The 113,649-nt window shown below is 62.6% G+C and carries 103 protein-coding genes and 1 tRNA gene (1 of these 104 only partly in view); 72 read left to right on the plus strand and 32 right to left on the minus strand.

Annotated elements, in window-relative coordinates:
- Window positions 1–1,493, plus strand: a 1,493-nt coding sequence (gene dsbD / locus GTP69_RS24175; protein WP_161057277.1) for a protein-disulfide reductase DsbD, incomplete at its 5' end; no start/stop codon positions are given.
- Here the strand turns inward: dsbD and GTP69_RS24180 are convergent.
- Complete coding sequence (locus GTP69_RS24180; RefSeq protein WP_161057278.1) at window positions 1,494–2,045, minus strand: Spy/CpxP family protein refolding chaperone; 552 nt, start codon at window positions 2,043–2,045, stop codon at window positions 1,494–1,496.
- Between the two features lie 193 nt (window positions 2,046–2,238).
- On the opposite strand from GTP69_RS24180, the gene GTP69_RS24185 reads away from it, so the two are divergent.
- The 6 genes from GTP69_RS24185 to GTP69_RS24210 all read left to right on the plus strand — a co-directional run bounded on the left by GTP69_RS24185 (window position 2,239) and on the right by GTP69_RS24210 (window position 11,768).
- The gene (locus GTP69_RS24185) at window positions 2,239–2,967 is read left to right on the plus strand and encodes a response regulator (protein ID WP_161057279.1); all 729 of its coding nucleotides are present in this window, start codon (window positions 2,239–2,241) and stop codon (window positions 2,965–2,967) included.
- The gene (locus tag GTP69_RS24190; protein ID WP_371868099.1) at window positions 2,964–4,322 is read left to right on the plus strand and encodes an ATP-binding protein; all 1,359 of its coding nucleotides are present in this window, start codon (window positions 2,964–2,966) and stop codon (window positions 4,320–4,322) included. The genes GTP69_RS24185 and GTP69_RS24190 overlap by 4 nt, the downstream gene beginning before the upstream one ends.
- A 126-nt stretch (window positions 4,323–4,448) precedes the next feature.
- Window positions 4,449–5,615, plus strand: coding sequence for an efflux RND transporter periplasmic adaptor subunit (locus GTP69_RS24195; protein ID WP_161057280.1), 1,167 nt, complete (start codon window positions 4,449–4,451; stop codon window positions 5,613–5,615).
- A gap of 3 nt (window positions 5,616–5,618) precedes the next feature.
- The gene (locus tag GTP69_RS24200) at window positions 5,619–8,768 is read left to right on the plus strand and encodes an efflux RND transporter permease subunit (protein WP_161057281.1); all 3,150 of its coding nucleotides are present in this window, start codon (window positions 5,619–5,621) and stop codon (window positions 8,766–8,768) included.
- Between the two features lie 69 nt (window positions 8,769–8,837).
- The gene (locus GTP69_RS24205) at window positions 8,838–10,709 is read left to right on the plus strand and encodes an FAD/NAD(P)-binding protein (protein ID WP_161057282.1); all 1,872 of its coding nucleotides are present in this window, start codon (window positions 8,838–8,840) and stop codon (window positions 10,707–10,709) included.
- A 147-nt stretch (window positions 10,710–10,856) separates the two neighbouring features.
- Window positions 10,857–11,768, plus strand: coding sequence for a hypothetical protein (locus GTP69_RS24210; protein WP_161057283.1), 912 nt, complete (start codon window positions 10,857–10,859; stop codon window positions 11,766–11,768).
- Between the two features lie 46 nt (window positions 11,769–11,814).
- Here the strand turns inward: GTP69_RS24210 and hemB are convergent, their stop codons facing one another.
- Both hemB and yihA read right to left on the minus strand, forming a co-directional pair.
- Window positions 11,815–12,828: a porphobilinogen synthase gene (hemB, locus tag GTP69_RS24215; protein ID WP_161057284.1), complete on the minus strand. Its 1,014-nt coding sequence runs from the start codon at window positions 12,826–12,828 to the stop codon at window positions 11,815–11,817.
- Complete coding sequence (gene yihA / locus GTP69_RS24220) at window positions 12,821–13,528, minus strand: ribosome biogenesis GTP-binding protein YihA/YsxC (protein WP_161057285.1); 708 nt, start codon at window positions 13,526–13,528, stop codon at window positions 12,821–12,823. The genes hemB and yihA overlap by 8 nt, the downstream gene beginning before the upstream one ends.
- A 147-nt stretch (window positions 13,529–13,675) precedes the next feature.
- Between yihA and GTP69_RS24225 the strand changes: the two genes are divergently transcribed.
- The 5 genes from GTP69_RS24225 to msrQ all read left to right on the plus strand — a co-directional run bounded on the left by GTP69_RS24225 (window position 13,676) and on the right by msrQ (window position 19,385).
- Window positions 13,676–14,350, plus strand: coding sequence for a c-type cytochrome (locus GTP69_RS24225; RefSeq protein ID WP_161057286.1), 675 nt, complete (start codon window positions 13,676–13,678; stop codon window positions 14,348–14,350).
- A 125-nt stretch (window positions 14,351–14,475) separates the two neighbouring features.
- Entirely contained in the window at window positions 14,476–16,572 is a 2,097-nt protein-coding gene (locus GTP69_RS24230; protein ID WP_161057287.1) for a cytochrome c biogenesis protein ResB, read from the plus strand.
- 9 nt (window positions 16,573–16,581) lie between these two features.
- Window positions 16,582–17,736: a c-type cytochrome biogenesis protein CcsB gene (gene ccsB, locus GTP69_RS24235; protein ID WP_161057288.1), complete on the plus strand. Its 1,155-nt coding sequence runs from the start codon at window positions 16,582–16,584 to the stop codon at window positions 17,734–17,736.
- A 69-nt stretch (window positions 17,737–17,805) separates the two neighbouring features.
- Entirely contained in the window at window positions 17,806–18,783 is a 978-nt protein-coding gene (gene msrP / locus GTP69_RS24240) for a protein-methionine-sulfoxide reductase catalytic subunit MsrP (protein WP_161057289.1), read from the plus strand.
- Window positions 18,783–19,385: a protein-methionine-sulfoxide reductase heme-binding subunit MsrQ gene (gene msrQ / locus GTP69_RS24245; protein WP_161057290.1), complete on the plus strand. Its 603-nt coding sequence runs from the start codon at window positions 18,783–18,785 to the stop codon at window positions 19,383–19,385. The genes msrP and msrQ overlap by 1 nt, the downstream gene beginning before the upstream one ends.
- A 36-nt stretch (window positions 19,386–19,421) precedes the next feature.
- Here msrQ and lysA read toward each other — a convergent pair whose 3' ends face one another.
- Together lysA and lptM are read right to left on the minus strand one after the other, a co-directional pair.
- Window positions 19,422–20,699, minus strand: a complete 1,278-nt coding sequence (gene lysA, locus GTP69_RS24250; protein ID WP_161057291.1) for a diaminopimelate decarboxylase — start codon at window positions 20,697–20,699, stop codon at window positions 19,422–19,424.
- 5 nt (window positions 20,700–20,704) lie between these two features.
- Window positions 20,705–20,884: an LPS translocon maturation chaperone LptM gene (gene lptM / locus GTP69_RS24255; RefSeq protein WP_110846418.1), complete on the minus strand. Its 180-nt coding sequence runs from the start codon at window positions 20,882–20,884 to the stop codon at window positions 20,705–20,707.
- Between the two features lie 43 nt (window positions 20,885–20,927).
- Between lptM and cyaY the strand changes: the two genes are divergently transcribed.
- Entirely contained in the window at window positions 20,928–21,266 is a 339-nt protein-coding gene (cyaY, locus tag GTP69_RS24260) for an iron donor protein CyaY (RefSeq protein ID WP_110846419.1), read from the plus strand.
- On the opposite strand, the gene GTP69_RS24265 is transcribed toward cyaY, so the two are convergent.
- The gene (locus GTP69_RS24265; RefSeq protein ID WP_161057292.1) at window positions 21,263–23,632 is read right to left on the minus strand and encodes a penicillin-binding protein 1A; all 2,370 of its coding nucleotides are present in this window, start codon (window positions 23,630–23,632) and stop codon (window positions 21,263–21,265) included. The two genes, cyaY and GTP69_RS24265, sit on opposite strands and share 4 nt — an antisense overlap.
- Window positions 23,633–23,959: 327 nt before the next feature.
- On the opposite strand from GTP69_RS24265, the gene GTP69_RS24270 reads away from it, so the two are divergent.
- The 10 genes from GTP69_RS24270 to GTP69_RS24315 all read left to right on the plus strand — a co-directional run bounded on the left by GTP69_RS24270 (window position 23,960) and on the right by GTP69_RS24315 (window position 34,562).
- Entirely contained in the window at window positions 23,960–25,036 is a 1,077-nt protein-coding gene (locus GTP69_RS24270) for a pilus assembly protein PilM (RefSeq protein WP_161057293.1), read from the plus strand.
- Window positions 25,036–25,647 (plus strand): PilN domain-containing protein, encoded by a 612-nt coding sequence (locus tag GTP69_RS24275; protein WP_161057294.1) that lies wholly within the window; start codon window positions 25,036–25,038, stop codon window positions 25,645–25,647. Before GTP69_RS24270 ends, GTP69_RS24275 begins: the two co-directional genes overlap by 1 nt.
- The gene (locus GTP69_RS24280) at window positions 25,647–26,327 is read left to right on the plus strand and encodes a type IV pilus inner membrane component PilO (protein WP_161057295.1); all 681 of its coding nucleotides are present in this window, start codon (window positions 25,647–25,649) and stop codon (window positions 26,325–26,327) included. The genes GTP69_RS24275 and GTP69_RS24280 overlap by 1 nt, the downstream gene beginning before the upstream one ends.
- Complete coding sequence (locus tag GTP69_RS24285) at window positions 26,324–26,863, plus strand: pilus assembly protein PilP (protein ID WP_161057296.1); 540 nt, start codon at window positions 26,324–26,326, stop codon at window positions 26,861–26,863. The genes GTP69_RS24280 and GTP69_RS24285 overlap by 4 nt, the downstream gene beginning before the upstream one ends.
- Window positions 26,860–29,049 (plus strand): type IV pilus secretin PilQ, encoded by a 2,190-nt coding sequence (locus tag GTP69_RS24290; RefSeq protein ID WP_161057297.1) that lies wholly within the window; start codon window positions 26,860–26,862, stop codon window positions 29,047–29,049. The genes GTP69_RS24285 and GTP69_RS24290 overlap by 4 nt, the downstream gene beginning before the upstream one ends.
- A 35-nt stretch (window positions 29,050–29,084) precedes the next feature.
- Window positions 29,085–31,262 (plus strand): beta strand repeat-containing protein, encoded by a 2,178-nt coding sequence (locus tag GTP69_RS24295; RefSeq protein ID WP_161057298.1) that lies wholly within the window; start codon window positions 29,085–29,087, stop codon window positions 31,260–31,262.
- A gap of 12 nt (window positions 31,263–31,274) precedes the next feature.
- Window positions 31,275–32,918 (plus strand): bifunctional shikimate kinase/3-dehydroquinate synthase AroKB, encoded by a 1,644-nt coding sequence (gene aroKB / locus GTP69_RS24300; protein ID WP_161057299.1) that lies wholly within the window; start codon window positions 31,275–31,277, stop codon window positions 32,916–32,918.
- Between the two features lie 3 nt (window positions 32,919–32,921).
- A complete protein-coding gene (locus GTP69_RS24305; RefSeq protein ID WP_161057300.1) occupies window positions 32,922–34,058 on the plus strand; it encodes a deoxyguanosinetriphosphate triphosphohydrolase in 1,137 nt (378 codons plus the stop codon).
- An 87-nt stretch (window positions 34,059–34,145) separates the two neighbouring features.
- Window positions 34,146–34,385, plus strand: a complete 240-nt coding sequence (locus GTP69_RS24310; protein ID WP_161057301.1) for a hypothetical protein — start codon at window positions 34,146–34,148, stop codon at window positions 34,383–34,385.
- A gap of 9 nt (window positions 34,386–34,394) precedes the next feature.
- Entirely contained in the window at window positions 34,395–34,562 is a 168-nt protein-coding gene (locus GTP69_RS24315; protein ID WP_161057302.1) for a hypothetical protein, read from the plus strand.
- On the opposite strand, the gene mutY is transcribed toward GTP69_RS24315, so the two are convergent.
- Genes mutY through mutM form a run of 3 tightly spaced genes read right to left on the minus strand, consistent with a single transcriptional unit; the run spans window position 34,559 to window position 38,481 of the window.
- Entirely contained in the window at window positions 34,559–35,689 is a 1,131-nt protein-coding gene (gene mutY, locus GTP69_RS24320) for an A/G-specific adenine glycosylase (RefSeq protein ID WP_161057303.1), read from the minus strand. The two genes, GTP69_RS24315 and mutY, sit on opposite strands and share 4 nt — an antisense overlap.
- 12 nt (window positions 35,690–35,701) lie before the next feature.
- On the minus strand, window positions 35,702–37,630 hold the full coding sequence (locus GTP69_RS24325; protein ID WP_161057369.1) for a dynamin family protein: 1,929 nt from the start codon (window positions 37,628–37,630) through the stop codon (window positions 35,702–35,704).
- 17 nt (window positions 37,631–37,647) lie between these two features.
- Window positions 37,648–38,481, minus strand: coding sequence for a bifunctional DNA-formamidopyrimidine glycosylase/DNA-(apurinic or apyrimidinic site) lyase (gene mutM, locus GTP69_RS24330; RefSeq protein ID WP_161057304.1), 834 nt, complete (start codon window positions 38,479–38,481; stop codon window positions 37,648–37,650).
- A gap of 138 nt (window positions 38,482–38,619) precedes the next feature.
- On the opposite strand from mutM, the gene GTP69_RS24335 reads away from it, so the two are divergent.
- The 8 genes from GTP69_RS24335 to GTP69_RS24370 all read left to right on the plus strand — a co-directional run bounded on the left by GTP69_RS24335 (window position 38,620) and on the right by GTP69_RS24370 (window position 45,844).
- Window positions 38,620–40,410, plus strand: a complete 1,791-nt coding sequence (locus GTP69_RS24335; RefSeq protein WP_161057305.1) for a tetratricopeptide repeat protein — start codon at window positions 38,620–38,622, stop codon at window positions 40,408–40,410.
- Complete coding sequence (locus GTP69_RS24340; protein WP_161057306.1) at window positions 40,411–41,025, plus strand: outer membrane lipoprotein LolB; 615 nt, start codon at window positions 40,411–40,413, stop codon at window positions 41,023–41,025.
- A gap of 9 nt (window positions 41,026–41,034) precedes the next feature.
- Entirely contained in the window at window positions 41,035–41,901 is an 867-nt protein-coding gene (gene ispE / locus GTP69_RS24345) for a 4-(cytidine 5'-diphospho)-2-C-methyl-D-erythritol kinase (protein ID WP_161057307.1), read from the plus strand.
- A 75-nt stretch (window positions 41,902–41,976) separates the two neighbouring features.
- A tRNA-Gln gene (locus tag GTP69_RS24350) sits at window positions 41,977–42,053 on the plus strand.
- A gap of 150 nt (window positions 42,054–42,203) precedes the next feature.
- Window positions 42,204–43,154 (plus strand): ribose-phosphate pyrophosphokinase, encoded by a 951-nt coding sequence (locus tag GTP69_RS24355; protein WP_161057308.1) that lies wholly within the window; start codon window positions 42,204–42,206, stop codon window positions 43,152–43,154.
- Window positions 43,155–43,288: 134 nt separating this feature from the next.
- On the plus strand, window positions 43,289–43,894 hold the full coding sequence (locus tag GTP69_RS24360) for a 50S ribosomal protein L25/general stress protein Ctc (RefSeq protein WP_110846437.1): 606 nt from the start codon (window positions 43,289–43,291) through the stop codon (window positions 43,892–43,894).
- A gap of 81 nt (window positions 43,895–43,975) precedes the next feature.
- Window positions 43,976–44,557: an aminoacyl-tRNA hydrolase gene (gene pth / locus GTP69_RS24365; RefSeq protein ID WP_161057309.1), complete on the plus strand. Its 582-nt coding sequence runs from the start codon at window positions 43,976–43,978 to the stop codon at window positions 44,555–44,557.
- Between the two features lie 9 nt (window positions 44,558–44,566).
- A complete protein-coding gene (locus tag GTP69_RS24370) occupies window positions 44,567–45,844 on the plus strand; it encodes an amidohydrolase (protein ID WP_161057310.1) in 1,278 nt (425 codons plus the stop codon).
- On the opposite strand, the gene GTP69_RS24375 is transcribed toward GTP69_RS24370, so the two are convergent.
- From GTP69_RS24375 to GTP69_RS24385, 3 genes are all read right to left on the minus strand, one after another.
- Window positions 45,792–47,204: a DUF3999 family protein gene (locus GTP69_RS24375; RefSeq protein WP_161057311.1), complete on the minus strand. Its 1,413-nt coding sequence runs from the start codon at window positions 47,202–47,204 to the stop codon at window positions 45,792–45,794. The genes GTP69_RS24370 and GTP69_RS24375 overlap by 53 nt on opposite strands.
- Window positions 47,201–50,560 carry a DUF2339 domain-containing protein gene (locus tag GTP69_RS24380; protein WP_161057312.1) on the minus strand — a complete coding sequence of 1,120 codons (3,360 nt, stop codon included), beginning with the start codon at window positions 50,558–50,560 and terminating at the stop codon, window positions 47,201–47,203. The genes GTP69_RS24375 and GTP69_RS24380 overlap by 4 nt, the downstream gene beginning before the upstream one ends.
- Before the next feature lie 80 nt (window positions 50,561–50,640).
- Window positions 50,641–52,455: a DUF885 domain-containing protein gene (locus GTP69_RS24385; protein ID WP_161057313.1), complete on the minus strand. Its 1,815-nt coding sequence runs from the start codon at window positions 52,453–52,455 to the stop codon at window positions 50,641–50,643.
- Between the two features lie 147 nt (window positions 52,456–52,602).
- On the opposite strand from GTP69_RS24385, the gene GTP69_RS24390 reads away from it, so the two are divergent.
- Window positions 52,603–52,851: a FitA-like ribbon-helix-helix domain-containing protein gene (locus GTP69_RS24390; RefSeq protein ID WP_161057314.1), complete on the plus strand. Its 249-nt coding sequence runs from the start codon at window positions 52,603–52,605 to the stop codon at window positions 52,849–52,851.
- On the plus strand, window positions 52,848–53,249 hold the full coding sequence (locus tag GTP69_RS24395; protein ID WP_161057315.1) for a type II toxin-antitoxin system VapC family toxin: 402 nt from the start codon (window positions 52,848–52,850) through the stop codon (window positions 53,247–53,249). The genes GTP69_RS24390 and GTP69_RS24395 overlap by 4 nt, the downstream gene beginning before the upstream one ends.
- A gap of 66 nt (window positions 53,250–53,315) precedes the next feature.
- Here the strand turns inward: GTP69_RS24395 and GTP69_RS24400 are convergent, their stop codons facing one another.
- Window positions 53,316–53,747: an acyl-CoA thioesterase gene (locus GTP69_RS24400; protein ID WP_308494462.1), complete on the minus strand. Its 432-nt coding sequence runs from the start codon at window positions 53,745–53,747 to the stop codon at window positions 53,316–53,318.
- A 162-nt stretch (window positions 53,748–53,909) separates the two neighbouring features.
- Between GTP69_RS24400 and ychF the strand changes: the two genes are divergently transcribed.
- From ychF to GTP69_RS24425, 5 genes are all read left to right on the plus strand, one after another.
- Window positions 53,910–55,001: a redox-regulated ATPase YchF gene (gene ychF, locus GTP69_RS24405; RefSeq protein WP_110846446.1), complete on the plus strand. Its 1,092-nt coding sequence runs from the start codon at window positions 53,910–53,912 to the stop codon at window positions 54,999–55,001.
- Window positions 55,002–55,134: 133 nt separating this feature from the next.
- A complete protein-coding gene (locus tag GTP69_RS24410) occupies window positions 55,135–55,755 on the plus strand; it encodes a DUF5710 domain-containing protein (protein ID WP_161057316.1) in 621 nt (206 codons plus the stop codon).
- Window positions 55,756–55,858: 103 nt separating this feature from the next.
- A complete protein-coding gene (locus tag GTP69_RS24415) occupies window positions 55,859–57,472 on the plus strand; it encodes an NYN domain-containing protein (protein ID WP_161057317.1) in 1,614 nt (537 codons plus the stop codon).
- Between the two features lie 4 nt (window positions 57,473–57,476).
- The gene (locus GTP69_RS24420; RefSeq protein ID WP_161057318.1) at window positions 57,477–58,328 is read left to right on the plus strand and encodes an MOSC domain-containing protein; all 852 of its coding nucleotides are present in this window, start codon (window positions 57,477–57,479) and stop codon (window positions 58,326–58,328) included.
- A gap of 67 nt (window positions 58,329–58,395) precedes the next feature.
- Entirely contained in the window at window positions 58,396–59,565 is a 1,170-nt protein-coding gene (locus tag GTP69_RS24425) for a GGDEF domain-containing protein (protein ID WP_161057319.1), read from the plus strand.
- Here GTP69_RS24425 and GTP69_RS24430 read toward each other — a convergent pair whose 3' ends face one another.
- Window positions 59,566–61,548, minus strand: a complete 1,983-nt coding sequence (locus GTP69_RS24430) for a monovalent cation:proton antiporter family protein (RefSeq protein WP_161057320.1) — start codon at window positions 61,546–61,548, stop codon at window positions 59,566–59,568.
- 126 nt (window positions 61,549–61,674) lie between these two features.
- On the opposite strand from GTP69_RS24430, the gene GTP69_RS24435 reads away from it, so the two are divergent.
- The 9 genes from GTP69_RS24435 (at window position 61,675) to GTP69_RS24475 (ending at window position 69,145) form a co-directional block, all read left to right on the plus strand.
- A complete protein-coding gene (locus tag GTP69_RS24435) occupies window positions 61,675–62,664 on the plus strand; it encodes a KpsF/GutQ family sugar-phosphate isomerase (RefSeq protein WP_161057321.1) in 990 nt (329 codons plus the stop codon).
- A complete protein-coding gene (locus GTP69_RS24440; protein ID WP_229261140.1) occupies window positions 62,664–63,191 on the plus strand; it encodes a KdsC family phosphatase in 528 nt (175 codons plus the stop codon). Before GTP69_RS24435 ends, GTP69_RS24440 begins: the two co-directional genes overlap by 1 nt.
- Window positions 63,192–63,203: 12 nt before the next feature.
- Window positions 63,204–63,797: an LPS export ABC transporter periplasmic protein LptC gene (lptC, locus tag GTP69_RS24445; RefSeq protein WP_161057322.1), complete on the plus strand. Its 594-nt coding sequence runs from the start codon at window positions 63,204–63,206 to the stop codon at window positions 63,795–63,797.
- 13 nt (window positions 63,798–63,810) lie between these two features.
- Window positions 63,811–64,413 carry a lipopolysaccharide transport periplasmic protein LptA gene (lptA, locus tag GTP69_RS24450; RefSeq protein WP_308494460.1) on the plus strand — a complete coding sequence of 201 codons (603 nt, stop codon included), beginning with the start codon at window positions 63,811–63,813 and terminating at the stop codon, window positions 64,411–64,413.
- 1 nt (window position 64,414) lies between these two features.
- Window positions 64,415–65,167, plus strand: a complete 753-nt coding sequence (lptB, locus tag GTP69_RS24455) for an LPS export ABC transporter ATP-binding protein (RefSeq protein ID WP_110846454.1) — start codon at window positions 64,415–64,417, stop codon at window positions 65,165–65,167.
- Window positions 65,168–65,178: 11 nt separating this feature from the next.
- Entirely contained in the window at window positions 65,179–66,651 is a 1,473-nt protein-coding gene (locus GTP69_RS24460; protein ID WP_161057323.1) for an RNA polymerase factor sigma-54, read from the plus strand.
- Between the two features lie 77 nt (window positions 66,652–66,728).
- Window positions 66,729–67,091, plus strand: a complete 363-nt coding sequence (gene hpf, locus GTP69_RS24465) for a ribosome hibernation-promoting factor, HPF/YfiA family (protein WP_161045628.1) — start codon at window positions 66,729–66,731, stop codon at window positions 67,089–67,091.
- A 58-nt stretch (window positions 67,092–67,149) separates the two neighbouring features.
- Entirely contained in the window at window positions 67,150–68,067 is a 918-nt protein-coding gene (locus tag GTP69_RS24470) for an alginate lyase family protein (protein ID WP_161057324.1), read from the plus strand.
- Window positions 68,068–68,077: 10 nt separating this feature from the next.
- Window positions 68,078–69,145, plus strand: a complete 1,068-nt coding sequence (locus GTP69_RS24475; protein WP_161057325.1) for an enoyl-CoA hydratase/isomerase family protein — start codon at window positions 68,078–68,080, stop codon at window positions 69,143–69,145.
- Window positions 69,146–69,158: 13 nt separating this feature from the next.
- On the opposite strand, the gene GTP69_RS24480 is transcribed toward GTP69_RS24475, so the two are convergent.
- The 9 genes from GTP69_RS24480 to ilvA form a co-directional block, all read right to left on the minus strand.
- Complete coding sequence (locus GTP69_RS24480) at window positions 69,159–70,649, minus strand: M48 family metalloprotease (protein WP_161057326.1); 1,491 nt, start codon at window positions 70,647–70,649, stop codon at window positions 69,159–69,161.
- Window positions 70,646–71,011 (minus strand): hypothetical protein, encoded by a 366-nt coding sequence (locus tag GTP69_RS24485; RefSeq protein ID WP_161057327.1) that lies wholly within the window; start codon window positions 71,009–71,011, stop codon window positions 70,646–70,648. The genes GTP69_RS24480 and GTP69_RS24485 overlap by 4 nt, the downstream gene beginning before the upstream one ends.
- On the minus strand, window positions 70,998–72,362 hold the full coding sequence (locus GTP69_RS24490; RefSeq protein ID WP_161057328.1) for a CHASE2 domain-containing protein: 1,365 nt from the start codon (window positions 72,360–72,362) through the stop codon (window positions 70,998–71,000). The genes GTP69_RS24485 and GTP69_RS24490 overlap by 14 nt, the downstream gene beginning before the upstream one ends.
- A gap of 138 nt (window positions 72,363–72,500) precedes the next feature.
- Window positions 72,501–73,361: an RNase adapter RapZ gene (gene rapZ, locus GTP69_RS24495; RefSeq protein ID WP_110846459.1), complete on the minus strand. Its 861-nt coding sequence runs from the start codon at window positions 73,359–73,361 to the stop codon at window positions 72,501–72,503.
- Between the two features lie 24 nt (window positions 73,362–73,385).
- A complete protein-coding gene (hprK, locus tag GTP69_RS24500; RefSeq protein ID WP_008444515.1) occupies window positions 73,386–74,321 on the minus strand; it encodes an HPr(Ser) kinase/phosphatase in 936 nt (311 codons plus the stop codon).
- Window positions 74,322–74,376: 55 nt separating this feature from the next.
- Window positions 74,377–74,859, minus strand: a complete 483-nt coding sequence (locus GTP69_RS24505; RefSeq protein ID WP_161057329.1) for a PTS sugar transporter subunit IIA — start codon at window positions 74,857–74,859, stop codon at window positions 74,377–74,379.
- A 317-nt stretch (window positions 74,860–75,176) separates the two neighbouring features.
- Window positions 75,177–76,010, minus strand: coding sequence for an NADPH-dependent 7-cyano-7-deazaguanine reductase QueF (gene queF / locus GTP69_RS24510; RefSeq protein WP_161057330.1), 834 nt, complete (start codon window positions 76,008–76,010; stop codon window positions 75,177–75,179).
- Between the two features lie 59 nt (window positions 76,011–76,069).
- Entirely contained in the window at window positions 76,070–76,720 is a 651-nt protein-coding gene (locus GTP69_RS24515; RefSeq protein WP_161057331.1) for a zinc ribbon domain-containing protein, read from the minus strand.
- A 75-nt stretch (window positions 76,721–76,795) separates the two neighbouring features.
- Window positions 76,796–78,331 (minus strand): threonine ammonia-lyase, biosynthetic, encoded by a 1,536-nt coding sequence (gene ilvA / locus GTP69_RS24520; RefSeq protein WP_110846463.1) that lies wholly within the window; start codon window positions 78,329–78,331, stop codon window positions 76,796–76,798.
- A 168-nt stretch (window positions 78,332–78,499) separates the two neighbouring features.
- Between ilvA and GTP69_RS24525 the strand changes: the two genes are divergently transcribed.
- The 4 genes from GTP69_RS24525 (at window position 78,500) to GTP69_RS24540 (ending at window position 84,125) form a co-directional block, all read left to right on the plus strand.
- Window positions 78,500–78,991, plus strand: coding sequence for a YqaA family protein (locus tag GTP69_RS24525; protein WP_161057332.1), 492 nt, complete (start codon window positions 78,500–78,502; stop codon window positions 78,989–78,991).
- Window positions 78,992–79,225: 234 nt separating this feature from the next.
- On the plus strand, window positions 79,226–83,242 hold the full coding sequence (locus GTP69_RS24530) for a DUF3683 domain-containing protein (protein WP_161057333.1): 4,017 nt from the start codon (window positions 79,226–79,228) through the stop codon (window positions 83,240–83,242).
- Entirely contained in the window at window positions 83,242–83,673 is a 432-nt protein-coding gene (locus GTP69_RS24535; protein WP_161057334.1) for an HIT family protein, read from the plus strand. Before GTP69_RS24530 ends, GTP69_RS24535 begins: the two co-directional genes overlap by 1 nt.
- Window positions 83,670–84,125: a gamma-butyrobetaine hydroxylase family protein gene (locus tag GTP69_RS24540; protein ID WP_161057335.1), complete on the plus strand. Its 456-nt coding sequence runs from the start codon at window positions 83,670–83,672 to the stop codon at window positions 84,123–84,125. Before GTP69_RS24535 ends, GTP69_RS24540 begins: the two co-directional genes overlap by 4 nt.
- A 3-nt stretch (window positions 84,126–84,128) precedes the next feature.
- On the opposite strand, the gene GTP69_RS24545 is transcribed toward GTP69_RS24540, so the two are convergent.
- The 3 genes from GTP69_RS24545 to GTP69_RS24555 form a co-directional block, all read right to left on the minus strand.
- On the minus strand, window positions 84,129–84,419 hold the full coding sequence (locus GTP69_RS24545) for a hypothetical protein (RefSeq protein WP_161057336.1): 291 nt from the start codon (window positions 84,417–84,419) through the stop codon (window positions 84,129–84,131).
- Between the two features lie 414 nt (window positions 84,420–84,833).
- Complete coding sequence (locus tag GTP69_RS24550) at window positions 84,834–85,739, minus strand: sulfonate ABC transporter substrate-binding protein (protein ID WP_371868104.1); 906 nt, start codon at window positions 85,737–85,739, stop codon at window positions 84,834–84,836.
- Between the two features lie 8 nt (window positions 85,740–85,747).
- Window positions 85,748–86,800, minus strand: coding sequence for a LacI family DNA-binding transcriptional regulator (locus tag GTP69_RS24555; RefSeq protein ID WP_161057338.1), 1,053 nt, complete (start codon window positions 86,798–86,800; stop codon window positions 85,748–85,750).
- A gap of 210 nt (window positions 86,801–87,010) precedes the next feature.
- Between GTP69_RS24555 and GTP69_RS24560 the strand changes: the two genes are divergently transcribed.
- The 8 genes from GTP69_RS24560 to GTP69_RS24595 all read left to right on the plus strand — a co-directional run bounded on the left by GTP69_RS24560 (window position 87,011) and on the right by GTP69_RS24595 (window position 96,399).
- Window positions 87,011–89,245 (plus strand): TonB-dependent receptor, encoded by a 2,235-nt coding sequence (locus GTP69_RS24560; protein WP_161057339.1) that lies wholly within the window; start codon window positions 87,011–87,013, stop codon window positions 89,243–89,245.
- A complete protein-coding gene (locus GTP69_RS24565) occupies window positions 89,245–90,510 on the plus strand; it encodes an LLM class flavin-dependent oxidoreductase (RefSeq protein ID WP_161057340.1) in 1,266 nt (421 codons plus the stop codon). The genes GTP69_RS24560 and GTP69_RS24565 overlap by 1 nt, the downstream gene beginning before the upstream one ends.
- Before the next feature lie 8 nt (window positions 90,511–90,518).
- Window positions 90,519–91,805, plus strand: a complete 1,287-nt coding sequence (locus GTP69_RS24570; protein ID WP_161057341.1) for an alpha/beta hydrolase family protein — start codon at window positions 90,519–90,521, stop codon at window positions 91,803–91,805.
- An 86-nt stretch (window positions 91,806–91,891) separates the two neighbouring features.
- Window positions 91,892–92,626, plus strand: a complete 735-nt coding sequence (ubiE, locus tag GTP69_RS24575; protein ID WP_110846474.1) for a bifunctional demethylmenaquinone methyltransferase/2-methoxy-6-polyprenyl-1,4-benzoquinol methylase UbiE — start codon at window positions 91,892–91,894, stop codon at window positions 92,624–92,626.
- Between the two features lie 14 nt (window positions 92,627–92,640).
- The gene (locus tag GTP69_RS24580) at window positions 92,641–93,549 is read left to right on the plus strand and encodes a Tim44 domain-containing protein (protein WP_161057342.1); all 909 of its coding nucleotides are present in this window, start codon (window positions 92,641–92,643) and stop codon (window positions 93,547–93,549) included.
- A gap of 77 nt (window positions 93,550–93,626) precedes the next feature.
- The gene (locus GTP69_RS24585; protein WP_161057343.1) at window positions 93,627–94,235 is read left to right on the plus strand and encodes a ubiquinone biosynthesis accessory factor UbiJ; all 609 of its coding nucleotides are present in this window, start codon (window positions 93,627–93,629) and stop codon (window positions 94,233–94,235) included.
- Window positions 94,232–95,800, plus strand: coding sequence for a ubiquinone biosynthesis regulatory protein kinase UbiB (gene ubiB, locus GTP69_RS24590; RefSeq protein ID WP_161057372.1), 1,569 nt, complete (start codon window positions 94,232–94,234; stop codon window positions 95,798–95,800). The genes GTP69_RS24585 and ubiB overlap by 4 nt, the downstream gene beginning before the upstream one ends.
- 5 nt (window positions 95,801–95,805) lie before the next feature.
- Complete coding sequence (locus GTP69_RS24595) at window positions 95,806–96,399, plus strand: methyltransferase domain-containing protein (RefSeq protein ID WP_161057344.1); 594 nt, start codon at window positions 95,806–95,808, stop codon at window positions 96,397–96,399.
- Between the two features lie 6 nt (window positions 96,400–96,405).
- Here the strand turns inward: GTP69_RS24595 and GTP69_RS24600 are convergent, their stop codons facing one another.
- The 3 genes from GTP69_RS24600 to GTP69_RS24610 form a co-directional block, all read right to left on the minus strand.
- A complete protein-coding gene (locus GTP69_RS24600) occupies window positions 96,406–96,771 on the minus strand; it encodes a YXWGXW repeat-containing protein (RefSeq protein ID WP_308494461.1) in 366 nt (121 codons plus the stop codon).
- Window positions 96,772–96,852: 81 nt separating this feature from the next.
- Window positions 96,853–97,191 (minus strand): hypothetical protein, encoded by a 339-nt coding sequence (locus GTP69_RS24605; RefSeq protein WP_161057345.1) that lies wholly within the window; start codon window positions 97,189–97,191, stop codon window positions 96,853–96,855.
- Window positions 97,191–97,397: a hypothetical protein gene (locus GTP69_RS24610; protein WP_161057346.1), complete on the minus strand. Its 207-nt coding sequence runs from the start codon at window positions 97,395–97,397 to the stop codon at window positions 97,191–97,193. The genes GTP69_RS24605 and GTP69_RS24610 overlap by 1 nt, the downstream gene beginning before the upstream one ends.
- Before the next feature lie 242 nt (window positions 97,398–97,639).
- On the opposite strand from GTP69_RS24610, the gene GTP69_RS24615 reads away from it, so the two are divergent.
- The 12 genes from GTP69_RS24615 to GTP69_RS24670 all read left to right on the plus strand — a co-directional run bounded on the left by GTP69_RS24615 (window position 97,640) and on the right by GTP69_RS24670 (window position 110,558).
- The gene (locus tag GTP69_RS24615) at window positions 97,640–97,927 is read left to right on the plus strand and encodes an FmdB family zinc ribbon protein (protein ID WP_161057347.1); all 288 of its coding nucleotides are present in this window, start codon (window positions 97,640–97,642) and stop codon (window positions 97,925–97,927) included.
- A 29-nt stretch (window positions 97,928–97,956) separates the two neighbouring features.
- The gene (locus GTP69_RS24620) at window positions 97,957–98,592 is read left to right on the plus strand and encodes a DUF502 domain-containing protein (RefSeq protein ID WP_161057348.1); all 636 of its coding nucleotides are present in this window, start codon (window positions 97,957–97,959) and stop codon (window positions 98,590–98,592) included.
- Window positions 98,593–98,629: 37 nt separating this feature from the next.
- On the plus strand, window positions 98,630–100,429 hold the full coding sequence (gene aspS, locus GTP69_RS24625) for an aspartate--tRNA ligase (protein ID WP_202424556.1): 1,800 nt from the start codon (window positions 98,630–98,632) through the stop codon (window positions 100,427–100,429).
- Between the two features lie 50 nt (window positions 100,430–100,479).
- Complete coding sequence (gene nudB, locus GTP69_RS24630; RefSeq protein ID WP_161057350.1) at window positions 100,480–100,956, plus strand: dihydroneopterin triphosphate diphosphatase; 477 nt, start codon at window positions 100,480–100,482, stop codon at window positions 100,954–100,956.
- A gap of 112 nt (window positions 100,957–101,068) precedes the next feature.
- A complete protein-coding gene (locus GTP69_RS24635) occupies window positions 101,069–101,887 on the plus strand; it encodes an endonuclease/exonuclease/phosphatase family protein (protein WP_161057351.1) in 819 nt (272 codons plus the stop codon).
- Window positions 101,888–101,896: 9 nt separating this feature from the next.
- Window positions 101,897–103,060, plus strand: coding sequence for a cardiolipin synthase ClsB (gene clsB / locus GTP69_RS24640; protein ID WP_161057352.1), 1,164 nt, complete (start codon window positions 101,897–101,899; stop codon window positions 103,058–103,060).
- On the plus strand, window positions 103,057–103,428 hold the full coding sequence (locus GTP69_RS24645) for an RNA-binding S4 domain-containing protein (RefSeq protein WP_161057353.1): 372 nt from the start codon (window positions 103,057–103,059) through the stop codon (window positions 103,426–103,428). Before clsB ends, GTP69_RS24645 begins: the two co-directional genes overlap by 4 nt.
- Window positions 103,429–103,645: 217 nt before the next feature.
- Window positions 103,646–104,269: a TetR/AcrR family transcriptional regulator gene (locus GTP69_RS24650; RefSeq protein WP_110846488.1), complete on the plus strand. Its 624-nt coding sequence runs from the start codon at window positions 103,646–103,648 to the stop codon at window positions 104,267–104,269.
- Between the two features lie 37 nt (window positions 104,270–104,306).
- Window positions 104,307–106,097: an acyl-CoA dehydrogenase C-terminal domain-containing protein gene (locus GTP69_RS24655; protein ID WP_161057354.1), complete on the plus strand. Its 1,791-nt coding sequence runs from the start codon at window positions 104,307–104,309 to the stop codon at window positions 106,095–106,097.
- 12 nt (window positions 106,098–106,109) lie between these two features.
- Window positions 106,110–108,509: a 3-hydroxyacyl-CoA dehydrogenase/enoyl-CoA hydratase family protein gene (locus GTP69_RS24660; protein WP_161057355.1), complete on the plus strand. Its 2,400-nt coding sequence runs from the start codon at window positions 106,110–106,112 to the stop codon at window positions 108,507–108,509.
- 11 nt (window positions 108,510–108,520) lie between these two features.
- Window positions 108,521–109,717: an acetyl-CoA C-acyltransferase gene (locus GTP69_RS24665; RefSeq protein WP_110846491.1), complete on the plus strand. Its 1,197-nt coding sequence runs from the start codon at window positions 108,521–108,523 to the stop codon at window positions 109,715–109,717.
- 67 nt (window positions 109,718–109,784) lie between these two features.
- Window positions 109,785–110,558, plus strand: a complete 774-nt coding sequence (locus tag GTP69_RS24670; protein ID WP_161057356.1) for an enoyl-CoA hydratase — start codon at window positions 109,785–109,787, stop codon at window positions 110,556–110,558.
- A 4-nt stretch (window positions 110,559–110,562) separates the two neighbouring features.
- On the opposite strand, the gene GTP69_RS24675 is transcribed toward GTP69_RS24670, so the two are convergent.
- The 3 genes from GTP69_RS24675 to GTP69_RS24685 are packed head-to-tail and all read right to left on the minus strand — an operon-like array spanning window position 110,563 to window position 113,458.
- Window positions 110,563–111,252 (minus strand): GntR family transcriptional regulator, encoded by a 690-nt coding sequence (locus GTP69_RS24675; RefSeq protein ID WP_161057357.1) that lies wholly within the window; start codon window positions 111,250–111,252, stop codon window positions 110,563–110,565.
- Window positions 111,228–112,172 carry a dihydrodipicolinate synthase family protein gene (locus tag GTP69_RS24680; protein WP_161057358.1) on the minus strand — a complete coding sequence of 315 codons (945 nt, stop codon included), beginning with the start codon at window positions 112,170–112,172 and terminating at the stop codon, window positions 111,228–111,230. Before GTP69_RS24680 ends, GTP69_RS24675 begins: the two co-directional genes overlap by 25 nt.
- 53 nt (window positions 112,173–112,225) lie before the next feature.
- Window positions 112,226–113,458 (minus strand): MFS transporter, encoded by a 1,233-nt coding sequence (locus GTP69_RS24685; protein ID WP_161057359.1) that lies wholly within the window; start codon window positions 113,456–113,458, stop codon window positions 112,226–112,228.
- A gap of 134 nt (window positions 113,459–113,592) precedes the next feature.
- Here GTP69_RS24685 and GTP69_RS24690 point away from each other — a divergent pair, with 134 nt between their 5' ends.
- Window positions 113,593–113,649, plus strand: partial view of a hypothetical protein gene (locus GTP69_RS24690; RefSeq protein ID WP_161057360.1) — the 5' end (the start) only. The gene runs 1,041 nt beyond the window's last position; the window shows 57 of its 1,098 coding nt (coding positions 1–57); its start codon is at window positions 113,593–113,595; the stop codon falls past the right edge of the window.

The raw sequence follows: 113,649 nt of genomic DNA on the forward strand, positions 1-113,649 counted from the left end.
GCGCCTCGACGAACGCGGCCGCAACGACGACTGCGGCGGACGCCGCCACCACCGGGACCTCCGCCGCCACGCCAGGCGCTGCAGGGCAGGGCGCGGTCAACATCGGCGTCGACGGCGGCAAGCCTGCCGCTGCCGGTCCCGGCGTCAAGATTTACACTATCCCCAATCCCACCGCTGTCGATATCGTACCGCCGGCGCCAGCGCCGCAAGCCGCCGCGCCTGTCGCCCCAGTCAATGACGCCGGCCATCTGGAAGCCGCACTGAAGAGCGGCAAGCTGCTGGTCATCCTGCCGCTGTTTGCGCTGCTGGGCCTGGGCCTGTCGTTCACACCCTGCGTGCTGCCGATGGTGCCGATCCTGTCCTCCATCATCGTCGGCGAAGGCGAGAACACCACCCGCAGCCGCGCACTGGCGCTGTCTGTCACCTACGCGCTGGGCATGGCGCTGGTCTACACCGCGCTGGGTGTGGCCGCCGGCTTGGCTGGCGAAGGCCTGGCCAGTACCTTGCAGAATCCGTGGGTGCTGGGCGCGTTTGCCCTGCTGATGGCGCTGCTGTCGCTGTCGATGTTCGGTTTCTACGAACTGCAAGTCCCGGCAGCACTCCAGAGCAAGCTGAGCACAGTCTCCAACCGCCAGTCGTCGGGCAAGCTGGCCGGCGTGTTCGTGATGGGCGCGATTTCCGCGCTGATCGTCGGCCCTTGCGTGGCCGCGCCATTGGCTGCCGCGCTGGTCTACATCAGCCAGTCGCGTGACATCGTCATTGGCGGCAGCGCGCTGTTTGCGATGGCGGTCGGCATGAGCGTACCGCTGATTCTGGTGGGCGTATCGGCCGGCACGCTGCTGCCGAAAGCCGGCATGTGGATGGACTCGGTCAAACGCTTCTTCGGCGTGCTGATGCTGGCGGTCGGCTGGTGGCTGGTGTCGCCGGTGCTGCCGGGCGCCGTGCAAATGATGGGCTGGGCCGCGCTGTTGGTCGGCTATGGCATGTATCTGCTGCTGAACAGCGGTAAATGGGTCGCTAAATCGCTGGCGGTCATCGTGGTGGTGCTGGGCGTCGCGCAACTGGTGGGCGTGGTCAGCGGTGGACGCGATCCGCTGGCGCCGCTGGCGCACCTGACCGGCAAGGCCCACGACACGTCGCTGGCATTCCAGCGCGTGAAGAACGTGCAGCAATTGGACGCGATCCTCGCGCAAACCGGCGGCAAAACCGCCATCCTGGACTTCTATGCCGACTGGTGCGTGTCCTGCAAGGAGATGGAAAAACTGACCTTCGTCGATCCCGCCGTGCGCGCCAAGCTGGCCAACACCGTGCTGCTGCAAGTGGACGTAACCGCCAACGACGACGAAGATAAAGCCATGCTGAAACGCTTTGGCCTGTTCGGCCCGCCGGGCATCATCCTGTTCGACAAGCAGGGCAAGGAGATCCCGAGCGCGCGCGTGATCGGCTTCCAGGATGCGGCGAAATTCACCGCATCCCTGTCCGCCCTGAACTAATCAACCACGCTGTGGGCGTGGACCGCCCCAGCCTTCGTGCTGTTCGCCGCCATGGCCCCAGCCGCCGCGCTGGCCATGGTGACCACCGTGACCCCAGTGGCCATGACGGCCGCCACGTTCGCCGCCCAGGCCGTGCTCATCAAACAGCGTCTGCTGCGCCGGGTTCAGCTGGCCGTAGAAAGCGGTGACGGCTTTTACGCGGGTTTCCAGGAACGCTTCACGTTTCTTGGTCATGTCCAGTGCCAGCGTCAGGCGTTCCGGTGCGGTCAGCTTGTCGAATGGCTTGTGTTCCGGACGCTTGCCGTCAAAGGCTGGCAGCTTGATCGCAGATTGATAGTTGGCCCAGGCCGATTCCTGTTGCGCGGTCAGCTTCAGCAAGTCATGCAGGCGCGCCTGGCGCTTGGCGTACATATCCGCCATCTTGGCCTGCATCTGTTCCTTGCTCGGATGGGCGTCGTGCTGCTTCGGCACCGGTTTGGCTTCCTGGGCCTGCGCTGCGGCCATGCCCAGTACGGTGAAACCGATCAGTATGCTTTTGCGTAAGATGTTCATGGTCGTTCCTTCATGGTTGAGAGTTAAATAATTCGCGTTGTTTTCGCGCTTGGTGCCATCTTGGTCGCCCAAGGTTGCGCTTACGTTTCTCTGCCCGAAGTTTTTGTATCCAGATGTTTCGCCTGCAAGTAGCCCCTACGCACTTATACAAGACGATACAATTGGTATATGGTCTTGCATGGATAATGGGCGCATGGAACCGACATCTACAATTTTGATCGTTGACGACGATCGCGACATTCGCACGCTGTTGGCGGATTACCTTGAATCAAACGGCTATCGCGCCTTGTGCGCGGCCGATGGCGCAGCCATGTGGAAGCTATTGGACGAAGCCCGTCCGGAACTGGTGGTGCTGGACTTGAACCTGCCCGGCGACGACGGCCTGACACTGTGCCGCAAGCTGCGCGCGCACTCGACGCTGCCGGTGATCATGCTGACCGCCCGCAACGAACCGCTGGACCGCATCCTCGGCCTGGAAATGGGCGCCGACGATTACCTGCCGAAACCGTTCGAGCCGCGCGAGCTGCTGGCGCGCATCCGCAGCGTTCTGCGCCGCAGCAACGCCATGCCGGTCGGCTCCGGCACCGACAAGGCGCAGCAGATGAAATTCTCCGGCTGGACGCTGGACCTGACCGCGCGCCACCTGCTCAACCCGGACGGCATCGTCATCATGCTGTCGGGCGCCGAGTTCCGCCTGCTCAAGGTCTTCCTTGAACATCCGAACCGCGTGCTCAACCGCGACCAGTTGCTGAACCTCACCCAGGGCCGCGACGCCGATCCGTTCGACCGCTCGATCGACATCCAGATCAGCCGCCTGCGCCAGAAGCTGGGCGAGGATGCGCGCATGCCGCAAATCATCAAGACCGTCCGCAACGGCGGTTACGTACTGGCCGGCCAGGTCGCCGTGGAGCCGCAAGCGTGAAAGCCTTCCTCGGGTCGATGACCGGGCGCGTGTTCCTGGTGCTGTTGTTGGGCATCGTGGCGTCGGCGGCGCTGACCCAGTGGCTGGCCGTCAACGAACGTTCGCGCGCGCTGGAGCGCTACCGCGACTTCCACGCGCTGGAGCGCGCCGAGCAACTGATCACCACCGCCGACGCCATGCCGGACAGCGCCCGCCCGACCTTTCTGGTGGCGGCCGCGCGCGGCACCGTGCGGCTGGAGCTGAGCGACGCGCCACAGGCGCAAACGCTGGCGCCAACCGAATTCTCGACCGCGCTGCAACAGCGCCTGGGCGCGGGCTTCAAGCTGGGACCGCTGGCCGAACACCTGGCCGCCTGCGACCAGCCGCGCCAGACCACCAGCATCTTCGCCTCCAGCCAGTGGCGCGGCACCTGCGAAGCCATCAACATCTACCTGCATGACGGCCAGGTGCTCAAGCTGTCGGTGCTGCCGCCGCGCGCGCCGCCGGCCGCCTCCACCAACAGCGAACTGGTGTCGCTGCTGCCGTTCCTGCTGAGCATTGCCTTCCTGGCTTACCTGGTGGCGCGCATGTCGATGCGTCCGCTGAAGCAGCTGGCGCAGGCGGCCAAGGACCTGGGCAACGACATCAACCACCCGCAAGTCGTGCTGAGCGGCGCCGCCGAGATCCGCCAGGCCAGCGCCGCCTTCAACGCCATGCAGGCGCGCATCCGCCAGCACATCACCCAGCGCACGCAGATGCTGGCCGCCATCACCCACGACTTGCAGACGCCGCTGACGCGCCTGCGCCTGCGGCTGGAAAAGGTCGGCGACAAGGAATTGCAGCAACGCCTGATCGACGACCTGTCGGCCATGCAGCAAATGGTCAAGGAAGGGCTGGACCTGGCGCGCAGCATGGACTCGACCGAAACCATGCAGGCGCTGGACCTGGACGCGCTGCTCGACAGCGTGTGCAGCGACGCCACCGATACCGGCCAGCAGGTCGAACTGCGCGGCCGCGCGGCAATGGCGCTGATGGGCCGGCCGCTGGCGATTCGCCGCTGCCTGGTCAATCTGATCGACAATGCCGTCAAATACGGCCACTATGCCAATGTGAAGGTGGAGCGGCTGGCGGGTTCGTCGCGCATCAGCATCCGCGACGGCGGCCCCGGCATTGCGCCGGAGCAGATGGCGCGCGTGTTTGAACCGTTTTACCGTATCGAAACCTCGCGTTCGCGCGAGTCCGGCGGCACTGGCCTGGGACTGACCATTGCCCGCAATATCGCCGAACAGCACGGCGCCAATGTCACGCTGGCCAACCATCAGGACGGCGGACTGGAAGTCACGCTGGTGTTGCCCGAGTATTACGTCGGCAACTAACCAACACTCCGCAGAAAAAAGCGTCCTGCGGTAATACTGGTGCAGTTTTTCTGGTAGATACTATGCGACAATATTCCGCCTTGTGCTTGGCGGCAATGTTTTTCGACGTGAAAATTATTATTAAAAATGAAAAAATCTTCCTTGGCGTTACTGGTCGGAGCAGTCGTAGTAGTGGGTGGTGGCATCTGGTATATGACGCATCACAGCGAGCAGCCGGCCTCCGGTAACAAGTTGAACGGCAACGGTCCGCAGGGACCGACCACCGTCAGCATCATCGCGCCGAAGCGTCAGGACGTGCCGGTGGTGCTGCAGGCGAACGGCACGGTGACGCCGATCAGCACCGTCGACCTGCATCCGCAAACCACCAGCACCATCGCCAAGGTGCACATCAAGGAAGGCCAGTTCGTCAAATCCGGCGAATTGATGTTCACGCTGGACGACCGCACCGAGCGCGCCAATATCGACAAGGCCCAGGCCCAGGTCGAACGCGACCGCGCCGCGCTGGCCGACTACGAACGCCAGTACAAGCGCTCGATGGACTTGCTGGCGCAGAAATTTATCGCCCAGGGCGCGGTCGATACTCTGAAGAGCCAGGTCGATTCCGCCCGCGCCGTGTTGCAGGCCGACATAGCCGCCGTGCGCGGCGCCAATGTGGACGCCAGCTATACCGCGATCCGCGCGCCGATGAACGGCCGGGTCGGCGCCATCAACGTTTATCCGGGCAGCCTGGTGCAGATGGCCACGCTGCTGACCTCGGTCACCCAGCTGGACCCGATCACGGTCGCCTTCACCTTGCCGGAAACCTCGCTGAGCGGCCTGATGGCGGCGCAGCGCGAAGGCGCGGTGCCGGTGCAGGTAACATTGGATAACTCGACGCTGGCCGTCAACGGCAAGCTCAGCTTCATCGACAACACGGTCGATCCGGTGGCCGGCGTGATCCGCGTCAAGGCCCAGTTCGACAACAAGGACACCGCGCTGTGGCCGGGCCAGTACGTCAACACCAAGCTGATCTCGCACGTGTTGAAAGACGCGACGGTGATTCCGCAAAACGCTATCATTAGCAACACCCGCGGCACCTTTGTCTACGCGGTGGACAAGGACCAATCCGCCAAGGTGGTCAACATCAAGCGCCTGTATGCATTCGGCGAAAGCGCCGCCGTCTCCGGCCTGACCGGCGACGAACAAGTGATTGTCGACGGCAAGCAAAACCTGCGGCCGGGCGGCAAAGTCCGCGTCGCCTCGGCTGACAAGCCGGCCGACGCCAAGGTTGATGGTAGCAAGCAGAAGGGCTAAGCGATGAACCTTTCCGAGTTGTGTATCCGCCGCCCTGTGATGGTGGTGCTGTTGTCGGCCACCCTGATCCTGGCCGGCGTGCTGTCGTACTTCTACATCCCGGTGGCGGCGCTGCCGAGCTATAACACACCGGTGATTAATGTCTCGGCCGACCTGCCGGGCGCCTCGCCGGACACCATGGCGTCGTCGGTGGCGCTGCCGCTGGAGAAGCAGTTCTCCACCATCGCCGGCCTCAGCCTCATCACCTCGACCAACACGCTGGGCAATTCCTCGCTGACCCTGGAGTTTGACCCGAGCATCAACGTCAACGAAGCGGCGGTCGACGTGCAGGCGGCGCTGCTGCGCGCGCAACGCCAGTTGCCGATCGAAATGACCGACCTGCCGTCCTACCGCAAGGTCAATCCGGCCGATGCGCCGGTGCTGTTCATGACCATGAACTCGCCTTCGCTGACGCTGTCCGAACTGAACGACTACGCCGAAAACCTGATCGCGCCATCGCTGTCCACGCTGCCCGGCGTGGCGCAGGTGACCGTCAACGGCCAGAAACGTTTCGCCGTGCGCGTGCGCGCCAAGTCCGACCTGATGAACGCGCGCAACCTGACGCTCGACGAGTTGCAGCAAGCGATCAAATCCGCCAACGCCAACACGCCGCTGGGCATTCTCGACGGCCCGAGCCAGACGCTGACCATCACCGGTAATGCCCAGCTGATGAAAGCCGCCGACTACGCCGAGCTGATCATCGCCCAGCGCAACGGCCAGCCGGTGCGCCTGAAGGACGTGGCCGACGTGCAGGACAGCTTCCAGTCGACCAAGGCCGCCGGTAGCTACAACGGCGAGCGTTCGATCGTGCTGCTGGTGCAGCGCCAGCCGGACGCCAACACCGTGCAAGTGGTGGACGGCGTGCGCCGCCTGCTGCCGCAGTTCAAGGCGCAATTGCCGGCCTCGATCAACATCAACCTGGTCAACGACCGTTCGGTGTCGATCCGCGAGGCGATCCACGACGTCAACCTGACGCTGCTGCTGACCATCGGCCTGGTGGTGATGGTGATCTTCCTGTTCCTGCGCCGCGCCGCCGCGACCTTCATTCCGGCGATCACCATGCCGATCTCGCTGCTGGGTGCGCTGGCCTTGCTCTACGCCTTCGGCTACTCGCTGGACAACGTCTCGCTGCTCGGCATTACGCTGGCGGTCGGCCTGGTGGTCGACGACGCCATCGTGGTGCTGGAAAACATCGTCCGTCACATCGAGATGGGCAAGCGGCCGCTGGAAGCATCGCTGATCGGCGCCAAAGAGATGGGCTTCACCATCATCTCGATTTCCGTGTCGCTGGTGGCGGTGTTTATTCCGATCTTCTTCATGCCGGGCGTCATCGGCCTGATGTTCCACGAATTCGCCGTGGTGGTGGCGCTGTCGGTGCTGGTGTCGGCGGCGGTGTCGCTGATGCTGGTGCCGATGCTGGCCAGCCGCCTGCTGCCGGCCGACGCCATCGATCCAGAGCACGACAAAGGCAACTTCATCGGCCGCTGGTTTGAAGCCGGTTTCGGCGCGCTGCGCGACTTCTACGCCCGCACGCTGGACGTGGCGCTGCACCACCGCTATATCGTGCTGGTGGCCGCGCTCGGCACCTTCGCGCTGACGGCGGTGCTGTACATCACCACGCCGAAGGGCTTCTTCCCGGAGGAAGACTTGGGCCAGATCCGCGTCAACACCGAAGCCTCGGAAGATATCTCGTCGTCCTCGCTGATGGACTTGCAGGAAAAAGTCGCGGCCGTGATCAAGGCCGATCCGAACGTGCAGGACGTGACGTCCTTCGTTGGCGGCGGCAACACCGGCCGCATGTTCCTGGTGCTCAAGCCGCGCGGCGAACGCAAGCGCATGCCGGAAGTGCTGGACAGCCTGCGCAAGGCCACCAAGCAAGTGCCGGGCATCGCCGTCTACCTGAGTCCGGTGCAGAACTTGCAGCTGGGCGGACGCCAGTCCAAGTCGCGCTACCAGTACACGCTGCAATCGGTCAGTCCGGGGGCGCTGAACGACTGGGCGGAAAAATACATGGACCGCATGCGCGCCGACGCCGACTTCCGCGACGTCACCAGCGATTCGCAGAACAAGGGCCTGCAAGCGTCGCTGAAGATCGACCGCGACAAAGCCAACAACCTCGGCGTGGCAATCGGCGATGTCCGCACCGCGCTGTATCTGGCCTTCGGTGAGCGCCAGGTGTCGACGATTTACTCGCCGGCCGCCAGTTACTACGTGATCCTGGAAGCGGCCGACGCCGACCGCCAGTTCGATAGCGCGCTGACCAAGATTTCGGTGCGCAACAAGACCGGCCAGCTGGTGCAGCTGTCCAGCTTTGCCACCGTCGAGCGCACCATCGGCCCGACCGCCGTCAACCACCAGGGCCAGCTGCAGGCGATTACGCTGTCGTTCAACCTGGCGCCGGACGTGCCGCTGGGCGTGGCCACCGCCAAGATCGACCAGTGGGCGGCCGATATGCGTCTGCCGCCATCGATCATCACCAACTACGGCGGCGACGCGGCGGTGTTCCAGAGTTCGCAGGGCAGCCAGCTGATCCTGATCATCGCCGCGCTGGGCGTGATCTATGTGCTGCTGGGCGTGCTGTACGAGAGCTACATCCACCCGCTGACGATTCTGGCCGGCCTGCCGTCGGCGGCGGTGGGCGCGCTGCTGACGCTGCGCCTGTTCAACCTCGACCTGACCATGATCGCCATCATCGGCATCCTGATGCTGATCGGTATCGTCAAGAAGAACGCCATCATGATGATCGACTTCGCGCTGCACGCGCAGCGTAACGAGGGGCTGACGCCGGCCGTGGCGATCCGCCAGGCCTGTATCCTGCGCTTCCGTCCGATCATGATGACCACCATGGCGGCGCTGATGGGCGCGCTGCCGATCGCGCTCGGCCTGGGCGCCGGCGCCGAGCTGCGCCAGCCACTGGGCCTGGCCGTGGTCGGCGGCCTGATCTTCTCGCAGGTGATCACGCTGTACATCACGCCGGTGATTTACCTGTTCCTCGACAAGTACAGCGGCACCGGCCCGATGCTGGACGCGGAAATCGCCGCCGACGCCGCCATCCCGCCGGCTGAACGCGAAGCGGTGCACGCCGTTCCGCTGAAGGCCGTGAACAAGCATTGAGCGGTGACAAGTTGATGTAAAGATCGTCTCTTTATCATGGGCTTTTGGCCCGGATAAAGAGGCGATTGGATGAAACGCACCAGCATTACCATCATCGGCATGGGCCCGCGCGGGCTCAGCGTATTTGAACGCCTCGCCGCGCTGGCGCTTCACCGCCAGCTTCTCCTTGACCTGATTTTGATCGAACCCGGCGAATGCGGACCGGGCGTGCACGTCGCGCGCCAGCCGCAGCATTTGCTGATCAACACGCTGGCCAGCCAGGTCACCATGTTTCCGGCCGCTGGGGCCGTCAGACACGCGCCAGTGTGCGCGACGCCGTCGCTGACGGTATGGGCCAGGCAAATGGGTTATCGGCGCGTAGGCGACCGCTACTACCGTCTGGGAAGCAGTGGCGGGCACGACATCGGCGAGGCAGACTATCTGCCGCGCAGTTTGCTGGGCGAGTATCTGGCGTGGGTCTACCAGCAGGTGGCGGCGGCGCTGCCGGCCGGTGTGGCGGTCACGCATCACCGGCAGCGGGCGGTGGACTTGTCGCAGCGGCTGGATGGCAGCAGCGTGATCGAGCTGGAGAGCGGGTATGTGGTGACCAGTGATTTTGTGTTTCTCACCACCGGGCACGGCAGCAACCTGCCCAGCGATCTGGATGCATGGCTGGGCAAATTCGCGCAGGACCATGCGCGCTACAACAGCCGGCTGGGTTTTGTGCGGCAGGTGTATCCGATGGAACAGCTGTCGCGCATCAGCGCCGATGCGCGGGTGGCGATCCAGGGGCTGGGGCTGAGTGCGCATGATGTGATCGCCGAGCTGACGGTAGGGCGGGGCGGCGAGTTTGTGGCGGGGCCGGAGGGCTTGCGCTATCTGCCGTCGGGACGCGAGCCGCAGTTGACGCTGTGTTCGCGCAACTGCTTGCCGTACGCGGCGCGCGGCGTCAACCAGAAGGGGCTGGACGGCCGCCATCAGGCGCGCCACTTCACGGTGGACGCGGTGGAGGCGCTGCGCCGCCAGGCCCTGATCGCGCGCGGCAGCAGTCAGCTGGACTTCGACCGCGAACTGCTGCCCCTGCTCAAGCGCGAAATCGCCGACGCCTACCGAACCGCAGCCGCCACGCTCGACGCCCCGGACGAAGATACCTTGCTGGCCGACCTGCTATTCCCCCTGCAAGACCGCCAATTCGCCACGCTGGCCGAGTTCCGCCGCTACTTCCGCGACTGGCTGCAAGCCGACCTGGCCGAAGCCCGCCTCGGCAACCTTGCCAGTCCCACCAAAGCCGCCACCGACGTGCTGCGCGACGTCCGCGCCACCTTGCAGTCAGCCATCGAGCACGGCGGCCTGACGCCAGCCTCGCACCGCAAATTCCTCAACGTCTACCATCCCGCCATCAACCGCGCCGCCTTCGGCCCGCCGCTGCGCCGCAACGAAGAACTGCTGGCGCTGCTGGACGCCGGCGTCATCACCCTGCAAGCCGGCCCCGGCAACCGCATCGACATCGACGAAACCGAATCCACCTACCTGCTCACCACCAAATTCAGCGGCGGCGCCGAACAGCACCCGGTCGACGTGGTCGTCATAGCAAGGTTGGAGCCGTTTGTGCCGGAAACCGACACATCCTTACTGATCCGTAATATGTTAAAACGCGGCCTGGTCCGGCCGTACTACAACGGCGTGTTCCACCCCGGCGGCATCGACATCAACCGCGCCGGCCAGCCGCTGGACGCCGGCGGCGCCGCACTGGCCAACCTCTGGGCGCTGGGCTACCTGACCGAAGGCGCGCACTACTACACGCATGCCTTGCCGCGTCCGCAGCTGAGGTCCCGCCAGGTGTGGGATGCCGAACAATGCGTCATGGCCTTGGCCGCTAAAATGGCTGAAAACCAGCGTCGCAGCCCGCGCAAACGGGCGGCGGCGAGTGCTCAAAAACATGACACTTTGCAAAGCAATTGATACATACGGTAACACCCGTCAAGAGCCGAAACTTGTAAAGTAGACAGTCTGGTGCCCTGGATGGCATTGGGAGCGGTTCCCAAAAGAGCGGGACTCTGGCACTATGGCCCCATTTTGACGACTTCTGCGTTCCACAAGGTTTGTATCTTGCACCACGACTCCCATATCCTCTCCGCGCATTCGGAATACTGCGAGACTTGCGGCCAGCGCCTGCCGTCGGCGCAGGATAGCTTTGCTACGTGGGACCGCAAGTCCAAAAACAAGCGCATCGGCATCGGTATTTCGATCGCGCTGCACTTGGCGGGCGTGCTGTACTACCTGTTGGCACCGACGCCCAAGCCGACCAAGTCGGCGCCGCCGAAGAGCGGGCAGATGGTCTACATCCAGCCGATGGATAAAGTGGTGCCGAAGCCGATCACCAAGCCGTCGCCGGCCCCATCCAAGCCGGCCACCAAGCCGCCGCCGCCGCGCAAGCAGCAGGTGGTGACCAAGGAAGCCCCGGTCGCGACCAAGCCCAAGCTGGAAACCTTCGTGCCGCCGGTGCAGGCGACCATGACGCCGCCGCCGGTCGAAGACATGTCGGAAATGATCGCCAAGAAGCGCGCCGCGCGTGAATCGCTGAATCCGCCTGCGCCACCGGCGCCGGCCGCCGAAAGCGAAGCGGACCGCGCCAAGCGGGTGGCGCTGGCCAACATCGCGCGCGCCAACGGCGCCGGCCAGAGCAGCGGCGCCGACCGTGACGATACCGGCGGCGTATTCCAGGTCGACAAGAGCTTCCACAGCGCCGAAGTCAAGTTCCGTGGCTGGAACACCAACTTCAAGCGCAACTGGCTGCAGCAGATTCACGTCGAGCAGGGCGCCGAGCAGGATATCGAGACGGCGGTGGTCAAGGAAATGATCAAGATCATCCGCAAAGAGAAGCCGGGCGACTTCCAGTGGGAGTCGCGCCGCCTGGGCAAAGTGGTCAACCTGAGCGCGCGCAAGGAAGACGAGAAGGAACTGGCCGCCTTCCTGATGAAGGAAATGTTCCCCGAATATACGCGCGGGGCATCGCGATAAGTAAAAAAGCCGGGCTAGCCCGGCTTTTTTGATGCTTGCGGCGTGCTTATTTGCCTTGCAGCTTGCGCGCGACGTCCAGCGCGAAGTAGGTCAGCACGGCGTCGGCGCCGGCGCGCTTGAAGGCCAGCATCGATTCCATCATCACCTTGTCGTGATCCAGCCAGCCGTTTTGCGCGGCTGCCTTGAGCATCGCGTATTCGCCGCTCACCTGGTAGGCGAAAGTCGGCACCTTGAATTCGTCCTTCACGCGGCGCACGATGTCCAGGTAAGGCATGCCAGGCTTGACCATCACCATGTCGGCGCCTTCGGCCAGATCCAGGCCCACTTCGCGCAGCGCTTCGTCGCTGTTGGCAGGGTCCATCTGGTACTGGTTCTTGTCGCCCTTGCCCAGGTTGGCCGACGAGCCGACCGCATCGCGGAACGGGCCGTAGAACGCCGAAGCGTACTTGGCCGAGTAAGCCATGATGCGGGTGTGGATATGGCCGCCCGCTTCCAGCGCTGCGCGGATCGCGCCGATGCGGCCGTCCATCATGTCCGACGGCGCCACCACGTCGACGCCGGCTTCCGCGTGGCATAGCGCCTGGCGGATCAGCATCTCGGTGGTGATGTCGTTGATGACGTAGCCGTTCTCGTCGATCAGGCCGTCCTGGCCATGGCTGGTGTACGGGTCGAGCGCGACGTCGGTCAGGATGCCCAGTTCAGGGAAGGCTTGCTTCAGGGCGCGTACCGCGCGCGGCACCAGGCCGTCCGGATTGGTGGCTTCGACGCCATCTTCGGTTTTCTTCGACGCATCGATCACCGGGAACAGCGCCAGCACCGGGATGCCCAGCGAGACGCATTCTTCCGCCACCTTCAGCAGCAGGTCCACCGACACGCGCTCCACGCCCGGCATCGACGCTACCGCCTCGCGCTGGTGCGTGCCTTCCAGGATGAACACCGGGTAGATCAGGTCGGCCGGGGTGACGACGTTTTCGCGCATCAGCGCGCGCGAGAATGGATCGCGGCGCATGCGGCGCATGCGGATGGCAGGAAATTGGGCTGCAGCTGCTGACTTACTCATTGCTATCGCTTCCTAAATCTGGGGTGGGTTCTTCATCCTCCAGCAGCCCCGCCAGTTCAAGAATCTTGTCGTTGGCTTCGTCGATGCCGATGCGGTTCTGCGCGGAGAACAGTTGCACGGTGAAGGGGAAGCCTTCGCCGTCTTCGTCGACGTAGCTGTCGAGCTTGGCCTTGGCCTGGCGCAGCACGTTGATCGAGTCGTTGCGGTTGAGCTTGTCAACCTTGGTCAGGATGCAATGGATCGGCTTGCCCGTCGGGGCGAACCATTCCAGCATCTGCACGTCGAGGTCGGTGAACGGGCGGCGCGAATCCATGATCAGGACCAGCGCGGCCAGCTGCTCGCGGCGCTGCACGTAGTCGCCCAGCAGGCGCTGCCAGTGCAGCTTGGCCGAGCCGGACACTTCCGCGTAGCCGTAGCCGGGCAAGTCGACCAGCAGCGCTTCGATCTCCTCGACGATGGTAGGGTCCTTGCGGTGCTGCGCCACGTGCGCGCCACCGATGGAGAAATAGTTGATGTGCTGGGTACGGCCAGGGGTCTTGGAGGCGAACGCCAGACCCTTCTGGTTGCACAAAATATTGATGGCAGTGGATTTACCAGCATTGGAGCGACCAGCAAAAGCGATCTCCGGCACCTGGGTGTCGGGGAGGTCGCGTAATTGGTTAACGGTCGTAAAGAAGCGGGCTTGCCAGAGTTTGGACATGGGGATTGGGGAAAAAGCAACAGGTTAAAGCAGGGAATTTTTTAAGCTATTGTACAATGAGTAGATACCCGGTGCCCCCTGGCAGGTATCAGCGCCTATGTGGACCCCCTGGTTTAAAACTTTTTAGACTCCTCCTAGGGTGCTTGAATGAATAGTGTGAATCTGTTTTCACCGATTGTAAAATCCCTGCTTGTTGCCTTGCTGGCCGTTTCGGCCACGGCCCACGCCGAAGACAAAAAGCCCGCCCCGCCTGCCCCACCCAAGATCGATGCTGCCAAAGGCGCCACCCTGTTTACCGACGGCGACGCCGCCCGTGGCCTGCCGGCCTGCGTGTCCTGCCACGGCGCCGGTGGCAATTCCACCATCAGCGTCAATCCCAAGCTGGCCGGCCAGCATGAAGGCTATCTTTACAAGCAACTGGTGAACTTTACGACGGCACAACGGAATCAACCGGTGATGACGACCTACGCCAAACTGCTGACCGACGACGAAAAGCACAACATCGCTGCCTGGCTGGCGACCCAGAAGCAGACGCCGGGCGCCGCCAAGAACAAGGATACGGTTGAGCTGGGCAAGAAGATTTATCGCGGCGGCATCGCCGAGAAGAATGTGCCGGCCTGTGCCAGCTGTCACGGCGCCACTGGTTCCGGCATTCCGATCCAGTATCCGCGCATCGCCGGTCAGCACCAGGACTACACGTTCGCCGAGCTGGGCCTGTTCAAGACGGGCGCCCGCAAAGGCGTCGAGATGGACGCGATTGCCAAGCGCATGTCGGACGAAGAGATGAAGGCCGTTGCCGATTACGTAGCAGGCCTGAAATAAAGTTGATGAATCCGCATTTTTCCAGTGCGGACTCACCCAAAAGAAGAGGGCGGCAGCGTAAGCATGCCGCCCTTTTTGTTGGTATGCTGCCGCCTGACCACTTTTATTAAAGAAGCTGAACTCGCATGACTAGCCCCAGTACCACCGGCATCGAGCTGAAAACCCGCCGTCCCATCATTGGCGAAATCGTTGAACTGATTTCCTCCATGCGTTTCGCCATCGCCTTGCTGGCGATGATTGCGATCGCCGCCGTCATCGGCACCGTGATGAAGCAGGGCGAGGCGTCGACCAATTACATCAACCAGTTTGGCCCGTTCTGGTACGAGATCTTCCGCAAGATCGGCCTGTACACCGTGTATTCGACCTGGTGGTTCCTGCTGCTGATGACGGCGCTGGTCAGCTCGACCACGCTGTGCATTGCGCGCAACGGCCCGAAAATGCTGAAGGACATGCGTAGCTGGCGCGAGAACGTGCGCGAGCAGTCGTTGCTGAACTTCCACCACAAGATGCAGTGGCAGGTGCCGCTGTCGCGCGCGGCGCTGGCGCAGCAGAGCGCAGCGCGCCTGAAGGACGCCGGCTACCAGGTCAAGCTGGTGGAAAAAGACAACGGCACGCTGGTGGCGGCCAAGCAGGGAGCCGCCAACAAGTTCGGCTACATCTTCGCGCACGCGTCGATCGTCATCATCTGTATCGGCGGTCTGCTGGATTCGGACGTACCGATCCGCATGCAGGAATGGTTCTTCGGCAAGACGCCGTTCAGCGGCAGCGGCCTGATTTCGCAAGTGCCGCCGCAGCATCGCCTTGGTGTCGGCAACCCCACCTTCCGCGGCAACACCATGATTCCGGAAGGGCAGAACAGCAACACCGCCATCCTGGCCCGTCCGGACGGCGTGCTGATCCAGGAACTGCCGTTCACCATCAGCCTGAAAAAATTCACCATCGATTTCTACAGCACCGGCATGCCCAAACTGTTTGCCAGCGACGTCGAAGTACGCGACAACCAGACCGGCGAAACGGTCAAGGGCACCATCGAAGTCAACCATCCGCTGACCTTCAACGGCGTGTCGATCTACCAGTCCAGCTTTGAAGACGGCGGCAGCAAGCTCAAACTGAGCGGCTTCCCGATGACCGGCAACGCCACCGAGCGCTTCGAGATCGCCGGCGAAGTGGGCGGCACCACGCCGCTGACCCAGGACACCACGGTAGAATGGTCGGGCTTCCGGCCGTTCAACGTGGAAAACGTCGGCCCGACCGATGACCCGCGCGCGGTCAAGCAGGGCAAGAGCCTGGAAGAAGAACTGGCGCAAAGCCTGGACAAGCACACCGGTTCAGCCGGCAAGAATGCCGTCAACAAGAACCTGAAAAACGTCGGCCCGAGCGTCAGCTACAAGCTGCGCGACAAGACCGGCCAGGCGCGCGAATACCAGAACTACATGCAGCCGGTTACGGTCGACGGCGCCACCGTGTTCCTGGCCGGCGTGCGCGCCAATCCGTCGGACAACTTCAGCTACCTGCGCATTCCGGCCGACGACGGCCATAGCGTGACCGAATGGATGCGCCTGCGCGCCGCGCTGCAAGACCCGGCCCTGCGCGCCGCCGCCGCCCAGCGCTACGCCGAACGCGCCACGCCGAATTCGGCCGCCGGCGACGCGCTGCGCGCGCAGTTGCAGGCCTCGGCCGACAAGAGCTTGGGCATCTTTGCCGGCAGCGACAAGGCGGCCGGCTTCATGGCCATCTCGCAGTTCCTGGAAAAAGTCCCGGCCGCCGAGCAGGAGAAGGCCGCCGACGTGTTCATGAAGATCCTCAACGGCAGCCTGTGGGACCTGTGGCAAGTCGCGCGCGCCAAGGACAAGCTGCCGCCGGTGAGCGAAGACGAGACCCACGCCCGCTTCCTGCAACTAGCCACCAACGCGCTGTCGGATGCGTTCTTCTACGGTGCCCCGGTCTACCTGCAACTGGACGACTACAACGAAATCAAGGCCTCGGTATTCCAGGTGACGCGCTCGCCGGGCAAGAACGTGGTCTACCTCGGCTGCCTGTTCCTGGTGCTGGGCGTGTTCGCCATGTTCTACATCCGCGAACGCCGCCTATGGATCTGGATCAAGGACGACGCCAACGGCGCCAGCGACGCGCTGATGGCCATGAGCACCCAGCGCAAAACGCTGGATTTTGAACGCGAATTTGAAATACTGAAGGAAAAGCTGCCGCAGTCGGCAGCATAGGAGCAGACCATGGAAATGACCCAATCCCAGCAAACCTATCAGCAGGCGCCCGGCTATTTCAAGCGCCTCAACGTTGTCGACTGGCTGTTCGCGCTGGCGCTGCTGGCCGGCGCGCTGTTCGGCCTGAGCCGCTACGGCGCGTTCATGAATTATTACGAGCAGGTGATCCTGCTGGCGGCGGTGCCGGTGTTCGCCACGCTGGGCTGGCACTGGAAGGCGGTGCGCTGGCTGATGCCGCTGATCGCGCTGCTGTCGCTGTGGGCGATCTCGATGTACGCCGGCGACCTGGATAACGGCACCAAGAAATTCTGGCTGCGCATGATGCTGTCGAGTCAGTCGGCGGTGTTGTGGATGAGCGTGATGTTCGTCATCGCCACCGTGTTCTACTGGATCGGCTTTATCGGCCGCTCGGCCGCCGCCTCCAGCATCGGCTCCAAGCTGTGCTGGGCCGCCGTGGTGCTGGGCTGGACCGCGATGATGGTGCGCTGGTACGAGTCCTACCTGATCGGCGCCGACGTCGGCCACATTCCGGTGTCCAACCTGTACGAAGTGTTCATCCTGTTCTCGCTGATCACCGCGATGTTCTACCTGTACTTCGAACAGCGCTACGCCACCCGCCAGATGGGCCCATTCGTACTGCTGGTGATCTCGGCCGCGATCGGTTTCCTGATGTGGTACACCACCTCGCGCAACGCGGCCGACATCCAGCCGCTGCTGCCGGCGCTGCAAAGCTGGTGGATGAAGATCCACGTCCCGGCCAACTTCATCGGCTACGGCAACTTCGCGCTGGCCGCCATGGTCGCCGCCGCCTACCTGCTGAAAACATCGGGCTACCTGAAGGACCGCCTGCCGTCGGAAGAAGTGCTGGACGACGTCATGTACAAGGCCATCTCGGCCGGCTTCGCCTTCTTCACCATCGCCACCATTCTCGGCGCGCTGTGGGCGGCGGAAGCGTGGGGCGGCTACTGGTCGTGGGATCCGAAGGAAACCTGGGCGCTGATCGTCTGGCTCAACTATGCGGCCTGGCTGCACATGCGTTTGATGACGGGCCTGCGCGGCCGTCCGGCGGCCTGGTGGGCGCTGGTGGGCCTGCTGGTGACGACCTTTGCTTTCCTGGGTGTCAACATGTTCCTGTCCGGCCTGCACTCCTACGGCAAGTTGTAAACGGAAGTTTAAGTTTGATTCCGGAAGTTTGGTGTAAGGTTGAGCCTCACACCGCTTCCGGAGTCCACCATGTTGATCAAGCGTCCCCCGAATGGCATAGACCTGCCGTTTTCCTCTGAAATCACGCCGCGAGAAGTGTACGAATCGCGCCGCAGCTTCATGAAGCAGATCGCCGTGGGCGCGGTCGGCGGCGCGGCATTGCTGGAGATGGCGCAGCGCGAAGCTTTCGCACAGGGCACCGGCGCCAAGCTGGCCGCCAAGCTCAATCCGGCCTATTCGGTGCTCGACAAGCAGACGCCGTACAAAGACGCCACCACCTACAACAACTTCTACGAATTCGGCACCGACAAGAGCGAACCGGCGATGTACGCTGGCACGCTGAAGACGCGGCCGTGGACCATCGCCATCGAAGGCGAAGTCAGGAAGCCGATGACGCTGGACATTGATGCGCTGCTGAAGCTGGCGCCGATGGAAGAGCGCGTCTACCGCCTGCGCTGCGTCGAAGGCTGGTCGATGGTGATCCCGTGGATCGGCTACTCCCTCTCCGAGCTCATCAAAAAGGTAGAGCCCACTGGCAATGCCAAGTATGTAGAATTCGTCTCACTGGCGGACAAGAAGCAGATGCCGGGCGTGGGCAGCCGCGTGCTGCAATGGCCGTACACCGAAGGCTTGCGCATCGACGAGGCCAATCACCCGCTGGCGCTGCTGGCCTTCGGCATGTATGGCGAAGTGCTGCCGAACCAGAACGGCGCGCCGGTGCGCATGGTGCTGCCGTGGAAGTATGGTTTCAAATCGGCCAAGTCGATCGTCAAGATTCGTTTTGTCAAAGACCAGCCGCGTACCTCGTGGAACCTGTCGGCGGCGAATGAGTACGGCTTCTACTCGAACGTGAATCCGGATGTGGACCACCCGCGCTGGTCGCAGGCGTCCGAGCGTCGCATCGGCGAAGACGGCTTCCTGTCGCGTAAGCGCAAGACGCTGATGTTCAACGGCTATAACGATGTAGCCCCGCTGTACGCGGGCATGGACCTGAAAAAATTCTACTGATGCCGACAACGAAACAAATCAGCTGGATCAAGGGCGCCGTGTTTGTCGCGGCGCTGATTCCCCTGGCGCGCATGGCGTATCTGACGCTGACCGGGCAACTGGTCGACCCGCTGGAATTCATCACGCGCGGTACCGGCGACTGGACCTTGTACTTCCTGACCATCACGCTGGCGGTGACGCCGCTGCGCAAGCTGAGCGGATGGAACTGGCTGATCAAGCTGCGCCGTATGGTGGGGCTGTACACCTTCTTCTACGGCTTCCTGCACTTTATGACGTTTCTGTGGTTCGACCACTTCTTCGACCTGGCCGAAATGTGGAAGGATGTGCTGAAGCGGCCGTTCATCACGGTGGGCTTGATCGCCTTCGTGCTGCTGATCCCGCTGGCGCTGACCAGCACCAACGGCATGATCAAGCGCCTGGGCGGCAAGCGCTGGCAATGGCTGCACCGGCTGATCTACGTGATCGCGCCGCTAGCGCTGCTGCACTTCTGGTGGATGAAAGCCGGCAAACACAACTTCAACCAGCCGATCCTGTTCATCGTCATCATCGGCACGCTGCTGCTGATGCGCGTCTGGTGGGCGACGCGCAAAGCGGCGCAATGAAAAAAGCCGCCGGCGGGAGCGGCGGCTTTGGGTGGCTTACTTGATCACCGATTCCAGCGCGAACAAGTCTTCCGGCTTCTCGCGCTGGCGCACCAGATGCACAGTGCCGCCGTCGACGATGACCTCCGCCGCGCGGCCGCGGGTGTTGTAGTTGGATGCCATGGTCATGCCGTAGGCGCCGGCGGTGTGCATCACCAGCAGGTCGCCGGCTTCCACCGCCAGCGCACGGTCGCGGGCCAGCCAGTCGCCGGATTCGCAGATCGGGCCCACCACATCGTATTCCGCCGCTGCGGCGCTGCCTTGCACCACCGGCTGCATATCCATCCACGCCTGATACAGCGCCGGACGCGCCATGTCGTTCATCGCCGCATCGACGATGCAGAAATTCTTCTCTTCGCCATGCTTGAGGAACTCGACCTTGGTCAGCAGCACGCCGGTGTCGCCAACAATGGAACGGCCCGGCTCGAAGATCACCTTGATCGGCTTGCTGTTGTGGCGCGCGGCGCGCCATGCGTCAATCTTCGCAAACAGGCGGCCCAGGTAGTCGCCTACCGGTACCGGCGCCGATTCGCCCGCTTCACGGTAATCGATGCCAATGCCACCGCCGATGTCCAGGTGGTGCAGCTCAATGCCTTCGGCGCCCAACTGATCGATCAGCTCGATCAAACGGTCCAGGGCTTCCAGCAGCGGCGCATCGTCCAGCAGTTGCGAGCCGATGTGGCAGTCGATGCCCGACACGTCCAGGTGCGGCAGCTTGGCGGCGGTGCGGTAGGTGTCCAGCGCGTCGTCGAACGCCACGCCGAACTTGTTGGCTTTCAGGCCGGTCGCAATATACGGGTGGGTCTTGGCGTCGACGTTCGGATTCACGCGCAGCGAGATGCGGGCTTTCTTGCCCATCGATCCGGCCACCTCGTTCAGGCGGTGCAGTTCGGGAATCGATTCGACGTTGAAGCACAGGATGTCGTGCGACAGCGCCAGGCGCATTTCGTCCACGCTCTTGCCGACGCCGGAGAAAATCACTTTGCGCGGATCGCCGCCGGCCGCCAGCACGCGCAGCAGTTCGCCGCCGGAGACGATGTCGAAACCGGCGCCCTGGCGCGCCAGCAGGTCGAGGATGGCCAGGTTGGAGTTGGCCTTCATGGCGTAGCACACCAGCGCGTCGCGGCCGGCGCAGGCGTCAGCGTAGGAGGCGAAGTTGGCCAGCAGGGCGGCCTTGGAGTACACATAGGTCGGCGTGCCGAACTGTTCAGCGATGGCGGTCAGCGACGCGCCTTCGGCGTGCAGCACGCCGTCTTTATACGAAAATTGCGACATAGACTTTATTGTTGAGGCGCGGGAGGCACCGGCGAGGTGGTTGGCGCAACGGCGCCGCTCTTGGCGGTGGGCTTGGCTGCAGGAGGCTTGGGCAGGTACAGCGGGCCGGGTTGGCCGCAGGCGCTCAGCAATGTGGTCAGGCACAGGATAGATGTGCCGATAATCAAACGGAAAGTGGACTTCACGATAGAATCATGGATTATTTAGATGCAGATACTGGAGTGTAGCATGGGCGAATCAGAATTCCTGGCGCAAGCCGAAGCCACCCTCAACGCCATCGAGGCCGCGCTGGACCGGTTAAACGATGCCGACATGACCGATGTCGAATGCAGCCGCAGCGGCAACGTGCTGGAGATTGAGTTTATCGACAACGGTTCCAAGATCATCGTCAATAGCCAGGCGGCGATGTCCGAGCTGTGGGTGGCCTCGCGTTCCGGCGGCTACCACTACAAGCAAAAAGACGGCAAGTGGCTCAATACCCGCGACGGCTCCGAGCTGTTTGCCACCCTGTCCGAAGAAGTCTCGAAGCAGGGCGGCGCGCCAGTGGTGCTGACGCCTGACGCTTAAAACAGCTCGTTCTTCACGGCATCCTTGGCCTTTTCCTCGGCCGGGGTGCCATGCCCCGGCGCATCGAGGTTGTTGACCCCGGTGCCCGGCGGATTCTCCGTGTAGTAATACTCATCCCCCACCAGCATCACGCCGTCCGGCACCGCGCGTTCCTCGATTGGAATGCTCTTCAGGGCTTTTTGCATGTAGTTGATCCAGATCGGCAATGCCAGGCCGCCGCCGGTTTCGCGGTTGCCCAGGTTCTTCGGCTGGTCGTAGCCGATCCAGGCGATGCCCACCAGCTTGGGTTGATAGCCGGCGAACCAGGCGTCGATCGAATCATTGGTGGTGCCGGTCTTGCCGGCGATGTCGCGCCGGCCCAGCACATTGGCCTTGGCCGCCGTGCCGAAGCGCACCACATCCTTCAGCATTGAATCCATCAGGAAGGCGTTGCGCTCGTCGATCACGCGGTTCTTCTCGTCGCCAGCCAGGTCCGGGTGCGCCTGCGACAGAATCTTGCCGTCGGCGTCGGTCACCTTGGAGATCAGGTAAGGGCTGACCTTGTAGCCGCCGTTGGCGAACACCGCATACGCGCCGGCCATCTGCAGTGGCGTGACGTTGCCGGCGCCCAGTGCCAGCGTCAGGTAAGGCGGGTTCTTGTCGGCGTCAAAGCCGAAGCGGGTTGCGTATTCCTGGCCATACTTGGCGCCGATGCGGTGCAGGATGCGGATCGAGATCATGTTCTTGGACTTGGTCAGGCCCTTGCGCATGGTCATCGGCCCTTCATACTTGCCGTCGTAGTTCTTCGGTTCCCACGCCTGGCCGCCGGTCTGGCCGGCGTCGAATGAAATCGGCGCATCGTTGATGATGGTGGCCGGCGACAGGCCGCGCTCCAGCGAGGCGGAATAGATGAACGGCTTGAACGACGAGCCCGGTTGACGCCAGGCCTGGGTCACGTGGTTGAACTTGTTGCGGTTGTAGTCAAAGCCTCCCACCATGGCCTTGATCGCGCCATCTTGCGTGCTGGCCGCCACGAAGGCCGATTCGATTTCCGGCATCTGCGCCACCAGCCAGTCTTTGCCCTCTTGCAGCACGCGGATCACCGCGCCACGGCGGATGCGCTTGTTCGGCGGATTCTTGTCCGACAGCCACGAGCGGCCTTGTTCCAGGCCGGCGCCGCTGATCTTGATTTCATCGCCCGAGGCGGTCACGGCGGTAATCAGCTGTGGCGTCGCCGACAGCACCACGGCGGCGATCAGGTCGTCGTTGTCCGGATGCTCGGCCAGCACGGTTTCGATGGCGTCGTCGGCTTCTTCCTTCTTGGCCGGGATGTCGATGTACGCTTCCGGACCGCGATAGGCGTGGCGGCGTTCGTAATCCATTACGCCCTTGCGCAGCGCCAGGTAGGCGGCGTCCTGGTCGGCCTTGGTGATGGTGGTGAACACGTTCAGGCCGCGGGTGTAGGTATCTTCCTTGAACTGTTCGTACACCAGCTGGCGCGCCAGCTCGGCCACGTACTCGGCGTGCACGCCGAATTCGCTGCTGTCGGTCTTGACCTTCAGCTCTTCGGCCTTGGCGGTCTCGAATTGCTTGTCGCTGATATAACCCAGGTCATGCATGCGTTGCAGGATGTACTGTTGGCGGGTGCGCGCGCGCTTTGGATTGACTACGGGATTGTAAGCCGATGGCGCTTTCGGCAGGCCGGCCAGCATGGCGGCTTCGGCGATGCTAATGTCGCGCAGGTTTTTGCCGAAATAGATTTGTGCGGCCGACGAGAAACCATAGGCGCGCTGGCCCAGGTAGATCTGGTTCATATAGACCTCCAGGATCTGGTCCTTGCTCAGATTCTTTTCGATCTTCCAGGCCAGCAGCATCTCGTAGACTTTGCGCTTGATAGTCTGTTCGCTGGACAGGAAGAAGTTGCGCGCCACCTGCTGGGTGATGGTCGACGCGCCTTGCTTGCCGCCGCTGCCGAGCGCGTTGTGCACGCCGGCGCGCAGGATGCCGGTGTAGTCGACGCCGCCGTGTTCGTAGAAGCGGTCGTCCTCGATGGCCAGTACGGCTTTCTTCATGACATCCGGGATGTCCTTGATGCGCACCAGGTTGCGGCGCTCTTCGCCGAATTCGCCGATCAGCACGTTATCGGCGGAGAAGATCCGCAGCGGCATCTTCGGCCGGTAGTCGGTCAGCGTGTCGAGCTCGGGCAGGTTGGGATAGGCCATCGCCAGACCGAACACCACCAGCAGCACGCCCGTGATGCCCAGGCCGAGCACGGACAGCCCGGCCAGCAGGAAGAACCGCGACGAGCGCGACGGTGCCTTGCGCGCTGGCTTGCCGGTTTGGTCTGGCGGGTTGGTTGGTGGCGGTGCCGAATTGGAAGAAGCCATGCAGTGCGATCTCTTAGTTATTTGTGCGGACCATTATAAGCGAGCGGCAGGGCCGTTCCATATGACAGGAATATTTCTGTGTGAGCAACAAAACAATTGAGTTGTTTTTGCGGCCACGAAGGCAAAAATAAGTGTGGCGAAACCCTCACACCCGGTCAATTGTGCACAGTAGAAATACCTTTACACTTAAATAGCCTCGATTTAATGTACAGGCTGATATATGCCTTCTAAACGCTGGTTTTCAAACGAGTTCCTTATGCAGACTGCTCGACAGCACGTTCGTATGCACAGCCGTGCAGGCGCCAGCCATGGCGCCGGAGGCCTCGTATGATCGACTTCAAGGCCTTGCTGGGGCAGGGCAATCCGCCGCTGGTGGGCATTGATATCAGCACTTCCAGTGTGCGGCTGGTGGAGCTGGCGCAGGGCGCCAAGGGCGACATCAAGCTGGAGCGCTACGCCGCCGAGCCGCTGCCGCGCAACGCCGTCACCGATGGCAATATCGAGAACATGGACCAGGTGGTGGAAGCGGTGCGCCGGGTCTGGAAGAAGAGCGGCACACGCGCCCGCCATGCGGCGCTGGGCATGCCGCCAGCCTCCGTCATCACCAAGAAAATCATCCTGCCAGCCGGTATGTCGGAAGACCAGCTGGAAGTGCAGGTCGAATCCGAAGCCAGCCAGTACATTCCGTTTGCGCTGGACGAAGTCAGCCTGGATTTCGACGTCATCGGCCCGGCCGCCAATTCCACAGACGATATCGAAGTCATGCTGGCCGCGTCGCGCCGCGAAAAAGTCGAGGACCGGGTGGCGATTGCCGAAGCGTCCGGCCTCAAGGCCATCGTGATGGACATCGAATCCTACGCCGCCCGCGCCGCGCTGGACCGCGTGGTGACGCAGCTGCCGGACGCCGGCATCGGCCAGGTGATCGCGCTGTTCCAGATCGGCGCCCAGGTCACCCATATTTCCGTGATGCTGGACGGCGTTACCGTCTACGAGCGCGAGCAGCCGTTCGGCGGCAACACGCTGACCCAGGACATCGTGCGTAGCTACGGTCTGTCGTTTGAGGAAGCCGACGCGCGCAAGAAAACCGGCGACCTGCCGGACAACTATCACGCCGAACTGCTGACGCCGTTCCTGGAAAGCGCCGCGCTGGAAGTCACGCGCGCGGTCCAGTTCTTCTACACCTCCACGCCCTACACCAAGGTCGACCAGTTGTACCTGGCCGGCGGCTGCGCGCTGATTCCCGGCCTGCTGGACCTGGTGGCCAGCCGCACGCGCATCGCCAGCTCGGTGATCTCGCCGTTCAAGGGCATGCAGATCGGTTCGTCGGTGCGCGAGTCGCAACTGCGGCTGGATGCGCCGGCCTATCTGGTGGCCTGCGGCCTGGCCTTGCGGAGGTTCGGCTAATGATACGCATAAACCTGCTGCCGCACCGCGAAGAGAGACGCAAGCAGAAGAAGCAGGCCTTCTTCGCGCTGCTGGCGCTGGGCGGCGTGATCGGCATCGGCATCGTGCTGGTGGTCGGCGCCTACAACGCGCGCGCCATTTCGGTCCAGGAAGCCCGCAACCAGGAACTGAAAACCGCCATCAGCGGCCTCGATAAAAAAATCGCCGAGATCGCCACGCTGAAGCAGGACATCGAAGCGCTGAAAGCGCGCCAGCAGGCGGTGGAGGATTTGCAGGGCGACCGCAACCAACCGGTCTACCTGCTGGATGAACTGGTCAGCCAGACGCCGGCCGGCGTCTACCTCAAATCGTTCCGCCAGGAAGGGCAGAAGGTGGCCGTCAACGGCTATGCGCAATCGCAGGAGCGGGTGTCGGAACTGCTGCGCAATCTGGCTGGCGCCTCGCCGTGGCTGGAGCGGCCGGACCTGATTGAAGTGAAATCCACCGGCCTCGGCCAGGGCAAGACCGCCAAAAAAGTGGTGGAGTTCAACCTCAACGTCTTCATCAAGCGCCCGCGCGACAAAGACAAGCCGGAAGACGGCGCCAAGGCCAAGCCACAGGGACGTACGTAATGGCGGCCAAACTCAACATCAATATCAATGAATGGTTTGCCGACCTGGCCGACCAGTTCCGCGACCTCCAGGGCCGCCATCCGGGCCAGTGGCCGGTGGCGCCGCGCGTGCTGTGCGCCATCGGCGTGACGGCGGCGGTGTGCGTGGCCGGCTATTTCGGCTACTGGAGTTCGCAGTTCGACGAACAGGACGCCGGCCTGATGACGGAAACCCGGCTGCGCGAGGAGTACAAGATCAAGACCGCGCAGGCGATCAACCTGGAGGCGCTGCGCGCGCAAAAAGTCCAGGTCGACCAGTACGTCGAGCGCTTGCAGAAGCAGCTGCCGAGCAAGGCCGAAATGGCCGCGCTGCTGACCGACATCAACCAGGCCGGCGCCGGCCGCGGCTTGCAGTTCGACCTATTCAAACCGCAGCAGGTGGTGATCAAGGATTACTACGCCGAGCTGCCGATCGACATCAAGATCACCGGCAACTACCACGACATCGGCGCCTTCACCGGCGACATCGCCAACCTGCCGCGCATCGTCACGCTCAACAACCTCGCGCTCAGCACGGGCAAGGATGGCGTGCTGACGCTGGAAGCGGTGGCCAAGACCTTCCGCTACCTCGATCCAGAAGAAGTGGCCGCGCAGCGCAAGGCCGCCGCCGACAAGAAAAAGAAAGCGGCCAAGCCATCATGAAAACGCTTCTTTCCATATTGATGGCCATGCTTCTGCTGGCCGGCTGCGGCGACAGCGATGTGCAGGAAGTGCGCACCTGGATGAAACAGGTCGATGCGCAAACCCAGGTGCGCGTGCCGCCGCTGGCCGAGCCCAAGGTGTTCGTGCCGTTCGCCTACGCGCGCAAGGATGACATCGATCCGTTCAATCCCAACAAGCTGCTGGCCGAGCTGGCCAAGCAGGCCGGCACCGGCGGCGGCAGCGGCATCAAGCCGGACATGGACCGCCGCAAGGAATTGCTGGAGAGTTATCCGCTCGACACCATCAAGATGGTCGGCACCATCGAGAAGAAAGGCGTGGTGCACGCCGTGCTGCAGGTCGACCGCGCCGTGCATCAGGTGGTGGTGGGCCAGCATCTGGGCGAGAACTACGGCCGCATCACCGGCATCAGCGACAACACCGTCACCATCAAGGAAATCGTCCAGGACGCCACTGGCGACTGGGTCGAGCGCCAGTCCCGGTTGGAACTGCAGGAAAGCAAGGAGAACGCCAAATGAACGCTCATCTCACGGCCCGCCGCGTCTTGGCCGCCGCCACTTGGGCAGCCATGGCGCTGACCCTGCAACTTGGTGGCCTGGCGCAGGCGCAGACTGCCGATGCGGCGGTCGCCAGTGTCAGCACCGCCAACGCCATCGAAGCGGTTACCGCCCGCCAGCAGGGCGCCAACGTGGTGGTCAAGATCGCGCTGCGGCGCGCGCCGGACAAGCTGCCGCTCAACTTTGCGATTTCCAATCCGGCGCGGATCGCGCTCGACTTCGGCGCCACCGTCAATGCCACCGGCAAGAATGTGCTGGAACTGAACCAGGGCGACCTGCGCGGCGTGAACCTGGTGCAGGCCGGCGAGCGTTCGCGCCTGGTATTCAACCTCAAGCGCCCGCTCAACTACGCCACCGCCATCGACGGCAACGCCATCATCCTGACCATCGACGGTTCCGGCGGCATCGCTACGGCGGTCGACAGTGCCGGCCTGCCGGTGGCCAAGCCAGCCGCCCCGGTCGGCAAGCAGGCACTGCGCGACCTCGACTTCCGGCGCGGCGCCAACGGCGAAGGCCGGGTGGTGGTCGACTTGCCCAACAATCAGGTGGCGGTCGATGTGCGCCAGACGCCGACCGGCGTGGTGGTCGACTTCCTCAAGACCGGGGTGCCGGACACGCTGCGTCGCAAGCTGGACGTGGGCGACTTCGGCACCCCGGTGTCGCAGATCACCACCGTGCCGCAGGGCGAGAATACGCGCCTGACCATCGAGGCGCGCGGCCTGTGGGAACAGACCGTCTACCAGAGCGACACCCAGCTGGTGGTCGATATCAAGCCGATCAAGGAAGATCCGAACAAGCTGACGCAGGGTTCGCAAGGCTATCGCGGCGAGAAGCTGTCGTTCAATTTCCAGAACGTGGAAGTGCGCGCGGCCCTGCAGGCGATTGCCGATATTTCGGGCCTCAACATCATCACCAGCGACAGCGTGGCCGGCAACCTGACGCTGCGGCTGAAGGAAGTGCCGTGGGACCAGGCGCTGGACGTGATCCTGCAAGCCAAGGGCCTGGACATGCGCAAGAACGGCAACGTGCTGTGGATCGCGCCCAAGGAAGAATTGCTGACCAAGGAAAAGCTGGAGCTGGAGCAGAAAGCCCAGATCGCCGACCTGGAACCGCTGAAATCGGAGATCTTCCAGTTGAATTACCAGAAAGCGGAAGCGTTCAAGCTGGTGTTCGGGCTGGATGGCGGCGCTGACAGCAAGAACCGCATCCTGTCCAAGCGCGGCAGCGCCATTATCGAGCCGCGCACCAACCAGGTGTTCGTCACCGACATTCCATCCAAGCTGGAAGACGTGCGCCGGCTGATCGCCAAGACCGACGTCGCCACCAAGCAGGTGCTGATCGAAGCCCGCATCGTCGAGGCCAGCGACACCTTCACCCGCAACCTCGGCGCCAAGCTGGGCTTCACCGACCTGCGCACCCAGCGCGGCGGCGATTCCGGCTACCAGATCGGCAACAGCAACACCCGCATCGGCATTGGCGGCAACATCACCGGCGTCGGCGAAACCACCGGCCAGGTGGCGGTCAGCACCAGCAGCTACGCCAATAGCCAGTTCGTCAACTTGCCGGCCTCCAGCATCAACGGCGCCCAGGCCGGCAGCCTGGCGGTCAGCCTGTTCTCGTCGGCCGCCAACCGCTTCCTCAACCTGGAACTGTCGGCGCTGGAAGAGGACGGCACCGGCAAGATCATCTCCAGCCCGCGCGTGATCACTTCCGACAAATCGGTGGCGCTGATCGAGCAGGGCATCGAACTGCCGTACCAGGTGGCCACCAGCAGCGGCGCCACCTCGATCCAGTTCCGCAAGGCCAACCTGCGGCTGGAAGTGACGCCGCAGATCACGCCGGACGGCAACGTCGTCATCGACGTCGACGTCAACAAGGACAGCGTCGGCCAGGAAACCCGTTCCGGCTTCGCCATCGATACCAAGCACGTCAAGACCCAGGTGATGGTCGACAACGGCGGCACGGTGGTGCTGGGCGGCATCTACCAGTTGACCGAACGCAGCACCACCGACAAGGTCCCGCTGCTGGGCGACGTGCCGGTGCTGGGCTATCTGTTCCGCAGCAATACCCGCACCAATGACAAGACGGAGCTGCTGGTGTTTATCACACCAAAAATCGTGGCGGAGAAGCTGCCGTCCACGCGCTGATTTCATTAACTTCATCAACGGCTATGGGATGTGTCATGAATAAATTCACAGGATGGCTGGCAACGCTTGCCTGCACAGGCTTGCTGGCCGCTTGCGGCGGCGGCGGCGGCTCGCCCGGCACTACTGGCAACGGCGTGACGCCGTCCAAGGCCGCCAGCGTGACGCTGACGGCGGACGCCACCACCATCGCGTCGTCCGGCCTGGACGGCACGGAAGTCACGCTGACGGCCATCGTCAAGGACAGCGGCGGCAATGCGCTGGTCGGCGAGACGGTCAGTTTCAGCACCAGCTCGGGCACGATTACCAGCACCAACCGCACCACCAATACTTCCGGCCAGGTGGTGGAAAAGCTCAGCGTCAAGGGCGATTCGTCGCTGCGCGCCATCACCATTACCGCCAGCGCCGGCAATGCCAAATCGAATGCCGTCACGGTGCAGGTGGTCAATGCCGCGCCGATGCTGACGTTGACGCTGACTGCCGATTCCGGCACGCTGCCGTCCGGCGGCACCAAGAACGTCACCGTGACCGCGCTGGTGCGCGACGCCAACAACAATGTCGTGCCGAACGTCGCCGTCAGCCTGAAATCGGACTCCGGCAGCCTGAGCGTGACCAACGCCCTGACCAATGCGCAGGGGCTGGTGACCGGCACGCTGGGCATCGGCGGCGACGCCACCTCGCGCGACATCAAGGTCAGCGCCAGCGTGACCGGCGCCACCGCCACGCCGATCGTGGTGCGCGTCAGCGGCAATGTGCTGACCATCAGTGCCGCGCCGAGCATCAGCGCCGGTTCCAGCACCGACGTCACCGTCAAGCTGGTTGATTCGGCCGGCAATCCGCTGACCGGCAAGCCGGTTACCTACAGTTCCAACGCCAACTCGCTGACCGTCAAAGGCGGCGGCAGCGCAGTCACCAATTCCAGCGGCCAGCTGGTGCTGAGCTATGCGGCCAGCGGCGGCACGGCCGACGTGATCAGCGTCAAGGCCATGGGGGAGCTGGCCTCGGCCGGCATCGCCATCAATTCCTCGACCTTTGCCGTGCGCGTGCTCGACGGCAGCGGCAACGTCGAATCGTCGGCCGCCATTGGCGGTTGCCAGCAGGTGGCGGTGACCAATGCGCCGGGCAGCAGCGTCACGGTCACCTCCTCGCGCGGTACGGTGTACAGCGACAATGGTTGCACCGCGGTGCAGAGCGGTGCGCTTGGCTTGGCGAACGGCGCCGCCACGGCGTACGTCAACGCCACCGGTCCTGGCGTGGCCACGCTGACCGCCAGCGCCGGCGGCCAGACCACCCAGACCGCGCTGGAGTTCTATGCCCCGCTGACCAGCACCTCGACCATCACGCTGCAAATCGATCCGGCCAACATCGGCACCAACACCAGCGGCAGCACCAGCGAGCAGGCCACGCTGCGCGCCGTGGTGCGCGACGGCACCGCGCAGAACAACCTGGTCAAGAATGCCGCCGTGGCGTTCTCCATCGTCAGCGATCCGAGCGGCGGCAAGCTGACCGAGCCGTCGTCGGTGACCACCGGCATCGACGGCGCCGCCAGCACCAGCTTCATTGCCGGCAGCTCGGTGACCCCGACCGACGGCGTACGCATCCAGGCGCGCCTGGTGGAGGGCTCCAACGCGGCCGCCATCGCTACCCTGACGGTGGCGCAGAAGTCGCTGTTCATCAGCGCCGGCACCGGCAACACCGTGCTGACGCCGGACAGCACTACCTACCAGATGGACTACGCGGTGATCGTGTCCGATGCCGCCGGCAACGCGGTGTCGGGTGTCAAGCTGACGGCGTCGGTGCTGCCGACCTTCTACTACAAGGGCACGCTGGGCTACACCCTGCCGACCGGCCCATGGGAGCCGGTGTCGCGCACCGCCTGCGCCAATGAGGATCTCAACAACAACGGCATCCTCGACGCCGGCGAAGATATCAACGGCAATGGCGCGCTCGATCCGGGCATTCCGGTCACCGTGACGCCGAGCGTGACCACTGACAGCACCGGCCGCGCCACCGTCTCGCTGGTGTACCCGCGCGACCGCGTGTACTGGCTCGATGTCAACCTGACCATCCGCGGCCAGGCCAGCGGCACGGAGTCCCGCTACACCTCTCTGGTACACTTGATAGGATTGAGCGGCGATTATTCTTCACAAAACGTCCGCCCGCCCGGCGCGACCAGTCCTTACGGGGTGTCGACGACGTGCAGTAACCCGCAATAACCTGGACCGTGCATGCAAAATGTGTTTTTAGTCGGCCTGATGGGGGCAGGAAAGACCACCATCGGCCGCATCCTGGCTCGCAAGCTGGGGCTGAAGTTTATTGATTCTGACCATGAAATCGAGGCGCGCACCGGCGCCTCGATCCCGTGGATCTTTGAAATCGAAGGCGAGGCCAGTTTCCGCCGGCGCGAGGCGGACGTCATCCGCGACCTGTGCGGCCAGCAAGGGCTGGTGCTGGCCACCGGCGGCGGCGCCGTCCTCAACGCCGACAGCCGGGCCCTGCTGCAGTCGCGCGGCACCGTGGTGTACCTGCGTGCCAGCGTCAACAGCATCCTGCAACGCACGGCGCACGACAAGAACCGGCCGCTGCTGCAAACCGCCGATCCGCGCAAAAAACTCGAAGAATTGATGGCGGTCCGTGATCCTTTGTACACGGAAATTGCCGATTTGGTCATCGACACCGGCCGTCCTAACGTACAATCGATGGTTCAGACCATCCTGACCCAGCTGGATACCATGGCCTGCGAGGCCTCGCCCAACTGCGTCACCCAAGCCGAACCATCGATGAACGAACAATCCAACATCCTGTTAAACGTAGAACTGGGCGAGCGCAGCTACCCGATTTCCATCGGCCCGTCGCTGCTGGACGACAGCACGCTGCTGTCGCGCCATGTGCACGGCAACAAGGTTGCCATCGTCAGCAATACCACCGTCGCGCCGCTGTACCTGGAGCGCGTCGAAAGCGGCTTGCGCGCTGCCGGCAAGCAAGTGACCTCGGTCATCCTGCCGGACGGCGAAGAGTTCAAGAACTGGGCCAGCCTGATGCAGATCTTCGACGCCCTGCTGCAAAGCAAGGCCGACCGCAAGACCACGCTGGTCGCCCTCGGCGGCGGCGTCATCGGCGACCTGACCGGCTATGCGGCCGCCAGCTATATGCGCGGCGTCGATTTCATCCAGATGCCGACCACCTTGCTGTCGCAGGTCGATTCCTCGGTGGGCGGCAAGACCGGCATCAACCACCCGCTGGGCAAGAACATGATCGGCGCCTTCTACCAGCCGCGCGCGGTGATCGCCGATACCGCCACGCTGGAAACCCTGCCGGAGCGCGAGCTGTCGGCCGGCCTGGCGGAAGTGATCAAGTACGGCGCCGTGATCGACCTGGCGTTCTTCGAGTGGATCGAAGAAAACATTGGCAAGCTGATGGCGCGTGACAAGGGCGCGCTGGCCTACGCCATCGCCCGTTCGTGCGAAATCAAGGCCGACGTGGTACGCCAGGATGAACGCGAAGGCGGCCTGCGCGCGATTTTGAATTTTGGCCATACCTTCGGCCACGCCATCGAAGCCGGCATGGGCTATGGCGCCTGGCTGCACGGCGAGGCGGTCGGTTGCGGCATGGTGATGGCGGCCGATCTGTCGCATCGCATGGGCCTGATCGACGCGGCCACGCTGGAGCGCGTGCGCGCGCTGGTGGCGGCATCCGGCCTGCCGGTCAAGGCGCCCGACCTGGGCGTGGACAAATGGCTGGAAGCGATGGAAGTCGACAAGAAGAACGAGGGCGGCGCCATCAAGTTTATTCTGGTGAATTCGCTGGGCGGTTCGAAGATCAGCAATGCGCCGCAGGAATTGCTGCTGGCGACGCTGGCGGCCTGCGTTTAAGCCATGTCGCCGGAAGCCTACCTCGCTCCCTACGCGGCCCATTCGGAAGGCGGCCTCGGCCGCCGTTATCCGGAAACCGCGCACGCCTCGCGCAGCCAGTTCCAGCGCGACCGCGACCGCATCATCCATTCGTCGGCCTTCCGCCGGCTGGAGTACAAGACCCAGGTGTTCCTCAACCACGAAGGCGACCTGTTCCGTACTCGGCTGACGCACAGCCTGGAAGTGGCGCAGATCGGCCGTTCGCTGGCGCGCAACCTGCGGCTGAACGAGGATCTGGTGGAGGCGATTTCGCTGGCGCATGACCTGGGCCACACGCCGTTTGGCCACGTCGGCCAGGACGTGCTCAACGAGTGCATGCACGACTACGGCGGCTTCGAGCACAACCTGCAAAGCTTGCGCGTGGTGGATGAGCTGGAAGAGCACTACGGCGCGTATGACGGCCTCAACCTGATGTTTGAAACCCGCGAGGGCATACTCAAGCACTGTTCGCTGAACAATGCCAAGCTGCTGGGGCCGGTGGCGCAACGCTTCATCGACCGCCAGCAGCCGTCGCTGGAAGCGCAGCTGACCAATCTTGCGGACGAGATCGCTTACAACAGCCATGACATCGACGATGGCCTGCGGTCCGGCCTGATTTCGATCGAGCAGCTGGAGCAGGTGGAATTCTTCGCGCGGCTGTGGCGCGATGTGCAGCTGGCGTTTCCGGGCCTGTCGGGCCGGCGCGCGATTTATGAAACCTTGCGCCGTTTGATCACGGCGTTGGCGGATGACTTGATCGAGACCTCCAGCGCGCGCATCGCCGAGTTCGCGCCGCAGCATATCGACGACGTGCGCGCGGCGCCGCCGCTGATCCGTTTTTCCGAGAACATGCGCAAGGATGCGACCGAGCTGAAGCGCTTCCTGCATGCGAATCTCTACCGTCACTACAAGGTCAACCGCATGCGGGTGAAAGCCAGCCGCATCGTGCGTGAATTGTTTGAGTCGTTCATGGCCGAGCCGGTGCTGTTGCCGCCGGATTACCAGGACAAGTCGGGCGATGTGAACAAGCAGGCGCGCAAGATCGCCGACTACATCGCCGGCATGACCGACCGCTACGCCATCCGCGAACACCGCCGGCTGTTCTCGCTGGACGAGCTCTGATCTGCCTCAAGCAGCGCAGGCGTTCAGCTTGACCTGAACGCTTGCGCGGCCGATGATGAAGTACGCTGTACTTCGTTGGGAGCCGTGATGGAGCTGCAGGAACAAATCGAAAAATACTGCGCCACCAAGGTCGAGCTAATGGCCTTTCGGGAAGAGGTGGCGGTGCAGTTTGGCAAAGTCCACACGGCCATTGCCAGCACCCACGTCGAGATCGCTAAACTCGAAACCAAGATCGCCACAATGGAAACCCGGCTCATCAAGTGGTTTGTCGCAATCATCATCGCCAACGCGACAATCTCGCTGGCGATCGCCCGCTATCATTCGTAGAGGCGAATCATGAACGACTTGAGCAACGAAGTCTGCGTCAATTTCGCTCAACTTGATGCGAAGTTTGCCAACATCGAAGTCAAAATCGACAGAATGGTGCGCGTTTTAGCAATTGGCTGGTTCGCAACGCAGTTGTCCGCCGCGGCGTTGGTGGTGGCCGCGGTCAAATGTCTCTAGAACATCCGCTGTTGCGCGTCGCGGCGGTCGCCTAGCAGTTCCAGCAGCAGCTTCTTGATCGGCGCGGGCAGGGCGGCGTCGGCGATGTGGGCGGCATCCAGCCAGACGTGGCCGGCCTCGGCCGCCATCGGCAGCCGCCGTGACAGCGTCACGCGGTACGGCGCAATGTGCAGCTTGTAGTGCGTGAACACATGCGTCACCGTTGACAAGCGATCATAGGCTTCCATCTCGCCAAACTTGCCCACCAGGCGCAACAGCGCATCATCATCGGCCGGCTCGATCTCGTCATCGTCCGCCGCCACATGGCCGTCCAGTTCCGGCAGCGACAGCAGCCCGCCCCAGATCCCGCTTGGTGGCCGCTGTTCCAGCAGCACTTGCCCATTGTCGATAATTGCCAGCATCACCGCCTGTTTCTCGGGCGTGGCCTTCTTCGGCTTGCGCACCGGCAGATCCTTGGTGCGGTTGGTGGCAAACGCCACGCAGCGCGGCTGCATCGGGCAGCGTTCGCATGACGGACTGCTGCGTGTGCACAAAGTCGCGCCCATGTCCATCAAGCCCTGCGTGTACGACTCGATGCCCACCTCCGGCAACAGCGCCTCGGCGCGCAGCCACATGGCTTGCTCGGTCTTCTTCTCGCCCGGATAGCTGTCGATGCCGAACACCCGCGCAAACACCCGCTTGACGTTGCCATCCATGATGGCCGCGCGCCTGCCGCTGGAAAACGCCGCAATCGCCGCCGCCGTCGAACGGCCGATGCCCGGCAACTCCGCCAGCAGCAGCGGGTCGGACGGGAATACGCCGTCATACTCCGCCACCACGCGCTGCGCGCACTTGTGCAGATTGCGCGCCCGCGTGTAATAGCCCAGGCCGCTCCACTGCGCCATCACATCCTCCACCGGCGCTGCCGCCAGATCGCGCAGGGTCGGGAAACGCTCCAGGAAACGCGCGTAATAGCCCAGTACCGCCGACACCTGAGTCTGCTGCAACATGATTTCCGACAGCCAGATCAGATACGCATCGCGGGTGTTTTGCCAGGGCAGCACATGGCGTCCATGCACTTTTTGCCAGCCGATCAGATCGGCCGAGAAACTGGGATCTGCAAAATTCTCTACTGCTACAACTTTCATTCTGTTCCTAAATCAGGCTGCGGCGTCCAGCGCCACAAATTCCGCGTTGATGGCGATGCCGATCGCATTCGCCAGTTCGTTCAGACGCGTCTTCTGCGCTTCCAGCTCCTGCTGGCTGCGCTCGAACGCATCAATTTTCTGTTCCAGGCTGTCGGTCGCATCGTGGATGCGCTGGATCGAGCCTAGCCTGTGTTTCAGCTGATCCTTGTGCTGGCGGATCTGCGCCTCCAGCGGCGCCATGATCACCTTCAGCCATGCTTCCGCGTCGTTGTTGGCGGAGCGGAAGCAGCCGCGCACGCGCGAGGCGATGGTGTCGAAGAACTTCTCCATCAAGGTCACGCGGCTGGTGGTCAGCAGCGTCGCCGTGCCGAAGGTCTTGTAATAGATCGCCTCGATGCTGGCCAGTTCATCGCGATAACGGTCCAGCGAAAACGGCATCGGCAGGGCCAGCGTCAAGCCGTGTTCGGTCGAGAAGCGGCGATACATCACGCCCATCATCTCGCTGATCTCCAGCGTCTTGCGCTCGGCCGCGTCGAGGTTGGCGCGGGTGCGTTCAAAATACCCGCGCACCGCTTCGCGCACGCCGGTGAAGAAGCGGCTGCGCTGCATCTCCTGGCGCACCAGTTCGATATCGTCGCGGACGATGTCCATGCCCATGCAGGTGTACAGCTCGGTCGACAGCCGGGTGAACACCGCGCGCGTGGCCTGCAGCTTGAACAGGCTGGCGTCGAATTCCTTCTTCTCCACATCGATGCGGCGCATCATGTGCGAGATCACGCTCTGGTTCTTGCCGCGCAGGCTGCGCAGCTCGTGCAACTGCTCGACAATGCCGCGGCTGCGCGCATGCAGCATCGCCATCTGCGCCGTGTTCAGCGCCTGCAATTCCTGCACCAGCTGCTTGCGCACGATGTCCTTCTTGGCCGGAATCAGCTCGTTGAACAGCGCGCCTTCCAGCGCATGCAGCCGGCTGCGCGCCTGCAATTCGACGTCATGGTTGATCTTGCCAACCAGCGCCTTCTGCGCCGATACCGGAAACACCTGGCGCGGTTCCAGCGACAGCATATGCGCCACGTTGGCCTGCTGGCGGGCGATCTCGGCGTTGATATCTTCCTCGCTGCGCAGCTCGTCCCACATGCTGTCGATCTTGTTCAGCACCACCAGCCGGCCGGCGCCGGCGCCGATGTGGTTGCGCCAGACTTCGATATCGCTCTTGGTCACACCGGTGTCGGCGGCCAGGATGAACAGCACCGCGTGCGCGTTCGGAATCAGGTTCAGCGTGAGTTCCGGCTCGGTGCCGATGGCGTTCAGGCCGGGCGTGTCGAGGATCACCAGCCCTTGCTTGAGCAGCGGATGCGGAAAGTTGATGATGGCGTGGCGCCACAGCGAGACTTCCACCCAGCCGTTCTCGTCCAGCGTGGCCGGCATGTCCGGATCGTCCTCGTCGTACAGGCCGTAGCGCTTGGCTTCTTCCACTGGCACATAGCGGGTCTTGCTGACCTGCTTGAAGGCTTCGTGCATTTCCGCGCCGGCGTCCAGGTTCAGCGGCAGCACCGTCCAGGCCGCAGGCTGTTCGCGGTAATCGCTGGTCGAGAGGTTGTCGGCCCGGGTCTCGATCGGTAGCAGGCGAATCGACGGCGCCATGTTGGGATTCCACAGCAGCTCGGTCGGGCACATGGTGGTACGGCCGGCCGCCGACGGCAGGATGCGCTGGCCATACTCGGCAAAGAAGATGGCGTTGATCAGTTCCGACTTGCCGCGCGAGAATTCGGCGACGAAGGCCACCGACAGCTGGTCGTCGGCCAGCCGCGCCAGCGTGCGGCTGATGCGCTGGTCGGTGGCGGCGTCGGCCAGGGATGCGCCGGCCACCCACGCCTGATAATTCTTCAGTGCGGTGACCACGCCTTGCCGCCAGGCGCTGTACTGTTCGAAATCCCTGACCATCATTGGTGTGCCCTTATTTATTTTTGGCAATTCACACAATAGAACGTGGAACGCTGGCCCTGCTTGATCTGGCGTATCGGCGCCGCGCATACACGGCAGGGCACGCCAGTCCGATCATAGACGAAATAAGTCTGCTGGAAATACCCGGACTGCCCGTTGACGCTGATGAAGTCGCGCAGCGTGCTGCCGCCCTGGACGATGGCCTCGGCCAGGATCTCGCGCACCGCCTGCGCCAGCTTCTCGTAGCGCGCCAGGCTGATGCGCTTGGCCGGCGTCTTCGGATTGATGCCTGCACGGAACAAGCTTTCCGATGCATAAATATTGCCGACACCCACCACGATATCGCCGGCCAGCAGCACCTGCTTGACCGGCGCGCTGCGCTGACGAGTCTGATCGTACAGCAATTTGCCGCTGAAGCCCGCTTCCAGCGGCTCCACGCCCAGTTCGCGCAGCAGCACATGGTGTTCCAGCTCGCCGTCGGCGGCGTCGTGCCACAGCACCGCGCCAAAGCGGCGCGGGTCTTTCATGCGCAGCACCTGCGGGCCGTTCGGGCCTTCCACCTGCAAATCGAAGTGGTCGTGCTTCTCCGGCTCGATGCCGGGGGCCATGATGCGCAGGTGGCCGGACATGCCGAGGTGAATGATCAGCGTGCCGTGCTCGAAGTGGATCAGCAGGTATTTGCCGCGACGGCCGGTGCGCAGCACCTTGCGGCCGGCCAGCAGCTGGGGCAGGGCGGCCGGGAACGGCCAGCGCAAACCCTCGCGGCGCAGCACCACCTCGCGCACCACCCGGTCTTCGATATGGGGCGCCACACCGCGCCGTGTCACTTCGACTTCTGGTAATTCTGGCATCTATCTCAACTGGCTGAGGAAATAATGGGAGGCAACGTCTGGCTGTAACGGAATATTTGGTTACACTAGTCAAACTCCGCCCGCGATGCGAACGGCGTAAAATCTGACCGTACTTTGCTGACTTGCCAGGATCTGCCCTTGAAAAACGCTTTCGCCATTGTAACCCTGTCCGCCTTGCTGTCGGCGTGCGCTGTCGCGCCGCACCAGCAGGACGAGCCCGCCGCCACGCCGCAGCCCGCCGAGGCCGCTGCTGCGGACGCCGCCGCGCCGGCCGAGGCCGAAGCACCAGCACCAGCGCCGGAAGCGCTGCCGAATAACGATCTGACCAGCGACCTGCTGTTCCGCATCACCAAGGCCGAGCTGGAATTCAAGAAAGGGCAGTGGCAAGGCCCGTACATCACCATGATGGCGCTGGCCCAGCAGACCCGCGACCCGCGCCTGGCGCGCCGTGCGGTGGAAATGGCGCTGACCGCAAAGCAGAACGGCGAGGCCATGTCGGCCATCCGCCTGTGGCGCAACCTGGCGCCGGATTCGGATGAGGCGGCACAATTCTTCCTCGGCTTTGCCGTGACCGGAGACGATCTGGGCGAAGCGGAAGCGGCGTTCGAGGACCGTCTGAAAAAGGCCAAGCCGGCCGCGCGCCCGCTGGTAATGTTCCAGATGCAGCAATACCTGCTGCGCGCCAAGGACAAGACCGCTGCCTTCTCGCTGCAGGAACGCGTGCTGCTGCCTTACGACGATACGCTGGAATCGCATTTGATCCTGTCGCAAGGCGCGTTCGGCCTTAACGACATGGCGCGCGCCCGCGTCGAGTCGGCCAAGGCGCTGGCCATCAAGCCGGATTCCGAACTGGCAATCCTGACCAGCGCCCAGGTGTCGGGCGATATCGACAGCGCCATGAAAACGCTGACCGGCTTCCTCGAAAAATATCCGAAATCGACCGAGGTGCGCGCCGCTTACGCCCGCATTCTGGTCGACAACAAGCAGTACGACGAGGCGCGCAAGCAATTCCTGATTCTGCTGAAAGATCAGCCGGACAACATCGCCACGCTGTACGCGCTGGGCGTGATGTCGATGCAGGCCGACAATCTGCCGGACGCAGAGAAATACTTCACCCGCTTCGTCAACACTCTGGCCGACCATCCGAATGACGAGCGCGATCCGTCCAAGGTGCTGATGATTCTGTCGCAGATCGCCGAGCAGCGCGGCGACTTCGACCTCGCCTACAGCTGGCTGGAGAAAGTCGACAGCAGTGACGAAAAAGTCTACTTGGCCGCGCGCATGAAAATGGCCGTGCTGACCGCCCGCAAAGGCAATATCGACGAGGCCCGCAAGCAGCTGTCCGAGCTGACGCCGACCGACCCTAACGACCAGGCGCAAGTATTCCAGGCCGACGCCCAGCTGCTGCGCGACGCCGGCGACCACCGTGCCGCCTATCAGGTGCTGGAAAACGCCCTCAAGCGCTATCCTGACAATCCCGACCTGCTGTACGACTTTGCGCTGGTGGCGGAAAAAGTGGGCAATACGGAGCTGATGGAAAAAGCGCTGCGCCAGGTGATGATCGCCGCCCCCGACAACCAGCACGCCTACAACGCGCTGGGCTATTCGCTGGCCGAGCGCAATGAGCGCCTGCCGGAAGCTTACGCGCTGGTCGACAAGGCAATGAAGATGGCGCCGGGCGATCCGTTCATCATGGACAGCATGGGCTGGGTGCAGTTCCGCATGGGTAACCTGGACGAGGCGGAAGCGCTGCTGCGCCGTGCCTACGCGCTGCGCAATGATCCGGAAATCGCCGTCCACCTGGGCGAAGTGCTGTTCGCCAAGGGCGACGTCGGCGCCGCGCAGAAGATGTGGAAAGAAGCGCAAGCCAAAGATCCGAAAAACGACGCGCTCAAGAGTACGCTGGCGCGCCTCAACCAAAGCTTATAAATGACTACACCATCGTTCCTCCGGCCGCTGCTGTTGGCACTGGCCCTGTCGGCTGCTGTCGCCGGCTGCGCCACCACCGGCCCGCGTTCCACCGCCGCAGTTGCGCCGTACAGCGACAAGACCGAGCTGACCGGCCGCCTGACCATCAACTTCAGCCGCGACGGCAAGAAGGAATCGATGACTGGCAAGTACGACTGGCAGCAGGACAAGGACAACGTCAACGTCAGCCTGACCGCGCCGCTGGGGCAGATGATTGCCGTGATCAAGGTCACGCCGCACTCGGCCACGCTGACCCAGGGTGACAAGGCGCCGCCGCAGACCGCGCCCAACGTCGATGCGCTGACCCAGAAAGCGCTGGGCTGGACGCTGCCGGTCTCCGGCCTGCGCTACTGGCTGCAAGGCTACGCCACCGACAGCGACGGCAAGCCGTTCACCGCCTCGCCAGCCAACGATACCGTGATCACGCGCGACGGCTGGAAGCTGGAATACGTCGACTGGCAGGATGAAAAAGCCGCCGTGCCCAAGCCTAAGCTGATCTACGCCACCCGCATCGCCCTGGGGCAGGCGGTGGACGACATGAACATCCGCATTTTCATCGATGCGCCCGACCAGTAAAATGCCGGCATGACCGAATTAAGAAACTGCCCGGCTCCGGCCAAGCTCAATCTGTTCTTGCACGTCAATGGCCGCCGCGCCGACGGCTACCACCTGCTGCAAACCGTGTTCCAGCTGATCGACCACGGCGACACGCTGCACTTCACGCTGCGCGACGACACGGCGCTGCGCCGCGTGACCGACTTGCCCGGCGTGCCGGAAGAGAGCGATTTGATCATCCGCGCCGCCAGGCTGCTGCAAGGGGAAGTGCTGCGCCGCACCGGTGCCTTGCCGCGCGGCGTCGACATCGCCATCGACAAGGTGCTGCCGATGGGCGGCGGCGTCGGCGGCGGTTCGTCCGATGCCGCCACCACGCTGATGGCGCTGAACAAGCTGTGGAATGCCGGCCTGAGCAAGCGGGAGCTGATGGATCTGGGGCTGCCGCTGGGCGCCGACATTCCGTTCTTTATCTTTGGCGAAACCGCGTTCGCCGAAGGCGTGGGCGAGGCCTTGCAGCCGGTCTCCGCGCCGCAATGTTGGTATGTGGTTATCGAACCGGGTGTCATGGTGCCGACAGCTGCAATTTTTGGTTCAGAACATTTGACAAGGGACACGCCGCTCGTTAATATATCGGACTTTTCCAGCCACTCCAGAACATCGGCGTTTGGAAAGAACGACTTGCAACAGGTAGCAACGAAGTTATTCCCGCCGGTAGCAGAAGCGGTAGAATGGCTCAGTGCTTACGGTGATGCCAGAATGACTGGCTCCGGTGCATGTGTGTTCAGTGCGGTAGCAACCGAGGCGGACGCCGACGCGGTACTTGCAAAAGTGCCTGCCAAGTGGATAGCCTGGAAAGCCCAAGCGCTGCAACAGCATCCCATCATCGCGAAGTTGTGAAGCGGAAAAAAGATTTTGCGAATCGCTGAAATGGCTGTATAATACTGGCCTGTAGCGACAAGCAGCAAGTTGCGTAGGGGAATCGCCAAGCTGGTTAAGGCACTGGATTTTGATTCCAGCATACCAAGGTTCGAATCCTTGTTCCCCTGCCATTCGTTTGTATCTGGATCCGTCGAGGCACTAGTCTCCGGCCAGGTAGAGCAAAAAGTGAGGCGCACGATGCGCCTCATTCCATTTAGTTCAGTGCGGCGCGGCTCGCGCTGGCTCTTCAAAGAATCTTCTACAACTTCTCTGGAATCCCAATGGCTTACGAAAACCTGATGGTTTTTACCGGCAACGCTAATCCTGCGTTGGCAGAGGGAGTCGCAAAAAATCTCGGCATCCCCCTCGGCAAAGCAAACGTCTCGAAATTCTCGGACGGTGAAGTCATGGTTGAAATTAACGAAAACGTCCGCGGTAAAGACGTCTTCGTGCTGCAATCGACTTGCCAGCCAACCAACGACAACCTGATGGAACTGATCCTGATGGTTGACGCGTTGAAGCGCGCATCGGCCGGCCGCATCACCGCCGCCATTCCTTACTTTGGTTACGCCCGTCAAGACCGCCGCCCACGTTCGGCGCGCGTTGCGATCTCGGCCAAAGTGGTTGCCAACATGCTGGAAGAAGCCGGCGTCGAGCGCGTCCTGATCATGGATCTGCACGCAGACCAGATCCAGGGCTTCTTCGATATCCCGGTTGACAATATTTACGCTTCGCCAATTCTGCTGGGCGACCTGCAGAAGAAGAACAACGAAGACCTGCTGGTCGTGTCGCCGGACGTCGGCGGTGTGGTGCGTGCCCGCGCCCTGGCAAAACGCCTGGGCTGCGACCTGGCCATCATCGACAAGCGCCGTCCGAAAGCCAACGTGTCCGAAGTGATGAACATCATCGGTGACGTCGAAGGCCGTAACTGCGTGATTATGGATGACATGGTCGATACCGCCGGTACCCTGGTCAAGGCTGCGGAAGTGCTGAAAGAACGCGGCGCCAAAAAAGTCGTGGCGTATTGCACCCACGCCGTGCTGTCCGGTCCTGCAATCGACCGCATCAACAGCTCGTCGCTGGACGAACTGGTGGTGACCGACACGATTCCGCTGTCGGAAGCGGCCAAGCAATGCACCAAGATTCGTCAACTGACCTGCGCACCACTGCTGGCAGAGACCTTCAAACGCATCATCAAGGGCGATTCCGTGATCTCCCTGTTCGTCGACTAAGCGAACAATACAGTATCAGTTTTGAGGCGGCGCCCCCGGTTTTTTACCGGGGGCGCCGTTTTTCCCGAAGCGCGCCTGGTCGCGGGGCGCTTCATCACACAGGGCGCAAGTCCTGTTTATTATTGGAGTTACACATGAAAGTTGTTGCATTCAAACGCGAATTGCAAGGTTCCGGAGCGAGCCGCCGCCTGCGCAATTCGGGCCAAACCCCTGGCATCATCTACGGTGGCACCGAAGCCCCGATCGCTATCTCGCTGGACCACAACGCGCTGTACCACGCGCTGAAAAAAGAAGTGTTCCACTCGTCGATCCTGGACCTGGAAATCGACGGCAAAGCACAGAAAGTGCTGCTGCGCGACTTCCAGATGCACGCGTTCAAACAACTGGTTCTGCACGCTGACTTCCAGCGCGTTGATTCCAGCAAAAAAATCCACGTGAAAGTGGCTCTGCACTTCGCTAACGCTGACGTATCGCCAGCAGTGAAACTGCACGGCGCGACCATCAGCCACGTTGCTAACGAGCTGGACATCGAATGCCTGCCAGGCGACCTGCCAGAATTCATCACCGTTGACCTGTCGAACGTGGACGTTGGCCACTCGGTTCACGTTGCTGACCTGACCCTGCCAAAAGGCGTGACCGCTGTCACCCACGGTAACAACCTGACCATCGCTACCGCATCGGTACCAGCTGGCCACGTTGCTGCTGAAGCTGCTGCTACCACCGAAGAAGCCAAGAAGTAATTCTTAGTTCCTTCAGAGAAAACCCGCCGCTGGCGGGTTTTTTTTCGTCATAATCACATATCAACATTACCTGACTGCGTCATGCCCATCCGTCTCATCGTTGGCCTCGGCAACCCCGGCCCTGAATACGAACAAACCCGCCACAACGCCGGCTTCTGGCTGGTGGACAATCTCGCCAACGACAGCGGCGCGCGCCTGCAGCGCGAGAGCAAGTACAACGCGATGTATGCCAAAGCGGTCATCGCGGGCCAGGAAGTCTATCTGCTGGAGCCACTGACCTATATGAACCGCTCCGGCCAGTCGGTCGGCGCGCTGTGCCGCTTCTTCAAGATCAATGCCGACGAAGTGCTGGTGGTCCACGACGAGCTGGACCTGATGCCCGGCATCGCCCGCCTTAAGAAGGGCGGCTCGGCCGGCGGCCACAACGGCCTGAAAGACATCACGGCCGCACTCGGCACGCAGGATTACTGGCGGTTGCGCCTGGGCATCGGCCACCCGCGCACGCTGAATCTGGCGCAGCAGGTGGCAGACTTCGTGCTGCACCGCCCGCGCCGCGAAGACCAGGAACTGATCGAACGCGCCATCGACAAATCGCTGCTGGTGATGCCGCAGATCGTCAAAGGTGAATTCCCCAACGCCACCATGAAGTTGCACACCGACTAAAAGGAACCGATGAAACTCTTACCGATCGTTGCACTACTGGCCGCTGCGGCCGCGCAAGTCCAAGCTCAAACCCAGGATGCCGGCACCCTGATCAACGGCATGTATCCGCAACTGGATGCGATTTACAAGGACTTGCACGCGCATCCGGAAATCGCCTTCCATGAAGAGCGCACTGCCGCCAAGCTGGCCGCCGAAATGCGCAAGATCGGTTTTGAGGTCACGGAAAAAGTCGGCAAGACCGGCGTAGTGGCGATCTACAAGAACGGCCCCGGCCCGATGGTGCTGGTGCGTACCGAGCTGGATGGCTTGCCGATGGATGAGAAATCCGGCCTGCCGTATGCCAGCACCAACGGCGCGGCCCACAGTTGCGGTCACGACGTCCACATGACGGCCTGGCTGGCCACGGCGCGCACGCTGGTGGCGCTCAAGTCGCAGTGGAAGGGCACGCTGATGTTCATCGGCCAGCCGGCCGAGGAAACCGTGGCCGGCGCCAAGGCCATGCTGGATGACGGCCTGTTCAAGCGCTTCGGCAAACCGGACTACGCGTTCGCGCTGCACAGCTGGCCGCTGGCCTACGGCACCATCGGCTACAACAGCGGCGCGGTGTCGTCCAACTCGGATGCAATCGAGATCACCTTCAAGGGCCGCGGCGGTCACGGCTCGGCGCCGGACAAGGCGCTCGATCCGATCACCATCGCCGCCCGTTTCGTGGTCGATGTGCAGACCGTCATCAGCCGCGAAAAAGATCCGAAGGAATTCGGCGTGGTCACCATCGGCGCCATCAACGGCGGCACGGTCGGCAACATCATTCCGGATACGGTGAAAGTGCGCGGCACCATCCGCAGCTACAGCCCGGCGGTGCGCGAGAAAATCCTGGCCGGTGTGCGCCGCGTCGCCAACGCCTCGTCCGCCATGGCCGATGCGCCGGCGCCGGATGTGCAACTGATCCCCGGCGGCATCGCCATCGAGAACGACGACGCGCTGGTAACGCGCACCGAAGGCGTGCTGAAGAAAGCCTTCGGCGACGCCAACGTCTCGCGCATGCCGGCCATGACGGCCAGCGAGGATTTCTCGCAGTACGTCAACCAGGGTGTGCCGAGCATGTTCTTCTTCACCGGCGTGTACGATCCGAAAGTCGTGGCTGAAGCCGAGCACGGCGGCAAGCCGGTCGCCTTCAACCACTCGCCGTACTACGCGCCGGTGCCGGAGCCGTCGATCAAGACGGCTGCCCAGGCTATGACGCTGGCGGTGTTGAACGTGATGAGCGCACCAGCCGCCAAACCATAAAGCCCAGCACGCCCACGCCCAGCAGCAGCACGCCCCACAGCACGATCAGGCGGCGCTGGGCGGCGGTGGCCGCTTCCAGTGCGCTGCTGGCGTCCTGCACGCCGCTGCCTTGCTGCTGCACGGCCGGGCCGGCGCTGACTTGTTCCAATTTCTGAACTTCCGCATCCGAGAAACCGGGCGCGACTTGTGACAGGTCGCGCGCCACCGGCGTAGCGCTCGCGCGTCCGACCGCCAGCGTGTACGGTCCGTTGCCGCTGGCGAGGAATACCAGCGTGGCCGGCTGCCAGTTCAGGCGCAGCGCCGGCTTGAGCGGCGACGGTACGCTGGTGCGCAGCACCCATTGCGTGGCGTGCACCGGCGGCACGTCGACGTCCCCCGAGCTGCGCACCTGGTCGCCTTGCAGGATGCGGTAGAAGGTGGAGCTGACCAGCGGATCGAAACGCCAGGTGGCGCCTTGTCCCGCCTGGCGCGCCGGCAGTTCGCGGTAGACACCCAGCGTGCCGGCCAGCACCGCATTGTTGTCGCTGAACTGCAAGCCGGCCTTGAGCGGCGCGATGGCGGGCGGCGTGGCGTACAGCAGATCCTGCGGCTGCTTGCCGGCGGTCGGCTGGATCAGCAATTGCTCGGCTGGCAGCGCGGTGCTGGTCTGCGTCGGCTGCTCGGCGGTGATGCTGGCGAACTGCAACGGCGTGCCGCTGCGCCAGCTCAGGCGCGCGTAGCGGAAGCTGCGGGCGTTGAACGCCAGGCGGTCGTTGGACAGCGTCTGCGCGTCCTTGTTCACCAGCCAGTTTAATTCGGCCGCGCCGACGGTGTCCCATTGCTTCATATCGTTGCTGGTTTCCAGCCAGACCTGGGCGCTGTATTCCTGCGTGCCGGCTGGCAGCGTGAAGCGCAGCGCATCGACGGGCGTGTTGGCCGCGTCCTTGCCCAGGTCCAGCACCAGCGCGGCCAGTTGTGGCACGGTGGTCGTGGCGGCGCCTACTTCCGGCTTCAGCTTGACCGAGACCAGCCGGCCATCGGTGGTGGTGCTGACGTCCAGGTCCAGCCGCGAGGCCGGACCGGCCGCACTGGTCAGCGGAAAGATTGTCAGCGGCCGGTCGCGGTGGCTGATGCGCGCTTCGGCGCCGGGCGTGCGCAGCGCGAACGGTTGCAGCATGCCGCTGGCGTCAAACACGCGCAGGTCGTCCAGCATTGGCGAACGCGCGTGCAGGTAGACGTCTTTCGGCAGGCGCAGTTGCAGCACGCCTTGTTTGGCGCTGGTAGTCAGTGGCAGGACGTGGGTGTAGTCCTGCGGTGTGTCGCTGGCAGAGGCGGCGGTCATCAGCGTGCCGGCACAGGCGGCGATCAGGATTTTCTTCATGCGGTCTCCGCTTTGGTTTCGGTTTGCGTCGGATAAGGCGCCAGGTAGCCGATGCCGACCATCAGTGCGCCGACGCCGAGGAAGGAGACGATGCGCTCGACACCGCCGACATTCGACAAGTCCACCAGGAACAGCTTGGCCACCACCAATGCCAGCAGCACCGCGCCGACGATCCAGACGCCGCGCAGGCTGCGGCGCGCCGCAAAGTGCATCAGCAGCAGCGCGGTGATGCTCCACACCAGCGACAGCATCGCCTGCACAAACTGCGAGGCGAACATGGCGTTGAAATCATACGGGATGTCCATGTAGTTCGATACCGTGCGCAGCAGCGCCAGGTTGAACCAGCCGTAGGCGATCAAGGCGCCGGCCAGTGCCAGTTGCCATTTTTCCAGGAGCGGCTTGCGTGGTGTGTCGGCCGCCGGCGCTTGTTGCAGCAGGCGGTAGCAGCTCCAGGCCAGCAGCAGTGCAAAGCAGGTGGTCAGGTCCAGCGGGTTGACCAGCGGGATGTAGGGCAGCGGCGCCATGGCGCCGTTCTGCGACAGATTCCATACCGCCACCAGCAGCAACGCCCAGTCGCAGGCCAGCGGTATCAGCCAGCGTTGATACCAGGCGCTGACCGGCGCGGTTGGCCAGACGTCGCGGCGGCTGCGTTGCATCAGCCAGCCGATGGCGGCCATCATCAGCCAGGCCGGAATGAAGCGAGCCCAGCTGGCGCTGGTTTCCCATCCAGCTTCGGCCAGCAATTGTGCTTCGGCGCTGTCGGCGCCGTGCAGCCAGCGCGTGATCCAGATCGCGGCGACCGGCCAGATCATCAGCCACAGGCCGCCGGTGCGCAGGACGTGGAGCAGGCGCAGCGGCGCCGCACCGAGCGGCCAGCCGTTGCGCGGCCATGCGCGCAGCATCCATTCGCTGGCCAGCCACAGGGCGGCGTAGGCCAGCCACAGCGAGGCGCGCGGCAGGCGCGTGTCGAGATACAACTGCGCCAGCATGCCGGCGGTGGCGATCGCCAAGCCGATCCAGGTCGGCGTCGCCAGCACGCGCAGCGACTGCCATTGCAGGCGGCGCGCCAGCAGCGTGACCGGAATGGCGCTGGCGGCCACCAGCATGCCGTAGACGGCCATGGCCATCACATCGGGGCGATACCAACCGGCATCTTCGATCGGCGCGTAGCTTGCTGCGAGCCAGCCGGCCAGATTGGGCGCGGTCATGATGTACCACCACAGGCCGCCCCACAGCATGGTGATGCGCGACAGTGCGAAGTTGACGGTACCGGGCTTGGCGCCATCATTGCGCATCAGTGACCAGCTGCTGAACAGCGCGCCAGCGGCGATCAGCAGCGCTCCAAGCACCGGCTTGTCGAACAGGTTGGGCGAGGCGGCGCCCCAGTTCCATTGCAATACTGTCAGTGCGGCCAGCATGACGCCGGCCACGCCTTGCGCCGCTAGCGCCAGCGCGCTCGCCAGCCGCCATTGCATCTTTCGGGCGATGAAGTACAGCACCATGGCTGCCAGCAACGCGCTGATCACCAGCAGGTTGGCCTGCGCCACGCCGTCGGTGCGCAGGAAAATTTCGGTCCAGGCGCCGGCGATCAGCCATACCGAGGCGAAGGCCAGGAATGCCGACGCCAGCAGAGTGAACAGCTTATTGCTACTTTCGTCCTGCGCGCGGAAACGCATCGCCATCAAGAAGGCGGTGATGGACAGCAAGATGAAGCCCAGCCACAGGTTGGATTCCAGCGCCTTGGTCGCCGACAGGCCGGTGACGGTGCCGAAGAACGATAGCCACGCGCCGGCTTGCACCAGCAGGCCGAACATCCACGCCAGTTTCTGTTTCTGACGCAGACCGATCCAGACGATGCCAGCGCCTTCCAGTGCCCACGCGGCGGAAGTCCAGCGACCGTCGAGCGCGAATGGAATCGCCAGCGTGCCGAACACTACGCCCAGCGCCAGGAAGGCATCCGATAGCAGCGCCAGCGTTGGACGGCGGCGCAGCACGGTGGTCAGGCCGATGTAGAACAGGCCCAGCGCCAGCGCCGAGAAGGCGACGCCGAATGGCATGTCCTTCACCAGGCTGAACTGCAAGCCGAAGCCCAGCATCGGCGTGCCGAACACCAGCGTGCCGTCGACGTAGCTCTTCAGCTTGACCGCCTGCTGGCGCGCATACGCCAGCGGGATCGAGACGTAGAAGGCGAAGAACAGCAGCAGGAACAACTGCACCGACAGGTAATTCTCCGGCGTGTAGCGCAGTACGCCCCATGCGGTGGCGATGGCGAAGGTGAAGAAGAAGCCCAGCAGATTGAGCGGCCGCCACGAGCGGTACAGCGCCAGGTACAGCACGCCGGCGTTCAGCAGCGCGTAGTAGCTGAATAAGCCGATGTGGCTGCCGCCGCCGCTGGAGGCCATGATCGGCGCCGCAAAGCCGCCGACGATGCCGAAGATGGCCAGCCACATCGCGTCTTGCAGCACGGCCAGCAGGCAGGTGAAGACGGTCAGCACCAGCAACAGCGCGAAGGCCATGCCGCCGGGGATCAGGTGATACAGCCGGAAGGCGCCGAAGGTGACCAGCATCAGCACGCCGAGCGCCGCGCCTTGTACCGGCAAACTGATGGCGGGACGGCTCAGACGAATGCGCCAGCCCCAGGCCAGCAGCGCGATGTCGGCCAGCACGATCCCGGCCAGACGCAATTCGATCGGCACGCTGACGCGGGCGGCGGTGTACTTGAGCAGGAAGCTGACGCCGATGAACAGGATCAGCAAGCCCAGCTTGGCAACCAGATTGCCGCCGAATAGCCAGGCCTTGGCGGCCAGCAGCCATTTGGGCGGTTGGCTTGGCTGCAGGGCAGGGCGTGATGGTGCAGGGGCGGATGCGTCGGAGCGGGAGCCGGAGCCGGCGGCGCTCGCGACCGTGTCTGCGTCGGCTTGCGCAGCAGGCAGCGTCGAGGGCGAGGGCGAGGGCGCGGCCGCTTCGAAAGTGGCAGAGTCTGCCACGTCGGCAGGTGCTGCAGTTACGGCCGGCTGCGCGGCGCGCAATGGCCTGGTCGGATCGAAAGCGGCGATATCGGCGGCTGTGGGAGGTGGAGCGGCGCGCGGTGGCGCAACTGGCTCTGTCGCTGGCGGCGACTTGGCAGCCCAGCTTTGCGCGTAGGACGCGGCAGGCGCCGCTGCGGGCGCAACTGGCGCACTGGCATCCGCCCTCGCGGTTTGCGGCCGCATTACTGCCGCCACCACCGTCTCCCGCAACTCGGCCAGCTGGCGCTGAAGATCAGCCGCCAGCTTCTTCGCCTGACGCGCCTCGCTACGCGCCCGCCAGGCCACACTCAGCGTGAAGACGCCAAAGATAAACAAAAGGAATTCCATCGACAGGCTCCCTCGTGACAATATTGCAATGTAGCATATTGGCAATATTGTCTCAATCGAACCCGTCAATACGTGCGCGCCTATTTTGTGCTGGTAATCCAGCGATCAACACGCTGTTCCAGAATTGGCAGCGGCAGCGTGCCGTCGCCAATCACCACCTCGTGGAATTTCTGATAGCTGAACTTGTCGCCCAAGGTCTGCTGCGCCCGCGCCCGCAATTCCAGAATCTTCAGCGAACCGATTTTGTAGCTCAGCGCCTGTCCCGGCCACACCATGTAACGCTCGATCTGGTTGCGCGCACGCGCTTCTGGCCAGCCCAGCGTCTCGGCCAGATAACTGATCGCCTGCTCGCGCGACCAGCCCTTGGCGTGCATGCCGGTATCCACCACCAGCCGCGCGGCGCGCAGCATCTCCGCATTCAGATGGCCGTAGTAGGCCACCGGATCGTCGTACAGGCCCAGCTCCTTGCCCAGCGTTTCCGAATACAAGGCCCAGCCTTCGGTATAGGCCGCGCTGTTCTGATTCTCGGTGCTGAACTTGCGGAAGTCCGGCAGGTCCAACTCCTTCAGCAGCGCCGCGTGCAGATGGTGGCCCGGCACGCCTTCGTGCAGGAACAGGCTGACCATATCGACGCGGCTGTACTTCTTTGGATCGTTGACCACCGGCCAGAACACGCCGGGATGCGAACCGTCGGCCGCTGGCGGCGTGTAGTGGTCGGAGGCGGTGGCGCGCGTCAGCTCGGGCTCCAGATGCAGCTCCAGCTTCGCTTTCGGAATCAGGCTGAAGTAGGTCGGCAGCTTGGCCTGCACTTGCGCGTAGATGGCGCGGTAGGCGTCCAGCACCTGCTCGTCGGTGGTGAAGATATTGAACTTGGTCTGTGCGCCTACCCATTGCGGCAACTGCTTCTCCGGGCCTTCATAACCCAGCTTGGGGCCGAGCACGGTCAACTGCTGCTGGATGCGCGCCACTTCCTTCAGACCCAGCGCGTGCACCTCGTCCGGCGTCAGCGGCAAGTTGGTGCTGTCCTTGATGTGGGCCGCGTACCAGGCCGCGCCGTTCGGCAGCGCGCTCCAGCCGGTGCTGTTGCGGCTGGCGGGCAGGTATTCGTTTTGCACGAAGTTGACCAGGCGCGTCAGCGCCGGCGCGATGCCGTTGTTCACCGCCTTCAGATAGGCGGCGGTGAGTTGCTTTTTATCGGCGTCGGAGAAGCTGGCCGGGAAACGCGTCACCGGCGAATAGTAGATGCTGGCTTCCGGCGTGGCGGCGCGCAGGTTCTGGAACTGCGGCAGCATGGCGACCGTGATTGCCTTCGGCTGCACCACGCCGCTGCGCATGCCTTCCTTCATGTTGGCGATGGCCTGGTCTATCCAGCCCGGCAACTGGTTCAGGCGGCTCAGATACGCCTGGTATTGCTTGACCGTCTCCAGCGGCTGCGAACCGGTGCCGCCGGCGTAGTTGGCCAGCGTGCTGGGCACGTTGTCGAACTGGTTCAGCGGCAGCAGGTGGTCGGGGAAGGATTCCAGCTGCAACGCGTTGTTGAGCTCGTAGCTCAGCAGATCGTAGGTCAGCTGGTCCTGCGCGCCGAGCTGGTCGCGGTGCACGGCCATCAACTGCTTCTGCATCGCCCGGTACAGCGTGAACTGGGCGGCGCGCACCTTGGGCGAAATCGCCAGGCCCAGTTGATCGTCATAGCGGCTGTCGCCGTTGGCGGTGCCGAACAGCAGCGGATCGAACTTGCAGCGCGCCGTATGGAACGCCGCCGCGATCTTCGCTAACTGCTTCTGCGCCTGGCTGACCTTGGCCACCGCCGCCGTGCTCTTCGCCTGCACCGGCAAGGTATACACGCCCGCCAGCATCAGGCTGGCAAGCAGAACGGAAGTACGCAGACGAGACATAGTTTTTCCTGAGATGGGTGATGGCGAAAGAGTCTAGCACCAAACAAGCCACCTGCTAAGCAACCGCTGCATCAGTTTGCTTGAGGACGTTGTAATGCGGGCGTATGATGAAATCGATAAGGTCGATTGTCGATGGGGAATTTGGTAATGAAAACCAATCTACTGATTCGCAACATAGATCCCGACTTGCTCGCTGCGCTCGCCAAGCGGGCCGGGCAGCATGGCCGCAGTGTGGAAGAAGAGCATCTGCAGATCCTCAGGCAGGCATTGCAACGTCCGCCAAGACCAGATCCGCAGCACTTCATCGCGCAGGCGCGTGCACTGCGGGCTGCTTTGCCTTCGATAGTCTTCAACGCTGACGATATCGACGATGCCAAGCGTGCGGGGCAAAAATGATCGTGGTGGATTCCAACGTGATCGCCTATCTCTTCTTGAGCGGCGAACACACGGCGGCGGCAGAACGTTTGCTTGCCGAGGAACCGGATTGGGCTGCGCCAGTTTTGTGGCGTAGTGAGTTCCGCAATATCCTTGCGGGCCATATGCGGCTTCGGTCCTTGCCGTATGACCAAGCGCGCCAGATGCAGTATGCCGCTGAAACGCTTCTTGCCGGATCAGAGTTTGAACTAGAGTCTGCCTCAGTGCTGACTCTGGTCCGTGATAGCAGTTGCACAGCCTACGATTGCGAATTTGTAGCACTAGCCATAATGCTCGGCACCAAGCTAGTCACCATGGACCAAAAACTCTTGCGCGCTTTTCCCAAGACTATTATTTCGCTTTCTTCTTGGTCCGACTAGCACTTCTATATCTTCCCAGCAGAGTTACGGCTTTCAAATATTTTTTGGGGCTTCCTGATGAGGAGGCTACGGACTAATGACAAGAGAAGTAAGTACCTCGCGGACAAGTTCTGGAATCGGCACCGAGCGGTTGCTGGCGCGTTCGACGTAGACGTGGACGAAGTGGCCGGCGGCGGCTGGTAGCGGGTCGTTGTTGCGGTACAGCGCGATTTCGTAGCGCACGCTGGAGTTGCCGAGCTTGGCCACGCGAATGCCGGCGTGCACCGTGTCCGGGAAGGCAAGCGGCGCAAAGTAGGCGCAGCCGCTGTCCACCACGAAACCCACCACCTCGCCCTTGTGGATATCCAACACGCCCGCCTCGATCAGGAACTGGTTCACCGCCGTATCAAAATAAGAATAATAGACAACGTTGTTCACATGGCCATAGATGTCGTTGTCCATCCAGCGGGTAGGGATGGTGAGGAAGTGGCGGAACTGGTCCCGGCCGGCATCGCGCATCGTCATGCTGTCTCCTGTTTTTTGAAGAGTGCGGGCAAGGGAGGTACAATGGACCCTTGAACGCTGTCATCAGCTTAGAAACAGCAAGAATACCCAAAAACGCCCCCTGCGGCTGTTTTCACCAGCCGCTCGCCGGCCATATTGATAATTTAAAGGTTTTTCATGAGTCTCCAATGCGGCATCGTCGGCTTGCCTAACGTCGGCAAGTCCACCCTGTTCAACGCCCTGACCAAGGCCGGCATCCCGGCTGAAAACTATCCGTTCTGCACCATCGAGCCGAACGTCGGCGTGGTCGAAGTGCCGGACCCGCGCATGGCCGCGCTGGCTGACATCGTCAAGCCGGAACGCATGGTCAACGCCATCGTTGAATTCGTCGACATCGCCGGCCTGGTGGCGGGCGCGTCGCAAGGCGAGGGCCTGGGCAACCAGTTCCTGTCGCACATCCGCGAAACCGACGCCATCGTCAACGTGGTGCGCTGCTTCGAAGACGACAATGTGATCCACGTGGCCGGCAAGGTCAGCCCGCTGGACGACATCGAAGTGATCCAGACCGAGCTGGCGCTGGCCGACCTGGGCACGGTAGAAAAAGCCATCCACCGCGAAAACAAGAAAGCCCGTTCGGGCGACAAGGATGCCGCCAAGCTGCTGGCCATCATGGAACGCATCGTGCCGCACCTGAACGAAGCCAAGCCAGTGCGCGCCATGGGCCTGGACGCCGACGAGCTGGCCCTGATCAAGCCGCTGTGCCTGATCACCGCCAAGCCGGCCATGTACGTGGCCAACGTGTCCGACACCGGCTTCACCAACAACCCGCTGCTGGACCAGCTGACCGCCTACGCTGCCACCCAGAACGCACCGATCGTCGCCATCTGCGCGTCGATTGAAGCAGAGATCGCCGACCTGGACGACGCCGACAAGAGCGCCTTCCTGGCCGACATGGGTATGCAGGAGCCTGGCCTGGACCGTCTGATCCGCGCCGCCTACAAGCTGCTGGGCCTGCAAACCTACTTCACCGCCGGTGTGAAGGAAGTGCGCGCCTGGACCATCCACGTGGGCGACACCGCGCCACAAGCAGCCGGCGTGATCCACACCGATTTCGAACGCGGCTTCATCCGCGCGCAAACCATCGCCTACGACGACTACATCCAGTACAAGGGTGAGGGCGGCGCCAAGGAAGCCGGCAAGATGCGCGCCGAAGGCAAGGAATATGTAGTAAAAGATGGCGACGTGCTGAACTTCCTGTTCAACGTCTGATTCAGATCAGAACCTAAAACGAGCCGGTGTTTCACCGGCTCGTTTTCTTTATAGGGACGTTGATGTAGCTCAGGTAGTTGGGCGGCTTTTATCTGCCAAAATATGGTTATTTCAACCTTGCGGAAGTGACGATATGTCTCGCATCGACCTGAACGTGCCGTTTTCCGAAAAAGACGAAGCTAAGCTGCTGGGCGCTCGCTGGGATGCGCGCAGCAAAGTGTGGTTCGTCCCCGATGGTACAGATCCCAGGCTTTTTCAGCGTTGGCTGCCATTAGAGCAAGACATCGGCATTCGGTCCGACAGCTATTTCCTTGCCCAGACGGTCGCTATGTGCTGGAAGTGCCACGAGCTGACCAGTTTGTTCAGTTTCATTCTGCCGCCCGGTCACGAAACACTTGAAATTAATGAGGACAGCGATGACGGCGACTATTGGTTCCGTCACAGCGATCCTGCCACCGTGTCGTATGTCACGGATTTGCCTCCTCATGTGGTCACTCAGCTGAAAGCTGTTGCGCCATATTACCGTCTGGATTTCAGCAAGACCACCGGCAGCTCGTATTGGATGAATCATTGCGAGCAGTGCGGCATGAAGCAAGGCGACTTTGAAATGCACTGCGAACCGGGCGGCGCTTTCTTCCCGATGGATCAGCACGCGGCTGACCGGATTGTTTTATATTCTTATCGCGAGTCGTTTGGCTGCAATGGCAGTGCGTCGTGGGGCGACCACTTGAGTTTTCGCATGCGAGTTGCTTGATACGGTTGTTCGAGGTGTACGGTCGGTTGTTGGGTATAATCCCCGGATTGCTTGCGTTTGCCTTCCCGCACCGCCTTACTCCTCCTTAGAAAAAACAATCTTCATGGCATCCTCCAACGAAAACGTCAGCATGGCGCTGTTCTGCGATTTTGAGAACGTGGCGCTCGGCGTGCGCGACGCTAACTACGACAAGTTCGATATCAAGCCGGTGCTGGAGCGCTTGCTGCTCAAAGGCAGCATCGTGGTCAAGAAAGCTTATTGCGACTGGGACCGTTACAAGGGCTTCAAGGCGCCGATGCACGAAGCGAACTTCGAGCTGATCGAGATCCCGCACGTGCGCCAGTCCGGCAAGAATTCGGCCGACATCCGCATGGTGGTTGATGCGCTGGACTTGTGCTACACCAAGTCGCACGTCGACACCTTCGTCATCATTTCCGGCGATTCCGATTTTTCGCCGCTGGTGTCCAAGCTGCGCGAGAACGCCAAGAAGGTGATCGGCGTCGGCGTCAAGCAATCGACGTCGGACCTGCTGGTGGCCAACTGCGATGAGTTCATCTTCTACGACGACCTGGTGCGCGAGAGCCGCCGCGCCAAGCGCGAAAGCAGCGGCGCGACCGACAGCAAGCCGCAAGTCAAGCGCACGCCGGAAGAAGAACGTTCGCGCCGCGAGGAGATGGACAAGCGCCGCAACCAGGCGGTGGAAATCGCCGTCAACACCTTCGAGGCGCTGGTGCTGGAGCGTGGCGACAGCGGCAAGATCTGGGCGTCCGTGCTGAAGGAGGCGATCAAGCGCCGCAAGCCGGATTTCAGCGAGTCGTATTACGGTTTCCGCACCTTCGGCAACCTGATCGAGGAATGCAAGGCGCGCGGTTATCTGGAGTTTGGCCGTGATGAGAAATCCGGTGCGTATGTGTATCGCGCCAACGGCGGCTCGCAGCCAACCGGCGAGTCGGTGGCATCGGAAGAGGGCACGACGCCAGCCGCCGCGCCAGTCAACGACGGCGGCCAGGAATCGCGTCGCAGCCGCAATCGCGGCCGTACTGCGGCGGAGCGCTTTGCCGAACGTCAGGCCCAGCGCCAGACCCAGCAGCCGCGTCACAACAATGCGCAGTCGCCAGTCGATGGCGAGGCGATCGTGATTGCCGCACCGGAAGTGGTGGAGCAGGCCGAGATCACGCCAGTGGTGCTGGAAGCTGCCGTTGAGCTGCCGGTGGCCGACACTTCCGTGCCGAAAAAACGGAATGGCGCCAAGCCGCCAGCCCGCAAGGTGAAGAACGCCGCCAAAAAAGGCAAGGGCGATACCGACGGTGACAACGTTGTGGATGCGGTGCAAGAAGCTGCGCCATCGCCAGAGGCCGCACCAGCGACGCCGGAGCCAACGCCAGCACCGGTTGACGCCGAGCCGTCGCAGCGTCCAGCAGGCCAGCGCAACCAGGGTCGACAGAATCAGCGCAAGCCTAACCAAGGCAAGCAAAACGCCGCCAAGCCGAAGGCTGCCGCGTCGGTTGCCGTTGCTGAAGTGCCGGCGAGCGCGCCTGTCGCTGCGCCAGCACCAACGCCGGCACCTGCGCCAGCTGAAGCCGCCAGCGAGGCCGCCGCCAAGCCGGCCAAAGCCAAGCCGAAGGCCAAGACAGCCGCCAAACCGGCAGCGGCCCGCAAGCCGGCTGCGCCACGCGCACCGCGTCCGCCGAAAGCGGCGCCTGCCAGCGAGGAGTAAGCCGATGCCGACGTTGTCCGCCATCACGCTGTACCCGATCAAATCCTGCGCCGGCGTATCGTTGCAGGAAGTGACGTTGACCAGCCTCGGTCTGATGACCGAGCAGATCTACGATCGTGAATGGATGGTGGTGGACAGCAACGGCGCCTGCCTGACCCAGCGCGAATATCCGCGCATGGCGCTGATTACGCCAACCATCAAGGCCACCACGCTGGAGCTACGCGCGCCCGGCATGCTGCGGCTGGAAATCCCGCTCGGCCTGCCGGACCCGGCCAGCGCACCGTCGCTGACCACGCAGATCTGGGACGACACCGTGCTGGCCTACGACTGCGACGCGCTGACCGCCGAATGGTTCACCAAGGCGATCGGCGTGCCGTGCCGGCTGGTGCGCTTCCACGCCAACGCCGAACGCGCGGTCAGCACCAAGTGGACCAACGGCGTGCAGACCAGCACCATGTTCTCCGACGGCTATCCGATCCTGGTGGCCGGCTCGGCCTCGCTGGACGACCTGAACCAGAAACTGGTGGCGGCCGGCCGCAGCGCGCTGCCGATGAACCGCTTCCGTCCCAACCTGGTCATCGACGGCATCGACGCCTTCGAGGAAGACTACGCTGATAGCTACCAGCTGGGCGAGGTGGTGCTCAAACCGGTCAAGCCGTGCCCGCGCTGCCCGATGCCGTCGGTCGACCAGGCCACCGGCGAGTTCGGTCCCGATCCGATGGACATCATGCAAAGCTACCGCGCCAAGCCGGAACTGGAAGGTGCACTGTGCTTCGGCATGAACGCCATTTTGATTGCCGGAGAGGATCAACTTGTGCGAGTAGGACAAGAAATTGAAGTTCCATTGGCGTTTTGACACTCTGAGGCATTCCCAAGCGCCGCAACTTGGCGTAAGGTGACGGAGTACGCAAAAAAGGCCATTTATGACGCACACCGCAACCGGGAAACTTCCGCCTCAGACAGATCATGCCGCACCGGCCCACGATCTGGCGGCCGAAAACCGGGCTCTGCGCGCCCGCATGGCCTATCTGCTGGAACAGGCCGAACGTAACCATTCGATCATGACGCGCCACCAGGCATTTGACCTGGAAATCGTTGGCGCCGGCAATTTCCCCGAACTGGTGGGCACCATCTTCCGCGTGCTGCCCGTCATCTCCGAGCTCGACAGCGTGACGCTGACGCTGATCGACGAAGACGCCGACATCCGCACCGTGATGCTGAAGCTGGATGTGGTTTTTGAAGATTTCCCCGACCTGATTTTTGTTGAAACACTGGACGAGCTGGGCTTCGACCTGGGCCGCCGCACGGCGTATTCGCCTATCCCCAAGCCGGTGCTGGGCATGTATGACAAGCTGCGCCATGCGCCGTCGTTCCCCAATGCGCCGGCCGGATTGCAAAGCGTGGCGCAGGTGCCGCTGCTGCGCAACAAGCGCATCATCGGCAGCCTCAACCTGGGCAGCTGCGATCCGACCCGTTTCACGCCCAGCCTGGGCACCGACTTCATCGAGCACATGGCGTCGATTATCGCCATCTGCCTGGAAAACGTCATCAGCAATGAGATGCTGAAGTACATCGGGCTGACCGATTCGCTGACCGGCGTCTACAACCGCCGCTATATCGACCGGCGCCTGCTGGAAGAGATCGCCCGCGCGCGCCGCCAGCAGTATCCGATTTCCTTCATGTACATCGACATCGACCATTTCAAGCGCGTCAACGACACCGTCGGCCACGGCGGTGGTGACGAGGTGCTGCGCGAGGTGGCGGGACGCATCAAGAACGAGCTGCGTACGTCGGATGCGCTGGCGCGTTTCGGTGGTGAGGAATTTGTCGTGCTGCTGATCGACGCCAATCTGGAAAGCGCCGCCTTCGTTGCCGAGCGCATCCGCGCCAGCGTGGCGGGCAGCATGATTACGCTGTCGCCGGAGCTGCAATTGTCGGTGACGGTGTCGGTCGGGGTGGCCTGCCTTGAAGTGGGCACGGCGGAAGGCGATCCCGAAGCCATCGCCCGCAAGCTGATCGAGCGCGCCGATTCGCTGCTGTACGACGCCAAGGAAGGCGGCCGTAACCGCGTGGTCAGCTACCCGGCTGAATGATTAGCGCAACAGGCGCTGCTCGGCGCGGTTGACGGCGTCGGCGCCGCCGCGCAGCACCACGACGTCACCCGCTTGCAGCACGGTCTCCGGCGATACTTCCAATCCACCTTTGCCGCGCCGGATGCTGGTCACGACAGCGCCGCAACTTTCCACATCAACCGATCCCAGCGACCGGCCCACCGCGCCGGCACTGCCGGCCAGCGTGACCGAATGCAGGCGCTCCGGGTCGGTTTCTTCTTCCACATCCGTCATGCCCGGGAAGTAGCCGCGCAGCGACGCATAGCGCTCCTCGCGCGCGGCTTGCACCCGGTGTACCACGCGCCGCAGCGGCACGCCCAGCATCACCAGCGCGTGCGATGCCAGCATCAGGCTGCCTTCCATCACCTCCGGCACCACCTCGGCGGCGCCGGCCGCCTTCAGCCGGTCCAGATCGGTATCGTCATGCGAACGCACGATGACCGGCAGCGACGGCGTCAGTTCGTTCACCTGATGCAGCACGCGCAGCGCCGAAGCCGTGTCCGCATACGAAATCACCACCGCGCTGGCGCGGTAGATACCGGCCGCGACCAGGCTCTCGCGCCGGCCGGCATCGCCGTAGGAAACGTGGGCGCCGGCGCTTTGCGCTTCCTGCACCCGCTCCGGGTCCATGTCCAGCGCGTGGTAGTCGATTTTTTCTTCCGCTAGCAGTGTCGCCAGGCGCTGGCCGCTGCGGCCGAAACCGCACACGATCACGTGCTTGTTGGTCGACATCGCCCGGCTGGCGATCTTGGTCAGTTGCAGCGACTGCATCATCCACTCGTTGCTGGAGAACTTCATGACGATCTTGTCGGACTGGGCGATGAGGAACGGCGCAATCAGCATCGACAGCACCATCGACGCCAGCACCACCTGCACCAGGTACGAGTCCATCAGATGATGATCGGAGGCCAGGTTCAGCAGCACGAAGCCGAACTCGCCGGCCTGCGCCAGCGCCAGGCCGACCCGCATCGACACGCCGTCCGATGAGCCGAACAGCTTGGCCAGGCCGGCGATCAGCGCAAACTTCAGCACCACCGGCGCGCACAGCAGCAACAGCACCAGCCACCAGTTTTCCAGCACCATGCGCAGATTGAGCAGCATGCCGATGGTGATGAAGAACAGTCCCAGCAGCACGTCGCGGAACGGTTTGATGTCTTCTTCCACCTGATGCTTGTATTCGGTTTCGGAAATCAGCATGCCGGCCACGAACGCGCCGAGCGCCAGCGACAGGCCGGCGCGCTCGGTGATCCAGGCCGCGCTCAAGGTCACCAGCAGCAGGTTCAGCATGAACAGCTCCTGCGAACGGCGCTTGACGACGATGGTGAACCAGCCGCGCGTGACCTTGTGGCCGACCACGAACAGCAGGGCCAGCACCACCACTGCCTTCAGGCTGGCCCAGCCCAGTGTTTCGGCCAGCGCCTCCGGGCGTTCGCCCAGCGACGGAATCAGGATCAGCAGCGGCACCACCGCCAGATCCTGGAACAGCAGGATGCCGATGATCTTGCGACCGTGTTCGCTTTCCAGTTCCAGCCGCTCGGTCAGCATTTTCGAGACGATGGCGGTGGACGACATGGCCAGCGCGCCACCCAGCGCGAACGAGGCCTGCCAGCTGATGTGCAGGTGCGGCGGCAGTTGCGTGGCCAGTGTCCAGCCAAAAATCATGGTGGCGACGATGGTCAGCACCACCTGCGCCATGCCCAGCCCGAACACGATGCCGCGCATAGCCTTCAGTTTGGGGAGGGAGAATTCGAGGCCGATCGAGAACATCAGGAACACCACGCCGAACTCGGCCAGGCCGTGGGTGGTTTCGCTTTGCTCGGCCAGCCCCAGCGCGTGGGGGCCGATCAGGATGCCGACCGTCAGGTAGCCGAGCATCGGCGGCAGGTGCATCATGCGGAAAGCCACCACGCCCAGCACGGCACTTCCCAAAAGCAACAATGTTAATTCGAGGGGTGAAAACGTCATTTCAACATAGCCAGTAAATAAAGTTCGTTGTTTGCAGTGTGCTTTGCGCGTTATGTTGTGACTGGCAAGTTTTTTGCTTTCTCAATTCGGCTATACTTGGGCATGAGTGTAACCCATGAAAAAACAATGCTGAAAGTTTTTGATGCAAAAACGGCACTGCGCCTTGCCCGCGATACCCTGCAAAACGAAGCAGATGCCATCAATGCCCTGAACGCGCGCCTGGAAGATGACGACAGCGTGGTGCAGGCCATTTCCCTGCTGCTGAACTGCACCGGCCGCGTGGTCGTGTCCGGTATCGGCAAGTCCGGCCACATTGCGCGCAAGATCGCCGCGACGCTGGCCTCGACCGGCACGCCGGCGCTGTTCGTGCACCCGGCCGAAGCCGCGCACGGCGACCTCGGCATGGTCACCCGCGACGATGCCTTTATCGCCATTTCGTATTCCGGTGAGAGCTCGGAACTGATGACCATCCTGCCGGTGGTAAAACGCATGGGCAGCAAGGTCATTGCCATGACCGGCAAACCAGGCTCCAGCCTGGCCACCATCGCCGACGTGCACCTGAACGTCGCCGTGGCCAAGGAAGCCTGCCCGATGAACCTGGCGCCGACCACCTCGACCACCGTCACGCTGGCGCTGGGCGACGCACTGGCCGTGGCGCTGCTGGACCTGCGCGGCTTCAAGGAAGAAGATTTCGCCCGCTCGCATCCGGGCGGCGCGCTGGGCCGCCGTCTGCTGACCCACGTCAAGGACGTGATGCGCAGCGGCGATGCGGTGCCGCGCGTGACGGCCGACGTCAAGCTGACCGAGGCGCTGCTGGAAATCACCCAGAAGGGCATGGGCATGACCGCCGTGGTCGATGCCGACGGCAAGCCGGTCGGCGTGTTCACCGACGGCGACCTGCGCCGCATGATTGAAAAAGTGCAGGATTTCACCAAGGTGGTGATCGGCGATGTGATGCACGCCAACCCGCGCAGCATCTCGCCTGAGAAAATGGCGGTGGACGCCGTGGCCGTGATGGAGCAGTTCCGCATCAACCAGATGCTGGTGACCGATGCCGACGGCAAACTGGTCGGCGCGCTGCACATCCATGACCTGACCCGCGCCAAGGTGATCTGATGACGATGACCTATCTGGAACGCGCCGCGCGCGTCAAGCTGATGATCTTCGACGTCGACGGCGTGCTGACCGACGGCAGCCTGCACTACGGCGCCGACGGCGAAGCGCTGAAGACGTTTAACGTGCACGACGGCCTGGGCATCAAGCTGATCCAGGAAGCCGGTATCGACACCGCCATCATCAGCGCGCGCAAGTCGCCGCAGGTGATTAAACGCGCGGCCGATCTCGGCATCAACCACCTGCACCAGGGCGGCCACGACAAGCTGACGCCGTTCAATGCGCTGCTGGAAAAGACCGGCCTCACCGCCGAGCAGGTCGGCTTCATCGGCGACGATGTGGTGGACTTGCCGATCCTCACGCGGGTCGGCTTTGCGGTGGCGGTGCCGAACGGCCGCAAGGAAGTGCTGGAGCGCGCGCATCACACCACCGTGGCCCATGGCGGCCGTGGCGCGGTGCGCGAAGTGTGCGAACTGTTGATGCATGCGCAAGGCAGTTACGAGCGCGTGATGGCACAATTCCTGGTTTAGACGAGGACAGTCATGCGTAAAAGAACAGCCCATCGCTGGCAGCTGACGGTGATCATGATGGTCGGCGTGTTTGTCGCCTTCGGCAGCTTCTGGCTGGTGCAGGTGGTGGACCAGGCCGGCCAGCAGGCGCAGGCCGACAAGTTCCGCGACGAGCCGGATTACATCATCGACCGTTTCAGCATGGTGCGCATGAACGAGAAGGGCCAGCCGGCCTACATCATTTCCGGCGACAAGCTGACCCACCATCCGACCGATGACTCGTCGCTGATCGACAAGCCGTATGTGCACAGCATTTCCGGCGACCAGCCGCCGATGAATATCCACGCCGACACCGCCAATGTCGACCAGGGCAATACGCGCGTCAAGCTGAATGGTAATGTGGACGTGGTGCGGCCGGCCACGCCGCTGGCGCAGGAACTGCGCCTGAAGACCAGTACGCTGACCGTGTATCCGGACGAGGAACGCATGGAGACCGACGCCATGGTGGACATGCTGTCCGGGCGTTCGACCGCCACCGGTACCGGCATGACAGCCAACAACGCGACCCGCCAGATCAAGCTGGGCGGCCGCGGAACGATTACGATGCCGCCGCGTGCGGCACATTGAGGGAAACAGAGAGATGAACGCATTCAAGATGAGCAAACTGATGCTGGCCGCCACGCTGCTGCTGGCTGCCGCCGGCGCGACCTACGCGGAAAAAGCCGACTCCAGCAAGCCGACCCAGATCACCTTCGACCAGCTGGACGCCGATGACGTCAAGCAGATCAAGACCTTCACCGGCAACGTGGTGCTGACCCGCGGCACGCTGCTGATGAAATCGCCGAAGGCGGTGGTGACGGAAGATCCGGAAGGCTACCAGTACGTGGTGCTGACCAGCGGTCCGGGCGTGCAGGCGACCTTCCGCCAGAAGCTGGACGGCGCCGGCGACCAGTGGGTCGAAGGCAAGGCCGACCGCATCGAATACGATGGCAAGACCGAGCTGGTCAAGCTGTTCGCCAAGGCCCAGATCAAGAAACTGGAAGGCAGCAAAGTGGCCAGCCAGGTCGATGGCGAATTCATTTCCTACGACAGCCGCAAGGAATTCTTCGCGGTCAAGAACACGCCGAGCGGCGACAGCAAAGTGGGCGGCGGCCAGAGCACCATGGTGATCCAGCCGGCCAACAAGCAGCCGGTACCGGCTGCGGCGCCAGCGCCCACCACGCAGCCTGCGGCGGGGAAATAAGATGGAATCATCCTGCGGTAGCACCCTGATCGTCAAAGGCCTGCAAAAGACCTACGGCAAGCGCCAGGTGGTGCATGACGTGTCGTTGCAGGTCGAGTGCGGCGAAGTGGTCGGCCTGCTGGGCCCGAACGGTGCCGGCAAGACCACCTCGTTCTACATGATCGTCGGCCTGGTGCCGTCGGACGCCGGCAGCATCGACATCAGCGGTGTTGATATCTCGTCGCTGCCGATCCACCGGCGCGCGGCGATGGGCTTGTCGTACCTGCCGCAGGAAGCGTCGGTGTTCCGCAAGCTGACGGTGGAAGAAAATATTCGCGCTGTCCTCGAAATTCAAAAAGTGGACGGCAAGTCTTTATCCAAGGCTGAAATTGAAGAACGGCTGAATACCCTGCTGGCCGATTTGCAAATCGAGAAGTTGCGCGAGAACCAGGCGCTGTCGCTGTCCGGTGGCGAACGCCGCCGGGTGGAGATCGCCCGCGCGCTGGCGACCAACCCGCGCTTTGTGCTGCTCGATGAACCTTTCGCCGGGGTCGACCCGATTGCCGTGATTGAGATCCAGCGTATCGTGCGCTTCCTCAAGGAACGGAATATCGGCGTCCTCATTACCGATCACAATGTGCGTGAGACGCTGGGCATCTGCGACCGCGCATATATCATCAACCAGGGCTCGGTGCTGGCATCAGGCCGTCCGGACGACATCATCGCCAATGAATCGGTGCGTCGCGTCTACCTGGGTGAACACTTCAGAATGTAAATCCCAGCCTCATGAAACAGTCTTTGCAACTGCGCACGTCGCAGCATCTCGCGTTGACGCCACAGTTGCAGCAGTCGATCCGGCTGCTGCAACTGTCGACGCTGGAGCTGCACCAGGAATTAGAACAGCTGCTGACCGATAACCCGCTGCTGGAGCGTCTTGACGACCCGCTGGATCACTCGCTGCGCCTGCTGGGCGATGGCGCCATCAACCAACAGGCGCCGGCCGGCGACGCGCCTGCCGAAGGTCCGCCAGGCGAGGTGCCGGCGGCCGACGCCGACAATTACGAGGCGCCCGGCGCCGACACTGAAAGCACCACGCCCGACGCCGATATCGACTGGGGCGATGCCGGCCGCAGCAAGAACAGCGACGACGAAGATGCGCGGCCGCAGCTGGAAGCGCACCACTGCACGCTGCGCGACCATCTGATGGAACAGATGCGCGTGACGGTGCTGGAAATGCGCGACCGCGCGCTGGTCGAACTGATCATCGACGCGCTCGATGAAAACGGCTACCTGGAAGAATCGCTGGACGACATCCACGCGCGCCTGCCGGAAGAACTGGAAGTCGAGATCGAGGAATTGCAGACGGCCTTGAAGCTGTTGCAAAGCTTCGATCCGATAGGCGTTGGCGCGCGCAATGCGGCCGAGTGCCTGGCGATCCAGATCAAGCGCTTGCCCGGCGTGCCGTTGGTGACGCGGCGCATGGCCCTGGCCATCGTGGAAAACCATCTGACCTGGTTTGCGCAGCGCGATTTCAACAAGCTGAAAAAAGCCCTGCTGTGCGATGACGAAGACCTGCGTGAAGCGCAGACCGTGATCCGCCAGTGCAATCCGCATCCGGGCGCGGCGTTCGCATCGGACGTGTCCGACTACGTGGTGCCGGACGTGATCGTCAAGAAGTCGCGTAACGGCTGGCAGGTCAGCCTGAACAACGACGTCATGCCGCGCCTGCGCGTCAACGCCATGTACGCCAACCTGCTCAAGCAGGGCAAGGGTGAAGGCGCGATGGGTGCGCAGCTGCAGGAAGCCAAGTGGCTGATCAAGAATATGCGCCAGCGTTTCGACACGATCCTGCGCGTGGCACAGGCGATAGTAGAAAGACAAAAGAACTTTTTCTCGCACGGCGCGGTCGCCATGCGCCCCCTTGTGCTTCGCGAAATTGCTGATACACTGGGTTTACACGAGAGCACAATTTCTCGGGTAACAACTCAAAAATATATGCTGACCCCGCACGGCATGTTTGAGTTGAAATATTTCTTTGGTAGCCATGTCGCCACCGAAGCTGGCGGGGAAGCAAGTTCGACGGCGATACGCGCTTTGATCGTGCAATTGACAGGAGCTGAAGACCCGAAAAATCCTTTATCCGACAGTAAGATTGCGGACATGCTGGGAGAACAGGGCATGGTGATTGCGCGACGCACTGTTGCCAAATATCGCGAAGCTCTCAAGATCCCGCCAGTCAGTCTCCGCAAGTCTTTGTAGTTACTTGGTTCCTGTGCGCCCGGCAGCAAAGGGCAGCGCACTAACCGTAAGCAGCGACATTATCTTTAGGAGTGTGTATGAATCTCACCATCAGTGGACATCATCTCGAAGTGACCGCAGCCATACGCGAGTACGTGCAGAACAAGCTGGAGCGGGTCACCCGCCACTTTGATCAAGTGATTGATATTGCTGTCATCCTGACCGTAGATAACCTTAAAGAGAAAGAGAAACGCCAGAAGGCTGAAATCAACCTGCGTATGTCCGGCAAGACCGTCTACGTGGAAAGCCTGTCGCAAGACCTGTACGCCGCCATCGATACGCTGATCGACAAGCTGGATAGGCAGGTCATGAAATACAAAGCCAAAGTCCAGGGCCATGATCGCGACGCGATCAAGCACATGCCCGATCCGGACAGCTACGAACCCGCTGCCGCCGCCTGATTAAGCGACCACAGCATGACAAACAAAGGGCGCCCAGAGCGCCCTTTATTGGAGATATATGGTTAAACGTTTAACTTCATTCTTCGTGCTGGCGCTCGCCGGTCACGTTGCCTCTGCCGCGTGCGACACAGCGCCGCCGGCCCGCATCGACATCGACGCCAACAGCTATTACTCGGATGCGCATCACTCGGTGATCGATCCGGTGCTGCGGGCTCGCAACATCGCCAATACCAAGCCGATCGAAGACTTCCTGGCGCATGTGGCCAAGGACGCCAATGCCGGCGGTGATGCAGCCTGTGCGCTGTCCTGGCTGGCCAGCTGGGGCGAGCAGAAGGCCATGTTGGGCAAGCTGTCCAGCGAACAGGCCTATTACGTGCGCAAATGGACGCTGGGTGGCCTGGCGCTGAATTACGCACGCGTGCAGACCCAGGCGACGCCGGTGCAGCGCGCCGTCATCGAAAGCTGGTTCAAGGCCTTGGCCAACGCCACCATGGCGCATTCGGACGCCAAGAAGGGCGGCCGCAACAATCACTACTACTGGGAAGGTCTGGCGGTGACCGCAGTGGGCGGCGTCACCGGCGATGCGCGCTATCTCGACTGGGGCCGCAAGGTGTTCGCGTATGCGATGTCGCAGGTGGCGGCGGACGGTTCATTGCCGGCCGAGATGGAGCGCGCCGGCAAGGCCTTGCACTATCACGTGTTTGCCGTCACGCCGCTGGTGATGATCGCATCGATCCTGGACCTGCACGATGCGCGGCTGGACAAGGTGGTGAATTTTACCGTGGCGGCATCGGCCGATCCGTCCGGCATTGCGCGCACCACCGGCGTGGAGCAGGAACCGGTCGGCAGCCGCGAGGTGACGCTGGTGTACAACCGCCACGAGGGTAAGCCGCCACCACCGGCCGGCAAGGCGCTGTGGCAGCCGCGTCTGGGGGGCGCGCTGGACGTGCCCAACCCGCTGGAGCATCTGAAGTAGAATAGTTCGCATGAGCGAATATATCCACACCAGTGTTAGCAACGGCACCGGCTTGATCGTGCTGGACCGGCCCAAGGCCCTCAATTCTTTGTCGCTGGAGATGGTGCGCGCGATCACGCGCGCGCTGCGCTGCTGGCGCGACGACGACAGCGTCGCCGCCGTGCTGGTGCGCAGCAGCAGCGAGAAAGCGTTTTGTGCCGGCGGCGACATCCGCTTTTTCCATGATGTCGGTCGCGCGACACCGCAGGGCGGTAGTGCGTTGCTGGAAGATTTCTTTACCGAGGAATATTCGCTAAATCATTTAGTCCATTTTTATCCCAAGCCGTACATCGCGCTGATGGATGGCGTGGTGATGGGCGGCGGCATGGGCATCGCGCAGGGCGGCGTGCGCATCGTCACCGACAAGACCAAGATGGCGATGCCGGAAGTGAACATTGGCCTGTTCCCGGATGTGGGCGGCAGCTACTTCCTGTCGCGCGCGCCGGGAGCTCTGGGCTACTACCTCGGCGTGACCGGCATAACGATCAACGCCGCCGATGCGCTGTACGCGGGCCTGGCCGACCACTACGCGCCGCTGGCGGACCGCGCTGCATTGGACGGCCTGCTGGCCGCCACGCCAGGCGCGCAACTGCGCGACGCCATCGCCGTCTACGCCGCCGCGCATGACGCCGGCGCCAGCGGACTGGCTGCCGACCGCGCCGCCATCGACCAGCACTTCAGCGCCGGTTCCGTGCCCGCCATCATCGCCTCACTGCAAGCCGACAGCAGCGAATTCGCCGCGAAGACACTGCAAGTAATGACGACACGTTCGCCGTTGATGATGTCGGTCACGCACGAGCTGATCAAGCGCGGCGCCGCACTGGACGTTGCCGGCTGCCTGCGCATGGAACGCACGCTGGTGCGCCACAACTTTGAAAATGGCGAAGTCATCGAAGGCGTCCGCGCGCTGGTGATCGACAAAGACAACGCACCGCAATGGCAACCCGCCACGCTGGCAGAGGTCACGTCAGAGATGGTGCAACGCTTCTTCCAGCCAGTCTGGCCCGACTACGCCCACCCGCTGCGCCATCTCGACTGAAACAGCTGCGCCGTCACTGCTTGAGTTTGAATTTTTCCTTGATCTTCTGCTCAAGATTATTTTGCTGCTGTTGCTGCCGGGCGAGTTGCTGGGCTGCGTCCTGCTGGCGCTGGGCGTCGGTCTTTCCCCGGTCTGCGCAGGCAGCGCGGAAGCGGGCGTCCGTGGTGCATTTCGCCAGCATCGCTAGTTGCGAGATACTGTCGCCATTACGGAAATAAAAGCCTACCATGTCCGGCCAGGTACGCGGTGCCTCGCCAAAATGGGCGTATTGCTCTTGCAGGAATTCCTTGGCAAAGCCAACCTGTTCCGGCGGGACCAGTGCTGCAGCCTGGTACTGTGCCGACCAGGCGCGCTCTGGCCAGGTACGGTTGCGCAGCAGGACGGCACGCTGCTGATCCATGCCTGCCCCAGCCTGCCGCATGGCGTCCTGCAGCATCATTACCATGGAGGCATCGCCCGCGGTGGCGCCTGAAGCTGCTTTTTCAGCCAGCTTGACCGCGTCGGCGTGGCGGCCTGCCGCCTGCAATTTGCCGATGTCCGCCAGCATGGCATAGTGGGCCAGAACTTCCGCCGTCTCTTTGTCCTTGAGCACCGCCTGCCATGATGCCTTGCGGGCTGCAGGTCGCGGGCGTGGCATCAGTGGCAACATCTTGGCTGTCAACACTTCTTCCCGTTCGCGCGCCGAGGCATGGGTTTTGCGCTGGGCCTCCGGCGTCGCCGCCACCGCCGGTGCCGACGCTGGCGCGCCTGCGGCAAATGGCTGGCTGTCCAGCTGGCGCTGCTCGACGGCCGCCAGGCGTTCGAGGAAAGTCTTGAAGCCCACCGGATACGAATAGCGCTCACGCAAGGTCAGCGTGGCGGCAAACATGTCGGCCTGTTCTTCCACTTCACGCTGCCAGACCGGCAGCAGCGACTCGTGCATCACACCATCCACCAGCGAGACGCTGTCAAATGCACTCCAGCCGGCACTGGCGCCCGGCAGTTTTTTGCCGAAGATGCCGAGCAGCGCTGCCTTGACGCCGAACGCGGCATTTGCGGCTACCTGGTGCGCCTCATAGGCGGCCTGGTGGTTAAGGTAAACGTGGGCAAATTCATGCGCCATCACACCATAAATTTCATCTTCCGACTCGACCGAGCGGATCAGTCCCATATGCAAATAGATGTTGCCAGATGCCGAAGCATGGGCGTTCAGCGTGGTGTCGGACGAGATGTACACGGCGCCGGGCCAGTCGGCTACCCCGGCGGCGGTCTTAATGTTCGCGTACAGCTGGTTGAGGTATTTGCTCAGGACCGGCGCCGACACCAGGCCGTTGCCGGCCGTACGGTTGTCGTTCAGATCGACCGCCAGATCGGACCACTGGTGCGGCGGTACCGGCGGCAGCTCGCCAATCGCGTTCACGGGCGGGATCGGCGGCTCGTCCTTATCTGCGGCGCGCGCCATGCCTGCGCTGGCCAGCAACGCCGCCGTCAGGACGGCGAATAGCGTTCGCCAGCGCCGTTTCATTTGCACTGGCTGGCTGATACGCCGGGCACGCCGGCTACGATGTCGGCCGCCTTGGCGGTTGCCAGCGCTTTCGGCGGGCATTCCGATTTGACGGTGCGGGCCACATTCACCTGCATGGAATCCACCCACACATCCTTGCCGCCGACGGCGACTTTGAAAAAGGAGTTTTTCTCTTCCTTGATGGACCACGGCAGGCCGCTGACTTCCATCTTGCGCCCCGGTTTGCTGTCGTCGGGAGCGTCGAACAGCTCGATCTGCTTGCCCTTGACGCCGGTGATCTGTTCAGCGGCATGCGCGACCGGCAACGCCAGCGCAAACAGGGTGGTCAGTGCGATCAGCCGCGCGTTTTTAAGAATGCTCATTTGCATTTCCTTTCTTCGGGAAGAGATACTTACTGAGTTTTTCATTGAATTCAAACCATTCGGCAAGCAGCGTTAATACAATCACGTTGATGATGGACAAGAAGCCCAGGCCCAGCCAGTACTGGCCAATCCACAGCATCAGCGCGCCCACCGCCAGCGATAGCAGCAGCCGCCCCGCGCACCACAGCAGATACAGTCCGGCGCCGGCCCAATCACGGCCGGAGACTTCGTCGCGCTTGAAACGATGCTGCAGTTTGTGCATGAGCTGTTTGGGCACCAGCGTCACAAACAGCATGGCAACCAACAGGAACAGCAGCAGCTTGGGACTGCCCAGCGACAGGTGCATGGCGCGCGCATAGTCGTCACCAAACGTCATCAGATTATCGAGTGCCATCGCATGCAGATAGACACCGGGAATGCGGCCATGCAGGGGTGTCAGGATCAGGTCGCTGGTATCGGACAGCGCAGTGCCGATTAGCAGAACTTTGCCTTGAATCAGCTGACGTAACTGGGCATCCTGTTCCGCCGTCGTTTCGGTCAACTGGCCGGCCCGGATGGTTTCGTGGAATACGCACAGCGGTTTGGGCCCGTCCGCATATATGCTGTTGCGTAAGCCCGGCGGCGCCAGCTCGGCCAGCAGGCCATGGGTGTCACGGCAATAGGATTCGTCGGCCGCGGCTCCCGGCGCACTGCTGAGCCATGCCACGCCATGCGCGGCAGGCTGGCTTCCCCAGGTCAGCGCCAGCGGGTGGTGCTCAACCTCGACCATGCGGCCCGTGGTTTCATACAGCGCCAGGGCGGCGCTCTTGATGCCCGGTGCGTGGTCGTCATGGCTGGCGTGCCCCTGGCCTTGCCCCGGCAGCGCCAGGGTGTAATTCCAGGCCAGACGGTCGATATCGTCCGGGGTGTACTTGACGGCGACTTTCTCGAAGCATTTGCCTGCCAACTGCTCCAGCTCGGGACGCAGGGCGTATTCGTCTTGGCGGTTGCGGTTGGCTGCCAGGAATACCTTGGTGCCTTGGTCGTGCAGCGCGCAAATCTGGCGCAGTAGCGACGGCAGGCTATCGTCGTCGCGTTCGGCACTGTAATAGATATCGACAAAAACAGCTTTAGGATGGTACTGGCCCACTGCGCGCAGCAGCCGAGCCGAGTAACTGTAACGCGCCGGCCATTCTTGGCCGGCGGCGGCGATGGCGGCGTCGTCGATGAGCAGCACCCGGATGTCGTCCCGTTTTCCCTCGCCATAAGTGCTGCCGGCAATCGGCGCGTAGGCGCGGGCTTGTTGGCGCGTGACGAATTCCTCGCCAAACAGCCACTCTACAAACAAGGTCAGCGCTAGTCCGACTGCCAAAGCAATCATGCACTCAACGGCGATACGCTTTAATTCGTCAGAAGATGCTGACATGCAACCAACCTTTCACATCGAGATTAGTTGCCATAATGCCTCATAAAGGCATTTTTGACAATTTCTTCCGAGCAGGTTAGTCCGTCATTGTTCGCGGTGGCGCAGGACGACGCGTTCGTTGGCGCTGAAGTAGGCGGCCAGTTTTTCGGCCATGTAGACCGAGCGGTGCTGGCCGCCGGTGCAGCCCAGCGCCACCGTCAGGTAGCTGCGGTTGTCGGTCTTGAAGGATGGCAGCCACTTTTCCACGAACGCGCGGATGTCGTTCAGCATTTCGCCGGCGCTCGGCTGGGCGTCGAGGAAGTCGATCACCGGCGCGTCGCGGCCGGTCAGTGGCCGCAGCGCCAGGTCGTAATAGGGATTCGGCAGCGCGCGCACGTCGAATACGAAATCCGCATCCATCGGCACGCCCAGCTTGAAGGCGAACGATTCGAAGAACAAGGTCAGCGGCGCATGTTCGGTCAGCACCAGGTCCTTGACCCATGCGCGCAGTTTGTTGGCGCTGAGCTCGGATGTGTCGAGCACATGGCCCAGCTGTTCGATGGCCGACAGCCGCTCGCGCTCTTCCATGATGCATTCGATCAGCGTGCGGCGCGCGGTCGGGTTCTGGCCCGGACGCAGTTCGTGCGACAGCGGATGGCTGCGGCGCGTTTCGGAAAAGCGCGCCACCAGTGAGTGGGTATTGGCGGTCAGGAACATGACCTTGACGTCGTGGCCGTCCTCGCGCAAGCGCTGCACGTCGCCTGGCAGCGAGGCCAGCGATTCGGCGCTGCGCGCGTCCACCGCCACTGCCAGCGCCTGCAAGCCTTCTTCGGTCAAGGTCTTGACCAGTTGTGACAGCAGGGCGGGCGGCAGATTGTCGACGCAGTAGTGTCCCGTGTCTTCGAGGACGTTGAGGGCCACGGACTTGCCGGAACCGGAGATACCAGTAATGAGGACGATGCGCATAGTCCCCGATGATACCATCGTGCGCTAGTCGCCGCTCATGGCTTGGCGCTGGCGCTCCATGAATTCTTGCAGTGTATCTATACCGCGTAGTTGTAGGATGGTGTTGCGCACGGCGGCTTCCAGCAGCACCGCGATGTTGCGGCCGGCCGCCACCGGGATCACCACCTTGCGGATCGGCAGGCCCAGCACGTCCTCGGTCGGGAACTGGAACGGCAGGCGCTCGACTTCCTCGTCGGCGGCGCCACGCCGCACCAGGTGCACGATCAGCTTCAGGCGCATCTTGCGGCGCACCGCCGTCTCGCCGAAGATGGCCTTGATGTCCAGCAGGCCCAGCCCGCGCACTTCCAGCAGGTTTTGCAGCAGCGCCGGGCAACGGCCCTCGATCATGTTCGGCGCAATGCGCGAAAATTCGACCGCATCATCGGCCACCAGGCCGTGCGAACGCGAAATCAGCTCCAGGCCCAGCTCGCTCTTGCCGAGGCCGGAATCGCCGGTGATCAGCACGCCCACGCCCAGCACGTCCATGAACACGCCGTGCATGATGATGCGCTGCGCCAGCTTCTTGGACAGGTAGACCCGCAGGAAGTCGATCACCTGCGCCGCCGGCAGCGGTGTCGAGAACAGCGGAATGTTTTTCTCGTCGCAGATGGCGAGAATGTCGGGTGGCGTTTCCAGCCCCTGCGCGATGATCAGCGCCGGCGGGCCGCCAGCGATCAGCTCGCCGATGACGTGCGCGCGCGTCAGCGATTTCAGCCGCTGGTAGTAGTTGATTTCCTGGTGCCCGAAGACCTGGATGCGGCCCGGGTGGATGGTGTTCAAGTGGCCGACCTGGTCGGCGGCCGAGGCGACGTCGCCGGAGATCAGGCGTTCGCCGCCTGGGAAGCCGGCGAACCAGCCGAGCTGCAAACTTTCGCGATTGTCGTCGTAAAGCCTTTGTATCGTCAGCGGAGTTTGCAGCATGGGGCGTCTTTATCGAATAGGTTGAACTGTCCTTAGTTTAACCTATTGTCCGACGTCAGCCAGCGGCTTGCAGGCTAGGCAGCCAGTTGATGATGCGCGAATGGACCGATTTCGGATCGTTGTCGGTGGTCAGCGCGACGCGGAAGGCGTCGTCCGAGAACATCTCGGCGATTTCGGACAGGATCTCCAGGTGCTGCTGGGTCACGTGATCCGGGATCAGCAGGAAGAACAGCAGGTTGACGGGCTTGCCATCCGGCGACTCGAACGGAATCGGCTCGGCCAGGCGCACGAAGGCGGCCAGCGGCGACTTCAGGCTCTTCATGCCCTTGATGCGGCCATGCGGCACGGCGACGCCATGGCCCAGGCCCGTCGAGCCGAGCCGCTCCCGCGCGAACAGATTGTCCGAGACGGTAGAGCGGGCGATGCCGCAATTGTTTTCAAAGATCAGGCCAGCTTGCTCGAAAGCGCGCTTTTTACTGGAGACTTCCAAATCCAGCAGCACGTTCTCCAGAGAGAGTATTTTGCTCAGGTTATTCATAGTACGAATGTAATGTTGCACCGCACAAGGGTGGCATGCGAGCGGAATTATAGGCTGGTTTCGGCGTCATGTAACATGAAATCGATTGCGGCGACGTTGCGTTTGCGCCCGTCGCAGCACCAGCTCTCCGCTGTTAAAAATGCACCCAAGAAATGAATCGCTATTTCTGCTTACAAATCCGGACAAATGCCGGTTTTTCGCCAGAAGCGGAGGCGTTTTGCCGTTTTTTGTCGTTTTCGCGCCTAGAGCAAACTAAACAGCGTAGCAACAGGCGTTGTAGATCACATCATACGCCTGATTTCACGCTGCTTGTCTGATTACTGGCGGGCGCCGCGCAGGTTGGGCGGCTTCTGCGCGGTGCTGAAGTTGCTGCGCCATGGATTGATGTCGAGGCCACCGCGACGGGTGTAGCGCGCGTACACGGCCAGCTGCTGCGGCTGGCACTGACGCAGGATGTCGACAAAGATGCGCTCGACGCACTGCTCGTGGAATTCGTTGTGCTCACGGAAGCCGATCAGGTATTTCAGCAAGCTTTCCTGCTCGATCTGCGGGCCGCTGTAGTGGATCTGTACGCTGGCCCAATCCGGCTGGCCGGTGACCAGGCAGTTCGATTTCAGTAGGTGTGAGACCAGTTTTTCTTCCACCGGTTCTTCGTCCAGCGCGGCCTTCAGCAACTCCGGCGATGGGCTGTAGTTGTCGACGTCGATGTCGAGGCGGTCCAGCAGCAGGCCGTCCAGTTCGCCCATGGCGATCATGCCGAATTCTTCCGGCTGGGTCAGCGTGACGTGGACGCTGGCGCCAGCCGCGTCGGACAGGTCTTGCTGCAGCAGCACCTTCAGCGCGGCCACGTTGTCCAGCTTGGTCTGGTTGAACGAGTTCAGGTACAGCTTGAACGACTTCGACTCGATGATGTTGGGCGAATCGGATGGGAAAGTGATGCGGGCGATCGCCACCTGCGGCTTGCCGCGCTGGTTCAGCCACGAGATTTCGTAGGCGTTCCAGATATCGACGCCGAAGAAGGGCATGGTGCCGGACAAGCCCAGCTCGTCACGCTTGCCCTGGCGCGGAATCGGGAACAGCAGCTCCGGCGCGTAGTCGGTGCGGTAGGCGGAAGTTTTCCCCAGTGGGGACTGGTCGGCGGAATTGGTCATGGTGCGTGGGATGAAGATGGAGTAAGCCGCATTGTAACGCGCTGTTGCTACGTGTGCTGCTAGGTCTGCCGCTGGCCGCACTCGGTGCAAAACTTGGTGCCCGGTTCCAGCATGGTCGAGCAATGGCTGCACGCCACCTGCTGCGCGGTCTTGTGGCCGCACTCGGGGCAAAATTTGGCGCCGTGGGTTTCGGTGTGGCACTGCGTGCACACCAGCTGCATTGCCTGTGTGACGGGACGCTGGGCGCCGCGTGTGCGGCCTTCCACGTTGGCGGCTTCGCGGGCGGCATCGACCTCGCCCTGAGCGCGGGCCTGGGTGATGGCGACGTTGACGTTGGGGGCGCAATTGAAGCACAAGCCGTTGGCGGCGTCGAAGCAAGGCGCGCACACGTAGCGGTGGCAATCGCCGCAGCGGTTGAAGTGGGCCTTGCCGTCGGCCACGGCCTTGGTGAAGGCGTCGTCGCGGGCGCTGTGCCAGCCGGCTTCGGCAACGCCATTGAGCACGCTGCTGGCGCTGCCCAGCAAGCCGCCGAACAGGCCGGCGCCTTTCTGCATCCAGCCGGACGCCTGGCCGCTACGGTAAGGATCGAAACGGGTGCGCCAGCGGTCGTTGCAGCGCTGGCAGTAAAACTCGAACTGGAAGCCGGCGTCGACGCCGGAGGAATTGCTGAGATCAGCGTAGTTGCTGGAAAACTGCATTTCGGTCGACATGGCTCCCCCGCCATAACATAATCAGATGCAATTATATTAAGTTTGCGGAGGAGCTGTCTTCAACCGTGCGCGGCCTTAGCCGAGGAACAGCTTGTAGACCGGATTCGCGCTCTCATCCCAATAACGGTAGCCCAGCGTCGCCAGGAATTGGGCGAAGTCGCTCATCTCGTCCGGGGGCACTTGCAGGCCGATGACGATGCGGCCGACGTCACCGCCCTGGCTGCGGTAATGGCACAGCGAAATATTCCAGTTCGGCGCCATCGAATCGAGGAAGCGCATCAGCGCGCCCGGACGTTCCGGGAACTCGAAGCGGTACAGCAACTCGTTCTCGGCCAGCGAACTCTTGCCGCCGACCAGGTGGCGCAAGTGGGTCTTGGCCAGCTCGTCGTGGGTCAGGTCGAGCGCCTTGAAGCCGTGTTCCTCGAAGCGGCGGGCCAGCGCGCCCGATTCGTTGCGGTCGGCGATCTGCACGCCGCAGAACACGTGCGCATCGTCCTTGTCGCTGATGCGGTAGGTGAACTCGGTGACGTTGCGCGCGCCGACCAGCTGGCACAGGCGCTTGAAGCTGCCGCGCTGCTCCGGCAGCGTGACGGCAAACAGCGCCTCGCGCGCTTCGCCCAGCTCGGCGCGTTCGGCCACGAAGCGCAGCCGGTCGAAATTCATGTTGGCGCCGCAGGCGATGGTGATCAGGGTTTCGTTCTTGATCGGATCCTTGGTCAGCGCGGCGCGCTCGACGTAGGCCTTGGCGCCGGCGATGGCCAGCGCGCCGGCTGGTTCCAGAATGCTGCGCGTGTCGGTGAACACATCCTTGATGGCGGCACTGATGGCGTCGGTGTCGACGATGATGATGTCGTCGACGTAGAGCTGGGTCAGGCGGAAGGTTTCCTCGCCCACCAGGCGCACCGCGGTGCCGTCCGAGAACAGGCCGACGTCGGTCAGCGTCACGCGCTCGCCGGCCTTGATGCTGCGCGCCATGGCGTCGGAATCGAGGGTCTGCACGCCGATGATCTTGATGTCGGGCCGGATCGCCTTGACGTAGGCCGCTACGCCGGAGATCAGGCCGCCGCCGCCGATGGCGACGAAGATGGCGTGGATCGGGCCGGAATGCTGGCGCAGGATTTCCATGCCGATGGTGCCCTGGCCGGCGATCACATCGGGATCGTCGAACGGATGGACGAAGGTCAGCGCCTGTTCCTTTTCCAGCGTCAGCGCGTGGTTGTAGGCGTCGGTGTACGACTCGCCGTGCAGCACCACCTCGACGTCGCCGCCGCCGCGCGTCTTGACGGCGTCGATCTTGACCTGTGGCGTGGTGGTGGGCATCACGATCAGTGCGCGGCAGCCGAGTTTGGCGGCCGACAGCGCCACGCCTTGCGCGTGGTTGCCGGCCGAGGCGCAAATCACGCCGCGCTTGCGCTGCGCGTCGCTCAAGTGGGCCATCTTGTTGTAGGCGCCGCGAATCTTGAAGCTGAACACGCTCTGCATGTCCTCGCGCTTGAAGTAAATTCGGTTCTCGAAACGCTGCGACAGGGTCGGCGCGAGTTCCAGCGGGGTTTCATCAGCCACGTCGTAGACGCGGGCGGTCAGGATTTTCTTCAGATAGTCGGTCGTCATGGTCTGCAAGCAAAGTGATTCGGAGGGAGGCTGCAATGCTAACTATCCGGCGGGTGACCGGGTGAAGCAGGGGCGCGGGTCCTGGCGGGGTGGGCTGGGACCGGACTGTTCAATCGTGCGGTGTGCGGATCATTATAATGGCACCTTTCCCGTATCCCCAACAAACCGATGATCGAATCTGCAATTGCCTGGTTGCTGCACGTGCTGGCCGCACCGGAAGTCGGGCTGACATCGGTGTTCATCATCAGCCTGATCTCGGCGACGCTGGTGCCGCTGGGCTCGGAGCCGGCGGTGTTTGCCGTCATCAAGGCCAATCCGGAACTGTTCTGGAGCGTGATCGCCGTCGCCACGGTCGGCAACACGCTGGGCGGCGCCATCGATTACTACATCGGCTGGCAGGCCAAGCAGAGTTTTGCAAAAGAACGTAAAAGCCGCTGGTTCCACTGGCTGGAGCGCTACGGCGCCAAGACCATGCTGCTGGCCTGGTTGCCCGGCATCGGCGATCCGCTGTGCACCCTGGCCGGCTGGCTGCGGCTGCCATTCTGGCCCAGCGTGGCATATATGGCGATCGGCAAGCTACTGCGCTACATCACCATGACCACGCTGCTGTTGTACGTGCCGGACGGCGTGTGGCACCGGATCGGACAAATGCTGGGCTAATTTGGTGCAAGTTATCCTCTTGCCGCATAAGCTTATGCATAAATTTCATTCAGTTTGATGGCGTAGATTGGCACGTTATTGCCGTCAACAGCGCTATTTTTCGAATTTCCGGCGGTTTTTGGTCGCCTGCAGAGTCCCTCGGTGGTCTAAGGCTGTTCCCGCGTGGTGCGCCGCAATAGGCTAGAATGGTCCTCCCGGTTGCTGTTTACGAGTCACATCGATCCAAATCGCATAATGAACGCCCCTGCACAAATCCAAGCTTTGCTGGCGGAGACGCCCCACGGTCCAGAGGCTAGCCGCCTCCGGGAAATTCCTTATAACTACACGTCGTTTTCCGATCGCGAGATTGTCATCCGGCTGCTGGGCGAGGAATCTTGGTCGCTGCTGGATGCGCTGCGCGGCGCGCGCCAGACCGGCCGCTCGGCACGCATGCTGTACGAGGTGCTGGGCGATATCTGGGCGGTGCGCCGCAATCCATATCTGCAAGACGATATGCTGGATAACCCGAAGCGCCGCCAGGAACTGATCGATGCGCTGCATCACCGCCTGGCCGAAGTGGACAAGCGCCGCCTGACGATAGACGACAGCGAAGCCCAGACCGACGAAGCCGCGCGCCTGCGCAGCGCCAACGTCGCCAGGCTGCTGCGCGCAGCCGGCAAGGCGGTTGCCGATTTCGGCGAAGAATTCAAGCAAGTCTACGATCTGCGCAAGCGCACCTATAAGGTGCTGGGCCGCTACACTGTCAAGCACAACATCTGCTTCGACGGCATGAAGCGCATCAGCCACGTGACCGACGCGACCGACTGGCGCGTCGAGTATCCGTTCGTAGTGCTGACGCCGGACACCGAGGAAGAAATGGCCGGCCTGGTCAAAGGCTGTATCGAACTGGGGCTGACCATCATCCCGCGCGGCGGCGGCACCGGCTACACCGGCGGCGCGATTCCGCTGACGCCGATGTCGGCCGTCATCAACACCGAGAAGCTGCTCAACATCGGCGCGGTGGAAATGAAAGTGCTGCCGGGCCTGGACAAAGAGTACGCCACCATCTACACCGGCGCCGGCGTCATCACCAATAAAGTCTCCGAAGCGGCCGAGAAGGCCGGCTTCGTGTTCGCGGTCGATCCGACCTCGGCCCACGCGTCCACCATCGGCGGCAATATCGCCATGAACGCGGGCGGCAAGAAGGCTGTGCTGTGGGGCACGGCGCTGGACAACCTGGCATCGTGGCGCATGGTCGATCCGAATGGCGACTGGCTGGAAGTCACGCGCCTGGACCACAACCTGTCCAAGATTCACGACACGCCGCTGGCCCGCTTCCAGCTGGAGTGGACCCATCCGACCGCGCGCGGCGAAGCCAAAGGCGCGCCGTTCAAGACCGAGATCCTGGAAATCAAAGGCAGCGTGTTCCGCAAGGAAGGCCTGGGCAAGGACGTTACCGACAAATTCCTGGCCGGCCTGCCGGGCATCCAGAAAGAGGGCTGCGACGGCCTGATCACGTCGGGGCGCTGGATCCTGCACAAGATGCCGAAGTTCGCGCGCACCGTCTGCCTGGAGTTCTTCGGCCAGGCGCGCGACGCGATTCCGTCGATCGTCGAAATCAAGGATTACCTGGATGGCCTGCCGGCCAAAGGCGCGGAGTTCGCCACGTTGCGCCTGGCTGGCCTGGAGCACCTGGACGAGCGCTACCTGCGCGCAGTCGGCTACGCCACCAAATCGAAACGCGGCGTGCTGCCGAAGATGGCGCTGTTCGGCGACATCGTCGGCGATGACGAAAACGCCGTGGCGTTGGCCGCGTCGGAAGTGGTGCGCCTGGCCAACACCCGCGTGGGTGAAGGCTTTGTCGCCGTCAGCCCGGAATCGCGCAAGAAGTTCTGGCTGGACCGCGCCCGTACCGCCGCCATCGCCAAGCACACCAACGCCTTCAAGATCAACGAAGACGTGGTGATTCCGCTCAACCGCATGGGCGAGTACACCGACGGCATCGAGCGCATCAACATCGAGCTGTCGATCAAGAACAAGCTGCAACTGGTGGACGAGCTGCAAGCCTTCTTCGCCGCCGGCAATCTGCCGATTGGCAAGAGCGACGATGCCGACGACAGCGTCGGCGACGCCGAAATGTTGGGCGACCGTCAGCAGCAGGCGCAAGCGCTGCTGGCGCAAGTGCATGGACGCTGGACCTATCTGCTGGCCGAGCTGGACAAGCCGCTGGTGACGATCACCGCCGAGCTGGCCGCCCACGGCATGGACCGTCTGCTGCCGGTATTCGAAGAACGCCTGAAAACGCAGCCGGACGCCACGTTGTTTGACGTGGTGCAGGACCGCACCATCCGCGTCACGTGGAAGCAGGAAATCCGCGCGCAGCTGCGCCAGATTTTCAATGGCGCCGCCTACAAGCTGATCCTCGACGAAGCCACCGCCATCCACAAGCGTGTGCTGCGCGGCCGCGTGTTCGTGGCGCTGCACATGCACGCCGGTGACGGCAATGTGCACACCAACTTGCCGGTCAACTCGGATCATTACGAGATGCTGCAACTGGCGCACCAGGCCGTGGCGCGCATCATGACCTTGGCCCGTTCGCTGAACGGCGTCATCTCGGGCGAGCACGGCATCGGCATCACCAAGCTGGAGTTCCTGAACGAAGAGGAAATCGCGCCGTTCCGCGACTACAAACTGCGCGTCGATCCGGAAGGCCGCTTCAACAAGGGCAAGCTGCTGAACCTGGAAGGCATGGAAGCCGACCTGTCCAATGCTTACACGCCGTCGTTCGGCCTGATGGGCCACGAATCGCTGATCATGCAGCAGAGCGATATCGGCGCGATTGCCAACAGCGTCAAGGACTGCCTGCGCTGCGGCAAGTGCAAGCCGGTGTGCTCGACCCACGTCCCGCGCGCCAACCTGCTGTACTCGCCGCGCGACAAGATCCTGGCGACCTCGTCGCTGATCGAAGCCTTCCTGTACGAAGAGCAGACCCGCCGCGGCATTTCGATCAAGCACTGGGAAGAATTTGAAGACGTGGCGGATCACTGCACCGTCTGCCATAAATGCGTGACGCCATGTCCGGTCGACATCGACTTCGGTGACGTGTCGATGAATATGCGCAACCTGCTGCGCAAGATGGACAAGAAAACCTTCAATCCCGGCAAGGCAGCGGCGATGTTCTACCTGAACGCCACCGATCCGGCCACCATCAACGCCACCCGCGCGGCGATGATCGGCATCGGTTACAAGGCGCAGCGCCTGGGCAATGACTTGCTGAAGAAATTCGCCAAGAAGCAGACCAAGGCGCCGCCGCCGACCGTTGGCAAGCCGAAGGTGCGCGAGCAGGTGATCCACTTCATCAACAAGAAGATGCCGGGTAACCTGCCGAAGAAAACCGCGCGTGCGCTGCTGGACATTGAGGACGACAAGGTGATCCCGATCATCCGCAATCCGAAGGCGACCAATGCCGATACGGAAGCGGTGTTCTACTTCCCGGGCTGCGGTTCGGAACGTCTGTTCTCGCAAGTGGGCCTGGCAACCCAGGCCATGCTGTGGGAAGTCGGCGTGCAGACCGTGCTACCACCGGGCTATCTGTGCTGCGGCTATCCGCAACGCGGCTCGGGCCAGTACGACAAGGCCGACAAGATGATGACCGATAACCGCGTGCTGTTCCATCGCATGGCGAATACGCTCAACTATCTGGACATCAAGACCGTGCTGGTGTCGTGCGGCACCTGCTACGACCAGCTGGCGACCTATGAGTTTGACAAGATCTTCCCTGGCTGCCGCATCATGGACATCCACGAATATCTGAACGAGAAGGGTGTCAAGCTGGAAGGCGTGACCGGTACGCGCTATATGTACCACGAGCCATGCCACACGCCGATGAAGCTGCAGGAAGCGACCAAGACCGTCAATTCGCTGATCCAGACGCATGACAACGTCAAGATCGAGAAGAACGACCGCTGCTGCGGCGACTCGGGCACGCTGATGGTGGCGCGTCCGGACATCTCGACGCAGGTGCGTTTCCGCAAGGAAGAGGAAGTCATCAAGGGCGCCGACAAGCTGCGCGCTGACGGCTTCGACGGCGAAGTCAAGATCCTGACCAGCTGCCCGGCCTGCCTGGGCGGCGTGTCGCGCTACAGCGAAGACGCCGGCACCACCGCCGACTACATCGTGGTGGAGATCGCCAAGCATCTGCTGGGCGAGAACTGGATGGCGGAGTACGTGAAACGCGCCAACGACGGTGGCATTGAGCGGGTGCTGGTGTAATGGCCTGCGATCTGTGCAACCTGTTGGCTGCTCCAGGGGCAGCGTTGATCTGGAGCGACGACCGCGTGTCGGTGGTCGCGGTGGATGAGCCTGAGTATCCGGGCTTTACGCGCGTGGTGTGGAATGCCCACGTCAAGGAAATGACCGATCTGCCGGTGGACGACCGCGTGCACATCATGAATGTGGTGTGGGCGGTGGAATCGGCGCAGCGGCAGGTTTTTGCGCCGGAAAAAATTAATCTGGCCAGTTTTGGTAATATGACGCCGCACGTGCATTGGCACGTTATCCCGCGTTACCGCGACGATGCGCATTTCCCCAACCCGACCTGGGCTGTGGCAGAGCGTGCTTCGTCGGCGGAGGTGTTGGCGGCGCGTCGCGCGCTGTTGCCGGCATTGCACGCGGCCATCGTCGAGAAAGTGAAAGCATCATGAGCAAACCTATCCCTACCGGCCTGACGGTCCACAACAAATCCCGCGTGCTGGATATTGATTTTGACGATGGCAAATCGTTTGCGATTCCGTTCGAGCTGCTGCGCGTGTATTCGCCGTCGGCCGAGGTGATGGGACATGGTCCAGGCCAGGAAGTGCTGCAAATCGGCAAGCGCGAAGTGAACATCGCCGGCATCGAGCCGGTAGGCAACTACGCGGTGCAGCCGACTTTCTCGGATGGCCACAACACCGGCATCTTCACCTGGGAATACCTATACAAGCTGGGCAACGAGAAGGCCGCCTTGTGGGACGCCTACATGGACCGCCTGCATGCGTCCGGCTTCGAAGGCGACAGCGGCCGCGAAACCGGCCTGTCCCTGACCGGCCCATCTTCGAGCGCAGCGAAAAGCAGCGGCGGCGGTTGCGGCAGCGGCAGTTGCGGTTGCAAGTCCTGATCCTTACGGCGTGACCTGATCACGCATCACATATAGCACACGGGCTCGTGCCCAAGGCGATAGCTGGCGCAGGCCGTTGATACTGAATGTCAACGGCTTGTTTGCATCTGGCGGCATTGGGCTGTACTTTATTTCTGGCATCGTTGGATCGTTTTTATATGTCTCCTTACGCCTCTGCATTTCTATCCTTCTGCGTATGATGGTTTCGTGTAGCTCATCTAATTCAAGCTTGCTTGCGGGGTCTAACGGCGGTATTTCAATGTCATCAGGGATGTCCACGCCACAAAGTTTCATAGCTGTTCTCCATTAGTTCGAAGGGTGTCACCAGCTCGGGTAATGAGTATCCGGCTTCGTAGACAAGGAGTCTAAGCAGACTGAGCTGAGCTGCATTAGCAATATTTTTACAGTCCCATGTGAGCAAAATTTCGCATTGATGAAATGCTGCGCAGGCAATGTGTGAGGCAGCCCAACCGGCGTTGGCTTTTAGACCTCCGCCGCTTATTCATAGTTCCGTGGTGCTTATCGCAGTGGGTGTGCCACCAGAGTTGGGTTAGCTGTTGGCAGGCGCGGGTGATGGGATTGGGGCTCGGCGGGTCTGTCAGGTGACAGATGATTGATGTTTCGAGATAGATGGTTTGCATGATGCCCTCGCTGGCTGAGCTGTCAGCGTAGACGGCTCAGCGGGCGGGGCTTTTAGATGGATCAAACTTACTTCGGCTGCCAGGTCCAGACGCGGCTGGCGATGTTGACCGCTTTGGGGATCAGCTTCTGCTGGTAGAACAGGTCGGCCACGCGCTGCTGGCTGGCGACGATGTCCGGCGTTACCGGCGTCGCGCCGAAGCGGGAGCGGCCCATCCACGTCGCTACGATATCGGCCGGCACGCCGGTCTGCTGCGTTAGCAGGGTGCTGACTTCCTTCTGGTGCTCGCTCGCCCATTTACCCGTTGCCTTGACCTGCTCCAGCAAGGCCGACACCAGTTGCGGCGACTGCTCGGCAAATTTGCGTGAGGCCAGATAGAAGCCATTGGCCAGCGGCAGCCCGGTGTAGTCGGCCAGCACGCGCGCCTGGTAGGCCTTTTGCGCCGACGCCAGATACGGGTCCCACACCACCCACGCATCAATCCCGCCACTGACAAACGCCGCCCGCGCATCGGATGGCGACAGGAAGATCGGCGTGATGTCGCTGATCTTCAAGCCCGCCTTCTGCAATGCGGAGGCCAGCAGGAAGTGCGAACCGGAGCCCTTCTGGAACGCCACGCGCTTGCCCTTTAGCTGCGCCACGGTGCGCAGCGTCGACTCCTTCGGCACGATGATCGCCTCGCTGTTGACCGGCGCCGGCTCCGCCCCCACATACAGCAGATCGACGCCGCCCGCCTGCGCAAAGATCGGCGGCGGCGCGCCGGTGCTGCCGAAATCGATGCTGCCGGCATTCAGCGCCTCCAGCATCTGCGGCCCTGCCGGAAACTCGATCCACTTGATCGTGTGGCCGGGCAGCGCTGCACCTTGCGTCTTCATCATGCTGAGTAAACCGGCGCTTTTCTGAAAGCCGATCTTGATTTCCGCAGCCTGCGCTAACAGGGGAAGGGCCAGCAACAAGCAAATCCATTTCTTCATCATTTTCCTTATGCGCTCTCGCGCTCTATCAATTCGCAGGCCAGCAGATTCAGACGCGAATCCTGGGCTGAGGAGGGCAGCACGCCCAGTTGTTCAAGGATGCGCAGCGCGGCGATCTCGCCAATCTCGCGCCCCGGTGGACGGATGGTGGTCAGGCTAGGCAGCAGCAGCGGCGAGAAAGCGTAATCGCCAAAGCCGACAATCGCGCACTGCTGCGGAATCTTCAACCCCGCGCGCTGCCCGGCCAGCAAAGCACCCGCCGCCAGGTTATCGTTGGCGAAGATGATGGCCTCGACTGGCCGTGCGCGGCGTGCCGGCGAAATCACCAGCGCCTCAATGGCCTGCTTGCCGGCGTCAAACGGCGCCTCCGCCTTTGGCGCATAGATGATCGGCTCCAGCCCATGCTCGCGCATCACCGCCGCATAGCCGTCGCTGCGGTCCACCGCGCTCAAGTCGCCGGCAAGGCTGTTCTGTACAAAGGCGATGCGGCGATAGCCTTTGCCATACAAATAGCGCGCCGCCTGTTCGCCCACCACGTTGTTGGAGTAGCCGACCTGGATCGGCTTGCGGCGCGGCTGGTAGTCCCACGTCTCCACCACTGGAATGCCGGCCGTGGTCAGCAGCTTCTCGGTGGCGCGGTTGTGAAAGCGTCCCACCACCGCTAGTGCGGCCGGATTCCAGCCGAGGAAAGCACGTACTGCGCTCTCTTCCTGTTTGGCCGAGAAGTAGCTGGAGGCCAGCAGCAACTGGTAGCCGTGGCGGTTCAGCGTATCGCTGAAGGTCTGGATGGTGTTGGCGAAAATCGGCCCGGAGATATTCGGGATCACCATGCCGACGATGCGCGCGCGCGACGACGCCAGCCCACCCGCCGCCAGGTTCGGCACGTAGCCCAGTTCCTTCACCGCCGCCGCAATGCGCGCGCTGCGCTCGGCCGCCACGCGTCCCGGTTCGCTGAAATAACGCGACACCGTAATCGATCCCACTTTCGCCAGCCGGGCCACATCGTGAATGGTGGCGCGGCCCGATCCCCGGCGTTTTCGTGGTGCTGTTGGTTCGCTCATTGATGCATATTCCGAAAAGACATATCGATGATTTTTTTAATTCTTTGACTTCAAACCGGCTCGCCGCGACACTAAAAAAAGGGTACCGGTACCACTGAATTGTAGCGAAGCACCTGTCGCACACTAAGCTGGTTCTTCACCGATCAAAGCAGGTTTTCCGAATAAGACACAAGCGGCGCAAGGCGCGCTTTCAAATCAAGGGATCACAGCATGAAGAGCAATAAGAAAATTTTTGGCGCGCTGACCATCGGCGCTTTGCTGGTCGCGACGGCGTATGCAGGCGCCGAGGAGACCGATCCAGCGCCGCTCAAGGGCCGCGACGACAGCGCCTCCGTGCCCAGCGTGACAGTCAGCGCCACGCGCCGCAACGCCTCGCTGCAATCGGTGCCGGTGGCCGTTACCGTGCTGGATGGCGATGTGCTCAACAACGCCAATCGCACCAGCATCGACACCATCGTCCAGGAAGTGCCGAGCGTGACGTTCCGCCAGCAGGGCGGCAATAAGGATTCCACCATCTTCGTGCGTGGTATCGGTACCATCTCGACGTCGCCGGGCGTCGAGCCGACCGTATCCACCGTGATCGATGGCGTGGTGTATGCGCGTCCCGGTCAGGCCACGCTGGACCTGCTGGACATCGAGCACATTGAAATCCTGCGCGGCCCGCAAGGCACGCTGTTCGGCAAGAACGCTTCGTCCGGCGTGCTGAATGTGATCGGCCGCAAATCGACGCAGGAGACCACCGGCTTTGTCGACGCTTCCTGGTACGAAGGCAATGAGAAGCGCGTTCGTGCCGGCGTTTCCGGCGCCATCCAGCCGGGCTTAGTCAGCGCCTCGGTCACCGGCCTGTATGCGGACTATGACGGCAACATCAACAACGTCCACGCCGGCGGCGGCAAGCTGAATGGCTACGACCGCAAAGGCGTGCGCGCCCGCGTCGACATCACGCCGACCAAGGATCTGGATATCGCGCTGATCGCCGACTACCTGCGTTCGACTTCCTCGCCGACCTTCACCGCCTACAAATCGACGGCGGCCGCTTTCAACGCCGGCATCGCGCCGGTGGTGGCCGGCATCGAGAACCGCCAGGTCAACACCGACATCCCGAGCGATATCCGCGACAAGAACAAAGGCCTGTCGGCGCAAGTGGACTACCGCTTCAACGGCTACACGCTGACCTCCATCACAGCGGTGCGCGACTGGGACAACACCCAGTACACCAGCACTTCGGCGATCGGCAATGCAGCCGAAGTGGCGCGCATCACGGCGGCTTTCCCGGCCACGCGCGACATCGGTACGGTGGAATTCAAACAGGCGTCGCAAGAGCTGCGCCTCGCTTCGCCGAAAGAGCAGTTTGCCGAATACGTGGTCGGCGCCTACTACCTGCATGGCAAGGACCGCGAGGTGTATCAGCGCATCGTCAACAACGGCACGGCGATCAACTCGGGCCGCGCGGATTACGGCGTGAAGAACGACAGCTACTCGCTGTTCGGCGAGAGCACGCTGAACTTTGCCTCCGACTGGCGCGCCATCGTCGGCGCCCGCTGGACCCGCGACGACCTGTCCTACGATCACGCGCGCACCTCGACCCAAACCGTGGCCTTCGCCGGCGTGCAGCCGGCCACGCAAAGCACCGGCTCCACCAGCAAGGATGGCTACTCGGGCCGCGTCGGTCTGCAATACGACATCGCCCGCGACATCAATACCTATGCGACCTACTCGCGCGGCTACAAGGGACCGGCCTACAACGTCTTCTTCAATATGCTGAGCCGCGATACGCTGGCGCTGAAACCGGAAACCTCGGATTCGTTTGAGCTGGGCCTGAAAGCCAGCGCCTTCGACCGCAAGCTGACCGCCAACATCGCTGTCTTCGACACCAAGTATTCCAACTATCAGGCCAACTTCTACGACACCGTGGCCGGCGCCGTCGTCACGCGGTTGATCAATGCGGGCGATGTCTCGACCAAGGGAGTGGAGCTGGACCTGAACGCGCGTCCCACCCGTGAACTGACTCTGACCCAGTCGCTGGCCTACACCGATGCCAAGATCGACAGCTTCAATTGCCCGGCCGCAGCCGCCGCGTCGTGCAACCTGAATGGCCAGCCGTTGCCGTTCTCGCCGAAGTGGAAGTCCTTCACCCGCGCCAATTACGCGCTGCCTTTGCAGAATGGCTTCATCGTCGACTTCTCGGCGGACTACACGTACCAGGCCAAGACGCAGTACGACTTGTTCCAGTCGGCCGATGCGATCCAGGGCGCGTATGGCGTGGTCAACGCCGGCATCGCGCTGTCGTCGCCGGTGGGTGGCTGGCGCATCGCGCTGGTGGGCAAGAACCTGGCCAACAAATCGTATGCCACCAACCTGGTCACCTCGACCGGCTACGTTACCCGCGCCGTTCCGCGTGACGATGAGCGCTACTTCGGCATCACCGCCCGCAAGGAGTTCTGATGGCTAAGCAGTTGAGTATCGCCGCGTTCATGATGCGTTATGGCCACCACGTCGCGGCGTGGCGGCATCCGGATACCGACCTGGCGTCCAATCCGTTCAAGGTGTTTCGCGAGCAGGTGCGCAGCGCGGAACGGGCCTGCCTGGATGCGGTGTTCTTCGCCGACAGCGTGGCGCTGACGGGCGCGCCGTCGCTGGAGCCTTTGACGCTGCTGTCGGCGCTGGCCGCATCGACCGAGAACATCGGCTTGATCGGCACCGCCACCACCACCTACAACGAGCCGTACACGGTGGCGCGCCAGTTTGCGTCGCTGGACCTGCTGTCGGATGGCCGCGCGGGCTGGAACCTTGTCACGTCGGACAACGCGGCGGAAGCGGCCAACTTTGGCCGCGACCAGCACGTGGCGCATGCTGACCGCTATGCGCGGGCGCGGGAATTTCATCAAGTTGTCACAGGACTGTGGAATAGTTGGGGCCCCGGTGCGTTCGTCAACGACAAAGGCGGTACGCTGCCTTACGATCCGGCCAAACTGCATACGCTGAATCATCGCGGCGAACATTTCGCCGTGGCGGGACCGCTGAACGTGGCGCCCAGTCCGCAGGGACGTCCGGTGGTGGTGCAGGCCGGCGGCTCGGAGACCGGACGCGATTTGGCGGCGGGGACGGCTGAAGTGGTGTTCACCGCGCAGCCCACGCTGGCCAAGGCGCAGGCGTTCTACCGCGATATCAAGGACCGCGTGATCGCCAAGGGCCGCAGTCCGGATGCGGTCAAGGTCATGCCGGGATTGTTTGCGGTGGTCGGCCGCACGCAGGAAGAGGCGGATGCCAAGTTCGCGCAATTGCAGTCGCTGATCGAGCCGAAGGCCGGCCTGGCGCTGCTGGGACGGATGATCGGCAATTTCGATTTGTCCGGCTACCCGCTGGATGGTCCGCTGCCGGAGCTGCCGCAGACGCAGGACGGCCAGCGCAGCCGCCAGCAGTTGCTGACCGATTTGGCGCAGGGCGAGAACCTGACCATACGCCAGCTGTATGAGCGCATTGCCGGCGGCCGCGGTCACTTCACCGTGGTCGGCACGCCGGAGCTGGTGGCGGACCGCATGCAGGAATGGTTTGAGCAGAGCGCGGCCGACGGCTTTAACTTCATGGCGCCGGCGCTGCCGGGTGGGTTAGATGATTTTCTGGAGCTGGTGATTCCTGAGTTGCAGCGGCGCGGCTTGTTCCGCACGTCGTACGCAGGCAGCACCTTGCGTTCGCATTTGGGTTTATAGGAGCAGGCATGAAAGCAGTAAGCAGGATGTTGGTGTTGGCGGTCGCTTTGGCGGCGGCGCAGGTCGGCGCGCAGGAATACTACGGCGATTTCCGTCCCGATGCGCCGGAGCTGGCGGCACGCGGTCCGTTGCAAGTGGGCGTGCGCACGCTGGTGGCGGAACACAAGGACCAACTCGATATCCTGCATGCGACGGCCGGGCAGCCGAATCCGCGCTATAGCCGCAAGCTGACGCTGGAGGTGTGGTATCCGGCGCGGCTGGCGGCCGGACAGAAGGAGCACACCGTCTACACCGATGTGCTGGGCGCCGGCGCCAATGATCCTAAGCGTCCGAATACGCCGTTCCAGTTCAACGGCCGCGCCGCGCGCGATGCTGCGCCAGCCGCAGGGCAGGGCGGGCGCTACCCGCTGGTGATCATCTCGCACGGCTATCCCGGCTCACGGCTGCAAATGAGCTACCTGACGGAAAACCTGGCGTCGAAAGGCTACGTCGTCGTTGCCATCGACCACCTTGAATCCACGCGCGCCGACAAGGCCGGCTTTCCCAGCACGCTGCTGAACCGCCGCCTGGACGATTTGTTCGTGCTGGACACCGTCGCCGCCTGGGCCAAACCGGGCAGCGGCAACTTCCTGGCCGGCGTGGTGGACGCCGACAACACCGCCTTGATCGGCTACTCGATGGGCGGCTACGGTGCGCTCAATGCGGTCGGCGCCGGCATCAGCGCGTCGGCGGTGGCGTACGTCCCCGGCGGCAGCCTGGCCATCAACCAGCAGGGCAACCAGCAATATGAAGCCCAACGCGATGCGCGCATCAAGGCCGTGGTGGCGTTCGCGCCATGGGGCGCCGCCAACCAGGTGTGGGACGCAGCGGGGCTGGCCGGCGTGCGCACGCCGACGCTGTTCATCAGCGGCGACCAGGACGACGTGGCCGGCTACAAGGACGGCGTGCTCAAACTGTTCGAGGGCACGGTCCACGCCGACCGCTACCTGCTGACCTACGTCGGCGGCCGCCACAACTCGGCGCCGAATCCGCCGTCGCCGGCCGCATGGAGCAATTTCGACGACTTCATGGCCTATTCCGAGCCGGTGTGGGACAGCCGCCGCATCAACAACATCAACCAGCACTTCGTCACGGCCTTCCTCGGCATCCAGCTGAAACAGCAGCCGTTCCAATCCTACCTCGACCTGCCGCCGTTGCAGGCCGACGGCACCGCCAAACCCGATCCGGGCCTGTGGAAGGGCTTCGCCAAACGTACCGCGCTGGGCCTGGAGTGGCGCCATCTGCCGGCGCAATAGCCCAGTTGTCAGCTTGGCCATGTTCTTAAGGCGCCTGTAAGGCTGTCAGCTTGTATAATGCTGGCAAACTAACAGGCCTGCATACCATGACCAATACCACTCACTTCGGTTACAAGACCGTCGCGGAAGAAGATAAAGTCCGCGAAGTTGCCAAGGTTTTCCATTCTGTCGCCGCCAAGTACGACATCATGAACGACGTCATGTCGGCTGGCCTGCACCGCGTCTGGAAGATCTTCACCATCGCTAACGCGGCCGTGCGTCCGGGCTTCAAATGCCTGGATATCGCCGGCGGCACCGGCGACCTGGCCAAGGTGTTCGCCAAGCAGGCCGGCCCGACCGGTGAAGTCTGGCTGACCGACATCAACGAGTCGATGTTGCGCGTTGGCCGCGACCGCCTCTTGAATCGCGGCCTGATGACCCCCACCTTATTGTGCGATGCCGAGAAACTGCCTTTCCCGGACAACTATTTCGACCGCGTCAGCGTCGCCTTCGGCCTGCGCAATATGACGCACAAAGACCAGGCGCTGAAGGAAATGCGCCGCGTGCTGAAGCCGGGCGGCAAGCTGCTGGTGCTGGAATTCTCGAAAGTGGCCGAGCCGCTGCAAAAGCCCTACGACATCTACTCGTTCAAGGTGCTGCCGTGGATGGGCCAGAAAATCGCCGGCGACGCGGAAAGCTATCGCTACCTTGCGGAATCGATCCGCATGCACCCGGACCAGGAAACGCTGAAAACCATGATGGAAGAAGCGGGCCTGGAACGCGTAACGTATTACAACTTGACGGCAGGTGTGGCCGCTTTACACACCGGTATCAAAATGTAATGACTGGAGTGACCATGAACTTGAAAAAAATCCTGATCGGCGCGGTAATCGCCGTGTCCGCCATGTCGATGCTGAGCGAGGCGATTGCCCGTCCTGCCGGCGGTGGCCGTTCGTTTGGCCGCCAGTCGCAGAACGTCAATCGCATGCCTGCTCAACCTGCGCCGCAGCAAGCGCCACGCCAGGCCCAGCCTGCGCCAGCGCCGGGCACGCCGCCGGTGGCCGCACCGAAACCTAGCCCTTGGAAGGGCATTCTCGGCGGTGCGCTGCTGGGTCTGGGCCTGGGCGCCTTGTTCTCGCACTTCGGTCTGGGCGGTGCGCTGGGTGGCGCGATTGGCTCGATCATCATGCTGGCGCTGCTGGCAGGTGTGGTGTTCTTCATCTTCCGCCTGATTCGCGGCAAATCGCAACCGGCCGCTGCGCCGGCGGCTTTTGGCGGCAACCAGAATGTGTATTCGATGCCGCCGCAAGGCGGTTCGGCGACGCCGGACATCGGTTCGCGTCTGCAACCAGCCGCCCAGCCAGTGCCGGTGCAGCCGCATCAGCAATGGGGCGTGCCGGGCGACTTCGACCAGGCGACCTTCCTGCGCGTCGCCAAAAGCAATTTCATCCGCCTGCAAGCGGCGTGGGATAAAGGCGATGTGGCCGATATCCGCGAATTCACCACGCCGGAAGTGTTTGCCGAAATGAAGATGCAGATCAGCGAACGCACCGTGGCCGATTACACCGATGTGGTCAGCATCGATGCCGAGCTGCTGGGCATTGAGACCAGCGACACCGAGTATCTGGCGAGCGTCAAGTTCACCGGCATGATCAAGCCGGCGCCGGATGCACTGGCCGAGCCGTACCACGAAGTGTGGAACCTGGCCAAGCCGGTCAACGGTTCCAGCGGCTGGCTGCTGGCAGGTATCCAGCAACTGGCGTAATCAACCCGGCTGTGCCGGTAAAACTGGTAAGATCAAGGCCGCCCTCATCGGGCGGTTTTGTTTTGAACGGCTATCACATGATTTCATTGAATCCAGGCAGTTTCTCCGCAGCGCCCGCCAGCGCCGCCATCAACCACTTGCTGGCGCAGGAGCCATGGGCGCGCCAGGAGTTGCTGCGTCACGCCGGCAAGACCGCCAGCATCGACGCCGGCAGCGTCGCGCTGCGCCTGCGCGTGACCGCCGACGGCTATCTGGAACCGGCGCCCACCGATGAGCCGGCCCGCGTCACCATCCGCGTCAAACTGTCCGACCTGCCGCTGATCGCGCAAAACCGCGAGCGCGCCTTCTCCTACGTGCAGATCGAAGGCGATGCCGAATTCGCCAACGCCATCTCCAGCCTGAGTAAATCACTGCGCTGGGAAGCCGAGCACGACCTGGAAAAAGTGGTCGGCCCGATCATCGCCGTGCGCGCCGTCTCCGGCGCCAGGGCCGCGTTTGAAGCGGTCAAGGCCGGCCACCAGAAGCTGGCCGAAAACGTCGCCGAATTCCTGCTCGACGAAAAACAGGTGCTGGTGCGGCCGCACACCGTGGAAGCTTTCTCGGCCGAGGTCAGTCGCCTGCGCGACGATGTCGAACGCACCGCCAAGCGCCTCGCCAAACTGGAACAGAAACTGGGATCACAATAATGCAGAAATTCTTGCGCCTGCTGAAAATTCTGCGGGTATCGGTACGCTACGGCCTCGACGAAATCGCTATCTCCGGCCTGAAAAAGCCGCGTATTGCCAAGCTGATCGACACGGTAATCTTCTGGCGCGACCTGTCTGCGCCGCGCGGCGTGCGGCTGCGCATGGCGCTGGAAGAACTGGGGCCGATCTTCGTCAAGTTCGGCCAGGTGCTGTCGACCCGCAGCGACCTGATCCCGGCCGACCTGGTGATCGAACTGTCGCGCTTGCAGGACCGGGTGCCGCCGTTCGACTCCGACCTGGCCGTGGCGCAAATCCAGAAATCGCTGGGCGCCCATCCGGACCAGCTGTTTGCCACCTTTGAACGCACGCCGGTGGCCTCGGCCTCGATCGCGCAGGTGCACTTCGCCACGCTCAAGGATGGCCGCCAGGTGGCGGTCAAGGTGCTGCGTCCGGGCATGAAGAAGTCCATCGACGAGGACGTGGCGCTGATGCACATCGCCGCCGAATGGATCGGCAACGTCTGGGCCGACAGCAAGCGCCTGAAGCCGAAAGAGGTCGTGGCCGAGTTCGACAAGTACCTGCACGACGAGCTGGACCTGATGCGCGAAGCCGCCAACGCCAGCCAGCTGCGCCGCAACTTCGCCGATTCCCAGCTGCTGCTGGTGCCGGAGATGCACTGGGATTACTGCTCGCCGAGCGTGATCGTGATGGAGCGCATGCACGGCATTCCGGTGTCGCAGATCGACCGCCTGGCGGCTGCCGGCGTAGACCTGAAAAAGCTGTCCAGCGACGGCGTGGAAATCTTCTTTACGCAAGTGTTCCGCGACGGTTTCTTCCACGCGGACATGCATCCGGGGAACATCCTGGTGTCGATCGAGCCAGAGACGTTCGGCCGCTACATCGCGCTGGACTTCGGCATCGTCGGCACGCTGACCGATTACGACAAGGATTACCTGTCGCAGAATTTCCTGGCCTTCTTCCGCCGCGACTACAAGCGCGTGGCCGAGGCCCACATCGAGTCCGGCTGGGCGCCGAAGGAGACCCGCGTCGATGAGCTGGAATCGGCGGTGCGCGCCTGCTGCGAGCCGATCTTCGACCGTCCGCTGAAGGATATTTCCTTCGGCCAGATCCTGCTGCGTTTATTCCAGACCTCGCGCCGCTTCAACGTTGAAGTGCAGCCGCAACTGGTGCTGCTGCAAAAGACGCTGCTGAATATCGAAGGCCTGGGCCGCCAGCTCGATCCCGACCTGGACCTGTGGAAAACCGCCAAGCCCTACCTGGAAAACTGGATGGGCGAGCAGGTCGGCTGGAAAGGCTTCTTGCAGCGCCTGAAAGCCGAGGCGCCGCGCTATGCCCACATCTTCCCGCAACTCCCGCGCCTGGCGCATCAGGCGCTGGAGCGGCATGCCGAAAGGCCGAACGACAACACCGAGCTGATCAAGGTGCTGATCAACGAACAGCAGCGCACCAATCGGCTGCTAAGCCTGGTGATCTACTTCGCCGGCGCGTTTGCGCTGGGCGTGGCCGGCTTTAATCTGTACCAGCGCTTCCACCATCTGCTGTAAGCGCCATGGCAGATTTCCAGCAGCGTGATCCGTTGTCGCCGGCGTTCTGGGATGAGCGCTTCGAGCGCCATTTCACGCCGTGGGACAAGGGCGGCGTGCCGCAAGCCTTGCAGGATTTCGTCGCCGCCAACTCGCCGCTGACCACGCTGATTCCCGGCTGCGGCTCGGCCTATGAACTGGCGTTTCTGGCCGGGCAGGGCTGGGATGCTACCGCCATCGATTTCTCGCCCGCTGCCGTGGCGCAGGGCAAGCTGGCGGCCGGCGTGCATGCGGCGCGGGTGGTGGAGGCGGATTTCTTTGCATGGCAGCCGGCGGCGCCGTTGCAATTGATCTACGAACGGGCTTTTCTATGCGCGATGCCGCGCGCCATGTGGCCGCAGGTGGCGGCGCGCTGGGCACAGCTGCTGACGCCGGGGGCGCTGCTGGCAGGGTATTTCTTCTTTGACGATGCGGCCAAGGGGCCGCCGTTCGGCATCCAGCGCGAACAGCTGGAGCAGCTGCTGCGCGCGGATTTCGAGTGCATCGCCGACGACGCCGTCAGCGACTCCATCCCGGTGTTCGCCGGCAAGGAGCGCTGGATGGTGTGGCGGCGACGCTAGCGTTAATTAATTGCGACGTGGATTGTTTGGATGGTCGTCACGGCCGTTCGGCACGCCGTCATGATCGCTGTCGCCACGCGCCCAGCTGCCGCGCGTCATTTCCCAGTGACCATTACGTTCAGCCCAGGTTGGCTGATGGTAGACATAGCCGCGGCGCTCGCGCTCCCAGTGACCTTTGGTCCACACGTGACGATTGTTGCGCCAGTCCCAATAGCCTGGCGCCCACACATAGCCGTGGCGTGGCGCTGGCACCACTTCATCGCGCGGCGCCGGCGGCGCGGTCTGCACCACGATCACGGCAGCCGAGGCTGGCAGGGTAAACGTACCGGCGGAAGCCGCAATGGCGGCAGCAAGCAAAAGTTTCTTCATCATGTTGAGCTCCTCTTTGTAAGGTGTGCTTACCGTTATAAAGAGGTCGGCCACGCTTGTCTGTGCGCGCGGCCGCATATCAGCTCAGCTGCGGATGGCGTAGCCGGAGTCGTCCCGCTTGTGCGGCATCAACAACAGCATCAGCGCCCCGCAGGCCAGCATCGCCCAGCCGGACGGTTCCGGTACGGGGCTGGCGAGCTGCACCGGCGCGGCCTGCGCCGACGCGTGCAGCTGTGCATCGCTGTCAGGCGTGATCACGGCGGCGGTGTCCAGCGGCGGCTCGGCGTTGATGCTGAGCGTCAGATGGTCGGACGCCAGCGTCACCGGGCCGCGCTGTTCATCGAGAAATTCATGCGCGCGCATGGCCGACGCCTGGCCGGCCGCCAGCAGCGCGCTGCACAGCAGGAAAATCGCGCGGCGCATCACTCGCCTGATTTAACAGTCCGGCGGGCAGGCAGTTTGGGCAGGTAGCGCAGGGATTGCAGACCCACCATCACCGCCATGCACAACAGCACGGCGCGGCGATGCATCGGTTCATCCGGCGTCTGGGCGACAAATTTGTTGGAAGCGGCAAAAGCAGGAGCGGAAAGGCAAGCAGCGAGAAGGCTCGCGTACAGCGTTTTTTTCATGGTATTTCCCAAAGAATCAAAGAGTTGGAGCGTCGTAAGTCCGGGACGGCTAACGAGGCGACGATTCAGGGATTGGGAAATCAGCGCTTGTAGGCAAGTATTAAAACATGCTGACAAACAATAAGCGAATAGATTTTTGCTATGAAAACGATTACCGATGGGAGCTTGGCGACAGGAAACAGTCAGATGGCGCGCAAAAGGCTTTATAATTCAGGGTTTTGATGATTTTTGCGGAGTAAGAGATGCCGATCTACGCGTACCGCTGCGAAGCCTGCGGTTTTGCCAAGGACGTCTTGCAGAAGATTTCCGACCCGCAGCTGACGGTTTGCCCGTCGTGCGGTAAAGAGTCGTTTAAAAAGCAAGTAACCGCTGCCGGTTTCCAGTTGAAGGGTTCCGGCTGGTATGTGACCGATTTCCGAGGCGGCACGCCGCCGGCCACCGGCACCGCGCCGGCGTCGACGTCGGACAGCGCCCCAGCACCGGCCCCGGCGCCCGCGCCAGCCAAGACGGGCGGCACCGGCGACACCTGAAGCTCTCCCATCCACACAGAAGGACCTCGATGCGTAAATATTTCATTACCGGCCTGCTGATCCTGGTGCCACTGGCGATTACCGCCTGGGTGCTGAACCTGGTGATCAGCACCATGGACCAGTCGCTGCTGTTCGTGCCGGAACGCTGGCAGCCGCGCACCCTGGTCGGCTTCGACATTCCTGGCCTGGGCACCTTGCTGACCGTCGTCATCGTGTTCCTGACCGGCCTGCTGACCAACAACCTGGTCGGCAACTACGTGGTCAAGCTGTGGGAAAAACTGCTGACCCGGATTCCGGTGGTCAGCTCGCTGTATTCGAGTGTCAAGCAGGTGTCGGACACGCTGTTCTCGTCGTCTGGCAACGCCTTCCGCAAGGCGGTGCTGATTCCGTATCCGCACCAGAATTCGTGGACCATCGCCTTCCTGACCGGCACGCCGGGCGGGGACGTGAAGAACCACCTGGTGGGCGAGTATGTGAGCGTGTACATCCCGACCACGCCGAATCCGACCTCGGGCTTTTTCCTGATGATGGCCAAGAAGGATGTGGTCGAACTCGACATGAGTGTCGATGCGGCCCTGAAGTACATCGTTTCGATGGGCGTGGTGGCGCCGGAAGACGCGCCGAAAACCATCGTCCTGCCAGACACTGAAACCAAGATTAACTGAGTAACTTAACCTGAACCGAGAAATAAACATGTCCTCAATGCGTACTCACTACTGCGGCCTCACCACTGAAGCGCTGCTTGGCCAAACCGTCAGCCTGTGCGGCTGGGTACACCGTCGCCGCGACCACGGCGGGGTGATCTTCATCGACCTGCGCGACCGCGAAGGCCTGGTGCAGATCGTATGCAATCCGGAACAGGCTGAAGTATTCAAGGCCGCCGAATCCGTGCGTAACGAGTTCTGCCTGCGCGTGACCGGCGTGGTCAAGGACCGCCTGGCCGGCACCGTCAACAGCAACCTGAAATCGGGCAAGATCGAAGTGGTGTGCTCGCAACTGGAAGTGCTGAACGCCTCCGTGGCCGTGCCGTTCCAGCTGGACGACGACAACCTGTCGGAAACCACCCGCCTGACCCACCGCGTGCTGGACCTGCGTCGTCCACAGATGCAGAACAACCTGCGCCTGCGCTACAAGGTGACGATGGAAGTGCGCAAGTACCTGGACGAGCTGGGCTTCATCGACATCGAAACCCCGATGCTGACCAAGTCGACCCCGGAAGGTGCGCGCGACTACCTGGTGCCGTCGCGCGTCAACGCCGGCAGCTTCTTCGCGCTGCCGCAGTCGCCACAGCTGTTCAAGCAGCTGCTGATGGTGGCCAACTTCGACCGTTACTACCAGATCACCAAGTGCTTCCGCGACGAAGACCTGCGCGCCGACCGCCAGCCGGAATTCACCCAGATCGACTGCGAAACCTCGTTCCTGACCGAACAGGAAATCCGCGATCTGTTCGAAGACATGATCCGCAAAACGTTCAAGAACACCATGGACGTCGACCTGCCTAACCCGTTCCCGGTGATGGACTTCGCCGAAGCCATGGGCAGCTACGGTTCGGACAAGCCGGACATGCGCGTCAAGCTGCAGTTCACCGAACTGACCGAAGTGGTCAAAAACGTCGAATTCAAGATCTTCAACAGCGCCGCCAACCTGCCGAACGGCCGCGTGGTCGGTCTGCGCGTACCGAAAGGCGGTTCGATGCCGCGTTCGGAAATCGATGCGTACACCCAGTTCGTCGCCATCTACGGCGCGCGCGGCCTGGCGTACATCAAGGTCAACGAGAAAGCCAAAGGCCGTGACGGTCTGCAATCGCCGATCGTCAAATCGATCGACGACGCCACCCTGGCCACCATCCTGGAACTGACCGGCGCCGAAGACGGCGACCTGATCTTCTTCGGTGCGGACAAAGCCAAAGTGGTGAACGACGCCATCGGCGCGCTGCGCGTGAAGATCGGCCACTCGGAATTCGGCAAGGCCGCCGGCCTGTTCGACGACGTCTGGGCGCCGCTGTGGGTGATCGACTTCCCGATGTTCGAGTACGACGAAGAAGGCGACCGCTGGACCGCGACCCACCACCCTTTCACCGCGCCAAAAGACGGCCACGAAGACTGGCTGGAAACCAATCCGGGCGCCTGCATCGCCAAGGCCTACGACATGGTGCTGAACGGCTGGGAACTGGGCGGCGGTTCGATCCGTATCCACCGCGAAGACGTGCAGTCGAAAGTGTTCCGCGCACTGAAGATCGACGCCGACGAAGCCCGCCTGAAGTTCGGCTTCCTGCTGGACGCGCTGCAATACGGCGCGCCGCCGCACGGTGGCCTGGCATTCGGCCTGGACCGCATCGTGACGCTGATGACCAAGTCGGACTCGATCCGCGACGTCATCGCCTTCCCGAAAACCCAGCGCGCGCAGGATCTGCTGACCCACGCGCCGTCGGAAGTGGACGAGAAGCAACTGAAAGAGCTGCATATCCGTCTGCGCGCCGTTGAGCCGAAAGTGGCTGGCTAATCTGTCTCATCTGGAAAAGGCGCTGCGGCGCCTTTTCTTTTAGCGCGTTTATGAAGCCTTACAAGATACCCGAATCCGTGCTGGTGGTGATCCACACCGCCGACCTGCACGTGCTGCTGATCGAGCGCGCCGACAAGCCGGGCTACTGGCAATCGGTGACCGGTTCGCTGGACGCGCCGGACGAGCCGCTGTTGCAGACGGCCGCGCGCGAGCTGTTCGAGGAAACCGGTATCGTCGCCGACGGCGAGCGCATCGCGCTGCGCGACTGGCGGCTGTCCAACATCTATGAAATCTACCCGGTCTGGCGCCACCGCTACGCGCCCGGCGTCACCCAAAATACCGAGCACGTCTTCAGCGTCGAAGTGCCGCGCGACAGCGTCATCACGCTCAGTCCGCGCGAACATCTGAATTACGTCTGGCTACCGTATCTGGAAGCCGCCGACAAATGCTTCTCCGCCTCCAACGCCGAAGCCATCCTGCAGCTGCCTCGTTTCAGCGGTCATTCCGGCGACGGCCGGAATCCATAACCGTTCGTTTGCCTGCGAGCTCGGCATGGATTCCGGCGTGCGCCGGAATGACGGTTGCTTATGTGCGGCGGCGCACGCCCCCGAATGCGATCTCGGGAGTAAAATGTGTCGCATGAAGATCCGAGTCGCTACCTACAATATCCACAAGGGCGTTTCCAGCATACGCGCGGAACCGCGCGTGATGGCCTTGAAACAAGCCATCGGCCAGTTCGACGCCGATGTGGTTTTTTTGCAGGAAGTGCAGGGCAAGCACGACCTTAAGGCCGCCAAATACGGCGCCGAACACCTGGGCCACAAGCACTGGCCCGCTGCGGCGCAGCATGAATATTTTGCCGGCGAATCGCGCCATTTGCACGCCGCCTACGGCATGAATGCAGTCTACGACCACGGCCACCATGGCAACGCGCTGCTGAGCGCCTTCCCGATCGCCAGCCAGGCCAACCGCGACGTCTCCGACCACGCCTATGAGCAGCGCGGCATCCTGCACTGCATGCTGGACACGCCGCGCGGCCCGGTGCATTGCTACGTTGTCCATCTGGGCCTGTTTGAAAGCGGCCGCCGGCGCCAGACCCAGGCGCTGATCGCCGCCGTCAAGGAAACCGCGCCGCATGGCGAACCGGTGGTCATCGCCGGCGATTTCAACGACTGGCGCAACACCCTCAGCACCGAACTGCGTAACGCGCTGGGCGTGGTCGAGGCCTTCGACGAGATCGAAGGCGCCAACAGCGCGCTGGGTGAGATCATGCGCAAGCTGCGCCGCAAGAGCAGCGTCAATCCGGCCCGTACCTTCCCGGCCGCGCTGCCGTTCTTCCGCCTGGACCGCATCTACGTGCGCGGCTTCCGGGTGGAGACGGCCGAGGTAATGCATGGTAGTCTGTGGGCCAAGCTCTCAGACCACGCTCCCATCGTCGCCTCGCTGACGCTGGCTTGAGCGCACACTATGCGCCCTGTAAATTTTATCGCCGATAACGACGTTACGCTGCTGCATACCGGGACCGATTTTTTCCCGGCGCTGATCGGCGCTATCGACGCTGCGCAGTACGAAGTCTATTTCGAAACCTATATCTTCGCCGGCGACGACACCGGCCTGAGCGTGCAGGCCGCGCTGATCCGCGCCGCCCAGCGCGGCGTGCAGGTGCGCATGATTACCGACTGGTGGGGCACCGGCCGCCGCCAGGTCAACAGCATGCATGCGCAGCTGGTGGCGCAGGGCGTCGAGCACCGCATGTTCAATCCGTGGTTCCTGCGCGGCGTCACCCGCACCCATCGCAAGATCTGCGTGGTGGACCGCAACGTCGCCTATGTTGGCGGCATCAACATCAACGACGATATGTTCTGCGATTACGATCACAGCAAGGCGCTATCGGCGCCGCGCTGGGATTTCGCGGTGCAGGTGCGCGGCCCGCTGGTGGCCGACATCCAGCTGGAGGCGGTGACGCAGTGGCGCCGTCTCGGCAAACTCAGCATCATCAAGCGGATCGGCCTGTACCGCGACATGCGCAAGGTGGAGAAGATCGCCGCCGCCCACGCGGTGCAGGCCGGCTTCGTGGTGCGCGACAACCTGCGCAACCGCCACACCATCCAGCGCGCCTACCTGCAGGCGCTGGGGCAGGCGCGCAAGAGTGTGCTGCTGGCCAACCCGTATTTCGCGCCGAGCCGCAAGCTGCGCCGCGCCTTGACCTCGGCCGCCGAGCGCGGCGTCGAGGTGGTGCTGCTGATCGGCGTCGGCGAGATCTGGCTGCAGGATGCGGTGGCGCATTCCTTCTACCCGAAGCTGCTTGCAGCCGGCGTCAAAGTGGTGGAATATCACAAGACGCAGTTGCACGCCAAGGTCGCCGTCATCGATGACGACTGGGCCACGGTCGGTTCCAGCAATGTAGACGGGCTGAGCCTGTTCCTGAACCAGGAAGCCAATGTGGTGATCAAGGATGCGGTGTTTGCGCAGACGCTGCGCCAGCGCATCGAGACGGCGATTGCCGACGGCAAGGTCATCACTTATGATGACTTCGCGCACGTCGGCCATGTGAAGCGTATCGGCTACGAGATTGCGTTTGTGTTCTACAAGTTATTAATGCGGGTGTTCGCTGTGGGGAAATACGCGTGAGTGAAGGTGTACGACTGGATAAATGGCTGTGGGCGGCGCGCTTCTTCAAGACCCGCTCGCTGGCGTGCGATGCGGTGGACCGCAACAAGGTGACCGTCAATGGCGACCGCGTCAAGCCGGCGCGCACGGTCAAGCTGGGCGACGTGCTGGAAATCGACAACGGCTCCGATCAGTGGGAAGTCGATGTAATGGGTTTGTCCGATGTGCGCGGCTCGGCCACCATCGCCCGCAACCTGTATGAAGAAACCGAAGTCAGCGTCGCACGGCGTGCGGCGGTGGCCGAAAACCGCCGCTTGTTCCGCGAGCCGGGCACCACCATCAAAGGCCGTCCGACCAAACGCGACCGCCGCGAATTGGACAAACTCTAACTTAGTTTCCCCTCCGCATGCTTATTCTATTGCTGCTTTGCAGCAATAGAACCCCACCTCTAAAGGTACTGTTTGACATTCACCCCCAAGTGGATAATAGTACGAGCGTTCGCAATTCTTTTCACACAGAGTAAATTTAAGTAGAGCAGAATATTCGTTTCTCTCAAACGCCTTTTTTACCCTGGGATGCAATCTTATTAATACCTCAACTAAATTTATGCGCAAAGGCGAGTTAACACGCGCGGCAATCCTGGATGTGGCGCTCGACCTGGCTAGCCGTGATGGTCTGGAAGGTCTGACCATCGGATTGCTCGCGGATAAGATGAACATGAGCAAATCCGGCGTGTTCGCGCATTTCGGCTCGCGTGAAGATTTGCAGTTGGAAGTGCTGAAGCTGTATCACCACCGTTTCGAACAGGAAGTGTTCTTCCCGAGCGTGAAAGAGCCACGCGGCATCCAGCGCCTGCAAGCGATGTTTGCGCGCTGGGTCAAGCGGGTCAGCGTCGAAGTGGCGTCGGGCTGTATCTATATCAGCGGCGCGGTCGAGTATGACGACCGGCCCGGCCCGATCCGCGAAGAGCTGATGGCCATGGTTGGCGCCTGGCAGGGCGCGCTGCTGCGCTGCGTGAAGCAGTGCATCGAGACCGGCGACCTGCAAGAGGGCATCGACCCGCAGCAGCTGGTCTACGAGATGTACGGCCTGATCCTGGCCCTGCACCACGACGGCCGCTTCCTGCGCATTCCCGGCAGCCTGGAACGCGCGGGCAGGGGCTTTGAGCGCCTGATCGAAACGTATCGCAATCCGCAGTCGCCGGCAGCGGTGGTTGCAAACGCCAATTAACTAATTCAAACACTACAGTAGTCATCAGGAGAAAAAAATGGGTCAATACGTCGCGCCAATCCGGGATATGCAATTCGTTCTGCACGAGTTCCTGAAAGTGGAAGATGAACTGAAAGCATTGCCGGACTACAGCGAAGTCGATGCCGACATCATCAACCAGGTGCTGGAAGAAGGCGGCAAGTTCACCGCCGGCGTGCTGTTCCCGCTGAACCACTCCGGTGACCGCGAAGGCTGCAAGCACGACGCCGCCACCCACACCGTGACCACCCCAAAAGGCTTCAAGGAAGCGTACAAGCAGTACGTGGAAGGCGGCTGGGCGGCATTGGCCTGCGATCCTGAATACGGCGGCCAGGGCCTGCCAGTGGTGCTGAACAATTCGTTCTACGAAATGCTGAACTCGGCCAACCAGGCCTGGACCATGTACCCGGGCCTGTCGCACGGCGCCTACGAGTGCCTGAAAGAACACGGCACCGCGCACCAGAAAGAAGTCTACCTGCCGAAACTGGTGTCGGGTGAATGGACCGGCACCATGTGCCTGACCGAACCGCACTGCGGCACCGACCTGGGCATGCTGCGCTCGAAAGCGCTGCCACAGGAAGACGGCTCGTGGCTGATCACCGGCAACAAGATCTTCATCTCGGCCGGCGAGCACGACATGTCGGAAAACATCCTGCACCTGGTGCTGGCCCGCGTGCCGGACGCACCGGAAGGCTCGAAAGGCATTTCGCTGTTCCTGGTGCCGAAGTTCCTGCCGAAAGAAGACGGCACGGTTGGCGAACGCAATCCGATCACCTGCGGCGCCATCGAAGAAAAAATGGGCATCCACGGCAACTCGACCTGCCAGATGAACCTGGACGGCGCCAAGGGCTGGATCATCGGCCAGCCGAACAAAGGCCTGAACGCCATGTTCGTGTTCATGAACGCCGCCCGCCTGGGCGTTGGCATGCAGTCGCTGGGCCTGACCGAGATCGCTTACCAGAACGCGGTAATCTACGCCAAGGACCGCACCCAGATGCGCTCGCTGACCGGCGTCAAGCGTCCGGACCTGCCGGCCGACCCGATCATCGTCCACGCCGACGTCCGCCGCATGCTGCTGACCGGCCGTGCCTACGCTGAAGGCGCGCGCGCTTTCACCTCGTACGTGGCGCTGCAGATCGACCGCGAACTGCACCACCCTGACGAAGATGTGCGCAAGGAAGCCGCCGACGAAGTCGCGCTGCTGACCCCGATCGTCAAGGCCTTCATCACCGACAACGCCTGGATCGCCACCTCGGAAGCGATGCAAGTGTTCGGCGGCCACGGCTACATCTCGGAATGGGGCATGGAGCAGTACGTGCGCGACGCCCGCATCAACCTGATCTACGAAGGCACCAACACCATCCAGTCGCTGGACCTGCTGGGCCGCAAGATCCTGGGCGACAACGGCGCCAAGCTGCGCAAGTTCGGTGAGAAAATCAAAGCGTTCGTGGAAGAAAACGGCCTGGACGAAAACCTGAGCGAATTCATCACCCCACTGGGCGAGCTGGGCGACAAAGTCACCAAGCTGACCATGGAAATCGGCATGAAAGCATTCCAGAACGCCGACGAAGTGGGCGCCGCCGCCGTGCCGTACCTGCGCGTGGTCGGTCACCTGGTGTACAGCTACTTCTTCGCGCAAATGGCGAAGATCGCGATGGAAAAACAAGACAGCACCGATACCTTCTACAAAGCCAAGCTGGCGACCGCGCGCTTCTACTTCGCCCGCCTGCAACCAGAAACCGCAACCCTGATCCGTCAGGCGCGTTCGGGCTCCGCCAACCTGATGGCACTCGACGCCGACCTGTTCTAAGAGGAAACGACAATGACCAATTTCATCGTTAAAAAAGTAGCCGTGCTGGGCGCCGGCGTGATGGGCGCGCAAATCGCTGCCCATTGCATCAACGCCAAAGTACCAGTGGTGCTGTTCGATCTGCCAGGTAAAGAAGGCACGCCAAAGAACGGCATCGTGCTGAAAGCCATCGAAGGCCTGAAAAAACTGTCGCCGGCTCCGCTGGGCAACAAGGACCACGCTGCGCTGATCGAAGTGGCCAACTACGAAGACGACCTGGCCAAGCTGGCCGAGTGCGACCTGATCATCGAAGCCATCGCCGAGCGCCTGGACTGGAAACACGACCTGTACAAAAAGGTCGCGCCGCACATCGCCCCTAACGCCATCTTCGCCTCGAACACCTCGGGCCTGTCGATCGGCAAGCTGGCCGAAGGCTTCGACGCGGAACTGAAAGCACGCTTCTGCGGCGTGCACTTCTTCAACCCACCGCGCTATATGCACTTGGTGGAAATCATTCCGACCCCGGACACCAAGCCAGAGATCGCCGACCAGCTGGAAGGCTTCCTGACCTCGACCCTGGGCAAGGGCGTGGTCCGCGCCAAGGACACCCCGAACTTCATCGCCAACCGCGTCGGCGTTTTCGGCATCCTGGCCATCGTCCACGAAGCTGAAAAATTCGGCCTGTCGGTAGACGTGGTCGATGACCTGACCGGCGCCAAGCTGGGCCGCGCCAAGTCGGGCACCTTCCGCACTGCGGACGTGGTCGGCCTGGACACCATGGGCCATGTGATCAAAACCATGCAGGACTACCTGCCGAACGATCCGTTCGCAGCCGTCTACAAAACCCCGGCCGTGCTGGCCAAGCTGGTGGAAAAAGGCGCGCTGGGTCAAAAGACCGGCGCCGGCTTCTACAAAAAAGTAGGCAAGGAAATTCAACGTCTGGACTTCGCAACCGGTGAATACGTCGCCGGCGGCGCCAAGGCAGCCGACATCGTGGCCCGTATCCTGAAGGAAAAAGATCCGGTCAAGAAAATGAAAGCGATGCGCGAATCGACCAACCCACAGGCGCAGTTCCTGTGGGCGATCTTCCGCGACGCCTTCCACTACATCGCCGTGCATCTGGAAAGCATCGCCGACAACGCGCGCGACATCGACTTCGCCATGCGCTGGGGCTTCGGCTGGACCGTTGGTCCGTTCGAAACCTGGCAAGCCTCCGGCTGGACCCAGGTGGCCCAGTGGGTCAAAGAAGACATCGATGCCGGCCATGCGCTGTGCAACGCACCGCTGCCAGCTTGGGTATTCGAAGGCCCTGTCGCTGAAAAAGGCGTGCACACTCCGGAAGGTTCGTGGTCGGCCAAGGCCAACGCCTACATTCCGCGTTCGGAACTGGCAGTCTACAAGCGCCAGGAATTCCGTGCACCAGTTTTGGGCTCGGGCGAAATCGACGGCCGCAAAGCCGGCACCACCGTGTTCGAGGACGACGACGTCCGCCTGTGGCACTCGGGCGACGAAGTGCTGGTCATCTCGCTGAAAACCAAGCTGCACGTGATCAGCCCAGGCGTGATCGCCGGCTTCAAGAAAGCACTGGCGGAAGCCGAGAAGAACTTCAAGGGCCTGGTGATCTGGAGCGCGGACGCAGCCGACGGCGGCGCGTTCTCGGCCGGCGCCGACCTGCAATCGGCACTGCCAGCCTTCATGAGCGGCGGCGCCAAGGCAGTCGACCCGATCATCAAGGAACTGCAAGACACCTTCATGGCGATGAAATACTCGAACGTGCCAGTGGTGGCGGCGGTTGCCGGCATCGCCCTGGGCGGCGGCTGCGAAATGGCGCTGCACGCATCGAAACGCGTGGCGTCGATCGAGTCGTACATCGGCCTGGTGGAAGTGGGCGTGGGCCTGATTCCTGCCGGCGGCGGTCTGAAAGAGGCGGCAGCACGCGCCTACAAGGAAGCCAAGGGCACCGACATCCTGCAATTCCTGAAAACCGGCTTCACCAACGCGGCCACCGCCAACGTGTCGAAATCGGCGCTGGAAGCGCAAGCGATGGGCTACCTGAAAGAAGACGACGTCATCGTGTTCAACCCGTACGAACTGCTGTACGTGGCCAAGACCGAAGCGCGCGCCATGTTCGACAAGGGCTACCGCGCGCCGCTGAAGGCGCCGATCCAGGTGACCGGCCGCTACGGCTGGGGCACCATCAAGGCGCAACTGGTCAACATGCGTGACGGCGGCTTCATCTCCGCGCACGACTTCAAGCTGGGCGACATGATCGCGCAAATCGTCAGTGGTGGCGATATCGATCAGGGTTCGTTCGTGAACGAACAGTGGCTGCTGGACATGGAACGCAAAGCCTTCCTGGAGCTGCTGAACCATCCGAAAACCCAAGAGCGCATCATGGGCATGCTGCAAACCGGCAAGCCAGTCCGCAACTAAGGAATAAGACAATGAGCAAACAAGTTCAAGACGCATACATCGTCGCCGCGACCCGCACCCCGATCGGCAAAGCGCCGCGCGGCATGTTCAACAAAACCCGCCCGGACGACCTGCTGGTGCGCGTGATCCAGTCGGCACTGGCCCAGGCGCCTGGCCTGGATCCGGCGCTGATCACCGACGCCATCATCGGCTGCTCGTTCCCGGAAGCGGAGCAGGGCTTCAACATCGCCCGTCAATCGGTGCTGCTGGCCGGCCTGCCGAAGACCGTCGGCGGCGTCACCATTAACCGTTACTGCGCGTCGGGCATCACCGCCCTGGCCATGGCGGCTGACCGCATCCGCGTTGGCGAATGCGACGTCATGCTGGCTGGCGGCGTCGAATCGATGTCGATGGTTCCGATGATGGGTCACCACCCGTCGATGAACCTGAATATGTTCACCGACGAAAACGTCGGCATGGCATACGGCATGGGCCTGACCGCTGAAAAAGTGGCCGAGCAATGGAAAGTGTCGCGCGAAGACCAGGACGCGTTCTCGGTGGAATCGCACCGCCGCGCCGTCGCCGCGCAGCAGGCCGGCTTCTTCAAGGATGAGACCACTCCAGTGGAAATCATCACCCGCACGCCAGACCTGGCTACCGGCGAAATCAAGGTCAAGACCCGCACCGTCGATACCGACGAAGGCGCGCGTCCAGAGACCAGCATGGAAACCCTGGGCAAGCTGAAGCCAGTGTTTGCCGCCAAAGGTTCGGTCACCGCCGGTAACAGCTCGCAGATGTCGGACGGCGCCGGTGCGCTGCTGGTGGTCTCCGAGAAGATCCTGCGCGAGCACAACCTGACCCCGCTGGCCAAGTTCTCGTCGTTCGCCGTCAAAGGCGTGCCGCCGGAAATCATGGGCATCGGTCCCAAGTTTGCGATTCCGGATGCGCTGAAAGCCGCCGGCATCACACAGGACCAGCTGGACTGGATCGAGCTGAACGAAGCGTTCGCCGCGCAAGCGCTGGCCGTGATCCGCGACCTGGGTCTGGACCCGGCCAAAGTCAACCCGATGGGCGGCGCGATTGCGCTGGGTCACCCGCTGGGCGCGACCGGTGCGATCCGTGCCGCCACCGTGGTGCACGCACTGCGCCGCAACAACCTGAAATACGGCATGGTCACCATGTGCGTAGGCGCAGGCATGGGCGCAGCCGGCATCATCGAACGCGTGTAATCACGCCATCGCAATAACAAAGGGCGCTGAGGTTCATACCCAGCGCCCTTTCATTTTGGAGACAGATATGGAAATTTTAAGCAGCATTGAAAACGGCATCCTGACGCTGGAATTCAACCGTCCGGAGCGCAAGAACGCCATCACCGCCGCCATGTATCAAACCATGGCCGACGCGCTGACCGCCGCCGAAACCGACACCGCCGTGCGCGCCATCCTGCTGACCGGCAAAGCCGACATTTTCACCGCCGGCAACGACCTGGAAGACTTCATGAAAACCGCCCCAGCCGGCGGCGCGATTGAAGACCGTTCCGTCTACAAATTCATGATGGCGCTGAGCGGCGCCACCAAGCCAGTGGTGGCAGCGGTGGCCGGCAATGCGGTCGGCATCGGCACCACACTGCTGATGCATTGCGACCTGGTCTATGCGGCCGACAACGCCAAATTCTCGATGCCGTTCGTGCAGCTGGGCCTGTGCCCGGAATTCGGTTCCAGCCTGCTGCTGACGCAAATCGCCGGCTACCCGCGCGCGGCTGAAAAGCTGATGCTGGGCGAAGCCTTTGGCGCGCAGGAAGCGCTGGAGATGGGCTTGATTTCGAAAGTGCTGCCGGTGGCCGAACTGCGCGCGTTTGCCGAAGGCCAGGCCGCCAAGCTGGTGGCATTGCCCGCCAGCTCGATCCGCGTCACCAAAGAACTGATGAAAGCCGCCCGCAAAGCGCCGGTGACCGACGCCATCGCCGCCGAAAACACCCACTTCGGCGCCATGCTGTCCGCCCCGGAAGCCAAAGAAGCCTTCATGGCCTTCTTCCAGAAACGCAAACCGGACTTCACCCAGTTCGCTTAATAGGTCAGGACGCGCGGCGGCGCGACAGGATGAATTGTTCCAGGTCTTTGCAGGCGTGTTCGATGTGGCGCTTCAGCAGCGCGGCGGCGCCTCGGACGTCGCCGGTGCGGCAGAGGCCGACCAGTTCTTCGTGTTCCTGCTGCGCTTGCTTGATGCTGTCTGCGCTCAGCGATAGTTGCATGCGCGTGTAGCGGTCGGTCTGTTGCAGCAGCGTGGCGACGATGGCCGCCGTGCGCGGCTGTTCCGCGCGCGACAGCAGCACCTCATGCAAACGCGTGTTGAGCTCGCCCCAGCGGGTGGTGTGCTGGGCGTGCAGTTCCACCTTGTACTCGGCCAGAATGGCGTCGAGCTGGGCGTAATCTTCCGCCGTCAGCCGCGGTGCGGACTTCTTCAGCAGCAGCGGCTCCAGCAAGCTGCGCAACATGAACAGCTCGCTGATCTCATCAATCGACAGGCCTGACACCACGGCGCCCTTGTGCGGCACGATGGTGACCAGCCCTTCGCCTTCCAGCTGCACCAGCGCCTCGCGCACCGGAATCCGGCTGATGCCGAACTCGGTCGCAAGCGCGTCCTGCCGCAGCGAAAAGCCTTCCGGCAATTCGCCCGACATGATCTTGCGGCGCAGCGCGTCAGCCGCCTGCTCCGCTACCGTGGTGACGGCAAATCCCTTCACGCGGCCACTTCCTTCGACCATGCCGCATACCAGGTGCGGAACAGCGCGTACTGGGTGTCGGCGTAGCGGCGCTGGCTGGCGCTCAGCGCATCGGTTTCGTTGAAGTGCAGCGTGTATTCCGTGTCGCCGTTCAGCACCATCAGGTATTTGTAGAACAACACCAGGTCGGTGCCTTCGTCGAACGACGACAGCACCAGCAGCGCGGCTTCCAGTTCGCGAGCCTGACGGCGCGCCACGGCATCGCCGGCCGCCGCCTTGCGCGACAGGGCGACCAGGTGCAGTACTTCACGCGGCAGCGCATTGCCGATGCCGGTGATGGCGCCCGTCGCGCCGCAGTTGACGAAGCCATGGAACACCTGCGTATCGACGCCGACCATCAGCGTGACGTTGTCGTCCTGGCTGGTGATGTGCTCGGCCGCATAACGCAGGTCGGCGGCGCCGCCGAATTCCTTGAAGCCGATCAGGTTCGGGTGCTTGGCGCGCAGTTCGAAGAACAGATCGGCGCGGGTGGCGAAGCCATAGTACGGGCTGTTGTAGATCACGGCCGGCAGGGACGGCGCGGCTTCCAGGATGGCCGAGAAGTGCGCCTTCTGCGCCGCCGGCGACGAGCCGCGCGACAGCAAGCGAGGAATCACCATCAGGCCCTTGGCGCCGACCTTGGCCGCGTGCGCCGCGTGCGACACCGCTTCCTTGGAGTTGACCGCGCCGGTGCCGACAATCACCGGCAAGCCGGCGGCCACCAGCCGGGCCACGCCTTCCTGGCGCTGTGCTTCGGTCAGCAGCGGCCAGTCGCCCATCGAACCGCAATACACCACCGCGCTCATGCCGGCGTCGATTAGTTCGCGTGCCTTGCGGACCAGCGCGTCATAGTCGGGCAAGCGGTCGGCGGTGCAAGGCGTCATCAGGGCCGGGATGGTGCCGGTGAAAATATTGTCACTCATGGTGTTTCCTTCTGGCTGCGTTGGATGGGAAAGCGTCGGCAGCCATCATATCGTCATTTTTGGATATTGTATACAATATGCAGTTGAGCGGGCTGGGCGGGACGACGCTCCAGCCACACCGACACGCCCAGCACCACGATGCCGCCCAAGGCCAGCAGCGCGCCGACCGGGCCGGTCGATTGCAGGCTCATGCCATGCGCAATCGCCAGTCCGCCGCACCAGGCGCCGGCGGCGTTGGCGCAGTTGAAGGCCGAGTGGTTGAGCGCCGCCGCCACCGTCTGGGCATCGCCCGCCACGTCCATCAGGCGCGTCTGCACGGCAGGGCAGACGGCGATGCCACAGCCGATGGCGAACAGGTTCAAGGCCACCGCCCATACATTGCTGCTGGTGTAGTAGAACGCCGCCAGTGCCGCTGCATTCCACACCAGCGCGCCGAAAATGGTCCACAGGCGCGAGCGATCGGCGAACCAGCCGCCCACCACATTCCCCACCGTCATGCCGACGCCCATCATCGCCAGCAGCAGCGGCACCAGCGCCGGCGACACCTTGGTCACTTCCAGCAAGGTCGGCGTGACGTAGGTATAGACCGCGAACAGGCCGCCGAAGCCGACCGACACCATCAGCAGCGTTACCCACACCTGCAGGCGGCGGAACACGCCCAGTTCGCGCTGCGGGCTAGCGTCGCCGGGCGCGATCCACGGCACGTAGCGGCGCACCATCAACGCCGTGGTCAGGCCCAGCAGGCCGACCACCAGGAAGGTCGAGCGCCAGCCGAAGCCCTGGCTCAGCCAGGTCGCCAGCGGCACGCCGAAGATGTTGGCGATGGTCAGTCCCATCAACACGCGCGACACCGCCTGCGCGCGCTTCTCCGGCACTGCCATCGACGCCGCCACCAGCGCCGCCACACCGAAGTAAGCGCCGTGCGGAATGCCGGCGACGAAGCGCGCCAGGATCAAGGACGCATAGCCCGGCGCCGCTGCGCTCAGCAGGTTGCCCACCGCGTATAGCGACATCAGCATGATCAGCATCGCGCGGCGCGGCATGCGCGCCAGGAAGATGGTGATCAACGGCGCGCCGAACACCACGCCCAGCGCGTAGGCGCTGATCATGTGGCCCATGTCGGGCAGGCTGGCGTGCAGGTCGCCGGCCACCACCGGCAGGATGGTCATGGAGGCGAATTCGCCGGTGCCGATGGCCAGGCCGCCGATGGCCAGCGCCAGGTTGGCCATGGCGGCGCCGCGCGGCGCGATGATGAGGGGAGTGTCGGAAATCGGTTCGGAGTGCATGGGGGAGGGGCGAAAAAGCAGAAAAAAAACCGATAACGATAGCATGTTTGGGCTATGGCTGCTGGCGGCAGGCGTGCGCAGGAAAGCATGGCGCTTCTGCTAATATTTCGACAACATAAAAAAGGGAATCGACCATGGCTTATTTGGATCTTGGCAAGCGCGTCTTGCCGGTGGGTGCTGCAGTGGCGTTT

The sequence above is a fragment of the Duganella levis genome (assembly GCF_009857605.1).
GTDB classification, from domain to species: domain Bacteria; phylum Pseudomonadota; class Gammaproteobacteria; order Burkholderiales; family Burkholderiaceae_D; genus Rugamonas; species Rugamonas levis.

Excerpts from the sequence above, each read along its gene's own strand:
- GTP69_RS24225 (WP_161057286.1), top strand. The coding sequence starts at position 13,676 with ATGAATAGTGTGAATCTGTTTTCACCGATTGTAAAATCCCTGCTTGTT.
- ubiE (WP_110846474.1), top strand. The coding sequence starts at position 91,892 with ATGACCAATACCACTCACTTCGGTTACAAGACCGTCGCGGAAGAAGAT.
- hpf (WP_161045628.1), top strand. The coding sequence starts at position 66,729 with ATGAATCTCACCATCAGTGGACATCATCTCGAAGTGACCGCAGCCATA.
- lptC (WP_161057322.1), top strand. The coding sequence starts at position 63,204 with ATGCGTAAAAGAACAGCCCATCGCTGGCAGCTGACGGTGATCATGATG.
- GTP69_RS24585 (WP_161057343.1), top strand. The coding sequence starts at position 93,627 with ATGATTTCATTGAATCCAGGCAGTTTCTCCGCAGCGCCCGCCAGCGCC.
- nudB (WP_161057350.1), top strand. The coding sequence starts at position 100,480 with ATGAAGCCTTACAAGATACCCGAATCCGTGCTGGTGGTGATCCACACC.
- GTP69_RS24555 (WP_161057338.1), bottom strand. The coding sequence starts at position 86,800 with ATGAGCGAACCAACAGCACCACGAAAACGCCGGGGATCGGGCCGCGCC.
- yihA (WP_161057285.1), bottom strand. The coding sequence starts at position 13,528 with ATGTCCAAACTCTGGCAAGCCCGCTTCTTTACGACCGTTAACCAATTA.
- GTP69_RS24310 (WP_161057301.1), top strand. The coding sequence starts at position 34,146 with ATGGAGCTGCAGGAACAAATCGAAAAATACTGCGCCACCAAGGTCGAG.
- GTP69_RS24410 (WP_161057316.1), top strand. The coding sequence starts at position 55,135 with ATGTCTCGCATCGACCTGAACGTGCCGTTTTCCGAAAAAGACGAAGCT.
- GTP69_RS24305 (WP_161057300.1), top strand. The coding sequence starts at position 32,922 with ATGTCGCCGGAAGCCTACCTCGCTCCCTACGCGGCCCATTCGGAAGGC.
- aspS (WP_202424556.1), top strand. The coding sequence starts at position 98,630 with ATGCGTACTCACTACTGCGGCCTCACCACTGAAGCGCTGCTTGGCCAA.
- GTP69_RS24395 (WP_161057315.1), top strand. The coding sequence starts at position 52,848 with ATGATCGTGGTGGATTCCAACGTGATCGCCTATCTCTTCTTGAGCGGC.
- lptA (WP_308494460.1), top strand. The coding sequence starts at position 63,811 with ATGAACGCATTCAAGATGAGCAAACTGATGCTGGCCGCCACGCTGCTG.
- GTP69_RS24485 (WP_161057327.1), bottom strand. The coding sequence starts at position 71,011 with ATGAGCATTCTTAAAAACGCGCGGCTGATCGCACTGACCACCCTGTTT.
- GTP69_RS24280 (WP_161057295.1), top strand. The coding sequence starts at position 25,647 with ATGGCGGCCAAACTCAACATCAATATCAATGAATGGTTTGCCGACCTG.
- GTP69_RS24360 (WP_110846437.1), top strand. The coding sequence starts at position 43,289 with ATGAAAGTTGTTGCATTCAAACGCGAATTGCAAGGTTCCGGAGCGAGC.
- rapZ (WP_110846459.1), bottom strand. The coding sequence starts at position 73,361 with ATGCGCATCGTCCTCATTACTGGTATCTCCGGTTCCGGCAAGTCCGTG.
- GTP69_RS24540 (WP_161057335.1), top strand. The coding sequence starts at position 83,670 with ATGAGCAAACCTATCCCTACCGGCCTGACGGTCCACAACAAATCCCGC.
- GTP69_RS24435 (WP_161057321.1), top strand. The coding sequence starts at position 61,675 with ATGCTGAAAGTTTTTGATGCAAAAACGGCACTGCGCCTTGCCCGCGAT.
- GTP69_RS24635 (WP_161057351.1), top strand. The coding sequence starts at position 101,069 with ATGAAGATCCGAGTCGCTACCTACAATATCCACAAGGGCGTTTCCAGC.
- GTP69_RS24475 (WP_161057325.1), top strand. The coding sequence starts at position 68,078 with ATGAGCGAATATATCCACACCAGTGTTAGCAACGGCACCGGCTTGATC.
- GTP69_RS24420 (WP_161057318.1), top strand. The coding sequence starts at position 57,477 with ATGCCGACGTTGTCCGCCATCACGCTGTACCCGATCAAATCCTGCGCC.
- GTP69_RS24325 (WP_161057369.1), bottom strand. The coding sequence starts at position 37,630 with ATGGTCAGGGATTTCGAACAGTACAGCGCCTGGCGGCAAGGCGTGGTC.
- GTP69_RS24515 (WP_161057331.1), bottom strand. The coding sequence starts at position 76,720 with ATGTCGACCGAAATGCAGTTTTCCAGCAACTACGCTGATCTCAGCAAT.
- GTP69_RS24580 (WP_161057342.1), top strand. The coding sequence starts at position 92,641 with ATGAACTTGAAAAAAATCCTGATCGGCGCGGTAATCGCCGTGTCCGCC.
- GTP69_RS24265 (WP_161057292.1), bottom strand. The coding sequence starts at position 23,632 with ATGGCTTCTTCCAATTCGGCACCGCCACCAACCAACCCGCCAGACCAA.
- queF (WP_161057330.1), bottom strand. The coding sequence starts at position 76,010 with ATGACCAATTCCGCCGACCAGTCCCCACTGGGGAAAACTTCCGCCTAC.
- GTP69_RS24415 (WP_161057317.1), top strand. The coding sequence starts at position 55,859 with ATGGCATCCTCCAACGAAAACGTCAGCATGGCGCTGTTCTGCGATTTT.
- GTP69_RS24400 (WP_308494462.1), bottom strand. The coding sequence starts at position 53,747 with ATGCGCGATGCCGGCCGGGACCAGTTCCGCCACTTCCTCACCATCCCT.
- GTP69_RS24615 (WP_161057347.1), top strand. The coding sequence starts at position 97,640 with ATGCCGATCTACGCGTACCGCTGCGAAGCCTGCGGTTTTGCCAAGGAC.
- GTP69_RS24205 (WP_161057282.1), top strand. The coding sequence starts at position 8,838 with ATGAAACGCACCAGCATTACCATCATCGGCATGGGCCCGCGCGGGCTC.
- GTP69_RS24295 (WP_161057298.1), top strand. The coding sequence starts at position 29,085 with ATGAATAAATTCACAGGATGGCTGGCAACGCTTGCCTGCACAGGCTTG.
- GTP69_RS24650 (WP_110846488.1), top strand. The coding sequence starts at position 103,646 with ATGCGCAAAGGCGAGTTAACACGCGCGGCAATCCTGGATGTGGCGCTC.
- msrQ (WP_161057290.1), top strand. The coding sequence starts at position 18,783 with ATGCCGACAACGAAACAAATCAGCTGGATCAAGGGCGCCGTGTTTGTC.
- lysA (WP_161057291.1), bottom strand. The coding sequence starts at position 20,699 with ATGTCGCAATTTTCGTATAAAGACGGCGTGCTGCACGCCGAAGGCGCG.
- GTP69_RS24665 (WP_110846491.1), top strand. The coding sequence starts at position 108,521 with ATGAGCAAACAAGTTCAAGACGCATACATCGTCGCCGCGACCCGCACC.
- GTP69_RS24600 (WP_308494461.1), bottom strand. The coding sequence starts at position 96,771 with ATGATGAAGAAACTTTTGCTTGCTGCCGCCATTGCGGCTTCCGCCGGT.
- GTP69_RS24460 (WP_161057323.1), top strand. The coding sequence starts at position 65,179 with ATGAAACAGTCTTTGCAACTGCGCACGTCGCAGCATCTCGCGTTGACG.
- ilvA (WP_110846463.1), bottom strand. The coding sequence starts at position 78,331 with ATGACGACCGACTATCTGAAGAAAATCCTGACCGCCCGCGTCTACGAC.
- GTP69_RS24285 (WP_161057296.1), top strand. The coding sequence starts at position 26,324 with ATGAAAACGCTTCTTTCCATATTGATGGCCATGCTTCTGCTGGCCGGC.
- GTP69_RS24275 (WP_161057294.1), top strand. The coding sequence starts at position 25,036 with ATGATACGCATAAACCTGCTGCCGCACCGCGAAGAGAGACGCAAGCAG.
- GTP69_RS24425 (WP_161057319.1), top strand. The coding sequence starts at position 58,396 with ATGACGCACACCGCAACCGGGAAACTTCCGCCTCAGACAGATCATGCC.
- ychF (WP_110846446.1), top strand. The coding sequence starts at position 53,910 with ATGAGTCTCCAATGCGGCATCGTCGGCTTGCCTAACGTCGGCAAGTCC.
- GTP69_RS24470 (WP_161057324.1), top strand. The coding sequence starts at position 67,150 with ATGGTTAAACGTTTAACTTCATTCTTCGTGCTGGCGCTCGCCGGTCAC.
- GTP69_RS24505 (WP_161057329.1), bottom strand. The coding sequence starts at position 74,859 with ATGAATAACCTGAGCAAAATACTCTCTCTGGAGAACGTGCTGCTGGAT.
- GTP69_RS24375 (WP_161057311.1), bottom strand. The coding sequence starts at position 47,204 with ATGAAGAAAATCCTGATCGCCGCCTGTGCCGGCACGCTGATGACCGCC.
- lptB (WP_110846454.1), top strand. The coding sequence starts at position 64,415 with ATGGAATCATCCTGCGGTAGCACCCTGATCGTCAAAGGCCTGCAAAAG.
- GTP69_RS24550 (WP_371868104.1), bottom strand. The coding sequence starts at position 85,739 with ATGAAGAAATGGATTTGCTTGTTGCTGGCCCTTCCCCTGTTAGCGCAG.
- GTP69_RS24610 (WP_161057346.1), bottom strand. The coding sequence starts at position 97,397 with ATGAAAAAAACGCTGTACGCGAGCCTTCTCGCTGCTTGCCTTTCCGCT.
- GTP69_RS24685 (WP_161057359.1), bottom strand. The coding sequence starts at position 113,458 with ATGCACTCCGAACCGATTTCCGACACTCCCCTCATCATCGCGCCGCGC.
- GTP69_RS24560 (WP_161057339.1), top strand. The coding sequence starts at position 87,011 with ATGAAGAGCAATAAGAAAATTTTTGGCGCGCTGACCATCGGCGCTTTG.
- GTP69_RS24370 (WP_161057310.1), top strand. The coding sequence starts at position 44,567 with ATGAAACTCTTACCGATCGTTGCACTACTGGCCGCTGCGGCCGCGCAA.
- GTP69_RS24565 (WP_161057340.1), top strand. The coding sequence starts at position 89,245 with ATGGCTAAGCAGTTGAGTATCGCCGCGTTCATGATGCGTTATGGCCAC.
- GTP69_RS24440 (WP_229261140.1), top strand. The coding sequence starts at position 62,664 with ATGACGATGACCTATCTGGAACGCGCCGCGCGCGTCAAGCTGATGATC.
- cyaY (WP_110846419.1), top strand. The coding sequence starts at position 20,928 with ATGGGCGAATCAGAATTCCTGGCGCAAGCCGAAGCCACCCTCAACGCC.
- GTP69_RS24230 (WP_161057287.1), top strand. The coding sequence starts at position 14,476 with ATGACTAGCCCCAGTACCACCGGCATCGAGCTGAAAACCCGCCGTCCC.
- GTP69_RS24675 (WP_161057357.1), bottom strand. The coding sequence starts at position 111,252 with ATGGTCGAAGGAAGTGGCCGCGTGAAGGGATTTGCCGTCACCACGGTA.
- ispE (WP_161057307.1), top strand. The coding sequence starts at position 41,035 with ATGACCGAATTAAGAAACTGCCCGGCTCCGGCCAAGCTCAATCTGTTC.
- GTP69_RS24385 (WP_161057313.1), bottom strand. The coding sequence starts at position 52,455 with ATGTCTCGTCTGCGTACTTCCGTTCTGCTTGCCAGCCTGATGCTGGCG.
- GTP69_RS24290 (WP_161057297.1), top strand. The coding sequence starts at position 26,860 with ATGAACGCTCATCTCACGGCCCGCCGCGTCTTGGCCGCCGCCACTTGG.
- GTP69_RS24545 (WP_161057336.1), bottom strand. The coding sequence starts at position 84,419 with ATGAAACTTTGTGGCGTGGACATCCCTGATGACATTGAAATACCGCCG.
- mutY (WP_161057303.1), bottom strand. The coding sequence starts at position 35,689 with ATGAAAGTTGTAGCAGTAGAGAATTTTGCAGATCCCAGTTTCTCGGCC.
- hemB (WP_161057284.1), bottom strand. The coding sequence starts at position 12,828 with ATGAGTAAGTCAGCAGCTGCAGCCCAATTTCCTGCCATCCGCATGCGC.
- ccsB (WP_161057288.1), top strand. The coding sequence starts at position 16,582 with ATGGAAATGACCCAATCCCAGCAAACCTATCAGCAGGCGCCCGGCTAT.
- GTP69_RS24315 (WP_161057302.1), top strand. The coding sequence starts at position 34,395 with ATGAACGACTTGAGCAACGAAGTCTGCGTCAATTTCGCTCAACTTGAT.
- aroKB (WP_161057299.1), top strand. The coding sequence starts at position 31,275 with ATGCAAAATGTGTTTTTAGTCGGCCTGATGGGGGCAGGAAAGACCACC.
- GTP69_RS24655 (WP_161057354.1), top strand. The coding sequence starts at position 104,307 with ATGGGTCAATACGTCGCGCCAATCCGGGATATGCAATTCGTTCTGCAC.
- pth (WP_161057309.1), top strand. The coding sequence starts at position 43,976 with ATGCCCATCCGTCTCATCGTTGGCCTCGGCAACCCCGGCCCTGAATAC.
- GTP69_RS24340 (WP_161057306.1), top strand. The coding sequence starts at position 40,411 with ATGACTACACCATCGTTCCTCCGGCCGCTGCTGTTGGCACTGGCCCTG.
- GTP69_RS24570 (WP_161057341.1), top strand. The coding sequence starts at position 90,519 with ATGAAAGCAGTAAGCAGGATGTTGGTGTTGGCGGTCGCTTTGGCGGCG.
- GTP69_RS24595 (WP_161057344.1), top strand. The coding sequence starts at position 95,806 with ATGGCAGATTTCCAGCAGCGTGATCCGTTGTCGCCGGCGTTCTGGGAT.
- GTP69_RS24605 (WP_161057345.1), bottom strand. The coding sequence starts at position 97,191 with ATGCGCCGCGCGATTTTCCTGCTGTGCAGCGCGCTGCTGGCGGCCGGC.
- GTP69_RS24670 (WP_161057356.1), top strand. The coding sequence starts at position 109,785 with ATGGAAATTTTAAGCAGCATTGAAAACGGCATCCTGACGCTGGAATTC.
- GTP69_RS24270 (WP_161057293.1), top strand. The coding sequence starts at position 23,960 with ATGATCGACTTCAAGGCCTTGCTGGGGCAGGGCAATCCGCCGCTGGTG.
- clsB (WP_161057352.1), top strand. The coding sequence starts at position 101,897 with ATGCGCCCTGTAAATTTTATCGCCGATAACGACGTTACGCTGCTGCAT.
- GTP69_RS24185 (WP_161057279.1), top strand. The coding sequence starts at position 2,239 with ATGGAACCGACATCTACAATTTTGATCGTTGACGACGATCGCGACATT.
- GTP69_RS24180 (WP_161057278.1), bottom strand. The coding sequence starts at position 2,045 with ATGAACATCTTACGCAAAAGCATACTGATCGGTTTCACCGTACTGGGC.
- hprK (WP_008444515.1), bottom strand. The coding sequence starts at position 74,321 with ATGCTGCAAACTCCGCTGACGATACAAAGGCTTTACGACGACAATCGC.
- GTP69_RS24480 (WP_161057326.1), bottom strand. The coding sequence starts at position 70,649 with ATGAAACGGCGCTGGCGAACGCTATTCGCCGTCCTGACGGCGGCGTTG.
- GTP69_RS24200 (WP_161057281.1), top strand. The coding sequence starts at position 5,619 with ATGAACCTTTCCGAGTTGTGTATCCGCCGCCCTGTGATGGTGGTGCTG.
- GTP69_RS24525 (WP_161057332.1), top strand. The coding sequence starts at position 78,500 with ATGATCGAATCTGCAATTGCCTGGTTGCTGCACGTGCTGGCCGCACCG.
- GTP69_RS24620 (WP_161057348.1), top strand. The coding sequence starts at position 97,957 with ATGCGTAAATATTTCATTACCGGCCTGCTGATCCTGGTGCCACTGGCG.
- GTP69_RS24660 (WP_161057355.1), top strand. The coding sequence starts at position 106,110 with ATGACCAATTTCATCGTTAAAAAAGTAGCCGTGCTGGGCGCCGGCGTG.
- GTP69_RS24680 (WP_161057358.1), bottom strand. The coding sequence starts at position 112,172 with ATGAGTGACAATATTTTCACCGGCACCATCCCGGCCCTGATGACGCCT.
- GTP69_RS24390 (WP_161057314.1), top strand. The coding sequence starts at position 52,603 with ATGAAAACCAATCTACTGATTCGCAACATAGATCCCGACTTGCTCGCT.
- GTP69_RS24535 (WP_161057334.1), top strand. The coding sequence starts at position 83,242 with ATGGCCTGCGATCTGTGCAACCTGTTGGCTGCTCCAGGGGCAGCGTTG.
- GTP69_RS24530 (WP_161057333.1), top strand. The coding sequence starts at position 79,226 with ATGAACGCCCCTGCACAAATCCAAGCTTTGCTGGCGGAGACGCCCCAC.
- GTP69_RS24430 (WP_161057320.1), bottom strand. The coding sequence starts at position 61,548 with ATGACGTTTTCACCCCTCGAATTAACATTGTTGCTTTTGGGAAGTGCC.
- msrP (WP_161057289.1), top strand. The coding sequence starts at position 17,806 with ATGTTGATCAAGCGTCCCCCGAATGGCATAGACCTGCCGTTTTCCTCT.
- mutM (WP_161057304.1), bottom strand. The coding sequence starts at position 38,481 with ATGCCAGAATTACCAGAAGTCGAAGTGACACGGCGCGGTGTGGCGCCC.
- GTP69_RS24195 (WP_161057280.1), top strand. The coding sequence starts at position 4,449 with ATGAAAAAATCTTCCTTGGCGTTACTGGTCGGAGCAGTCGTAGTAGTG.
- GTP69_RS24355 (WP_161057308.1), top strand. The coding sequence starts at position 42,204 with ATGGCTTACGAAAACCTGATGGTTTTTACCGGCAACGCTAATCCTGCG.
- GTP69_RS24380 (WP_161057312.1), bottom strand. The coding sequence starts at position 50,560 with ATGGAATTCCTTTTGTTTATCTTTGGCGTCTTCACGCTGAGTGTGGCC.